The sequence below is a fragment of the Corynebacterium xerosis NBRC 16721 = ATCC 373 genome (genome assembly GCF_001552415.1).
GTDB classification, from domain to species: Bacteria; Actinomycetota; Actinomycetes; order Mycobacteriales; family Mycobacteriaceae; genus Corynebacterium; species Corynebacterium xerosis.
In genome coordinates this window covers 55420-170762 of the sequence record NZ_BCRD01000003.1, presented here as the reverse complement: position 1 = coordinate 170762, position 115343 = coordinate 55420, and the positions used below count along the sequence as shown (strand labels likewise).

Here is a 115343-nt window from a genome sequence, read left to right as displayed (position 1 = left end):
CTGCCAATGCAAGATGAGGCCGGTCAGCAGGATCACGCCCGTCAGCAGCAGGGGAACGGTGAATCCGTGCCACAGGGCCAGGTACGAATCATCGCCGGAGTCCGGGAACGCCTGCGAAAGGTACGGCGTGATGGCGGCGTCGTAAAGCTTCGGTGCCAGACCCGTCACCAGGCCCGCACCCGCGAGGATCCACGCAGGGGCGAGCATCAGGCGGGACGGGGGCTGCATGTCGGCGACCGGCTGCGACACCCCGCCGCCCGACGCGTGCGACGACGGCTTCGTGGCGAACGCCGCGTGCATCAGATACAGCGAGTACGCGACGGTGAGGATCGAACCGACGACCAGACCGATGGCGGTGAACACGCCCGGCATGCCGCGCAGGGGCTCGGCGTCGAGCACGGCCTCCAGCGCGGCCTCCTTGGCCACGAACCCGAACAGCGGCGGCACGCCCGCCATCGACGCGGCGGCCAGGCCGGCGATGATGAACATCTGCGGGCGGCGTTCGCCCAGGCCCGACAACTGCCGCACGTCGCGGGTGCCGGTGGTGTGGTCGATGGCGCCGACGATCATGAACAGGGTCGCCTTGAACATCGCGTGGCCCAGGGTCAGGGCCAGGGCGGCGAGCATCGCCGCGCGGGTGCCGATGGACGTCACCGTGATGATGAAGCCCAGCTGCGACACGGTGCCGTAGGCCAGGACCAGCTTGAGGTCCTTCTGCCGCAGGGCCATCCAGCCGCCCATGACCATGGTCACCAGGCCCAGCGGGATGATGGCCAAATGCCACGTGTCCGTGGCACCGAAGGTCGGCGACAGGCGGGCGACCAGGAAGACGCCGGCCTTCACCATCGCCGCCGAATGCAGGAACGCCGACACCGGGGTAGGCGCGGCCATGGCGCCCGGCAGCCAGAAGTGGAACGGGGCGATGGCCGACTTGGTCAGCGCGCCGACCACCAGCAGGACCACGGCGGTGGCGATCGCCGGCGTGTGCAGCTGCTCCAGCGTCAGGGCGCCCGGCTCGGTCAGCGCCGAGAACTCCCAGTGCCCCGTGGTGTGGCCCATGAGCACGATGCCGACCAGCATGGCCAGGCCGCCCATGGTGGTCACAAGCAGCGCCTGTCCGGCGGAGCGGCGCGACGACGCGCGTTCGGCGTAGTAGCCGACCAACAGGAACGACAGCACGGACGTGATCTCCCAGAACACGTACATGAGCAGCATGTTGTCGGCCACGACCAGGCCGTACATGGCCGCGGCGAACAGCACCATCTGGGCCGCGAAAGAGCCCAGGCGGCGGCGTTGGCCGGCCGGCGGGTCGTGGAAGTATCCGCCGCAGTACACCAGGACGAGTACGCCGACGGTCAGCACCAGGGTGCCGAACAGCGATTCCAGCGGGCCCAGCCGGAGCATGATGTCCAAGTGGACGGCGGGCATCCACTCGTAGTGCTCGACGAGGGTCGGGTGCGCGGCCCCGGATTCGCCCAGCGCATGACGCACCAGATGCGAGCCGGTCCAGGCGGCACCCGCCGCAAGGGGGACGGCGAGCAACGGGAATCCGCGCCTGCCGAGCCGGCTAATCGTCCATGGTGCCAGCGCCGCGGTGGCGATGAGGAGGCACAGGAGGACGGTCACCTCTCCAATAATGCTGAAAAGGTGTACGTGTCCGCAACAAGGATCACCCTCGGCGAACGCCGAGGGTGATGGAGGCAGCAGACGTGAAGCGGATTCGACCGCCGGAAACTAGCCGTGGAGGCGGTTGGCCGCGCACGTCATCGCGGTCATGGTCGCGGCCTCGGGGGTGGTGCCGAAGCCCATCGCCCAGACGGAGCTGTTGTTGTGCGTCGCGTACAGGAACGTCGCGGTGGCCTCGAAGATCTCGAACTGGTGGAATTCCAGGATCTCGATGCGGTAGCCGGAATCCGCCATCAGGTTCGTGACCGCGGACACGGGGCCCATCGCGGTGACCTCGCGGAAATCGGTGCGCTCGGCGTCGGTGCCGCGGTTGGTGGTGATGGTCGCGCGGAACGTCGAGCGGCCCGCCAGGCCCTTGGTCGACGTGAACTCGCGGATGGCCAGCGAGCCACTGGTCGGCGAGTACGTGGTCATGAACGTGCGCCAGTCCATGCCGCGCGCCTCCTGGCGCAGGCCGCGGGGGAGGCGGTGTCCGAACCGGGCGCGGAAGGGGTCCTCGGTGAACGTCCGGGAGGTCGCCTCCGCCTTGGCGGAGGGACGCTTCCCGCTATACGTCATCGTGGTGGAAGTGTTCTTGTGCGTGCGGGTGGTGAACATTCAGAGTGGTCCTTCGGTGAGGTCCGGGAATCGTCCCGGTGAGAAGAATTGTGGTGGACCGACCCATGGATGCGTGGGTGCGTAGCGGCCAGAGACCCCGTGTGGAGGGGTCAGTCCATGCCTCCACCGGGGTTCGTAGCCTCGGCTACTCGCCTAAGTCGAATGTTCTTCTGCATGTCGGCCACCGTAGAACAAGGCATATGTCCATCGCAAGAATTCGGCCGCGATTGGGGTGCTCCACATCACACCCGATTCACACCCGGGCGTGCCCGCACGTGCCCGGGTGGGGTCCCGTCCGGGCGGTCAGCGGCCGATGGTCGCCAGGATGAGCGCCTCGGCCACGGCGATGTCGCGGATCTCGCGGGGGTCGACGGACTCGTCGGACGAGTGGATGCGGCACTGCGGCTCCTCCACGCCGTAGAGCACGATGTCGGCGCCGGGCACGGCCTCGAGCAGGGTGGCGCACAGCGGGATCGACGCGCCTTCGCCCATCCGCTCCGTTTCACGCCCGTAGGACGCGGCCAGGCAGGCTTCGACATGCTTGACGACGTCTCCTTCGACGTCGGCACTGAACGACGACGCGAGCACGTCCCGCGTGATCTCCACCCGCGCGTTCCACGGCACATGGGACTCCAGATGGGCGACGAGCTTGTCCTGCGCCTCCTTCGGGTCCATGCCCGGGGGCACGCGGAGATTGAGGTGTGCGGTCGCCGTCGACGGGATGGCGTTGACGGCGTTGGTGGCCGGCGGGCAGTCGATGCCGGTGACGATCAGTGCCGGCCGTGCCCACGTCAGGTCCGCCACCGAAGCGCCCGCGCCGTCGGAGACGAGGCCGACGCCGTCGAGCACGCCGGCGTCGGAGCGGAACGTTTCCGCGTCGTAGCCCAGGCCCTCCCACGTCTGATCGCAGTCGAGGCCGTCGATGCGCGTGACCCCGTCGTCGTCGCGCAGCGAATCCAGCAGCCGCATCAGCGCGGCCAGCGCATCGGGCGCCGCGCCACCGAACATGCCCGAGTGCACCGGGCCGGCCAGCGTGTCCACCCGCACGTCGACGTCGGCGGTGCCGCGCAGCGTGGTCACCAGCGTCGGCCGGCCCACCGCGACGTTGCCCACGTCGGCGATGAGGATGACGTCGGCGGCGAACAACTCCGGCCGCGTGCGAGTCAGGTCCTCCAGGCCGGCGGAGCCGCGCTCCTCGGAGCCCTCCACCACGATCCGGATGCCCGGCAGCTCGATGCCCGACGCCGGGTCGTCGTCAAGCTCCTTCAGCGCCCGCAAAGCCGCCAGATGCATGACCACGTTGCCCTTGCAGTCCGCGGTGCCGCGGCCGTACCAGCGGCCGTCGCGCTCGTCGAGCGTCCAGGGATCGGCGGTCCAGGCGGAGACGTCGCCCGCCGGCTGGACGTCGTAGTGGGAATAGAGGAGAACCGTCGGGCGGCCCTCCGGGGCGGGGATGTGCCCGGTCAACGCGATGGAACCGTCGACCGTGACATGCGAATCGAGGTCGACGCCGGCCTCCGCGAACAACTCGGCCACGCGGGCCGCGGCGTTGCGGCAGGCGTCCTTCGTGTCCTCTTCCCCGTGCACCGACGGGAAGGCGACGAGGTCCGCCAGTTCCTTCTTGATGGTGGCGCCGTCCGCCGCGACCTTCTCGCGGATCGCGGTGACCAGGTCGGGGGAGATGCCGGCGGCGGTGTGCCGGGTGTGCGCGGTGTGCTGGGTCTGGTCGGTGTGCTGGGTGTGCTGGGTCTGCAGCGGGGCGTCGCTCATGGGCGCCAGCATAGGCGCGGGCCCGGATGCGGTGCCGGGCGCCATATCTTGCACTCGCCGGGGTCGAGTGCTAGAAACAGGGGTTAGCACTCGCGTTGAGCAAGTGCCAACAACGTGAAACGAAAACAGCTGGGCCGGTCGAGGCCGCGGGTGACACTTCCCGCGGCCGCATGCCGTCGCGGGCGCCGGACCAGCACCGTCAAAGTGTCGTCGACCATCAACGGAGGATCGCAGCCTCATGGCCAAGATCATTGCATTCGACGAAGAGGCCCGCCGCGGCCTCGAAAAGGGCCTCAACACGCTGGCCGACGCCGTCAAGGTGACGCTCGGCCCCAAGGGCCGCAACGTCGTCCTGGAGCGCAAGTGGGGCGCCCCGCTCATCACCAACGACGGCGTGTCCATCGCCCGTGAGATCGAGCTTGAGGACCCCTACGAGAAGATCGGCGCGGAGCTGGTGAAGGAGGTCGCCAAGAAGACCGACGACGTCGCCGGCGACGGCACCACCACCGCCACCGTCCTCGCCCAGTCGCTCGTGTCCGAGGGCCTGCGCAACGTCGCGGCCGGCTCGAACCCGATGGGCATCAAGCGCGGCATCGAGAAGGCCGTCGAGGCCGTCACCGCCGAGCTCCTGGCCACCGCCAAGGACATCGAGACCAAGGACCAGATCGCCGCCACCGCGGGCATCTCCGCCGGCGACCCGGCCATCGGCGAACTCATCGCCACCGCGATGGACAAGGTCGGCAAGGAAGGCGTCATCACCGTCGAGGAGGCCAACACCTTCGGCCTGGACCTCGAGCTGACCGAGGGCATGCGCTTCGACAAGGGCTACATCTCGGGTTACATGGCCACCGACCTGGAGCGCCAGGAGGCCGTCCTGGAGGATCCGTACATCCTCCTGGTCTCCGCGAAGATCTCCAACATCAAGGACCTGCTGCCGCTGCTGGAGAAGGTCATGCAGTCCGGCAAGCCGCTGCTGATCATCGCCGAGGACGTCGAGGGCGAGGCCCTGTCGACCCTGGTCGTGAACAAGATCCGCGGCACCTTCAAGTCCGTCGCCGTCAAGGCCCCGGGCTTCGGCGACCGCCGCAAGGCCATGCTGCAGGACATCGCCATCCTCACCGATGGCCAGGTCATCTCCGAGGAGGTCGGCCTGTCCCTGGAGACCGCCGATCTGCCGCTGCTGGGCCGCGCCCGCAAGGTCGTCGTCACCAAGGACGACACCACCATCGTCGAGGGCGCCGGCGCGCAGACCTCCATCGAGGGCCGCGTCAACCAGATCCGCGCCGAGCTGGACAACTCCGACTCGGACTACGACCGCGAGAAGCTGCAGGAGCGTCTGGCGAAGCTGGCCGGCGGCGTCGCCGTCATCAAGGCCGGTGCCGCCACCGAGGTGGAGCTGAAGGAGCGCAAGCACCGCATCGAGGATGCCGTGCGCAACGCCAAGGCCGCGGTCGAGGAGGGCATCGTCGCCGGCGGCGGCTCCGCGCTGCTGCAGGTCGCCCACGTCCTCGACGACGAGCTGGGCCTGGCCGACGACGAGGCCACCGGCGTGCGCATCGTCCGCGCCGCCCTGGCGTCGCCGCTGAAGCAGATCGCCCTCAACGCGGGCCTCGAGGCCGGCGTCGTTACCGAAAAGGTGTCCGGCCTGCCGCAGGGCGAGGGCCTCAACGCCGCTTCGGGCGAGTACGTCGACCTGATGGCCGCTGGCATCAACGACCCGGTGAAGGTCACCCGCTCGGCGCTGCAGAACGCGGCGTCCATCGCGGCGCTGTTCCTCACCACCGAGGCCGTCGTCGCCGACAAGCCCGAGCCGGCCGCCCCGGCCATGCCGGGCGGCGACGAGATGGGCGGCATGGGCGGCTTCTAGCCCCCGCGCCCCCGTCGCCTGGTTCGCTCCGGGCGCCGCCATCTTTTCGGGAAGGCCCCGCACACCACGTTCACGTGGGTGCGGGGCCTTCTTCTTTGCTTTGCGACGGCCCGCGTTCCCCGTGGGCGTCGTCAAGCACGTTGATTCGCATCGAGTCGGTCGATTCGTGGCATGAACGGCGTGAAATCGGGGGTTTTCGGGTGCGAATTGCCGCGAATCGACCGACTCGATGCGGATCAAGAATCGCCGCCGCCCCACTCGGCTCATCGACGCCCGGCCCCGCCCGTGATCCGCGGACCGCGCACCCGGGGACACCGGCCGCACGGCGAAAGGTCCCCCGTCCATCCCCCGGACACTCCGTGAAAAGCGCCTTCACCGGCGAAAGGTGGCCGGAGCCACTGCTCGCCGCCCCGAATCGGGGGCGTTGCGCAGGTAGGCTTGAGGCATGGCTGACACGAACGAAGAGGACTTCCACATCGTCGATCTGGCGGCGACCGAGGGGTACGTCGTGGACGACTCCGACGAGGACGATCCGGTGCTGGTCACCCCGTCCGGCGATCCGGTGGAGACGTGGCGCGAGAACTACCCGTACGAGGAGCGCATGACGCGCAAGGAGTACGAGAAGACCAAGCGCGCCCTCCAGATCGAGCTGCTGAAGTGGCAGAACTGGACCAAGGAAACCGGCCAGAAGCACATCATCCTCTTCGAGGGCCGCGACGCCGCCGGCAAGGGCGGCACAATCAAGCGCTTCAACGAGCACCTCAATCCCCGTGGCGCGCGCACCGTGGCGCTGGAGAAGCCGTCGCCGCGCGAGTCGACGTCGTGGTACTTTCAGCGCTACATCCAGCACTTCCCGTCGGCGGGCGAGATCGTGTTCTTCGACCGCTCCTGGTACAACCGCTCGGGCGTGGAGCGCGTGATGGGCTTCTGCACGGAGTCCCAGCACGCGGAGTTCCTGCGCGAGGTGCCGATGCTGGAGAACATGCTGCTCGGTTCGGGCATTTCGGTGACCAAGCTGTGGTTCTCGGTGACGCAGAAGGAGCAGCGCACCCGCTTCGCCATCCGCCAGGTCGACCCGGTGCGCCAGTGGAAGCTGTCGCCGATGGACCTCGCTTCGCTGGACCGTTGGGACGATTACACCCGCGCCAAGGAGGAGCAGTTCCGCTACACGGACACCGACGAGTCGCCGTGGATCACCATCAAGTCCAACGACAAGAAGCGGGCCCGCATCAACGCGATCCGCTATGTGCTGTCGAAGTTCGAGTACACGAACAAGGATCATGAGCTCGTCGGCGAGCCGGATCCGAAGATCGTGCTGCGCGGTCGCGATCAGATCGGCGACTAGTTTCGCCCGGGTCCGTCGCGGATCCGGCACTTCGCTTTACGACGAACCGGCCCCCGCACCATTCGGTGCGGGGGCCGGTTTCGCCGTGTCCGATGAAAGGGCTATTCCTTCATCGGCTCGATGGGGTTGCCCTGCCAGCGGGTGCCGGCGGGGACGACGTCGCCGCGCATGACCAGCGACGCCGGGCCGATCGTGGTCGACTCGCCGAGGCGGGAAGCAGGCAGCGCCACGGAGTGGGGGCCGAGGGTGGCGCCCGGGGCGATTTCGACGGTGTCGAGGCTCATGACGCGGTCCTGGAACAGGTGCGTCTGCACCACGCAGCCGCGGCCGACGGTGGCGCCTTCGCCGATGCGGATCAGGTCCGTCTCCGGCAGCCAGTAGGACTCGAGCCACACGCCGTGGGCGACGTCGGCGCCGAGCCAGCGCATCGCCCGGTTGAGTCCGCCGGTGCCGGTGCCGGGCACCAGGTACCAGGGCGCGGCGACTGTCTCGACGAAGGTGTCCTGCAGCTCGTCGAGCCACACGAAGCGGCTCCACAGGGCGTGCTCGCCCTTCTTGTGCGTGCCCACGCAGATCCACTTCATGGCCACGGTGATCAGCATCGCCAGCATGCCCGCGATCAGCAGCACCGGCGAGCCGACGAACCACGCCGCCGCCAGGCCGAGCACGGTCACGAGTAGAACGTCATCGTCCACGCCGACCATGCCGTCGGCAAGCGTCACGACGCCCACCGCCGCGCCCTGCATGGCCAGCAGGACCAGCACGGCCAGCAACAGCGAGGTGATCGGCGCCAGCAGGCGCAGCGTCTCCACCGCGCCGCGGGCGGCCTTCACGCCGGCGCCCGGGCGATAGGTCAGATCCTCGCCGCCGTCGACCTCGACGGCCACGCGGCGCAGGCGCTCCGGCGGGGAACCCCACCAGTTCGAGCCGGCCTTCGCCTTCTTCGGCGTCGACGACAGCACCGCGACCAGGGAGTTTTTGCCCAGCTTGCGGCCGGGGCCGGCGATGCCGGAGTTGCCCAGGAAGGACCGGCGGCCGATGCGGGTCTCTTCCAGCAGCAGCCAACCGCCGCCGAGCTCGTAGCCGCCGACCATGGTGTCGTCGGCGAGGAAGGAGCCCTCGCGGATGTCGGTGAACTTCGGCAGCACCACGGCCGTGGAGATCTCCGCGTCGCGGCCGACCTTCGCTCCCAGCGCCCGCAGCCACCACGGCGTCAGCTGCGAGGCGTACAGCGGGAACAGGTCGGTGCGGGCGGCGTCCATCAGACGCTCGGTCGCCCATGCCTGCCAGCCCACCCGCGAGCGGACGGGATGGACGCCGGCCTTGAGCCCGATGGACAGCAACCGCACCAGGATCAGCGTCAGCAGCGCGTACACCGCGACCGCGGCGATGGCGGCGGGGACGGTCCATGCCAGGGCCAGCCCGATGGCGCCGGGCCAGGTCGTCGCCGAGGCCGCGCCGAACCCGATGATCGCGGCGGCCGTCGCCAGCGCCGCCACCGGCACCAGCGCCAGCACCAGCGCGGAGACGCCGTAGACCGGCAGCCAGTACGGGCGGCGCGGCGGGGCCTCCACCGGGAAGCGGCGCTTCGGGCGGCCGACCTTCCGGGCGGGGGAGCCCGACCAGCGGGCGCCGGCCTTGACCTTCTTCACTCCGGTGACGCACGAACCGGCCTCGACGTGGGCGCCGTCGCCGACCACGGTGCCGGGCATCAGCGTGCAGCGCGCGCCGATGCGGGCCTCGGAGCCGATGGTGATCGACCCGACGTGCACCACGTCGCCGTCGACCCAGTAGCCGGAAATGTCGGTCTCCGGTTCGACGGAGCAGTAGTCGCCGAGCTCCACGAACCCAGTGACCGGCGGCAACGTGTGCAGGGACACGCCCTTGCCCACCTTCGCACCCATCGCGCGGGCGAACCACAGCATCCACGGCGCACCGCCGACGCCGCGCGCGCCGGAGGCGTCGGCCAAGCGTTCGGCGGCCCACAGCTTCATGTGGACGCGGCCGCCGCGCGGGTGATCACCGGGCGTGACGCCGCGCATCAGCATGCGCGTGGCCAGCGCCGTCAGCGGCAGCGTGCCCAGCGGCGTGATGAACAGCAGCGCCAGCACCACCGCCAGCCACCACGGCACGGGCAGCGCGAACGGCGAACCCAGGCCATGGGCGATGGCATTGAGCACCGCCAGCCACGTCATCCACTTCGCCGCCCGGATCGTCTGCAGCGGGACCATGGCAAGTGACTGCGCGTGGCGGGTCGAGCGCGGGACCGGCTTGACGACGCGCCTGTTCTTCTTCGCGGTGGCCTCGTCCTCGGAAGCGTCGTCAAGCGACAGCCCACGCGACTCCAGTTCCTCGGCGAGCCTGCCCAGGCGCGGATGGTCGTAGAGATCGCGGACCGCGACGTGCGGGGCGCGCTCGCGCATGCGCGCGACGACCGTGGCCGCGGCCAGCGACGTGCCGCCCAGGGCGAAGAAATCAGCGGCCGCCCCCGGGGCGGGCACGGCGAGGACCTCCGCCCAAATGCCGGACAACCACGCCTCGATGGGGGACAGGCCCTCGAGGGCGGAATCGTCGGCGGCGCCGGCGTCGATCGGCAACGGCCAGGGCAGCCCGGCCTTGTCGACCTTGCCGGAGGTGCGCACCGGCAGCTCGTCCATGACGTGCAGGCGCGGGACCATCGCGGCGGGCATCTCCGCGCGCAGGCGGTCCATCGCGGCATCGGCGTCGACGTTGGCGGCGTCTCCGCCCGCGCCGACGTAACCGACCAGGATGTCCTGGCCGCCGGCGGTCTGGCGGACCTGCACGCAGGCCTGGGTGACCCCGGGCAGCGCGGCCAGGTGCGCCTCGACCTCGCCGAGCTCGATGCGGCGGCCGCCGATCTTCACCTGATCGTCGACGCGGCCCACGAAATGCAGGCCCTCCGGCTCCAGGCGCACGTGATCGCCGGTGCGGTACGCGCGGTCCCAGCCGATGGTCGGCATGGGGGCGTACTTCTCGGCGTCCTTCGCCGGGTCCAGGTATCGGGCCAGTCCGACGCCGCCGATGACCAGCTCGCCGACCTCGCCGGCCGCCACGGGCTTTTCGTCCTTGTCCACGACCACCAGATCCCAGCCGTCCAGCGACATGCCGATGGTCACCGGCTCGCCGGGCTTGAGCTCCGCGGCGCAGGCCACGACCGTCGCCTCGGTGGGGCCGTAGGTGTTCCACACCTCGCGTTCCGGGGTGGACAGGCGCTCGACCAGCTCGGCCGGGCAGGCTTCGCCGCCGACGATGAGCAAGCGCACCGAATCCAACGCCTCCGCCGGCCACAGGCCCGCCAGCGTCGGCACCGTGGACACCGCGGTGATGCTGCGCGAGATCAGCCACGGGCCCAGGTCCATGCCGGAGCGCACCAGCGAACGCGGCGCGGGCACCAGGCAGGAACCGTGCCCCCACGCGATCCACATCTCCTCGCAGGAGGCGTCGAATGCGACGGACAGGCCGGCGAGCACGCGGTCCTCCGGGCCCAGCGGGCCGTCGGGGTGGTTCGCCAGGAACAGCCGCGACTCGGCGTCGACGAACGCGGCGGCGCTGCGGTGGGTGACCGCCACGCCCTTCGGCTTGCCCGTCGATCCGGAGGTGAAGATGATCCACGCGTCGTCGTCGGGGGTCGGCTCGCGGGCCGGTTCCTTCGCCACGTGGCCGGGAGTCAGGTGCAGGCCGTCGGCGCCGAACCAGCCGGCGATGCCGGCCTCGCCGAAGACCATCTCGGCGCGCTCGTCGGGGTCGTCGGCGTCGACGGGCACGTAGGCCGCGCCGGCGGCGAGGATCGACAAGATGGCGACGTAGAGCTCCCGGTTGCCCGAGGGCATGCGCACGCCCACGCGATCGCCGGCGCCGATGCCCTTGGCGCCGAGCCAGCGGGCGGTCTCGTCGACTTCGGCGATGAGGTCGGAATAGGTCATCACCACGTCGCCGTCGTCGAGCGCCGCCGCCTCGGGGTGCTCGGCGGCGGTGGACCGCAGCACGTCCATGAGCGTGCGCTCCGGCGCGGCCAGGTCACCGCGCAGGTACGACGACGCGATCGGATCAGCCATGTCGGTCACTGACGCTTGCCGCCCTTCTTCTTGTTCTTCCGCTTCTTCTTCGACTTCTTCGGCGCCTTGCCGGTGCGGCCGGGATCGTCGTCAAGCGATTGTCCGTCCTCCGGAGGATTCGCGCTCAGCACGGAGGACAGGGCCTCCCGCATGGGCGCGGGGGCGGAGGCGAAAACGCGGGCCTCGGCGGTGGCGATGTCGGCGCGGATCGCGTCGCGCAGCCTCACGCCGGCCGGAGTCGGGCCGATCAGCTGGCGACGGCGGTCCTCGGTGTCGCGGACGCGCTCGACCAGACCGGCGCCTTCGAGGACGTCGACGAGGCGGACCATGTCGGAGCGATCGACGCCGAGGAGATCGCACAGCTCGCGCTGCGAGTGGGCCGGGGCGGCGCCGATGGACTCGAGCAGCCAGTAACCCCGCAGCGACAGCGAACGCTCGTCGAGCAGGTCGTCGACGGCGTCGCGCAGCAGGTCGTCGAGCTGCTGGACGACCCACGTCGCCGAGGACGTCACCGCCTCGGGCAGCGTCGGTTCCGGGCGCGGGGCCGGGGAAGAATCTTTCGTTGGCATGTACCCATCATAGGCACACTGGCATTTACACCAATAATGGGGAAGCCCCCACCGAATCCTGCGGTGGGGGCTGCGTGACGTGCGGGTACGTCCGGGAACGTCCGGGAACGTCCGGGCGCGTGCGGGAACGTACGCCGCTGTTGCGGACGGCGGGCGTGCGCCGGGATCGTGCGTGGGGGCCAAAAGCGAAGGGCCTCAGCCTTTTTCGATCGGACGGCCGTTGTGCTCCCAGTCGATCATGCCGCCGGAGATGTTGATGGCGTCGATGCCGTTCATCTCCAGCCACTGGCACACCTGCGCCGACCGGCCGCCGGACTTGCACATGAGGTAAATGTCGCGATCGAAATCGAACTCGCCGTAGCGGGAGGGGATCTCCTCCATGGGGATGTGCACCGCGCCCACGGGATGGCCCTCGTCCCACTCCATCTTCGAGCGGACGTCGATGATCTGGGCGTCGTCGGGAACCTCTGAAACCGGGATGAATTCCATGGCGACGATTGTAGGGAAAGGGCGCGGGCGGGCAAGGGGCGGTCGGTCTCGTGCGCGCCCTTGGTTCTTACGCGCCCTCGACCGGGGTGTGGCTGAGCGCGTGCATGCGGTTCCAGCCGTTGATGCAGATCGCGGCCCACGCCAGCAGCGCCGTCTTGTCGTCGCCGAGGACCTTGCGCGCCGCGTCGTATTCCGCGGTGTTCTCGTGCGCCGCGACCGGATCGGTGGCGTTTTCGGCGATGGCCAGGGCCGCGCGTTCGACGTCGTCGTAGACCGCGCCGGCCTCGCGCCACGCCGGGGTGACGGACAGCTTCAGGGTGCTCAGGCCAGCCTTGAGACCCTCGCGAACGTGGACGTCCAGGCAGAACGCGCAGCCGTTGATCTGCGATGCGCGGACGTACACCAGCTCGATGAGGTCGCGGCCGACGCCGAGCTCCTCGGCCTTCTTCCAGATCGCCTGGGTCTGTGCGGCCTGGGCCTTCCACGCCTCCTTGAAAACGTCGCCGAGGGGGAGGCGGTCCATGGTGTCGTCGCTCATCGCGGGGTCCTTTCGGGTTGTGGGGAAATCGGTGGCGCGTCATCCTCGATCATCGCTCGTGACCGGCGCCGTCACCTTCCCCAACTATACCCCTCGGGGCATTATTCCGGGCGCGTGTCGCGGCAGGATCCGGGTGCCCCCGCCTCTACGCCCTCGCCCCTCGGTGGCTGCGCTGCCCCGGCCGTTGACGAGATCGCGATTGGGGGCCTGGATCGTGATCTCGTCGCACCGGGCGGGGCGTGCATCTGACGAGATCGCGATCGAGGGCCTGGATCGTGATCTCGTCGCGCCGGGCGGGGCGTGCATCTGACGAGATCGCGATTGAGGGCCTGGATCGTGATCTCGTCGTGGAAGCGGGGAGCGGGGGCCGTCGCCAAGCAACTGCACCAGGACAAGCGAAAACCCGCCACCTGCCGAAAAGCGGATGACGGGTGACGGGTGTGCGGGGGTGGGGGCAGACGAGGGGTGCGCGGGAGGTGGGAGTCAGACGACGGGTGCGCGGACTCGCGGTGCCCGGAGAGGCGCCCCCCTCGCGGCGCTCCGGCGAACGCCCTACTTGTGGCGGTCGATGGCTTCCTGCAGGATGCGCTCGGCCTCGGCCTTGTCGCCCCAGCCGGAACCCTTGACCTCCTTGCCCGGCTCGAGATCCTTGTAGTGCACGAAGAAGTGCTCGATCTCGTCCAGGGTGAACTGCGAGATGTCGCCGACGTCCTGGAAATCCTCGAAACGCGGGTCGTCGAGGACGCACAGCAGCTTGTCGTCGCCGCCGGCCTCGTCGACCATCTTGAACACGCCGACCGGGCGCGCCTTGACGATCACGCCCGGGTACACCGGCTCCGGCAGCACCACGAGGGCGTCCAGCGGGTCGCCGTCCTCGCCGAGGGTGTCCTCGATGTAGCCGTAGTCGGCCGGGTAGGCCATCGGGGTGAACAGGTAGCGGTCGAGGTAGACCTTGCCGGTCTCGTGGTCGACCTCGTACTTGTTGCGCTGGCCCTTCGGGATCTCGATGGTGACCTCGATGGTCATGTGGATTGCTCCTCTGGTGGTGGTGTCGTGCGTTGCGTCGGCGCAGGCGCCTACAGTGGTTCCAGCTTAGTCGTTGCCGTAGCCGTTGCCGTGGGAGGAGCCCCGTGAGCCGCACCGTCGGGTGGATGTTGTCCGTCGCCGCGTTCGCCGTCGTCGTGTGCGTCATCGTGGTGGCGGGGCTGGCCGTGAACGCGAATCGGGTCACGGTCGCCGATGCGCCGCAGGTCCCGGGCGTGCAGGGCCCGTTGCGGCCGGCGGGGGCGGTGCAGGTGCTTGACGACGGCTCGTCGCCCGCGCCGTCCGCCGACGAATCCGAGTTGAGGGCGCAGGTCGCCGCCGTGATGGATGGTGCGGCGAAGGATCCGGCGCTGGGGGAGCTGACGGCCGTGGTGTCGTCGGCGCGGACTGGCGCGACGTTGTGGGAGCAGGGGGCGGGGGCGCCGTCGCGGCCGGCGTCGTCGTTGAAGATCCTCACCGCTGCGGCGGCGCTGCTGCAGCTGGATCACGACAAGACCGTCGTCACCCGCGTGGTGCGGTACCCGGGGCAGGACGGGGTCGTTTTGGTCGGCGCGGGGGATCCGACGCTGAGCGTCGATGGCAAGGGTTTCTACCCGGGGTCCGCGTCGATCGCGGAGATCGCGGAGGAGGTGCGCGCCTCGCTCGGCGTGCCCGAGGGCCAGGCGGCGCCGACGGTGCACGTCGACCGGTCCCTGTTCCGCGACACGTTCCATTCCACGTGGGACCGCTCGGGCATCGAGGACGGTTACATTGCCCCCGTCGAGCCGGTGATGGTCGACGGCGCCCGGTTGTCGTTGGACCGCGAGGATGCCCGCCGCACGCCGGAGCCCGCCGCAGGTGCAGGTCAGGCCCTGGCCTCGGCGCTGGGTGCCGGCAAGGTCGACGTGTTGGCGCCGGAGGAGTCGGCACAGTCGAAGTTCGGCGCCGGCGACGATGGGGTGGCCGCCGAGCCTCAGGTGCTCGCCGAGGTCGAGTCTGCGCCGCTGTCGGAGCGCGTGCGCCAGATGATGACGCAGTCGGACAACGTCCTGGCCGAGTCCCTGGCCCGCGAGGTCGCGATGGACCGCGGCCTGGCGCCCGATTTCGCCGGGGCCGCGAAGGCCGTGCGCGACACCTTGGCCGAGCACGGCCTGGGGCTGGAGGACTCCGGGGCCAGTGCCGCGAACCTCGCCGATTCCAGCGGCCTGAGCGTGGACAACCGCGTCACCCCGGCGCAGCTCGACCGCGTGCTGCTCGCCGCGGCCGGCGGGCAGTCCGGCGGCTCCGAAGACTCCGTCGGCTCCGGGGACGCCGACGGCCCCGGCGTCGCCGCGACGCTGCGTCCGCTACTCGATTCGATGCCGGTCGGCGGCGTCTCCGGCACGCTCACCGGCCGCTACGGCGATTCCGGCGGCGCCGGCTGGGTCCGCGCCAAGACCGGCACCCTCGACGGCACGTCTGCGCTGGCGGGCTACACGGTCACCGAGGGCGGCGACGTCCTGACCTTCGTCATGCTGTCCAACGAAGCCTCGCTCCTGCCGGCCCGAGCGGCGGCCGACGCCGCCGCCGCGAAGCTGCACGCCATCGCCTGATCCGGCGGCGGTCATGGGGCCGCCGATCCGTCGAAAAGCGATCTGCGGCGAAACGATCTGGTCTACGGTGGCCCCAAACGCCGATAGCCAGGAGTGATGATGGACGACATCCAGCCGCCCACCCAGCCCACCGTCCGCGAGATCGCCGCGCGGGTCCGAGCGGGCGAGATGACGCCGGAGGAATCCGTGCGCGCCGCACTCGACCGCATCGCCGCGACCGACGGTGCGGTCAACGCCTTCGCCGAGGTGTGGGCGGACCGCGCGATCTCCGACGCCCGCGAGCTGGGCAAGAACCCCGGCCTGGACGGGATGGGGCTGGCGGGCGTGCCGTTCGCGCTGAAGGAGAACACGGCGCGGGACAATCCGATCGTGAAGCGGCTGGAGGAGGCCGGCGCGATCCCCGTGGGCGCGACCGCCAACCCGCAGTTCTGCACGTGGGGCACCACGGACATCCCCGGGCGCATCACCCGCAACCCGGTCCGCCCGGGCCGCACGCCGGGCGGTTCCTCCGGTGGCGCCGCGGCCGCCGTGGCGGCCGGCATGGTGCCGTTCGCGCAGGGCAACGACGGCATGGGCTCGCTGCGCATCCCGGCGGCGGCCTGCAACCTGTCGACGATCAAGGCCACGCCCGGCATCGTGCCCGGCCACGTCGGAGGCAACGATTGGTACGGCATGGCCGTGCAGGGCGTCATCGCGCAGGACAACGACGACCTGACGCTGCTGATGAAAGAGATCACCCGCGGCCACGTCGACGCCGTCGACGCCCCGCTGCCCCGCCGGTTCGGCGCCGTGCTGGACCTGTCGTCGCCGGTGGCGGGCTTCGGCGCCAAGCCGGAGTGGAAGGAGGCGGCGCGCCAGGCGGCGAAGACGCTGGCCGACGCCGATCTGCCCGTCCGCGAGGCCAAGGCCCCGTACCCGCTCAACCCGTTGCCGATGCTGGCGCGCTGGTCCGCCGGCGTCGCCGATTCGCTGCGCGACGAGGGCCTGCCCGACCACCTGGAGTGGCGCAACCGCGTCCACGCCCGCATCGGCCGTTCGCTGCGCTGGTCGATCTCGGACCGGCAGGTCATCCGCGCGCGGTCGAAGATGGAGAAGTTCCTCGAGGGCGACAACGTCCTGATCACCCCGGCGCTGGCCACCGAGCCGCCGTCGGATGGGCCGTGGAACTCGCGCCCGTGGTCGGCGAACATGCTGACCAACATGCGCTACGCCCCGTACGTGTCGGTGTGGAATCTGCTGGGCTTCCCTGCGGGCGTCGTCGTCGAGCCGGTCACCGGCGTGCCGGTGCAGGTCGTCGCGCGCATGACGCAGGAGCGCGTGCTGCTCACGGCGATGGACCGCATCGCCGCCGGCGGTGTCGTCGGGACGTAGCGCCCGCGCCGGTAGCCTGTCCGGCATGACCGAAGCCCCCGCCGATCGCCGCCCGTTTTGGCCGCGCCGCAGCCCCGCGTTCCTGCGGGCGCGCCGGGCGGTGCGGGGCGTCGTGGGCGAGTTGCTTGACGACGGCCCGCGCACCCATCATCGCCGTGCGCCGGGAGTGGTGGTCGGGTTGTCCGGAGGGGCGGATTCGCTGGCGTTGACCGCGGCCTGCGTGGCCGAGGCCATGGCGGCGGGGGAGTGCGGGGAAGATCCGCATGGCTGCGCCGTGGTCCACGCCGTCGTCGTCGACCACGGCCTGCAGGAGGGGTCCGCCGCGGTCGCGGAAAAGGCCGCCACGACCGCGCGCGGGCTCGGGGCGACGGCCGAAATCATCCGCGTCGACGTACCCGGTGGCGGCGACGGCGCGGGGGAGGGGCCCGAGGCCGCCGCCCGCACCGCCCGGCACGCCGCCCTCCACGGCGCGGCGCTGCGCCTGGGCCGCCCGCTGCTGCTCGCGCACACCCTCGACGACCAGGCGGAGACCGTGCTGCTGGGTCTCGCCCGCGGCGCCGGCGCCACCGCATTGTCCGGCATGGACCCGGACCGCACGTGGGACGACGGCGTGCGGGTGGTTCGGCCGTTGCTAGGGCTGCGCCGCGCCGACACCGAGGCCGTCTGCGACGAGCTGGGCCTGGAACCCTGGCACGACCCGCACAACGCCGATCCCCGTTTCGCCCGCGTCCGCGCCCGCGCCACCGCGTTGCCCATGCTCGAGGAACTGCTCGGCCCGGGCATCGCCGAAAATCTGGCGCGCACGGCGGACCTGCTCCGCGCCGACGCCCGCGCCCTCGATGCCCTGGCCGACGACGCACTGCGCACGGCGGACGAATTGGACGTCGGCGACGTCGTCACGCTTCCCGATGCCGTGCGCACCCGCGTGCTGAAAAACTGGGCCGAAGCCAACGGATCCGCCCCGCTGGCCGCCGCCCACGTCACCGCCCTGGATAAGCTGGTCGGAAACCATCGCGGCCGCGGACCCGTGGCGCTGCCCTCCGCCGAAACCCCCGGTCACCCCGGAAGCAGGTTGGTGGCGCACCGAAAAGGTGGCACTCTGGCAGTGTCGCGGGGTTTCACCGCCCCGCCGCGATCACGAAGTGAACCCCGAAGTGACCCGAAGTGATCCGAAGCGATCCCAGGCACGAACCGCCGGCGCGCCCGCGCGGAAAGGACGACCGCATGCATGACGTCAAGGACTTCAACGTTCCGGACAACCCGTACGGGGCCGATGTCGAAGCCATCCTGATCCCCGAGGACGAGCTGCGCGCGCGCATCGCCGAAATGGCCGCCCGCGTCAACGAGCGCCACGCCGGCGCCGACGAGGACCTGATCCTGGTGGGCGTGCTCAAGGGCGCGGTGTTCTTCATGACGGACTTCGCCCGCGAGCTCAAGTGCCCGACGCAGATGGAGTTCATGGCCGTGTCGTCCTACGGCAACTCGACGTCGTCGTCCGGCGTGGTGCGGATCCTGAAGGACCTGGACCGCGACATCGAGGGCCGCGACGTCATCATCCTCGAGGACATCATCGACTCCGGCCTGACGCTGTCGTGGCTGATGAAGAACCTGCGCAACCGCAACCCGCGCTCCCTCGAGGTCGTCACGCTGCTGCGCAAGCCCGACGCACTGCGCGCCAAGCTCGACATCGCCGACGTCGGATTCGACATCCCCAACGAGTTCGTCATCGGCTACGGCCTGGATTACGCCGAGCGCTACCGCGACCTGCCGTACGTCGGCACGCTGCACCCGCGCGTCTACCAGAGCTGAACCCCGCTTCACGACGATCCCGCCGCGGTCGACGACCGCGGCGCTCGCGTCGAATGGGCCTAACCCCGACACCCGAGAAAGCCAAGGCCAAGCCCCTCCATGGACAAGAACAAGGTCTTCCGGATCGCCGGCATCGTCGGCATCTTCCTCCTGATCCTCTTCGCGGTGACCACGCTCACCGATGACACGCGGTCGTTCCGCGAGGTCGACACGTCCGTCGCCATCGCGCAGCTCGACGCCGGCAACGTCGCCGAAGCGCAGATCGACGATCGCGAGCAGCGCCTTCGGCTGACGCTGAAGGACGGCATCGAGGTCGAGGAGACCGAGGACGTCAAGGAGGTGATGTCCCAGTACCCGGCCCGCGCCGCCGACCGCATCTTCGAGAAGGTCTCCGGCGCCGAGGGCGTGGACAAGTACACCACCGAGGTGACGCAGGATTCCTTCCTGATGTCGACCCTCGGCTTCCTGCTGCCGATGCTCATCTTCTTCGTCCTGATCATGTGGGTGTTCTCCCGCATGCAGGGTGGTCGCGGCGGGATGTTCGGCTTCGGCAACTCCAAGGCGAAGATGCTGAACAAGGAGGAGCCGACCAACACGTTCGAGGACGTCGCCGGCGCCGACGAGGCGGTCCAGGAGCTCGACGAGATCCGCGACTTCCTGCAGAACCCGGCCCGTTACGAGGCGTTGGGCGCGAAGATCCCCCGCGGCGTGCTGCTCTACGGTCCGCCCGGCACCGGCAAGACGCTGCTGGCCCGCGCGGTCGCGGGCGAGGCGGGCGTGCCGTTCTACACGATCTCCGGTTCCGACTTCGTCGAGATGTTCGTCGGCGTCGGCGCGTCCCGCGTGCGCGACCTGTTCAACCAGGCCAAGGAAAACAGCCCCTGCATCATCTTCATCGACGAGATCGACGCCGTCGGCCGCCAGCGCGGCGCCGGCATGGGCGGCGGCCACGATGAGCGCGAGCAGACGCTGAACCAGCTGCTGGTGGAGATGGACGGGTTCTCGGACCGCTCCAGCGTGATCATCATGGCGGCGACGAACCGCCCGGACATCCTCGACCCGGCGCTGCTGCGCCCGGGCCGCTTCGACCGCCAGATCCCCGTCGGTGCCCCCGACATGGCCGGACGCAAGGCGATCCTCGAGGTCCACGCCCGCAACAAGCCGCTGGGCCCCGACGCCGACCTGGAGTCGCTGGCCAAGCGCACCGCCGGCATGTCCGGCGCCGATCTGCAGAACGTGCTCAACGAGGCGGCGCTGCTCACCGCCCGCGTCAACGGCGACGTGATCACCGCCGACGCGCTGGAAGAAGCCGTCGACCGCGTCGTCGGCGGCCCGCGCCGCACGTCGAAGGTCATCTCCGAGCAGGAGAAGAAGGTCACCGCGTACCACGAGGGCGGCCACACCCTGGCCGCGTGGGCGCTGAAGGACATCGAGCGCGTGTACAAGGTGACCATCCTTGCCCGCGGCCGCACCGGCGGCCATGCCATGACGGTGCCCGAGGACGACAAGGGCATGTACAACCTGCCCGAACTCTTCGCGCGACTGGTCTTCGCCATGGGCGGCCGCGCCGCGGAGGAACTGGTCTTCGGCTTGCCGACGACCGGTGCGTCCGCCGACATCGAGCAGGCGACGAAGATCGCCCGCGCGATGGTCACCGAGTACGGCATGACCGCGTCGTTGGGCCCGGTGAAGTACGGCGAGGAGGCCGGTGACCCGTTCGTCGGCCGCGGCGGCTCCGGCCAGCTGGATTACTCGCCGGCCGTCGCCGCGAAGATCGACGAAGAGGTCCGTGGGCTGATCTCCAAGGCCCATGACGAGGCCTACGACATCCTGCGCGAAAACCGCGACACCCTGGACGTGCTCGCCGAAAAGCTGCTGGAGAAGGAGACCCTGCGCCGCCCGGACCTGGAGGCGATGTTCACCGACGTCCGCATCCGCGAGCGCCTCGACTTCCTGGACACCGACAAGCGCCACCCGCGCGACGGCCGCGAGCCGGTGAAGACCCCGGTGGAGCTGGCCATCGAGCGTGGCGAGGAGCCGCCGCGCCGCGAGAACATCTTCGCGCCCGTGCGCCCGCGCCGCCAGGACGGGCCGACCGGCGACGCCGAGCAGGGCCGGCAGGGCCCGGGTCAGCCGGGTCAGCGTGGTCTCCCGGGTCAGCCGGGTCAACCGGGTGGCCCCGGTGCCGGCCCGGTGTCCGGCGGTTCCGGCGATCGCCGCAACGTGCCGGTCTACGGCGGCACCCCGCCGCCGCCGGACTGGACCGTGCCGGGCTGGCCGCCGCAGAATCGTGGGCAGAACGGTCCCGGCGGCCCCAATGCGCCGTACCGTCCGGGCCAGGGTCAGGACCAGGGCCATCTGCCCGGCACGCCGGGTCATCTGCCCGACCAGCCCAGCCAGCCGGGTCAGTCGGGGCAGTCGGGTCAGCAGGGGCAGTCCAGCCAGCCCAATCGCCCCGGCGGCCACCCCGGCGCGGCGAACTACCCCGCGCCGTCGGGGTGGCAGCGCCCTGCCCCGGATCAGAAGTCTGACCAGAAGCCGGAACAGAATCCGCGCCAGGCCCCCGAGCAGCCGCAGGAGCCCCGAGGGTTCCGCCTGCCGGACCGTGAGCAGCCGGAGAACAAGGAGACCCCGAAGGAACGCAAGGGCGCGCCCGAGGGCCGTCCGCTCGGTGTCACCGATTCGGAGCCGACCCGCGAGATGCCGAAGTTCGGCGGGCGCCACCGCGCCCCCGGCAGCGAGGAGCCGACTCCGCCGCGCCCGGAGGACAACCCCGGTGCCGGCGAGAATGGGATGGAGGACCCGCGATGATGTACGACCACCGCGACGATGAGGTGCACCCGGACATCGCCGCCGACCGCGGCGAGGACCTGGGCCCCTTCGACCACGCGCGTGCCGAGGCGGCCGTGCGCGAGCTGCTGCTCGCCGTCGGCGAGGACCCCGAGCGCGAGGGCCTGCGCGAGACGCCCGCCCGCGTCGCCCGGGCCTACCGCGAGGTGTTCGCCGGGCTCCACGTCGACCCGACGGAGGTGCTGGAGAAGACCTTCGACGAGGGCCATCAGGAACTGGTCCTGGTCAAGGACATCCCGATCTACTCGACGTGCGAGCACCACCTGGTGCCCTTCTTCGGCAAGGCCCACATCGGCTACATCCCCGGCCCCGAAGGTCGCGTGACCGGCCTGTCCAAGCTGGCCCGCCTCGTCGACCTGTACGCCAAGCGCCCCCAGGTCCAGGAACGTTTGACCGGTCAGGTGGCGGACGCCCTCGTCGACAAGCTGCAGCCGACGTCGGCGATCGTGGTCATCGAATGCGAGCATCTGTGCATGGCCATGCGCGGCATCCGCAAGCCGGGCGCCACGACCATCACCTCCGCGGTGCGCGGCGGCTTCAAGTCCGACGCACGGTCCCGCGCCGAGGCGATGTCGCTGATCACGGGGCGCTGATCGCCGTGGCCGCGCCCGATCCCGTGCTGCCGGTGGCCGACCGTTGCCTGGTCATGGGCATCGTCAACGTCACCGAAGACAGCTTTTCCGACGGCGGCCGCTGGAACGATCCGGCCGTCGCGGTCGCCCTCGCCCGGCGGCTCATGGCCGACGGCGCCGACCTCATCGACGTCGGCGGCGAATCGACCCGCCCCGGCGCGGTGCGCGTCTCCGCCGACGAGGAACTGGGCCGCGTGGTGCCCGTCGTGCGCGAGTTGGCGGCGGCGGGGATCCCAGTCAGCGTCGACACCATGCGCGCGACGGTGGCGGAGGCCTCCATCGAGGCCGGGGCGGTGATGATCAACGACGTCTCCGGCGGCATGGCCGACCCGCGGATGCTCGAGGTCTGCGCCGCGGCCGACGTCGCCGTGTGCCTGATGCACTGGCGCACCGACCGTTTCGGATCCGCTTCCGGCCGCGCCGAACCGTCGGCCGAGGGCATCGTCGCCGAGGTCCGCGGGCACCTGCTGTCCCTCGCGGAGCGGGCGGCGGCCGCCGGCATCCCCGCCGAGCGGACCATCCTCGATCCGGGGCTGGGCTTCGCCAAGAACGCCGACGACAACTGGGCGCTGCTGCACGCGCTGCCGGAGTTGGTCGCCGAGGGGTACCCGGTGCTGGTCGGCGCCAGCCGCAAACGTTTCACCGCCACCGTCGTCGACGGGTCCCCGCGCCCGCCGCGCGACGCCGACGACGCCACCGCCGCGATATCCGCCCTGTCCGCCGCCGCCGGGGCGTGGGCGGTGCGGGTCCACGAGGTCTCCGCCAGCCGCGACGCCGTGCACGTCGCCGCGGCCTGGACTTCCGGCCGTGCGCCGGAGGGCGTGACCGCCGACGGGGACTATCCGGTCGGCGGCGGCAACAAGCCGATGTCCGAGGACCCGGGGCGACCGGGCGAACGAGCCGGGGGAGCGCGCTGACATGGCCGACCGCATCGCATTGACCGGGCTGAAGGTCCGCGGCAACCACGGGGTCTTCGACCACGAGAAGCGCGACGGGCAGGACTTCACCTGCGACGTCACGCTGTGGCTGGATTTCGGCGCGGCCGCCGCCAGCGATGATCTGGACGACACCGTCGACTACGGCGCGGTCGCCCAGATCGCCCACGACGTCATCGCCGGGCCCGCCCGCGACCTCATCGAGACGGTGGCGGTGGAGATCGCCGAGAAGTTGCTGGCCGCCGACGACACAGCTGCAGCAGCCGCATCCCGCCCGCCGCTGCTCCACGCCGTCGAGGTGACCATCCACAAGCCGCAGGCGCCGATCCCGCTGGAGTTCGGCGACGTCGCCGTCACCGCCCGCCGCTCGCGCAAGACGCAGCGCGCCGGCGCCCGGAGGGACGCGCGATGATCCGCGCGGTGCTGTCCATCGGCGCGAACCTCGGCGACGCCCGGGCGGCGCTGCGGACCGTGGCCGACGAGTTCGCCGGCGAGACCATCGCCCGCTCGGCGGTTTTCGCCACCCCGCCGTGGGGAGGCGTCGAGCAGGGCGATTTCCTCAACGCCGTCCTCATCGTGGAGGTCGACCAGTCGCCCCTCGAGCTGCTGCGCAGGGGCCAGGCCCTGGAAAATGCCGCCGGCCGCGTCCGGGAGGTGCATTGGGGGCCCCGGACCCTCGACGTCGACGTGGTGCAGGTTCTTTCGCTTGACGACGGCCCGGCCGCCGATTCCGATGCCGCCGATTCAAGTGCCACCGAAATCACGTCCGACGACCCCGTCCTGACGTTGCCCCACCCCTTCGCCCACGAGCGGGCCTTCGTGCTCGTGCCGTGGCTCGACGCCGACCCCGACGCGGAACTGGGGGGAATCCGGGTGGCGGGCATCGTCGCAAAGCTGGACCCGGATGAGGTGTCCGCCGTGCGGCGCGACCCCGCCGGGTGGGGGCGATGACGCCGATGAAACCGACCCCCATCTCCTCCCTGGCTCTCGTGGCGGTCGTGCTGGCGGTGGCCGGATTCCTGCTCTACGGGCGATTTTACGGCGACCTGGGGGCCCGCAGCTGGTGGGATCTGCTGTTTCCCTGGGTGCTCACCCTCGTGTGCGCCGCGGCCGCGCGTTGGATCCGGTCCGCGCTCGACGACGGTCGCGTGGGGCAGGATTCCAGCCAGGTGCAACCGCTGACCATGGCGCGGTGGCTGGTCATCGGCACCGCGTCGGCATGGCTGGGCGCGGTGCTGGCGGGGCTGTACGCGGGGGCCCTGGTCTGGGCGTTGCCCCGCTGGTCGGAGCTGGCCGCGGCCGCCGAGGACGGCCCCGTCCTCGCGGTGGGCGCACTGTCCGGCGTGGCCCTGGCGGCGGCGGGCGCGTGGCTGGAGAAGTCGTGCCGGCTTCCCCCGGATGACGAACCGCCCGCCGCGTCGGGAGGGGAACCGGTGCCGCCGTCGGTAGGCTGGGGCACATGACGCAACCGGAGGACTTCGACGTGGATCGAAACGGACAGGACCCCGACGCAGCCGGGTCCGGGCCCGTCGACCAGTGGGACGGGCGGGACGAGCCGGGCCGCGATAGGCCCCGCACCGCGGCGGGCGACGGCGACGCCACCGACAAGGTGGCCACCGCGATGATGGCGGCGCTGATCGCGCTGGCCGTCATCGCCAGCGTGGTCATGCTGTTCACCGACTCCACCGGGTGGATGAAGATCGCCGTGCTCGCCGGCCTGTGGGCCGCGGTCATCGGCGCGCTGCTGGTGACGCGGTACCGCCGCCAGCTCGCCTCCGAGCGCGAGCGCATCGCAGACCTCGAGGTCATGCACAGTCTGGAGCTCGACCGCGAGTTGTCCACGCACCGGGAGCAGGAGCTCATCCTCGAGCAGAACTACCTGGATTCGCTCGACGCGAAGTCGGACGACACCATCTCCCAGCTGCGCGCGGAGATCACCGCGCTGCGCGAGCACCTGGCCGAGCTGCTCGGCGCCGATCTGGACGAGGAGCGCATCGCCCTGCGCGCCCGCGCGGAGCGCCTCCGCGAGCTCGACGCCCCGCCGTCGTCGTCGCCGCTGAAGGACCCCGAGTCCCATCAGCGCCCGAAGCCGCGGGCCACCGCGCACCGCGCCGAGGCGACCGCCAACGGTTCGGTGGGCACCCACACCAACCACGGCCCCCACGGCCCGACCGTGCAGGGTGTCCCGGAGGAATGGGACGAGAACGAGGCTTTCGAGCCGCATGACGACGTCGACCACGAGCCCGTCGACGTGCCCGTCGTGGACAACGGCACCGATTCCGATTCCGACGCCGGGGCCGGCGTGCCCGGCCACGCCTACGGCGGCGGTTTCAACACCGGTTCCTTCAAGGCCGTGCCGTGGGAGAGCGACCCGGAGCCGGCCACGTCGGCGCCGGAACCCGACGCCGCCGAGTCCCGCCCGACGGCCGTGCTGCCGCGCATCGCCGCCGACGAGCAGGCCGCCCACACCGCCGATTTCCCGGCCGTCGACGAATCGGACGCTCCGGCGGAAACCGCGCCGACCGTGCGCAAGGGGTTCCCGGACACCGACGCCGACGCTGATGATGCCGATGCAGACAGCGCCGCCGACGCTGACGCCGCCGACGCCGACACCGCCGACGACGCCGGCCGTCGCTCCCGCCACGGCCGCCGCCGCGCCGAGGACCACGAGGGCGGCCTGACCGTCGCCGAGCTCCTCGCCCAGATGCGCGCGCGCAAGGACTCCGGGGAGTAGGCGCCGCGGTGCCGGGAGCGCCCCGCCTCACCGTCGCGGTGATCTCCGCCGGAGCCGTCGGCACCGCCGTCGGCGAAGCGCTCGCGCGCGCCGGCCACGCGGTCACCGCCGCCGTTGCCCGGTCCGACGCCTCCCGGGCCCGCGCCGCACTGCGGCTGCCGCAGGCCCGCCTCACCGACGCCGAATCGGCCGCGCGAGACGCCGAACTGATCATCCTCGCCGTCCCCGACCCGGAACTGCCCGGCGTCGTCGAGCAGATCGCCCCGCACGTCGGCCCGGGGCGCATCATCGTCCACGTCGCCGGTTCCCGGGGCCGCGCCGTGCTCGACCCGGTGGCGCTGACCGGGGCCCTGACCATCGCCGCCCACCCGGCCATGACCTTCGCAGGCTCGGCCGAGGACACCGACCGCCTCGCCGGCTGCCCGTGGGGCGTCACCGTCGGCGACGAACTGTCGCGCACCGTCGCCGAGCTGCTCATCTCCGAACTCGGCGGACGCGCCATCCCCATCCCCGAAGCCAGCCGCCCGCTGTACCACGCCGCCATGGCGCACGGCTCGAACCACCTCGGCGCCGTCGTCGCCGACGCCGTCGAACTGCTCGCCGGCGCCATCGGGGAAGGGGCGGACGCCACCGCCCGCGACCAGGCCGCGGCCCTGCTCGGCCCGCTGCTGGAAGCCTCGCTGGACAACGCCCTGAAATGGGGCCCCCGCGCACTGACGGGGCCGGCGGCCCGCGATGACGCGGGCACCGTCGCAAAGCATCTCGAGGTCATCGGCGGCGAACTGCCCCACGCCGCGCCCGCCTACCGCGCACTGTCGCGGCGCATCGCCGAGATGAAGGGCTCCACCGACGTCCTGCGCGAACTGGGGGACCGCCCCCACGGGGCCGACTAGGATCGGCCGGGGCCCGGGGACTACCGTCTATCGGGAATTGCCCCGGGGAAACGACCGGGGGACACGACGAACGTCAGACGGGCGTTCGCGCATTTTCGGAGGAAAAGTGAGCGGCTACACCGCCGGAGACATCACCGTCCACGACACGATCGCGGGGATCGCCCAGGTCACGCGCGCCATGCGCAAGACCGGCCGGCCCGTCGTCCTCGTGCCCACCATGGGCGCCCTGCACGAGGGGCACCTCGAACTGGTGCGGGCCGCGCAGTCGCTGCCGCGCGCCGTGGTGGTCGCGTCGATCTTCGTCAACCCGCTGCAGTTCGGCGAGGGCGAGGACTTCGAGGCCTACCCGCGCACCCTCGACGACGACGTGGCCAAGCTCAAGGCCGTCGGCTGCGAACTCGTCTTCGCGCCCAACGCCCGCGAGATGTACCCCAACGGGTTCCGCTCCACGGTCCAGCCGGGGCCGCTGGCCGACGAGCTGGAGGGCGCCACCCGGCCCGGGCATTTCGCCGGGGCGCTGACCGTGGTGAACAAGCTGTTCAACATCACCAACTGCACCGACGCCATCTTCGGCGAAAAGGACTACCAGCAGCTGGCGCTGATGCAGCAGATGGTCACCGACCTGAACATGCCGGTGCAGCTGCACGGCGTGCCCGTCATCCGCGAGACCGATGGCCTGGCCATGAGCTCGCGCAACCGCTACCTCTCCGCCGAGGAGCGCGAGCTGGCCGTGACGTTGTCGGCGGCGCTGACCGCCGGCGCGCACGTCGGCGACCATGGCGCGGACGCGGTGCTGTCCACTGCGCGGGCCGTGCTGGCCGAGCGTCCCGAGGTCGACGTCGACTACCTGGAGCTGCGCGGCCCCGGCTTGGGCCCCGTGCCGGAGGAGGGCGAGGCGCGCCTGCTCGTGGCGGCGCGCGTGGGGACGACTCGGTTGATCGACAACGTCGGCGTGCTGCTCGGCGACATGCGCGAGCGCGAGATCGCCCAGGCCGCGCTGTCCGCCGCCGGCCTCGACGATCAGCCGCTGACCGAAGAGGAAATGGCCGAGTTGAAGAAGCTCAAGGCCCGCGTCGACGAGGTCCGAGCCGAGCGCGAGGCCCGCGAAGCGCGCGACGGTCTGCGCGGCGCCGGGTTCGCGGCGGGGTCCGGGGCGGGCACGGCGGGGTCCGCGGGGTCCGCGGGGGGAATGGATTCTCGCGTCGACGGCGTTGATGGTGATACGGTGCGTCGTCCGGTTTCGGAGGGCGGCAGTGCCGGGACCACCGATTCCACCTCCGCCACCGACTCAGACTCCGCCACCGAAGGGGGCCGCTGATGTTCCGCACCATGCTGAAGTCCAAGATCCACCGCGCCACCGTGACGCAGGCGGACCTGCACTACGTCGGGTCCTGCACCATCGACGCCGATCTGATGGAGGCCGCCGATCTGCTCGAGGGCGAGCAGGTCGACATCGTCGACATCGACAACGGCAATCGCCTGACCACGTACTGCATCACCGGCGAGCGCGGCTCGGGCATCATTTCCATCAACGGTGCCGCCGCGCGCCTGATTTCGCCCGGTGACCTGGTGATCATCATCGGCTACGGCACCATGACCGACGAAGAGGCCCGCACCCGCAAGCCCAATGTCGTCTTCGTCGACGAGAACAACGCCATCGTCACCGAGGGCGACGATCCCGCCAACGTGCCGGTCGGTTCCGGCCTGTGGGATCCCCGCAAGCCCGACGAGTTCTCGGGCTAGGCCCGCTTTTTCGCTTTACGACGCCCGCCGGCCCCTGGTCGGCGGGTTTCGCCGTTTCCGGTGGGGCCGCTGCCCGGTCCGGGGTCCTGGTCTTCGGCCCGGCCGCCCCGTGTTTCGTCGCTGCGGCCGCCGTAAACCCCGACTTCAGCTGCGTCATTTCCAAACCCCGAAATCAAAACCCCGAGATCACCGGTGATATCGGGGTTTGAGGTCGGTTAAGCGGCTCATTTCGGGGTTTTGATTTCGGGGTTTGGGAAAAGGGAGGGACCTGCGCGTGTGGGGTCGAAGCCCGGGCATATCGATCTCGGGGTTTACGTGCGGTCCCGTGGTCTGGCCGTGAAAAACACAACGAAAATCGTTGCGCTTCTCAATGGCGGGCGCTAGGGTAACGAATATCGATAGGGTATCGAGATTCGTTGCCCTCAGTCCCGAGGTCCGAGGAGGCCGCCATGTCCGCCTGGAACGACAACCCCGACCGCACAGACCCATCTGGCCGCACTGGCTCATCCGACCGCGTTGCCGGTGATGGTGCCGCGCGCCCCGATCGCCCCCGCGGCGCCGATCGTCCTGGTGGTCCTGATCGCGTCGACTATCCCGACCGCGTCGACCGTCGGGGCCGTGGCCGTGCCGACCACCGCGAGCGTGGCCGCGCCTTCCGCGCACTCGGGTTCAGCCGAGCTGACCGCGGTCCCCGGGCCGACCGGGGCGACCGGGCCGACCGGGCCGACGGGGCCGTCGGGGAGCGCCGCTACCCGAGCCCGGCGTCGCCGCGCCGCGAACGCACCGACATCTACGCAACGATCTTTGCCCTGGGTCTGGCGCTGTTTTTGCTGCTCGGCTACGCATTGCGCCCGGTCATCGGCGCCGACGGAGTTCCCGGCAAGGTCGCCCGCGTCGCCGGCGACGCCTCGGTGGACAATGGCCGCGCCGTCGCCCGCGAGCTGATCTCGGACGGCGCCGCGAGCTTCCTGTGGGCCTCGCACTGGTTGGCCGTGGCCGCGCTGCTGGTGGTGGTGCTCTGCGGCGCCGGCCTCGCCCGTAATTTCCTGCTCGGCGACTTCTTCACCCTCGGTTCGTTCCGGTGGGTGTCCGCCATGTGCTGGGCGCTGTTCTTCTACATGTTCGTGCCGGGCTTCGTCGGCATGCTCGGCGGCAACATGGTGCTGCGCGACCTCGGTCTGCACTGGGTGTCCATCCCTGCGATCGAGTGGAGCGACTTCATCGTCATGTACGTGCTGGTCATGACGCTGTCGCTGATCGGCGTCGCCATCCGCCGCGCCTCCGTGCTGGAGCGCGACACGGAGGGCCTGGTCTGATGGCGCCCCCCGAGCACCGCGTCGTCTGTCACCTCGACCGTCTGCTCGAGGATCGCGGCCTGACCCTGCGGGCGCTGTCCGACATGGTGGGCATCAGCACGGTCAACTTGTCGGTGATGAAAAACGACAGGGCCAAAGCCGTTCGCTTTTCGACGCTGACGGCACTGTGCGACGCCCTGGACTGCACCCCGGGTGACTTGTTCACGGTGGAACCGTCGTAAAGCGAAGGCGCGCAAAGGGAAAACCGCCCGGAAACCGGCCGACAGCGTGCGCCGATACGGATGATCACCAACCGTTAACTTTGGCGTCACCCGCCACTCACCGCCAGGCCACCCGAGCGCCCTAACCTCTTCGGCGTTGCCGCCCCGACCCCGTCAGCCCGTGGGTCGGGGCCTCGCCCGTGATCGAAGAAATGAAGAGGTGCGCCGTGGCGCTGATCCACAAGAACCTGCTGAAGAACCCGTTCGCGTCTTCCCGCAGCTCCCTGACCTGCACGTACAAGTGCGGAAACGCCTGCCGCGACGACGCCCCCAACGAGTTCTCGTCGAACGAGTACTTCGCGGACGTCGCCAAGCGGGCCTACAGCCGCCGCCAGGCGCTGAAGGTCGGCGGCGCGGCCACCGTCGCCTTCGGCGGCGCATCGCTGCTCGCGGCCTGCACCACCGACGGCGGCAACGGCGGGGCCACCGGCACCACCGGCGCCGAGGGCGACGGCGGAAACGGCGGCGGCGAGGCGCTCGAGGGCATGCGGTTCACCGCGGTGCAGCCGAACACCGACGACGCGGTCGTCATCCCCGAAGGCTACGAGCAGAACGTGCTCATCGCCTGGGGCGATCCGGTCGAGGACGGTGCGCCGGAGTTCGACTTCGACGGACAGACCGCCGATGCCCAGGCCAAGCAGTTCGGCTTCAACAACGACTTCGCCGGCGTGCTGACCGTCGCCGACGGCACCCTGGTCTACGTCTGCAGTCACGAGTACACCACCGAGCCGATGATGTTCCGCGACTGGGACGCGGAGAACACCACCGAGGAGCAGGTCAACATCGGTCTCGCCGCCCACGGCCACACGGTGCTGGCGGTCGAGGAGGATGACAAGGGCTTCCTGAAGCCGATCAAGGGCCACGAGCTCAACCGCCGCATCACCGGCTTCACCGAGTTCACGGTCTCCGGCCCGGCCGCCGGCCACGAGCTGCTGAAGACCAACGAGGACCCGACGGGCACGAAGGTCATCGGCACGCTGAACAACTGCGCCGGCGGCATCACCCCGTGGGGCACCATGCTTTCCGGCGAGGAGAACGTCGACCAGTACTTCGGCGGCGTGGACAAGCTCGACGACGCCGAGCTGGAGGACAAGCTGGGCCGCTACTCCATCAAGAACGACGTCTCCGACCGCGCCTGGGAGAAGTTCCACGACCGCTTCGACGTCTCCAAGGAGCCCAACGAGCCCAACCGCTTCTACTGGATCGTCGAAATCGACCCGTTCGACCCGGAGTCGACGCCGGTCAAGCACACCGCGCTGGGCCGTTTCAAGCACGAGGCCGGCCAGATCCACGTCACCGACGACGGCACGGTCGTCTGCTACATGGGCGACGACGAGCGCTTCGAGTACATCTACAAGTTCGTCTCCTCCCGCAAGGTGAAGGAGGGCGACATGGCCCACAACATGGGCATCCTCAACGAAGGCACCCTGTACGTGGCCAAGTTCAACGGCAACTCCCCGGCCGACCAGATCGACGGTTCCGGCGAGCTGCCCGAGGACGGCGCCTTCGACGGCGAGATCGAGTGGATCCCGCTGATGACCGCCAACGCCGACGGCTCCGGCGAGTCCCACGTCGACGGCATGGACACCGCGGAGGTGTGCGTCTACACCCGCCTCGCCGGCGACCAGGTCGGCGCGACCCGCATGGACCGCCCGGAGGACGTCGAGGCGTCGCCGGTGACCGGCAAGGTTTACGCCGCCCTGACCAACAACAAGTACCGCGGCATGGCCGAGGGCGGGCAGGGCGTCATCGACCAGAAGATCGACCAGGCCACCGACGGCGCGGGCCGCCCCTACGAGGGCCCGACCGAGGTCGCCCCGATCGTGGAAAACAAGAACGGCCTCGTCCTGGAGATGGACGACGACCACGCGGGCACCACCGGCACGTGGAACCTGCTGCTGGTCTGCGGTGACCCGGAGGAGGCGGCGACGTACTTCGGCGGCTTCGACAAGGGCTCGGTCTCGCCGATCTCCTGCCCGGACAACTTGGCCTTCGACGAGTACGGCAACCTGTGGATCTCCACCGACGGCAACGCGCTGGACTCCAACGACGGCCTCTACGCCGTCGCCGTGGAGGGCGAGCGCCGCGGCGAGGTCAAGTGCTTCCTCACCGTCCCCGTCGGCGCCGAGACCTGCGGCCCGGTCGTCGAGGGCAACCGCGTGATCGTCAACGTCCAGCACCCGGGCGAGGACGACGACGCCACCCCGGACAACATCATCTCCCACTGGCCCGACGGCGGCGACGCCCAGCCGCGCCCGGCCGTCGTGCAGGTCGTACGCTCCGGCGGCGGCAAGATCGGCGCGTAGCGCGCAAAAACCTCCCGCCCATGGCCCCACCTTCCCTAGGGTGGGGCCATGATCGTCGTTGGCGGAGAAATGTTGGTCGACCTGGTGCCCGTGGCGGGTACGGGAGCCGCGGGCGCGGCCGGGCCGGACCTGCGCCCGCACTTGGGCGGCGGCCCGTTCAACGTGGCCATCGCGGCCGGCCGGCAGGGCGCGGAGGTGGGGTTCCTGTCGCGGCTGTCCACCGACGCCTACGGGCGCGCCGGGCTGGCGCGGTTGGCCGAAGCCGGCGTCGACGTCGCCCAGGTGCAGCTCGGCGAGGAGCCGACGACGCTGGCGGTGACGCAGCTCGACCCCGACGGTTCGGCCACCTACGACTTCCACTGGGCGGGTTCGGCCGACCGCCTGATCGCCGATCCCGGCCCCATCGACGCCGACGTGGTGTGCCTGGGCACGTGTTCGCTGGTTTTCGAGCCGGGCGCGAGCGTCTACGAGACCGTCCTGTTCCGCGAGGCCGATCGCGGCCGCGTCATCGCCCTGGACCCCAACATCCGCCCGGCGGTCATCGCGGATCCGGGCCTGTACCGGGAGCGCTTCCGCGCGTGGTTGCCGCACGTGACGGTGCTGAAGGTCTCCGATGCCGATCTCGCCTGGCTTTACGACGACCCCGACCTCGACGTCCACCGCACCTGCGCCGAGATCGCCATGGAGACCAGGGGCGCGGTCGTGCTGACCGAAGGTGGCCGAGGGGCGTCGGCGTTCACGGCGCGCGGGAACGTTTCCGCTGCGGCACCGAAGGTCGACGTCGCCGACACCATCGGCGCGGGCGACACCGTCATGGGGACCATCGCCGCCGACATCGACCGCAGGCTCGCCGACGCCCCGCATGCGGCGCCGGCCGACGTCGTCCGCGCGTGGGGCCCGGGGGAGTGGGGGCCGATCCTCGAACGGGCGACCCGCGCGGCGGCGATCACCGTCTCGCGGCCCGGCGCGAATCCGCCCACTGCGGAGGAACTGGGGTAGGGGAACCGGCACCGAACATCCGCCGCGGCGCCACCGAACATGCGCTGGGGCGGCATCGGTCCGGCACCGGGGCGAGGCTCGAGGAGAGACACGGTCCACACGGCCACGTATTCTGTGCGGCGAAACATCTGCCGCGGGAGCGCCGCGGTGACCTGATCGCGAGGAAGGCCGGACAATGAACTTCATCATCGTGGTGGGGGTGATCATCGTCATCGTGGGCGTGGTGCTGGTCGTCATGGGCAAGAAGAAGGACGGCGAGACCGGCCCCAGGTACAACGATCCTCTGCTGACCGGAGAGTTCCGCAAGTTCGGGCCGACGTCCATCGCGCCGGGCGCGATCATCGGGCGCGGCGGCCACGATCACGTGGTGCGTGGCAGCCTGGAGCTGAGCCAGGGCCCGTTCCGCTGGTGGGAGCATCTGCTCGACGGTGGCCCGGACGGTTCGTGGTTCGGCGTCGAGGATGACGAGGGTGCGGTGGAATTGACCTGGTGGCGCCGCTACCCGGGCAATTTCCAGCCGACGAACCCGATGGTCATCGAGGGCGTCGAATACTGGGAGCAGGAGCGCGGCGAGGCCCGCTACCGGGCATTGGGCACCACCGGCCTGCCGCCGGAGGGGTCGATGGTCTACATCGACTTCGAATCTTCGGACTGTCGCCTGCTCGGTCTGGAGCAGTGGTCCTCGCAGGGGCCGTGGGAGGCATCGTTCGGCCACCGCATCCTGCCCGGCGAGTTGACCGTGTACTCCGCGCCGACGGACCCCAACGGCCGGTTCGGCCCGGAGGACAACGGAGGGGCGCGACGATGAGCGCCACCTCCACCATGACGGCGGCCGGGCCGATCGCCCTCGACGTCCCCTTCGCCGACGTGACGGCCGCGGACCTGCGCCTGTCCATCGGCGGGGCCGTGCCGCCGATGCTCGCGCATCTGACCATCGCCGCGCATCCGGACGCCCCGGCGGGGTCGCCGCCGCTCACGCTGGGCATCCTCGGTTCCTCCCACGTCGCCTACGTCGGCGCCGCCGCCGCTCCCGCCCATGTGGAGGAGCTGTCGTGCACCGCGATCGGCGGAGTGGCGCTCCACGCCGTCGACCCGGCCGAACGCGGCACCGGCGTGCACGTGGACAGGCTGGACGTCGCGGGCTTCGGTTCCGTCGTCAAGCAGGTCCGTTCCCTCGGCGAGGACCCGTCGGCCCTGGTCGCCGAGTTCCCCGGCTGCGACGGGGCGATCACGGCCGTGCACGGTGAAGCGCTGCCCGGCGGCCACCGGTGGCGGACGTGGCACCTGTACCCGGACGCGCGCGGTGGCGGTGAAGTCGTGTCCACGTCCTCTTCGTGGCGGATGGGGGCGACGCGATGAAGGGCATGGGGCCGATGCGCATTCTCGGCGTGATCCTCATCGTGTTCGGGATCGTCACCATCATCGGCGGAGCCGTCGCCGGATCCGCCACCGTGGAGCGGACCATCTCCGACCGGCACGGCAACGGCAACTCGGTCGGCGACATGACGACCTGGAGCTGCGGCACCGCCGACCCGGTGCAGGTCGGGCGCGAACTGCGCGACGACATCAACCACCAGAGCTACGCCGAGCACGAAGGGTCCGCGTACCTGCGCACCAGGAACCGCATCATCGTCGTCGGCCGCACCGCGGGCGAATGCACCATCCGGGCGGAAAGCCTCGACCGCACCTACTCCAACGGCGGGTACATCTTCCTCGGCCCCGGCTTCCGGCCGGGCTCCCCGGCCAGTGGATCCGGCGGCAACTCGGGGTCCTGGGGAGGCGCCAAATGACCGCCGCCCACGTTCCCGCGCCGGCATCCGTCACCGAATCCGGCCCAGCACCCGCCCCGGCACCGGCCCCAGAATCCGTCCCGTTCGAGACAAGGAATCCCGACATGACCTCCATCGCCCAGGACTCCGGCCACGCACCCGGCTTTCTCACCGCCCAGGACGTCGTGGCGCCGACGCTCGCCGACCAGCTGGCGGTGGGCGTCCCGGCCACCATCGCCTACTTCGCGGCGGGCATCCTCGTGCTCGTGGTCGGTTTCGTCGTCCTCGACCTGCTGACCCCCGGCAAACTCCGCGAGCTGGTCTTCGTGGAAAACCGCGCCGGCGCCGCCACTCTCGCCGCCGCACAGCAGATCGCGCTGGGCATGATCATCTTCTCGGTCATCCGGGCCTCCGACGATCGGCTGTGGGTGGGCATTTCCGAGACCCTCATCTACGGCGCCATCGGCATCGCCGCGCAGGCGCTGGCGCTGCTCGTGCTCGAGGCGCTGGTGCCCGGGCGGTTCCGCGACGTGGTCATGGACGCCAAGCTGCGGCCCCGCGCCGCGATGGCCGGGGTGACGCTCGTGGTGATCGGGCTGATCAACGCCGTCGCACTGTCGTGACGGTGAGTGCCGGCGCAGAAGCCCGCACCGAATCCGGCGCCGACGCCCCTCCCGGCAGGCTCTGGCGGGCGCTGCTGCTGGCGGCGGTGGCGGCGTGCGCGGCCTGCGGCCTGATCTACGAGCTCGCGCTGCTGGCGCTGTCCGCCTCGCTGGGCCGCGGCGACGTCGTGGCCACCTCGGTCATCGTCGCCGGGTACGTCGCGGCGCTGGGGCTCGGCGCGCTGCTGGCCAAGCCCCTGGTGAAGTGGGCGGCGGCGTCGTTCCTCGGCGTCGAGGCGGCGCTGGGCCTGGTCGGCGGATTCTCCGCGACGCTGCTGTACCTGTCCTTCGCCGTCACCGGCGATTCGCTGGCGGCGCTGACGGTGGCCACCATCGCCATCGGCGTGCTCGTCGGTGCGGAGGTCCCGCTGCTGATGACGCTCCTGCAGCACGGCCGCCGCACCACCGCCGCCGAATCGGGCGCGGTCGTGGCCAATCTCAACGCAGCCGACTACCTGGGGGCGCTCATCGGCGGCCTGTCGTGGCCGTTCATCGTGCTGCCGGTGTTCGGCATGCTGCGCGGCACGGCGGTGACCGGCCTGATCAACGTCGCCGCGGCGCTGCTCATCGCCGTGCTGCTGCTGCGCCGGATGCTCACGCGCCGGGCGCTGGTCACGGCGGTCTCCGTCCTCGTCGCGGCAGCTGTGGCGCTGGTCGCGCTGCTCTTTTCCGTCCGCCACATCGAGGTCACCGCCCGCCAGGCGCTGTTCGCCGCGCCGATCGTCCACGCGGAGCGCAGCGACTACCAGGAGATCGTCATCACGCGGTCCGGCAAGGACACCCGCCTCTTCCTCGACGGTGGGCTGCAGTACTCCAGCCGCGACGAATACCGTTACACCGAATCGCTGGTCTATCCCGCCCTGCGCGAATCCACCCGCACGGCGCTGATCCTCGGCGGCGGCGACGGGCTGGCCGCCCGCGAGCTGCTGCGGATGCCCGGCATCGAGCGCATCGTCCAGGTCGAGCTGGACCCCCGCGTCATCGAGCTGGCCCGCACCGAGCTGGCGGCCGACAACGGCGGCTCGCTGGACGACCCCCGCGTCGACGTCGTCGTCGACGACGCCTTCGCCTGGCTGCGCGGCCATTCGAAGGAACTCCGGAACATCCCCGCCGGCGGTTTCGACGCCATCTACGCCGACCTGCCCGACCCCGACACGGCGGTCCTCGGCCGCCTGTACTCGCAGGAGTTCTACGGCCTCATCCGCGGCGTCGCCGCGCCCGGTGCACGCCTGGTCGTCCAATCCGGCTCGCCCTTCTCCACGCCCGACGCCTACTGGCGCACCATCTCCACCATGCGCGCGGCCGGATGGGCGACCACGCCGTATCACGTCCACGTCCCGACCTTCGGCGACTGGGGCTTCGGGCTGGCGGAACTCGGCGGTGCGCCTGTGCTTGACGCCCCCTTGCTTGACGACGCCACCCGCCCCGACACCAACGGCCCGCGCGTCGAACTGCCGCCCGGTGCCCCTGCGCTGCGCTACTTCACCGACGACGTCGCCGCCGCCTCCATGGTCTTCGGCGCGGACTCCGCACCCCGCGATCTCGAACCCAGCACCCTGAGCGAACCCGCCATCGTCGATGACCTGCGGCGCGGCTGGCGGCGCGCCGGCGAATAGGGCCGCCGCGCACGCCCCGGCGGGCCGGAACCCCGCCGGATATGCCGTCGTCAAGCAGTGGGCTACCCTGAGGAACCGTGACTGACGCGAAGAACCCCGCCCCGAACCAGGCCCAGAAGCCCACCACCGACCTGCCGGAGCAGCTGCGCATCCGCCGCGACAAGCGCGCGAAGCTGCTGGCCGACGGCGGCGAGGCGTACCCGGTCGAGGTCCCGCGCACGCACACGCTGGCGCAGGTCCGCAGCCAGTGGCAGCTGGAGGCGGGGGAGGAGACGCAGGACGTCGTCACCGTCGTCGGCCGCGTCATCTTCGTGCGCAACACCGGCAAGCTGTGTTTCGCCACGCTGCAGGAGGGCGACGGCACGCAGCTGCAGGCCATGCTCAGCCTGAAGGAGGTCGGCGAGGACGCGCTGGCCGCCTGGAAGGCCGACGTGGACATGGGCGACTTCGTCATCATCACCGGCCGCGTCATCGCGTCGCGCCGCGGCGAGCTGTCCGTCATGGCCACCGAGTGGACCATGGCGTCGAAGTCGCTGCGCCCCCTGCCGTTCGCGCACTCCGACATGAGCGAGGACCAGCGCGTCCGCCACCGCTACACCGACCTGATCATGCGCCCGGAGGCCCGCGACAACGCGATCACCCGCATCAAGGTCATCCGCGAGCTGCGTCACGCGCTGGAGCGCCGCGGCTTCCTCGAGGTCGAGACCCCGATGCTGCAGACCCTCCACGGTGGCGCGGCGGCCCGCCCGTTCGTCACGCACTCCAATGCCCTGGACCTGGACCTGTACCTGCGCATCGCGCCGGAGCTGTACCTGAAGCGCTGCGTCGTCGGCGGCATGGAGAAGGTCTTCGAGATCAACCGCAACTTCCGCAACGAGGGCATCGACTCCTCGCACTCGCCGGAGTTCGCCATGCTCGAGTACTACGACGCCTACGGCACCTACGACGATTCCGCGCGCACCGTGCAGGAGGTCATCCAGGAAATCGCCGTGGCCGTGTTCGGCTCGACGACGGTGACGCTGGCCGACGGCACCGAGTACGACTTCGGCGGCGAGTGGAAGCAGCTGGAGATGTACCCCTCGCTCAACGAGGCGCTGGCCCGCAAGTTCCCCGGCCAGCCGGAGGTCACCGTCGACTCCACGGTCGACGAGCTCAAGGCGATCGCCGACGTCATCGGCCTGGACGTGCCGGCCAAGGGCGGCTGGGGCCACGGCAAGCTCGTGGAGGAGATCTGGGAGCTGCTGTGCGAGGACCAGCTCGATGGCCCGGTCTTCGTCCGCGACTTCCCGGTCGAGACCTCGCCGCTGACCCGCCAGCACCGCTCGAAGCCGGGCGTCACCGAGAAGTGGGACCTTTACGTCCGCGGCTTCGAGCTGGCCACGGGCTACTCGGAGCTGGTCGACCCGGTGATCCAGCGCGAGCGTTTCGAGGACCAGGCCCGCCTGGCCGCCGGCGGCGACGACGAGGCGATGGTCCTCGACGAGGACTTCCTCCACGCCATGGAGCAGGGCATGCCCCCGACCACCGGCGTCGGCATGGGCGTCGATCGCCTGCTGATGGCGTTCACGGGCCTGGGCATCCGCGAGACGGTGCTGTTCCCGATCGTGAAGCCCGAGCAGAACTGATTTCCGCTTGACGACGGGCCGGCGTTTGCGGCGGTCCGTCGTTTTCGCGTTTCCGGGGTCGAGACCGCATACCGCCCGGCTCGACGGGGATGGCCGGTGCGGTGCCGGAGGCTTCGCCGTCGGGTCAATCGGCGTCAACACGGCGCATACCTGCGATAACGCTGTTTCCACTTTCATCGTAAAGGGAAATGTGACGTTGACCTCGTGTTTTGTGCGGGGGTGCGTTACGGGGGCGGCGATAGTGCCAATCTTGGGGTAGTTCTGTCGAAAGATGTGACAGCGGTCACCGAATGGCTTTATCGTTATCCCAGTAACAGTTCTGACTCGAAAGGCCATGAACCCATGAGCGAGAAGAAGAACCGCCAGGATTCCACCGTCGGCCGCAATAACCCGGGCCGTGACGCCATCGGCGCGGCAATGCGGTTCATCACGTCCATCACCGGCTCCGACTTCGCCCAGAAGTACGACCTCCAGCCGACGATCGACCGCGTGATCTACCAGTCGACGAAGTCCGGGTTCAAGACCCTGGGCGCCGCGAACCGCCAGTTCAAGAAGGTATCCGGCGGCGGCAAGCCGCAGCGTCCCGCCCGCGAGGCGCAGGCCGCCGCACCCGACGACGCGGCCTCGGCCGAGCCGGCGAAGACTCCCTCGAAGAAGCTCTTCGATCTCACCCCGACCGAAGATCAGCAGATGATCGTCGAGACGGTGAAGGAGTTCGCGGAGTCCCGCCTGCGCGACGCCGCCGCCACCGCCGACCACGCCGCGACCCCGCCGGAGACGCTCCTGTCCGAGGCCGCCGAGCTCGGCGTCGCCCTGATCAACGTGCCGGAGTCCTTCGAGGGCATCGCCACCGGCGAGGACGTCACCACCAACGCGCTCGTCGCCGAGGCGCTGGCCTACGGCGACATGGGTCTGGCCCTGGCCGTGCTGGCCCCCGCCGGCGTCGCCGCGACGCTCACCGCCCACGGCTCCGACGCCCAGCAGAAGACCTACCTCCCGGCCTTCGCCGGCGAGGACGTCCCCGCCGCCGCCGTCGTGCTCTCCGAGCCGCGCCCGCTGTTCGACCCGCTCAAGCCGGAGGCCACCGGGCGCCGTGAGGGCAACGAGATCGTCCTCAACGGCGTGAAGTCGATGGTCCCCAACGCCGGTGCCGCCGAGCTGTTCATCGTCGGCGTCAACCTCAACGGCCGCCCCGCGCTGGTCATCGTCGAGTCCTCCGCCGAGGGCCTCCACGTCGAAGCCGACCCGTCGATGGGCATCCGCGGCGCCGCCCTGGGCCGCCTGGTGCTCAAGGACGTCCGCATCCCCGCCGACGCCGTCCTCGGCGGCGAGCAGATCTCCGCCGACCAGGCCGAGGTCGAGTACCGCGACGTGCTGCGCCGCTCCCGCCTCGGCTGGGCCGCGCTGGCCGCCGGCACCTGCCAGGCCGTCCTCGACTACGTCGTGCCCTACGTCAACGAGCGCGAGGCGTTCGGCGAGCCGATCTCGCACCGCCAGGCCGTGGCCTTCATGGTCGCCGACATCAAGATCGAGCTCGACGGCCTGCGCATGATCCTGCTGCGCGGCACCTCCCGCGCCGACCAGGGCCGCCGCTTCGACCGCGAGGCCGCCCTGGCCAAGAACTTCGCCTCCGAGAAGGGCATGAAGATCGGCTCCGACGGCGTGCAGCTGCTCGGCGGCCACGGCTTCGTCAAGGAGCACCCCGTCGAGCGCTGGTACCGCGACCTGCGCGCCATCGGCATCGCCGAGGGCATCGTCGTCCTGTAAACCGCCAGACACTTCAGATTTGAAAGAGGATCCGAAATGATCAACCTCGAACTGCCGAAGTTCCTCAGGGCGGGCGCCGCGCAGGCGCATCAGGCCGCCGCGGAGATCTTCCGCCCCATTTCCCGAAAGTACGACCTCGCCGAGCACGAGTACCCGCGTGAGCTGGACACCCTCGCCTCGATGATGGACGGCATGGCCGACGGCGGCAACGCCTTCTCCGGTGCGTCCGGTGGCCGCGGCGACGAGAAGAAGCAGCGCCCCGGCATCAAGAACGGCGGCAACATGGCGTCGCTGCTCAACGTCATCGAGACCTGCTGGGGCGACGTCGGCCTGACGCTGTCCCTGCCGTTCCAGGGCCTGGGCAACTCCGCCCTGGCGGCCGTCGCCACCGACGAGCAGCTGGAGAGCTTCGGCAAGACGTGGGCCGCCATGGCCATCACCGAGCCGTCGTTCGGCTCGGACTCCTCGGCCGTGTCGACGACCGCCCGCAAGGACGGTGACGAGTACGTCCTCAACGGCGAGAAGATCTTCGTCACCTCCGGCGAGCGCGCCGACTCCGTCGTCGTGTGGGCGACGCTGGACAAGTCGCTGGGCCGCGCGGCCATCAAGTCGTTCCTGGTGAAGAAGGGCACCCCGGGCTTCACCGTGGAGCGTCTGGAGGAGAAGCTGGGCATCCGCGCCTCCGACACCGCGGTGCTGCGCCTGGACAACGTCCGCGTGCCGGCCGAGAACCTGCTGGGTTCGCCGGACATCGACGTGAAGAAGTCCTTCGCCGGCGCCATGGCGACCTTCGACAACACCCGTCCGCTGGTGGCGGGCATGGCCATTGGCGTCGCGCGTGCGGCGCTGGAGGAGCTGCGCCGCATCCTGGAGGAGGCCGGCGTCGAGATCGACTACGACAAGCCCGCGTTCGCCCAGCATGCCGCCGTCGCGGAGTACATCCGCCTGGAGTCGGATTGGGAGGCCGCGTACCTGCTGGCTCTCCGCGCCGCGTGGATGGCCGACAATAAGCAGCCGAACACCCTCGAGGCCTCGGCGTCGAAGGCGAAGGCCGGCCGCATGGGCACCGAGGTGACCCTGCGCGCCGTCGAGCTGGCCGGTGCGTACGGCTACTCGGAGCGCAACCTGCTGGAGAAGTGGTCGCGCGACGCGAAGATCCTGGACATCTTCGAGGGCACGCAGCAGATCCAGCAGCTCGTCGTCGCCCGCCGCGTGCTGGGGCTGAGCTCGAAGCAGCTGAAGTAGCGGATCGCCTGCGATCCGGGTCCGCGTTGAACGGGCTGGGATCGCATTCCCTGAGCTGAACGTCGCTAACTGCAGACGCTTCCGCGATTTCATGCAACGAAATCGCGGAAGCGTCTGCAGTTTGCGTCGTTCACGGCCCGGCTTCTTCTGCTTTGCGACGCCCACGTGCCACCCCATCCGACGAGATCGCGATGAGATGCCTCGATCGTGATCTCGTGGGCGCGGAGGTGCGGCGCTACCGGGCGATGACGGTCACCGGGGTTCCACGGAGTCGATCGCGGGCATCGTCGACGAGGGCGTCGAACTCCGCGGCCCACCCGGGGCGGTCGGCGCGGAAACTCGCGGCGGCCGCGGCGTCGGGGGAGACCCCGTCGGGGCGGGCCTTCTGAATCGCCCAGGTCAGCGCGGGCCGCACGGCGCCGGGCCGTTTCGAGAGGGCTGCACCGGGGGAAGACCCGGTGGCCAGTTCACCGAGCGTCTCGGCGAGCATGTCCGCGATGCCCGGCACGCCCGTGACGGCGGGAGAATCCGGCCACACCGTCGTCCGGACCTCGATCGACAACGGCGGGAAGTCGCCGGCGGTCTGGTGCGCGCCGAGCGCCTCGACGATCAGCCGCAGGCTCCGCAGCACCTTGTCGCCGGCGGACAGCTGCGCACCTCCGCCTTCCGCGCCACCGAACTGCGCGCCTCCATATGCGACGGCGGCATTGGTCTCCGCGTCGCGGGGATCGGCCTTGACGTCCAGACCGATCCAATTGGGGCGGTGGTCGCGGAGGACGTCCTCGAGTGCGCCCGGATAGCAGTCCGACGTGTGCAGGCCGACGCCGAATCCCGCCGCGCGCACCACCTCGATCGCTTCACCGAGGCCCCGGTGCATGGTGGGCTCGCCGCCGGTGAAGACCACGCCATCGAGCAGCCCGCGCCGAGAATCCAGCAGGTCCAGCACCTCGCGCCACCGTCCGCCGATGAGTTCGGGGACACCGGCACCGGATCCGGCGCCGGCCCCGGCGCAACGCCCCACGGTGCCCACGGCGGCCTGCAGATCCGGGTTGTGGCAGTACGGGCATCGCCACGGGCACCCCTGCAGGAACACGGTCGCCGCCAATCTCCCCGGCCAATCGACGGAGGAAAAGGGCACCACGCCCGCCACGGGCACCGGCGCCGCGGCGAGAGGGGTGGACGGCGGGGAGGGCGGGACGTCGTCAAGCACGTCAGGCGACATGGCGCTGGGCGAAGGGCAACCGTTCGTGGTGCTCGCCCTTCTTGCCCGTGTTGAAGGAGGACACCGGGCGGAAATAGCCCATGACGCGGGTCCAGACCTCGACCTCGCCGCCGCAGGTGGGGCACGCCTCCAGCTCGCCGGAGTGGTAGCCGTGCGCCGCGCACACCGAGAACGTCGGCGTCACCGTGACGTAGGGCAGGCGGAAATTCTCCAGCGACCGGCGCACCAGCGTCGCGCACGCCTCGCCGGCATCGATCGCCTCGCCCATGTACAGGTGCAGCACCGTGCCGCCGGTGTATTTCGACTGCAGCTCTTCCTGCTCGGCCAGCGCGCGGAAAGGGTCGTCCGTGTGGCCGACGGGCAGCTGCGACGAGTTCGTGTAATACGGCTCGTCGTCCGTGCCTGCCTGCAGGATCCCCGGGTGGCGGCGGCGATCCTCGCGCGCGAAGCGGTACGTCGCGCCCTCCGCCGGCGTCGCCTCCAGGTTGAACATGTGGCCCGTGGACTCCTGGAATTCGACGAGCCGCGCGCGGATGTGGTCCAGCAGCCGCACGGCCATCGCGTGCCCGCGGGCCGTGGTGATGTCGTCGGCGTCAACCGTGAAATTGCGCACCATCTCGTTGATGCCGTTGACCCCCAGCGTGGAAAAGTGATTGTCCAGGCCGGGCAGCCACCGCTGCGTGTACGGGTACAGGCCCGCGTCGATGAGCGTGGCGACGGTCCGGCGCCGCGCTTCGAGCACCCCCACCCCCAGGGCGAGGAGCTCGTCGAGTTCCGCCAGCAGGGCGTCGAAATCCCCGGCGTGGAGGAAGCCCAGCCGCGCGCAGTTCACCGTGACCACGCCGATGGAACCGGTCAGCTCCGCCGAGCCGAAGAGGCCGTTGCCGCGGGCCAGCAGCTCCCGCAGGTCCAGCTGGAGGCGGCAGCACATCGAGCGGATCTGGCCCGGGTCGAGGTCGGAGTTGATGAAGTTCTGGAAGTACGGCAGGCCGTAGCGCGCAGTCATGTCGAACAGGCGGCGCGTGTTCGGGTGGTCCCAGTCGAAGTCGGCGGTGATGTTGTACGTGGGGATGGGGAACGTGAACGCGCGTCCCGATGCGTCGCCGCGGCCCATGACCTCGATGAACGCGCGGTTGAGCAGGTCCATCTCCGCCTGCAGGTCGCCGTAGGCGAAGTCAACCGGCTCGTCGCCGATGAACGGGACCTGGTCGCGCAGCTCCGGCGGGCAGACCCAGTCGAAGGTCAGGTTCGTGAACGGAGTCTGCGTGCCCCAGCGCGAGGGCACGTTGAGGTTGAACACGAACTCCTGGATCGCCTGCTCGACCTGGTCGTACGTGAGGCCGTCGATCCGGACGAAGGGCGCGAGGTACGTGTCGAAGCTGGAGAACGACTGCGCGCCCGCCCATTCGTTCTGCAGCGTGCCCAGGAAGTTGACCATCTGGCCCAGCGCCGAGGTGAGGTGCTTCGGCGGGGCGGAGGACACCGCGCCGGCGACGCCGCCGAAGCCCTCCTCGAGCAATGCCCGCAGCGACCAGCCGGCGCAGTATCCGGCGAGCATGTCCAGGTCGTGGATGTGGATGGCGCCTTCGCGGTGCGCGGCGCCGGCCTCGGGCGTGAACACGTGGTCCAGCCAGTAGTTCGCCACGACTTTGCCGGAGGTGTTCAGCATCATGCCGCCCAGGCTGAAGTCCTGGTTCGCGTTGGCGTTGATCCGCCAGTCGGCGTGGTCGAGGTACTCGTCGATCGTCGCGCCCGGATCGATGAGGCGGGGCGCGTCGGGGACGGCGGCGCCTGTGCCGTGGCCCCCGGGGGCCGTGGCATCCGTGAGGCAGTTGGTTCCTGTGTGGTGGGTGGTGAAGGCCGTCATGGCCCTCACCATAAGACTCGAATCACATAAATGGGATTCGGCTTATTGTGACATTGATCATGCTTAACGACGGGAACCGTCACAACATGTGGGGCCGCGCCGTTGTCAAGCGCCCATAAGTTGTGTGGCCGATTCTTTGGCGGATCTTTCACCCCTCCGTTCGGGGGAGGGGTGGCGCGCCGATGGGGAGGGGTGCGGCGACCGAGCGAAGGGATGCGCCGGCCGTGCGGGGCGGGGCGCTATTCGCAGGCCCATCCGTCGTTGTCGCGGTCCAAACCGGCCCGGTAGCCCGGCGCACCGGCGGGAATGGGCGCCACGCCCGCGGCGCGGGCGGCGCTGCAGTTCGCGTAGTAGCCGCCACCGGCGGCGGGGGCCGGCGCCGGCGCGGGATCGTACGCCGGAGCGGGGGCGGGGGCGGGATTGCCCATGATGCCCATCGCGCCGCCGGCGGCGGCCCCGGCTCCCGCATCCGCGGCCACGACGGCGCCCGCGCCCGCGGCCTCGTCCTCGAGCGGACATGCGATGCCGTCGCCATTGGAGTCGAGTTCCTCGCTGTAGCCCGGATCGCCCACGTACAGCGGGGCGGCGCCGGCCTCGACGGCCTCGCTGCAATTGGCGAACATCGCCTGGACGGCCTCGGACGTGGAAGTCGGGGTGGACGACGTGGTCGAAGAGGTCGTCGAGGAAGTCGAGGAGGTGGACGTCTCCGAGGTGGTCGAAGAGGTCTGAGCCTCATCCGCGTCGTCGAGCGGCGCGCAACCGGCCAGCGCCATCGCCGCGGCGGACAAAGTGGTCAGCGCGATGCGGCGGGAGGGGCGAGAAGAACGGTTCCGGCGGGCGACATCGGTGGTTCCGTCGGCGCGGAGACGGCGGGACGAGCTGGAATCCGTTTGCGCTGGATCCTCTTTCCGGAAAACCGCATGACGGGTGCGGGTGACGGCGGGTAACCCCGAGATTATCGCCCGCGCATCCGCCAAAAGCCATTCGGGTGACCCCGGTCGTCGACGAGGGGCGCCGCTTCTCTGCCTCTTCGCTGCCGTTCCGGCGCCGTTTCGGTGGCGCGTCCGGTGTCATTCGGCCTTCGGCCGGGAGCTTCGGGCGGATTTTGGCGTTCGCCGGGTGCTTCCCTGCTTGCCGACGGCCGCCCGCCGCCAAAAAGACGCCCAGTGGACAGAAGGAGGTGGTTGACCACGTCTTTTTGTCCACTGGACGTCTATCTGCGATGGGTCTGGAGGGGATGGGGCGGGGAAACGGCGGGATGGGCGGCCGGTGGGCCCTGGTGTCCCCGAGAGGCGGGGCGGGCGGCGCTATCCGGCCGGGCGGAGGCGATCCTGGCCGACGAGCTGGGCACCGTCGGCGTCGGTCGAGGTGCCGGCCCCGCTCGAACCGGCCCCGCTCGAGCCGCCCTCGCCCTCGCCGCCGTCCTCCCACGGCTTCGGCAGCATGCGGGGCACGACCTTGCCCACGGCGTTGCGCGGCAGCTCGTCCATGAACACGGTTTCGCGGGGCACGGAGTGGCGGGCCAGTCGATTCTTGACGTGGGCGCGGATGTCCTCGGTGGTCAGCGCCTCGCCCTCGGGGGAGTCGGTGCGCACGACCCAGGCGACCAGCGCCTGGCCGAACCGGTCGTCGTCGACGCCGTAGACGCAGCATTCACGCACGCCCGGCAGGTCGGACAGGGCGTCCTCGGTCTCGCGGGGGAAGACGTTCTCGCCGCCGGAGACGATCATGTCGTCTTCGCGGCCGGAGATGTAGAGCATGCTGTCTTCCAGCCGGCCCAGGTCGCCGGTGCAGATCATGCCGTCGATGATCTCCTTGTCGGCGCCGGGGCGGGTGTAGCCCTCGTAGAGCATGCCGTTGCCGACGAAGATGCGGCCGGTCTCGCCCTCGGGCAGCTCGTTGCCCTCGTCGTCGCGGATGGCGATGCGGGTGCCCAGCGGCGCGCGGCCGGCGGTGGTCGGGTTCTCGGCGAGCTCGGCGGGGTTGGCGATCGTCGCCCAGCTGACCTCGGTCGAGCCGTACTGGTTGTACAGCACAGGTCCGAAGCGGTCGAGCGCCTGCTTGACGATGTGCTCCGGGATCGCCGAGCCGCACGACGCGATGACCTCCAGCGGCGACGTCGACACGTCGTAGTCGTCGGGCATCACTTCGAGCATGCGCTGCAGCATGGTCGGCACGAGGAAGATCGTGTGCGGGTTGTGGGCCTCGATGATCCGCAGCGCGTCCGACGGCTCGAAGTGCCGGCGCAAAATCATGGTGGAACGCAGTGCGATGCACAGCTGGGCCGTCGCAAAGCCCCAGGTGTGGAACATGGGCGCGGCGAGGTAGGCGGGCCTGTTGTGGCGCAGGGGGATGCGGCTCATGATCGACGACGCGGGCATCCACGACTTCGGCTCCGGGCGGCGCGCGCCCTTGGGGGTGCCGGTGGTGCCGGAGGTCAGCACGATGACGCGGCCGCGGCGGGGGCGCTTGGGCAGGTCGGCGGTGGGCCAGGCCTCCGGCGGGGCGGTGCGCAGCATCTCGCGCATGGACGTCCAGCCTTCGCGGACGCTGGAGGTGTCCTGGTAGTCCTCGAGCCACGACACGGCGACGGGGCACTGGTCGAAGTCGTCGGGCAGCAGGTGGGTGAATTCCTCGTCGATGAAGAGGAAGTCGAGCTTCTGCTCGCGGATGACGGCGCGGGTCTGCTCGGCCGACGCGCCGGTGTTGAGCAGCACCAGGTCGGTGCCCAGGCGGCCGTGGGCGCACAGGGCGAGGAGGAAGCCGCGGTGGTTGCGGCACATCAGCCCGATGCGGTCGCGGGGGCGGATGTCGCCGTGGCGCAGGGCGCGGGCGAGGCGGTTGGCGTTGTCGTCGAACTCGGCGTAGGTCATCGACCCGCCGTCGTCGATGATGGCCGTGTGGTGGGGGTCGCGGGCGGCGGCGATGCCGAGCAGGCCGGAGGGCAGGAAGTCCCACCGGTAGATCGACCCGGCGGCCTTGCCCATCGCGCCGGGGCCCATCGCGCCGAGCACGCCGGCCTTGGTCACGGGGGCGAGCCCGCGGATCAGGTCGCCGGTGCCGCGCAGCGACTTCTTCGCGCGGGTGCGGAACTTCTCCGTCGCGCCGGCGGCGCCTGTGTCGGCGTTGGTCGTCGCGTGGACGTCGATCTTCTCGGACATCTGGCTCGGGCCTCCTCGTATGGATTCCTATATGAAAAGGAACCATAATGGTGACGCCCGTCACGCGCAGGCGTTTGCGCGAGGAAGGGCCCGGGTCAGTCGGGGGACCGGGTTTTCGCTTGACGACGGGCGGCCGCCGCTTCAGGACGCCGGTTCGTGCTTCATGCCCAGTGCTTCGGCGACGGGGGCGTTGCGCAGGCCGCCGCGGTGGGTCATCAAACCGTCGTCGAGCCCGGGCAGTTTCTTCGCCGCGCCCGGCCACCCGTGCTCGGCCAGGGCCAGCGCGTAGGGGAGGGTGGCGTTGGCCAGCGCCTGCGTGGAGGTGTTCGCGACCGCGCCGGGCATGTTGGCGACGCAGTAGAAGAGGCTGTCGTGGACCTTGTACACCGGATCGTCGTGCGTGGTGGGGCGGGAGGATTCGAAGCAGCCGCCCTGATCGATGGCGACGTCGACGAGGACGGAGCCGGGCTTCATCCTCTCGACCAGGCTGTCCGGCACCAGCGTCGGGGCCTTGGCGCCGGGGATGAGGACCGCGCCGATGACCAGGTCGGCCTGCAGCAGCTCCGCCTCGATCTCGTGGGCGGTGGAGAAAACGGTGTCGACCGTGCCGCGGTAGATGTCGTCGATGCGCTTGAGCGCCCGGGGATCCAGGTCGAGGACGGTGACGTCGGCGCGCAGGCCGTGGGCCATCGCGACCGCGGAGGCGCCGACCTGCCCGGCGCCGATGACCGTCACGCGCGCCGGGCGGGTGCCGGGGACTCCGGGGAGGAGAATGCCGCGGCCGCCGAAGTGGCTCATCAGGTGGTACGCGCCGACCTGCACGGCCAGGCGGCCGGCGACCTGGCTCATCGGGGTCAACAGCGGCAGTTCGCCGTGATCGTCGGTGACGGTTTCGTAGGCGATCGACGTCGTGCCCGCGTCGAGCAGCGCCTGCGCGCATTCTGGGGCCGCGGCCAGATGGAGGTACGTGAACAGGATCTGGCCCTCGCGCATGAGGGCGAACTCCGGCTCGATCGGCTCCTTGACCTTCAACAGCAGATCGCCCTTCGCCCACACCTCCTCCGCCGAGTCGACGATGGTCGCGCCGGCCTCGACGTACGCCGAATCCGGCATCGAGGAACCGACGCCCGCCCCGGCTTCGACGAGCACCTCGTGGCCGGCGCGCGTCATGGACGCCACCCCGGACGGGCTCGCGGCGATGCGATGCTCGCCGCTCTTGATCTCGCGGGGGATTCCGATGCGCATGGGGGCTCCTGGTCTGCGGGCGACGATCGCCGGCGGGGAATTGTGTTCGCCTTCCATCATCTGCGGATCGCCGCGGCGGCACCAGCCCCGCCGCCGCACCCGCCCTACAGCCCCAGCACCGCGCTGGCGATGAGGAAGTAGACGATCAGGCCGGACGCGTCGCAGAACGTGGAGATGAACGGGGTGGAAAACACCGCCGGGTCGGCCTTGATGGCGCGAGCGATCATCGGCATGATGCCGCCGACGGTGGCGGCGATGGTGCAGATGGACACCAGCGTCAGGCCGATGATCAGCCCGAAGTCCGCGCCGTAGACCAGCCCGGCGACGACGGCGCCGATCAGGCCCAGCAGCACGCCCATGGTCAGGCCGACGCGCACTTCGCGCCACGCCACCTTCCACGTGTCGCGCAGCCGCACCTCACCGACGGCCAGGGCGCGCGTCACCGTCGTCGCCGCCTGGGAGCCGGTGTTGCCGGCGGTGCCGGTGAGCAGGGGGATGAACAGCGACAGCGTCACCACGGCGGCCAGCGCGTCCTCGAACATCTCCAGCACCTGCACGGTCAGAATCGCCGACAGCGCCAGCACCAGCAGCCACACGATGCGCGACCGCACCAGGGTGGTCACCGACGTGACCAGGTACGGGCGGTCCAGCGGCTCGGACGCGCCGGCTCGGGCGGCGTCTTCCTCGTCGGCGCGGTCGATGATGCGGTTGGCGTCGTCGACGGTGAGGATGCCGATCAGCCGGTTCTCCTCGTCGACCACGGGCGTGACCAGGTGGGTGGTGCGCACCGCCCGACGGGCCGCCTTCTCGGCGTCCTCCGACGCCGTCACGGACTCCGGGGACTTCATCAGGTCCCGCACGGTGATCGGCTCCGCGGCGGGGCCGTCGTCATGCGAATCGCCGTCGGTCGAATCCCCGTTGAGCGCGAAAATCAGGTCCCGCATGCCCACGACGCCCTCGAGCCGGCGGTGGTCGTCGGTGACCATGAGCAGGTACACGGTCTCCGCGCCGTCGCCGCTGGCGCGAACGTGGTCGAACGCCTCCCGCGGCGTCATCTCCGGCCGCAGCCGCACGTACTCGGTGGACATGTGACGCCCGATGGTGCCGGACGGGTAGCCGAGGATCGGCGCGGTCAGCGCCCGCTCCTTCTCCGACAGGCCCGAAAACAGCTTCGCCGACACCGTCGCGGGCAGCTCGTCGACCAGCGACACCCGGTCGTCGGGGTCGAGGTGCTCGAAAACGCCGACGACGTGCTCGTCGCGCAGCCCCGTCAGCAGATCCGCGCGCATGCCCGGGGAAAACCGCTCGAACACCTCCACCGCCACCTCGCGCGGCAGCAGACGGTAGATGATCGCCCGATCGTCGGGATCCTCCCGCTCGAGGATGTCGACCAGATCCGACGGCGACATGTCGCGGATCACCCTCTCGATCGAGACGAGATCCTCCTGCGCCAGCATCAGCGCCAGATGGTCGGCGAGAACGTCGAACTCGAGTCCGGTGTGGGAAGAGGTCATGCCCCAGACATTATCCGCACGGCGCGTCGGGCGGGGTCGGATGCGCGGCGCGGTCATGCCCCGAGCCTATCCGGGGGCCCGCGGCGCATGGTCGGCGAGGATTGCTTGACGACGGTCCCGGCGTGGAACGAACCCCACCGTCAATCCCCAGTTCAGACGCTGTTCGCTATGGGCGTACGCCCGAAGGGACGAAACGCGGCCGGGCCGTCGTTAAGCTTCAGTGAAACCGTCATATGGATTCCGGACGACACCGAGGAGAATGATGTTCGAGAGGTTCACCGACCGCGCCCGGCGCGTCGTCGTCCTGGCGCAGGACGAGGCACGCGAGCCCAACCACAATTACATCGGCACCGAGCACATCCTGCTGGGCCTCATCAGCGAGGGCGACGGCGTCGCGGCGAAGGCCCTGGAGTCCATGGGCATCTCGCTGGAGGCCGTGCGCAGCGAGGTCGTCGACATCATCGGCCGCGGCGCGCAGCCGCCGAGCGGGCACATCCCGTTCACCCCGCGCGCCAAGAAGGTGCTGGAGTACTCGCTGCGCGAGGCCCTGCAGCTCGGCCACAAGTACATCGGCACCGAGCACATCCTGCTCGGCCTGATCCGCGAGGGCGAGGGCGTGGCCGCCCAGGTGCTGGTCAAGCTCGGCGCCGACCTGCCGCGCGTGCGCCAGCAGGTCATCCAGCTGCTGTCGGGCTTCCAGGGCGACGACTCCGAGGGCCCCGGCGGCCCGGAGCAGCGCCCCGTCGGCGCGACCTCCGGCCAGCGCGTGGCCGAGGGCAACCACCAGGCCGGCTCGCTGGTGCTCGACCAGTTCGGCCGCAACCTGACCGTCGCCGCCCGCGAGGGCAAGCTCGACCCGGTCGTCGGCCGCGAGAAGGAAATCGAGCGCATCATGCAGGTGCTCTCGCGCCGCACCAAGAACAACCCGGTGCTCATCGGCGAGCCCGGCGTGGGCAAGACGGCCGTCGTCGAGGGCCTGGCCCTGGACATCGTCAACAACCGCGTGCCGGAGACCCTGAAGGACAAGCAGCTCTACTCGCTGGACCTGGGTTCGTTGGTCGCCGGTTCGCGCTACCGCGGCGACTTCGAGGAGCGCCTGAAGAAGGTGCTCAAGGAGATCAACCAGCGCGGCGACATCATCCTGTTCATCGACGAGATCCACACCCTCGTCGGTGCCGGCGCCGCCGAGGGCGCGATCGACGCGGCGTCGATCCTGAAGCCGAAGCTGGCCCGCGGCGAGCTGCAGACCATCGGCGCGACCACGCTCGACGAGTACCGCAAGCACATCGAGAAGGACGCCGCCCTGGAGCGCCGTTTCCAGCCGGTCAACGTGCCGGAGCCGAGCGTCGATCTGTCCATCGAGATCCTCAAGGGCCTGCGCGACAAGTACGAGCAGCACCACCGCGTGTCCATCACGGACCAGGCGCTGGTGGCGGCGGCGACGCTGTCGGACCGCTACATCAACGACCGCTTCCTGCCGGACAAGGCCGTCGACCTCATCGACGAGGCCGGCGCCCGCATGCGCATCAAGCGCATGACCGCCCCGGCGGATCTGCAGGAGATCGACGGCCGGATCGCGGACGTGCGCCGCGAGAAAGAAGCCGCCATCGACGCGCAGGACTTCGAGAAGGCCGCGGGACTGCGCGACAAGGAGCGCAAGCTGGGCGAGGAGCGCCGCGAGAAGGAGAAGAAGTGGCGCTCCGGTGAGTCCGACACCATCACCGAGGTCGGCGAGGAGCAGATCGCGGAGGTGCTGGCCAACTGGACCGGCATCCCGGTGTTCAAGCTCACCGAGGAGGAGTCCTCGCGCCTGCTGCGCATGGAGGAGGAGCTGCACAAGCGCATCATCGGCCAGAACGAGGCCGTCGAGGCCGTGTCGCGCGCCATCCGTCGCACCCGCGCCGGCCTGAAGGACCCGAAGCGCCCGTCCGGTTCGTTCATCTTCGCCGGCCCGTCCGGCGTCGGCAAGACGGAGCTGTCCAAGGCGCTGGCCGCGTTCCTGTTCGGCGACGAGGATGCGCTCATCCAGATCGACATGGGCGAGTTCCACGACCGTTTCACCGCCTCGCGCCTGTTCGGTGCCCCTCCGGGCTACGTCGGCTACGAGGAGGGCGGCCAGCTCACCGAGAAGGTGCGCCGCAAGCCGTTCTCCGTCGTGCTGTTCGACGAGATCGAGAAGGCCCACAAGGAGATCTACAACACGCTCCTGCAGGTTCTCGAGGATGGTCGCCTCACCGATGCGCAGGGCCGCGTCGTGGACTTCAAGAACACGGTGCTCATCTTCACCTCGAACCTGGGCACGCAGGACATCTCGAAGGCCGTGGGCATGGGCTTCTCCGGCGTCGGCGAGCAGGATGCCGACGGCCAGTACGAGCGCATGAAGGGCAAGGTCAACGACGAGCTGAAGAAGCACTTCCGCCCCGAGTTCCTCAACCGCATCGACGAGATCGTGGTGTTCAAGCAGCTGTCCCGCGACGAGATCGTCCAGATGGTCGACCTCATGCTGGACCGCGTGTCGGTGCAGCTCGCCGAGAAGCGCATCACCATGGAGGTCTCCGACCAGGCCAAGAACCTGCTGGCCAAGCGCGGCTTCGATCCGGTGCTGGGCGCCCGCCCGCTGCGCCGCACGATCCAGCGCGAGATCGAGGATCAGCTGTCCGAGAAGATCCTCTACGGCCAGATCGGCATGGGCGAGACCGTCGTCGTCGACGTCGAGGGTTGGGATGGCGAGTCGGAGGGCACGGACGCGAAGTTCACCTTCGTCACCAAGGCCACCGAGGGCGAGTCGGTCCCGGATGAGCTCGACGGCCTGGAGGCCATGGGCGCGGCGGACGGCACCATCGGTTCCGGCGCCGGCGACGTCATCGACGCCGCGGAGGCCGCGGTCGAGGAGGCGGCGCTGGAGGAGAAGTACGGCGAGTCCGGCTCCGACTCCGACGATGGTTCGGCCACCCCGCGCGAGCCGGGTGAAACCGACGAGAAGGACGCGTAAATGGGCATCTTCTTCCGCAAGCGCACCAAGCTCGGCAAGGATTCCTGGCTGAACTGGTCGAAGACCGGGGTGTCCGGGTCCAAGCGCATCGGGCCGGTGACCATCAACAGCCGTGGCGGATTCTCCGTCCGCCTGGGCAAGGGCCTGAACTACCGGGGCCGCTGGAAGAAGTAGCTGCCCGGGCCGGGGCAGCTCGAGCCGGGCGCGCTTGACGACGGCCCGCGTGGTCGTCGCCAAGCACCGCCAAATCCACCAAACACCGCCAAACCCACCCCGAATGACCTAACCCACCCGCTGCAACGGGTGGGTTACGTCATTCGGGGTGGGTTAACTCGATGGGGGAGCGCGGTTGCTGGAGACGGGGAGCGCGGCTGCTGGGGAAGGGGTGGTCGGCCGTCGCAAAGCGGGATACCGAGGTTGGATCGGGGGAGGCCCTGGCCGGAGCGGCGCGATGCGGGTACAATAGGTGACATGACAACAATCGCCGTCCTCGAGCCCCGCGAGGTCCCGCTGGGCGGGTACCGCGCCATCACCGTCCGGCGCACCCTGCCGCACATCGAGCGCACCAGCGTCGGCCCCTTCATCTTCGCCGATCACTTCGGCCCGGCCGCGCCGTCGATGGACGTCGCCCCGCACCCGCACACCTACCTGGCCACCTGCACGTGGCTGTTCTCCGGGCGCGTGCGCCACGACGATTCCGCCGGCCACCACCTCGACGTCACCCCCGGTGACACGGTGCTCATGGTCGCCGGCGCCGGCATCGCGCACTCCGAGTACTCCTGGCCCGAGGGACCGGACCTGCACGGCGTGCAGCTGTGGCTCGGTTACCCGACCGACGAGCGCCACGCGGAGCGCGGCCTGCACCACTTCACCACCAGCGAGGTCGCTCACGGCGGCGTGACCGCTCGGGTGTTCCTCGGCGAGCTCAAGGGCGAGGTCGGGGGAGCGGGTTCGCTCGCCGACGGTCCGGGCGCGGGCGCAATGGTCGAAGAGGCCAATTTCGGAGCCTCGCCCATTCCTGCACCCCGCCGTGCGCTCGCCGCCGAGTTGCGCATGGAGCCGGGCGCCTCGCTGACGGTGCCGCTGGGCCGCGAGGTGGGCATCCTCGTCGACTCCGGTTCCGCGGAACTGGCGGTGGGCTCTGGTTCCGGTTCCGGCACTGATTCTGGCGCTGATTCCGCTGCCGCCACCGCCGGCCCCGCCGCCCTGGCGTACTCCCATGGCCCCGTCGCCGAGGCCACCATCACCGCCGGCGACGACGGCGCGACCCTGGTCCTGGTGGCCGGCGACCCCTACGGCGAGGACCTGCTGATGTTCTGGAACTTCGTCGGCGAAGACGAGTCCGCCGTCCGCGCCGCCCGCGAGGACTGGGAGGACGCCGACGCCCGCGCCCGCCGTTTCGGCGTCGTCGAGGGGTACCCCGGTTTCGAGGGGGCGCCCACCCGCGCCCAGATCGACCGCATTCCCTCGCCGCCGATGCCGTCGGTGAAGCTGCGGCCGCGCCGGAACAAGTAGCGCGGGCACAAGTAGCGCGGGCACAAGTGGTTACTGCCTCAGCAGTTCCCCGGCACCCCCGAGCCGCCCATGACGCTGACCAGCCACCCGAACGCCTCGTCGGCCGTCAGCTGCCAGGCCAAGCCGTGCGAGGCGTCGCCGAGGTCCTCGTCGACCTCGGAGTACGTGACGTTCGCGCCCGCCGCGCACCAATCCCGCACCAGCCGCCTCGCGCCGGCGACGGGGATGACGTCGTCCTCGACGTTGTGCGTCACGAACACCGGCATCCCCGGCGCCGTCGTCCCCAGAGTTTGCTTGCCGACGGCCCGCCTCAATCCCGGACCCGCCCCATCCCCCAGGTGCTCGGCGAATGACCGGCCATCGACGGTGAAGTCCGCCGAATCGCGCCGGTCCCACATCGCCAGCGTCGCCCCGATGCACTGCGTCGCGGTCTCGTCGAGGAAGCGGCGGCCCTCGGTGTTGAGCATGCCGTCGATCTCCTCGCCGACCTCCGGGTACGCCGCGACGAGCCCGTTGATCGCGTAACCCATCGCCCCCGACAACGGCGACCCGTCGATCTCGGCGGCCGTCGACGGCAGATCCGCCGGCACCCCGCCCGCGTAGACGGCGCGGATGTTCACCTCCGGCGCATAGTCCCCGGCCATCTCGGCGGCCGCCGCCGACGCGGCGCCTCCCTGCGAGAACCCGAACACGGCGACGGGAGTCTCAGCCGCGCCATCCGAACCGAACCCGCCCGAACCGAACCCGCCGATCAGCTCTTCGGCCGCCCTGGCCATGTCGAGCACGGCGTGGCCCTGGGCTTCGCGCACCAGATACGTGTGGGCGCCGGGCGTGCCCAGGCCCTCGTAATCCGTGATGGCCACCGCCCACCCCAGATCCAGGAAATGCCGTGACGGCGGCGGGGGAGCGGTGCCGAAGTGCATGGTCATCGACGGCGCACAGTTGTCCGCCGCCCCCTGCGTCCCCGGCGCGATGACCAGCAGCGGCCGCGGCCCGTCCCCGGTCCACTCGGCGGTCGGCTCCAGCACCGATCCGCTGACGACGTTCGGCCCTCCGTGCGCGTCCGTCGATGCGTAGACGATCCGCCGCGCCGACGCCACGCTCGGCGACTTCACCGCCAAGTCCATCTCGGTGATCACCGCCCCCGGCTCACGCTCGACGGCAGGTGGGGCATCGGCTCCCGAATCCGAGCCCGGGCCCGCCCCCTCGAAACCGGCGCCGCCCGAACATCCCGCGACGGCCATCATCACGATCGCGAGCAGCACCGCGGTCACCGGCGGGCGCGCCCGGAATGGCGAGCTCGAAGCCCGCCCCGGTGCCGCACCCGCCTCTGAACCGCCCATGAAAACCAGACTAGCCACCCGCGCGGATCGCCCACCGCGCTTACGTGGGCAGCCGGAACAATCCGTCGGCGTCCTGGACGGCCAGGCCGTCGTCGAGAAGCGAAAACAGTGCCCGCGACCGCTGCGCCTCATCCGGCCACACCGCATCCAACAGGGCCTTCTCCACCGGCGACTCCGCCGCCCGCAACACGTCCAGCAACTTCCCCCGCACCTGCCGGTCGGTGCCCTCGAACTTCTGCACCCGCTTCTTCGCCGCCGTCAGCTCCTCCTCCGACGGCTCCGGCGACCCCGCCGCCACCCACGCGCACGACTCCCGCACGGGGCATTCCGCGCACGCCGGGCGCGTGCGGCACACCGTCGCCCCCAGCTCCATCCACGCGGCGGACAACTCGGCGGCGGACGCCGGGTCGTCGTAAAGCAAGCCCTCGACCACGGCCAAGTCGGCGCGCTTGTGCGCACCCGGCAAGAACGTCGCCTGCCGATGCCGCCGCAGCACCCGCCGCACGTTGACGTCCACCACCGGCGTGCGCGCGCCGAACGCGAACGCCGCCACCGCACGCGCCGTGTAATCCCCGATGCCGGGCAGGGCCAGCAGTTCGTCGACGTCGGCGGGCACCCGGCCCCCGTGCTTTGCGACGATGACCGCCGCACATTCCCTCAACCGCAGCGCACGCCGGGGATAGCCCAACTTCCCCCACTCGCGCAGCACCTGGTCCGCCGGTGCCGCCGCGAGATCCGCCGGCTCCGGCCACAACTCCATCCACCGCCGCCACGACGGAGCGACGCGGGCGACCGGGGTCTGCTGGCTCATGACCTCGCTGACCAGGATCCCCCACGGCGACGTCGCCGGATCGCGCCACGGCAGCGGGCGGGCGGAGGCGCGGAACCACGCGACGAGATCGGCGCGCCAGTCGGCGGAACCCTCTGGCACTTCATCCCCTGCGCCCTCCGGTGCCCCCGTCCCCGCCCCCGAAAGGGCGCCGGAACCCCCGGATTGTGTTGATTTCAAAGCCCGATTCACTCCATTCTGCGAACACCTAGCAGAATGGATGGTATGCCACGCACCCCTGAATCCGTCTGGAAGCACCTGCTCGAGGGAAACCACCGTTTCATGGAGGGCGAGTCCGCCCACCCGAACCAGGACCCCTCCCGGCGCGAGAAGCTCACCGCCGGCCAGAACCCCGCCGTCGTCGTGCTCTCCTGCTCCGATTCCCGCGTCCCCGTGGAGATCATCTTCGACCAGGGCCTCGGCGACATCTTCGTCATCCGCACGGCCGGGCACATCACCGACCTGTCGGTCCTCGCCTCCCTGGAATTCGCCGTCGACTCCCTCGGCGTCAGCCTCGTCGTCGTCCTCGGCCACGAGTCCTGCGGCGCCGTCAAGGCCGCCCACTCCGCCCTGCAGGGCGGCGAACTGCCGGGCGGATTCCAGCGCGTGCTCGTGGAAAAGGTCACGCCGTCGCTGCTGGCCGCCCGCAACGACGGCCAGACCGAAATCGAGGACCTGGAACGCCGTCACGTCCGCGAGATCGTCAACCACATCGTCGACCGTTCGCCGGAGATCAAGAGCCGCCTCAACGACGGCAAGGTCGGCGTCGTCGGCATGCGCTACCACCTCGGCGACGGACGCGCCGAGGTCGTGGTGACCAAGGGCGTCAGCGAGAACCCGCTAATCTGATGGCGTGACCAACCGACCGCTGCCCCCGGAGATCTACCGGCGCCGACGCATCGCCGCGCTGGTGCTGGCCATCGCGTTGATCCTCGTGATCGTCGGCATAGTCAGATGGGCGGCGGGCGACACGGACGCCGGCACCGACCAGGCCGCCGAAGTCAGCGAATCGGTCACCGTCACGCGCGACGACGGCGTGGAGAACACCTCCGCGCCCGACGGGCCCTCCTCCGAGCCGTACACCACCAACCCGGCCTCGGAAACGCCCGCCACCGTGGACAAGGACACCTGCGAGCTGGGCGACCTGATCCTCACCGTGACCGCCGACGCCCCCAACTACGCCGACGACAACCCCCGCTTCGCGCTGACGATGGCCAACCCCACCAACGCCGACTGCGACATCAACCTCGACGAGGACACCCTGCGCTTCGAGGTCTACGACATGCTCACCTACGAGCGCATCTGGTCCGACCTCGACTGCCACGACTCCGAGGGCACCGGCACGGAAACGGTCGCGGCCGGCGAGGAAGTCGTCTACGACGTCAACTGGTCCCGCACCAGCTCCGCCCCCGGCAAGTGCACCGCCACCGACCGCCTGGACGTCGAGCCCGGCAGCTACCTGGTCTACGGCCTGGTCGGCGACCGCAACTCCGACCCCTTCACGTTCAATATCAGGGGTTAGCCGGCCCCGGCGGCAGTCAGGCCGGCCCCAACCGGTCGAGCCCCTGGCGGACGTGCCGCGCCCACAACGGGCCCACGCCCTCCAGCGCCGCCAGATCCTCCGTCTGCGCCTTGAGCAATGACGGCAACGTGACGAACCGCGCCACCAGCTTGTCCATCAGCGAATACTGCATGCGCGGGACCCTCGCCAGCGCGCGGTACCCGCGCGGATCGACGCGCTCGCCCAACGCCTCGGCATCCGTCGGATAACCCAGCACCTGCGCCACCGCCCGGGGCCCCAGAAGATCCGGGTCCGGCAGATGGGCGAGGCTGGCCAAAGCGGCGTCCACGTCGGCCTCGTCGGGAAGCCCCGACGCGGTGACCAGGTAGTCGTGCAGAAGCAGGCGCGAATTCGGCGCGGTGTCCGCCACCAGCTCGCGCAACTGAACGTCCAGCTGATGTCCATCCGACCCCAGCGCCACCACATCACGCGACACCGACTCCGCCGCACGCCGCAACAGCTCCGACAGGCGCAGCACCCCGACGACTTCCGACGCCGACGCGTACCCGGACAGCTCCGCCGCGAACAGCTCCTCGGCCTCCGCGTCCAACCGCGAGCGGTAGCGCTCGATCGTGCCGAGCGCTTGATTTGCCCTCGACAGGATCTCCGCCGAATCTTTCAGCACATGCCGCACGCCATCGGCGTACACCGTGATGATGTTCATCGACTGCGACACCGCGATCACCGGCACCCCGGTCTGCAACGCCGTGCGCTCCGCGGAACGATGCCGCGTGCCCGACTCATCCGTCGGCAGCGAAGGATCCGGCACGAGCTGCACGTTCGCCCGGCGGATGCGCGTGCCATCCGTCGACAGCACCACCGCGCCGTCCATCTTGCACAGCTCCCGCAGCCGCGTCGGCGCGAACGCCACGTCGATCTCGAAGCCGCCGTCGCACAAGCCCGCGACCTCGTCGTCGTAGCCGAGCACGATCAACGCGCCCGTGCGGCCGCGGCGAATCCGCTCCAGCCCGTCGCGGATGCCCGTGCCCGGGGCGAGGGTCTTCAGCAGGTCATGGCTCAAATCCGACACGGGACAAGCCTACCGCGCCGCACCTACCCCAATGCCGCGTTGAACGCCTCGGCGACGGTGCCCACGCGCACCAGCCGCAGGCCGCCGGATTTGGCCGACCCCTGCACGTCCTCGGTCTCCTTCGGGACGATGGCGCGGGAGAACCCCATCCGCGCGGCTTCCTTCAGCCGCCGGGCCATGTCGGGGACGCGGCGCACCTCCCCGGCCAGCCCGAGCTCACCGATGACCACGGTGTTCTCCCGCACCGGCCGCTGCTTCGCCGCCGACGCCAACGCGATGGCCACCGCGAGGTCCGCCGCCGGCTCGACCATGGACATGCCGCCGACGCTGGCCACGTAGATTTCCTGGCTGGCCAGGGTCTTCATGCTGGGGCCGTGTTCGGCGAGGATCGCGGCGACCATCGGCACCCGGCGCTGGTCCAGCCCGGAGACGTTGCGGCGGTTGCTCTTCGCGTCCCCCGACACGATGAGCCCCTGCACCTCCGCCAACAGCGGGCGGCGCCCCTCCATGGCCACGGTCACCGCGGTGCCCGGGGTGGGGGAGCGGTGATGCAGGAACAATCCCGACGGATCCACCACCTCGCGGATGCCGTCGGCGGTCTGCTCGAAGCAGCCGACCTCGTCGGTCGCGCCGAAACGGTTCTTCAGGCCGCGCAGGAAGCGCAGCCCGGAGTGCCGGTCGCCCTCGAAATTGAGCACCACGTCCACCAGGTGCTCCATGGTCCGCGGGCCGGCGACGGTGCCGTCCTTGGTCACGTGCCCGACCACGAGGATCGCGATCCCCGATTCCTTCGCCAGCGCCGTCAACGCCGCCGTGACGGCGCGAGCCTGCGCGACCCCGCCGCGCGTCCCCTCGACTCCGGCGGCCTGCATCGTCTGCACGGAATCGACGATCAGCAGGCCGGGTTTCACGGCCAACGCCTGCTCGATGACTTCCCCCACGTCGGACTCCGCGGCGAGATACAGCTCGTCGTGAAGCGCACCCGTCCGTTCGGCCCTCAGCCGCACCTGGCCCACGGACTCCTCGCCCGTGACGTACAGCGCCGGGCCCAACTCACCGGACGCGCAGCGGTACGCGACCTCGAGCAGCAGCGTCGACTTGCCGACGCCCGGCTCGCCGGCCAGCAGCACCACCGATCCGGGCACGACGCCCCGGCCGAGGACCCGGTCCAGCTCCCCGATGCCGGTGGGCACGGCCTTCGCGAGCCCGGGGTCGATGCCCGTGATCCGCTTCGCCGCGACCACCGGGAGCCCGGACGCGGAAGAGACCGCGGAGACGGTCGAACGCGAACGTCCGACCGTGTCCACGGTCTCGGTCAAAGAACCCCATTCCCCGCACGAAGGGCACTGCCCCACCCACTTGGATGCCCGCCATCCACAGGCGGAGCAACGGTAGGACGGCCCCTTCGCCACGGAGCCTACTGCTGGTTGATCTGGCCGATGGCCTGCTCGGCCGCCGGGGTGGTGGCGTCGCCCTGCGCGGCGTCGTCGGCACCGGCCCCGGCGTCGGACGCCTCGGCGGGCTTGGCGCCCTCGGCCAGGCCGTTGTCGCCGCGGTCCACGGAACCGGCCTCCGGGATGTAGGAGGAGATGGTCACGAACAGCTCGATCTCCTCGGTGCCCTCCGGGCCCTGGAAGGTGAACGTCACGTTGCGGTTCTCGCCGATCGCGTTGGACTTGTCGCCCGCCAGCGTCTCGGAGTCGAGGGTGCTGGAGAAGTAGGTGATGCAGCCCGGGTTCGCATCGGCCTGGGCCGAGTACTGCTCGACGGCGCCCGCGTAGTCGACGACCATCTGGCAGTCGCGCGGGATCTCCTGCTCGCCGTTGGAGGCGGCATCGTACGACTTGGTCGAGGTGACCGGGGTCAGCTGAGCCTCGCCCGCGCCTTCGACCTCGACGGACTCGAGGGTGTACACCGCGTCGTTCGAGCGCTCCTGGTTGGTGACGGAGAACTTCAGCGCCGCGTCACCCGACTCCGGGTCGACGATGATGTGCGCGTCGCGGATGGCGACTCCACCCGGAACCGCCTCCTGCACGTTCTGCGCGCCGTCGACGGCGGCGACCTGGTTGGCGGTCTGGGAAATCTGGCCGGCGCCGCAGGCGGCGAGCGCGACGGCGGAAGCGGCGGCGACGGTGGCGAGGGCACCGCGGCGGACAACCGACTTGAGGGTCATGAGTTCGTGTCCTCCATCATCTAGGGCAACTTGAGGATTGGGGTTTGAAACTGGGTTCTGCAGTTGAGAACCCACCTTAGTGTCCTCAAAGGCTCTTCTCATACTAGCGGTAATTTGCAGGGGGGTCGTGATAGGGTGGAGGGCCGTTGAAAGGGGCGTGCACACCACATGGAATTCAGCGTCGGCGATACCGTCGTCTACCCGCATCATGGGGCCGCGAAGATCGAGGAAATCATCGAGCGCGAGCTGAACGGCGAGACCGTTCAGTACCTCGTCCTCCAGATCTTGCAGAGTGATCTGAACATTCAGGTTCCGGCGAAGAACGCCGAACTTGTCGGTGTGCGAGATGTCGTCGGGGAGGAAGGCCTGCGCAAGGTCTTCTCCGTCCTCCGCGAAACGGACGTCGAGGAAGCGGGCAACTGGTCCCGCCGCTACAAGGCCAACCAGGAGCGTCTCGGCTCCGGCGACATCAACAAGGTCGCCGAGGTCGTGCGGGATCTCTGGCGCCGAGACCAGGACCGCGGGCTGTCCGCCGGCGAAAAGCGCATGCTCAGCAAGGCTCGCCAGGTGCTCGTCGGAGAACTGTCGCTCGCCGAGAGCGTCGACGACGAGAAGACCGCCGAGATCTTCTCCCGCATCGAGGCGACCATCGAGCGCCACCAGGCCCTCGCCGACGAGGCCGCCAATTCGGCGGAGCCGAAGGCCACCGCGGGGGACGACGCCGTCGACCTCGACGCCGAGGACTAGGGAGACCGAGGGCATGCGGGTCACCGCGCTGGTGGCCGCGGCCGGACGTGGCACGAGGCTCGGCGAGCCCATCCCCAAGGCGTACGTCCAGCTGTGCGGCCGCTCGCTCGTCGAGCGTTCCGTGGCCGCCATCGAGCGATCCGAAGCCGTCGACGACATCGCGGTGATCGTGTCGGAGGACATGATGGCGTATGCCCGCGAGCTGTTCCGGCGCGCCAAATCCGCGGGACGTATCCGCAGCGACGTCGAGTTCATCGTCGGAGGAGGCGAACGCATCGATTCCGTCTGGGAGGGCATGCGCCGCATGCCCGAAGACGGGGTCGTCTTGGTGCATGACGCCGCCCGCGCGCTCACGCCGCCCGGCATGATCGCTCGCGTGGTTCGCGCCGTGGTGGGGGGATCCGACGCCGTCATCCCCGTCGTCGCCGTCGCGGACACGATCAAGGAGGTGTCGGGCACCGTCGTCACCGGCACCCCCGACCGTTCCTCGCTTCGCGCGGTGCAGACTCCGCAGGGCTTTCGCCTTCCGCTTCTGCGTCGCGCATACGAAGAACACTTCGGCCGGCCCGCAGATGAGGCACTCCACGCCACGGACGATGCTTCCCTCGTGGAGCGGCTCGGTGAGCCGGTCCACGTGGTGCAGGGCGATCCGATGGCATTCAAGGTGACCACCCCCCTCGATTTGGCACTGGCGACGCAGATCGCCGAGGAAGCCGAATCGACCGAGTTCGAGATTTCCGGAGAATGACATGACCGACGCACCCGTCCTCATCCCGCGCGTGGGCATCGCCACCGACGCCCACCAGGTCCAGGCCGGCAAGCCTTGCTGGATGGCCGGCCTTCTTTTCGAGGGCGAGGACGGTTGCGAGGGGCACTCCGATGGGGACGTGGTCGCCCACGTCATCGTCGATGCCCTCCTGTCCGCCTCCGGCCTGGGGGACCTGGGCAGCTTCGTTGGGGTCGGGCGACCCGAGTACGACGACGTCTCCGGTGAGCGTCTGCTCAAGGAATGCCGCCGGCTGCTCGAGGACAACGGGTTCGTCATCGGCAACGCCGCCGCCCAAATGATCGGCAACCGCCCGAAGATGGGGCCGCGCCGCGAAGAGGCGGAGAAGGTTCTCTCGGAGTACATCGGCGCACCCGTCAGCGTCTCGGCGACGACGACCGATCACATGGGCTTCACCGGCCGGGGCGAGGGCGTCGCGGCCGTCGGCACCGCCGTCGTCTGGAAGAAGACGGACGCCAAGTAGCGCGGCCGAACGCAGCTCGCTTCTCGACGCTTGCCCCGAGGAGCGTGGCTTTCTCATCATGGTGGTCACGCCGCCCTTTCGTCGAGCGTGCCGCCGTCGTTGAACTCGACGTTTCGCCGTCCGTCCGCGCCGATCGGGTGGGCCCATCCGGTGCGCCCGCGTGGGTCGTCGGTCCTGGGCGTCATGTGGCCCCGGCGCGGGTCCGCCCGGGTGTCGTCGTTGTCGGAGTGATGGCGTCGGCACAGCAAGGTGAGGTTCTCCAGATCCGTGGCCCCTCCCAGCAACCATGCGACGAGGTGGTGGACATCGCATGCGTCGGGCGGCCTGGAACATCCGGGATGACGGCACGTGCCATCGAGCAATTGCAGCGCCATCCGCTGCTCGAACGTCGCGGATCGATGGGTGCGGCCCAGTCTCAACCGGGATTCGGTCACGGGCGCGGTTTCGTCGATGATGGCCGCGTACATCTCCTCGGACATGCCCAATCGCAGCAGGTCGATCAGGCCGATCTCAACTCCGGCCCCGGTTCTGGTCGTGACCCTGGTCGGATGCGTCGCCGCCGGCTCCCCGTGGCCGGTTCCCGTCGCCGCCTTCAGGTCATCGGCGTTCAAAGCAGCGACGATCGTGCACATGGGTTTGCCCTTCACCCTGGGATGCGCCTCGTGCGCCGTGCGCAGAGCAAGATCGAGAGCGTCGGCGTTTCGCTGAGGCGGCGTCCGTTCGTCGTCGTGCGAGCCCTTTTTCACGCCGTGCGCCAGCAGCCACGCCTCCAGCAGTGCGACGGTCGCCGCATCCAGGTAGCCGTGGACTTTCGCCCCGCCGTCGCCGTCTTGCTTTCCGACGGTCAGCCTCCGAGCTCGATGCGCCGTGTTCGGGTCCCGCGGGAATCGTCTGTTCTGTTCCTTCACGAGCTTGCGGCAGAGGGAACCCGCGCCATGTGGGCCATGGGTGGGGGAGCGGGCGACCACCTCTTTCACGATGACTTCGGCGGGCCTTTCCGCTCGATCATCCAGTTCCCCGATTTCCTTCTTGATCTGCGCGATGCCCGACAGCGTCAGATCTCCCGCCCTCAAGCTCGCGCTGCACGAATCTCTCAGGGTGGGATGGTCCGCCAGAAATTCGACGGCGACGGCCCGCTCGCGTGCCTCGTTGCGGGGCAACCTGAACTCCCGAAACAGGTAGTCGTCGGGTTTGGCCGTGCCGATCAAACGCGAGAGTTCGCCATCGACGACCGTTTCCGCAACTCTCGCATCGATGATGGCGGCGCCCCGCCGGGCGGTTTCCAGGGCCTTCAGGGATGGCAGCAGTTGCAGGAGCGTCGTAGGTGAGAAACGGCACGATTCGAATGTGAAGGCGATTGAAGCGAGCGCTTCGGTGGCGCGTTCGATGAGGTCCTTGATGTGTGCGGTGTCGGTGGCCTGGTCGCGCTGATCTGGCGGTGAATCGTTGAAAGTGCTGAGCGGATGGGTATTCGTGGCCGACATCTGTCCCCCTGGCGTGCGGCGCGTGACTGACTTTCTGCCCCCGATGGTAGATGCGCGCAACGTCGAACGCAAGATCGAATGAGGGTTTAATGGAACGTTCATTCGAAGTTAATGTTCGGGTGTTTTCTGTGACCCGTGGGGCGATTGGGGAGAGGTGGGCGTCGTAAAGCACATGGTTTGGCTCGGGTTCATAGCCGCAGCCAGGCAAGTGAACGGCCCTCATCGAACGCCGCGTGAACCCCGCGTGAACGGGACGGCGAATTCACTGGGATGCGGCAGGTCACGCGCCGTGCAAGCGTTCGGAAGGGGCGGCCCCGACCGCTACACTCGGGGGCGTGAACTTCCGAATCTTCGATACCGCCACCCGTGAGCTGCGAGACTTCGAGCCCCTCCGCGAGGGGCATGCGTCGGTGTACCTGTGTGGGGCGACCCCGCAGGCGATGCCGCACATCGGCCACGTGCGTTCCGGTGTCGCGTTCGACATTCTGCGCCGCTGGTTGATGGCCCAGGGGCTCGACGTGGCGTTCGTGCGCAATGTGACGGACATCGACGACAAGATCCTGACCAAGGCCGCCGAACACGGGCGTCCCTGGTGGGAGTGGGTGTCGACGTACGAGCGCGAGTTCACCTGGGCCTACGACCAGCTGGGCGTGCTGCCGCCGAGCGTCGAGCCGCGCGCCACCGGGCACGTGACGCAGATGGTCGAGTACATGCAGCGTCTCATCGACAATGGCTACGCGTACGATGTCGACGGGAACGTGTACTTCGACGTCAATGCGTGGGCATCGTCGGAGGGCGGGGATTATGGCTCGCTGTCCGGCAACCGCGTGGACGAGATGGAGCAGGGCGAGCCCGATTCGCCGGGCAAGCGCGGTCCGCACGACTTCGCGCTGTGGAAGTCCGCGAAGCCCGGTGAGCCGTCGTGGCCCACGCCGTGGGGCGATGGCCGGCCCGGCTGGCACCTCGAGTGCTCGGCGATGGCCACGTACTACCTGGGCGGTGAGTTCGACATCCATTGCGGCGGGCTGGATCTGCAGTTCCCGCATCACGAGAACGAGATCGCCCAGTCCCATGCCGCCGGCGACGGCTTCGCGCGGTACTGGATGCACAACCACTGGGTGACCATGTCCGGCGAGAAGATGTCGAAGTCGCTGGGCAACGTCCTGTCGGTGCCGCACATCCTCGAGGCCGTGCGGCCGGTGGAGCTGCGCTACTACCTCGGCAGCGCGCATTATCGTTCCGTCCTGGAGTACTCCGAGGAGGCGCTGCAGGAGGCTGCCGCGGGGTACCGCCGCATCGAGGCGTTCCTGAAGCGCGCCGCCGACAAGTTCGGCGAGATCGAGATCGGCGATCGCCCCGAGGCGTTCGACGCCGCCATGAACGAGGATCTCGCCGTGCCGCGCGCCCTGGCCGAGCTGCACAATGCGGTGCGCGCGGGCAACCAGTTGCTTGCCGACGGGGACGACGCCCGAGCCAAGGAGCGTGCGTCGGAGGTCCGAGCGATGGCTGCGGTGCTCGGCTTCGACCCGCTGTCGGAGAAGTGGGCGGCTTCTGGTGGTGGCGACGATCGCGCGATGCATGCGCTGGGCGTTCTCATCGGCCATGAGCTGGAGACCCGCAAGACCGCGCGCGAGGAGAAGGATTGGGCGACCGCCGATGGAGTGCGTGACCGGCTGACCGAGGCCGGCGTGTCCGTCACCGATACCGCCGATGGGCCGAAGTGGTCGTTGTCCGACTGAAGGGGGCCGCAGCAACCGCGGCGATGAAGCGAAATCATGCGAGACGAGAACATCGGTTGATTCCCACTGGCCTGAGTGCCACGGGAACGACCACGATCGCTACGACGGGTAGCGAAAGCGAAAGGCAACAACATGGCGGGTAATTCCCAGCGCCGCGGCGCGGTGCGCAAGTCCAACAAGAAGGAACAGGCCAGCACGGGCGGCCACAAGCGGGGCCTGCGTGGCAAGGGGCCCACGCCGAAGGCGGAGGATCGGGTTTATCACAAGGCCCACAAGCAGGCGCTGCAGCAGCGACGACGGGACCAGGGGCGCCACGAGCGCGTCACCGACGGCTCGGAGCTGGTCGTCGGCCGGAACCCCGTCGTCGAATGCCTGCACGCCAAGGTTCCGGGCAGCACGTTGTTCGTGGCCCTCGGCACCGACAACGATGACCGGCTGCAGGAGGCCGTGCGCGTCTCCAATGACCGGGGCATCCCGATCCGCGAGGTTCCCCGCCACGAGATGGACCGGATGACCGGCAACTCGCTGCACCAGGGCATCGGTCTGCAGATCCCGCCGTACAAGTACCTGGCCGTGGAAGACCTCTTGGAGAAGGTCGTGGACTCGGGTGAACCGGGCCTGATCGTGTGCCTGGACAACATCACGGATCCGCGGAACCTTGGCGCGGTCATTCGTTCGACCGCGGCGTTCGGCGGCCATGGCGTGGTCATTCCGGAGCGTCGCTCGGCGGCCGTCACGGGCGTCACGTGGCGCACCTCCGCCGGCACGGCCGCGCGGCTTCCGGTGGCGCGGGCGACGAACATGGTGCGTTCGCTCAAGCAGTTCCAGAAGGCCGGGTACCAGGTCGTCGGCTTGGACGCCGGCGGGGATCACACGCTGGACACCTATGACGGAACCACGCCCACGGTGGTCGTGGTGGGTTCTGAGGGCAAGGGCCTGTCGCGGTTGGTCCGGGAAACGTGCGACTCGATCATGTCCATCCCGATGACGGGGTGGGTGGAGTCGCTCAACGCCTCGGTCGCCGCGGGCGTCACCCTCAGCGAGTTCGCGCGTCAGCGCCGCGTGGCGACCTCGAAGTAGAGGCGAAGCAGGGGGCGAAGCTGGGCCAGGGCCAGGGGCCAGGGACCGGGGGTCGGGAGGCTCAGGGTGCCGGGTGGCGGCCGGTGCAGTCCGCGTCGGCGGCCACCGCGGTTGCGGGAAGGACTCCGTCGCGGGGGACTGCCCACCGGTCGGCGGACACGTCGTCGCGGGTGGCGGTGCGGCCCCGGTACCAGCCGATGAAACGGCACACCAGGTAGATGGCGAAGGAAATGGTGGTCACGAACACGCTGACCGGCATTCCCGGCGCCAGGGACAGCAGCACCCCGCCGACGGCCGCGGTCTCGGCGAAGAGGACGGACAACGCCACGGCCTTCATCGGCGACGCCGTCACGTACGCCGCGGCGGCACCGGGCGTGATCACCAGCGAGATGATCAGCAGCGCACCGACGATCTGCACGCCCTGCGCGGCGGTCAGGCCGATCAGGACCGCGAACAACACCGACATGGCGCGGACGTTGATGCCCGACGCCGCCGCCAGGACCGGGTCGGCCGAGGCGAACAACAGCGGCCGCCAAAACAGCGCCACCACCGCGATCACCAACGCGGCGACGCCCGCCAGCAGCCACACCGACGCGCTGGACAGGCCCACGATCTGGCCGGTCAACAGCGAAAACGCCGTCGTCGTCCGCCCGGGATACAGGTGGATGAACAGCACGGACAGGCCCATGCCGAAGCTGAGCACCACGCCGACGATGGTGTCCTGCCCGCCGCGCATGCCCAGCAGCGCCAGCACCACGGCCGCCAGCACGGACCCGACGATCGCGCCACCGCCGACGCTGAACCCCGTCAGCAGGGCCGCCGACGCGCCCATCAGCGCCAACTCGGACGTGCCGTGCACGGTGAAGCTCATGCGGCGCATCACCACCAGCGGTGTGATCACGCCGGACACCAACCCCAGCAACGCCGCGGCGATGATCGCCGACTGCACGAACCCCACCTGCAGCAGCGTCTCGGTGTCCGCCAGAAAACCGTTCAACCAGTCCATCAGACGATCACCAGCTTGTCGCCCACCGTGGCGACGGTGATGTCGGTGCGATACAGCTCGGAAAGGGTTTCGGAGGTCATGATCTCCTCGACTGGCCCGACCTTGTGGCCGTGCGGGGTGATGTACAGGACCCGATCGCAGTGGCCCAGGATCGGGTTGATGCCGTGCGTCACGAAGACCACGGCCGTGTCGTGCTCCCGCCGGCGCCGCTCGAGCCGATCGACCGCCGCATGCTGCGCGGCGGGGTCGAGGCTGAGCAGCGGCTCGTCGCAAAGCAAAAGTTCGGGATCCCCGACCAACGCCTGCGCCTGCCGGACCAGCTGCTGCTGGCCGCCGGACAGGGTGCCGACGCGCCGGTCCGCGATGCCCTCCGCGCCGACGTCGGCCAGCGCGGCATCGATGCGCTCCTTCGGCGGGCGCCGGCGAAGCACGCCGTGGGCCGCCGCCAACCCCACCAGATCACGCACGCGCATGGGCAACTCGGGGTCGAACATGCGCTGCTGCGGGATGTAGCCGATGGCGGGCGTCGCGGACACGGTCCCGGCGGTCAATCGACGCGTGCCCAGGGCGGCGCCGATCAGCGTCGACTTGCCCACGCCGTTCGGGCCGAGCACGGCGAGGAACTCGCCGGGCCGGACCTCCAGATCGAGGTCGGACCACAGTGGTGCGACGGCCGCGCCGGCGAAGGTAAGTGGGGTCAACTACTCCTGCTCCAAGTCATCGAGGATGCGGTCGTACAGGTCGAAGAAACTCTCGTTGGCGCCCGGGGACTCGTAGACGTTGACGATGCGCAGCCCCTTGGCCTGCGCGGCCTTCACGAGCCGCTCGGACACCTGGTCGCGCGTCTGCGGCGCGTCGATCAGAAAGTCCAGGTTACCGGACTCGATGGTCTCCAGCATCGCGGCGACATCGGCGGCGGACGGCTCGGATTCGCTCAGCGTCGCGCGGCGGTAGCCCTCGGGGGTGTCGTCGACGATCTTGGTGCCGGCGAGAATGTCGTCGGCCAGCGGGTGGGTCTGCGCGGTCGTGGACTTCGGCAGCTTGGCCTTGCGTTCGTCGATCTCATCCAGGCGCTTGACGACGTCCTCGTCCGACGCGCCAATGTCCCAATGGGCGTTGATCTCCGAGGCCAGAGTCGAAGCGACGGATTTCACCGCGTCGGTGTCGTACCAGATGTGCTCGTTGACCTCGGCGGAATGGTCGTGGCCCTCGTGATCTTCTTCGGCGTGGCCCTCTTCCTCATGGCCCTCCTCGCCGTGGCCGTGGCCGTCGAAGCCGTCGCCGTCGATGGCGGTGAGGATGATCGCGGCGGAGTCGGACGACGCGGCTTCGGTCAGCCAGGCGTCGTAGTGACCGCCTCCCGCGAGCAGCACGTCGGCCTGCTCGACCAGGGCCATGTCGGCGGCGGTCGGCTGGTAGGAGTGCGGGTCGGTGTCGTTGGAGGCGATGATCGGCTCGACCTCGACGCCCTCGGCGTCGCCGATGACGGCCTGGGCGACGTCGGCCCAGACCTTGGTCGACGTGACGATCTTGACGGTGTCGCCCGACCCGGCGTCGCCGCCGTTGCCGTCGGCGGTGGCGGAATCGTCGGAGCAGGCGGCGAGCCCCATGGTCAGGCCCACGGCGGCGGAGGCGGCCAGGGCGGTGCGCAGGAAGGGAGTTTTCATGCGCTCATAATAACGCCGAATTGAAAACGGTTGCCAACTGGGGGCGATTCCGTGCCATCGGGTAGATTCGGGCACGTGAGCGCCGAAGATCCCGCCGACCCCGCAGAGCAGAATTCGGCGTCGCCGACCCCCGGTGCGCCCGCCGCCCGGGCCACCCGCACCGGGCGCCGTTCGAAGGGGACGCTGGCGTCGATCGCCGCTGAGCTCGGGGTGTCGCGCACCACGGTGTCCAACGCCTACAACCGGCCGGACCAGTTGTCGCCGGAGTTGCGCGAGCGCATCCTCGCCCAGGCCGAGGCCCAGGGCTATCCCGGACCGGACCCCATGGCGCGCAGTTTGCGCATGCGCCGCGTCGGGGCGGTCGGCGTGCTGTTCACGGAGCAGCTGTCCTTCGCCTTCGAGGACCCCGCCTCGGTCGATTTCCTGGCGGGCCTGTCGGAGGAGTGCGGCCGTCGCGGGGATTCCCTGCTGGTCATCCCCGCTTCGTCGTCGGAGTGCGCCATGTCGCTTGACGACGCTTCGCAGGGGCCGTCCCCCTCGGAATCGGATCCCCGCCAGCTGATCCGCCAAGCGGTCGTCGATTCCTTCGTGGTGTATTCCGTGGCCGAGGACGACCCCTTCCTGCAGGCGGTGCTGGAGCGGGGCCTGCCCACGGTGATCTGCGACCAGCCGACCGAGGTGGGGGAGGTGCCTTTCGTGGGCATCGACGACCGCGAGGCGATCAAGCCGGCGGTGCGGCATCTGACGGAGCTGGGCCACCGGAAGGTCGGCGTGTTGTCGGTGCGCCTGTCGCGGCAGCGCAACGACGGCCTGGTCGACGCCGAGCGCCTGGCCGGGGCCCGGCACCACGTGCAGCGCTCCCGCGTCGAAGGTGCGCTGGAGGCGTTGGCCGAAGCCGGCGTCGACGCCGCCGACGTGCCCATCATCGAACGGCACCTCAACGACCCCGACAACAATTACGACGCCGCCCGCGAACTGCTGACCTCGCACCCGGAGCTCACGGCCGTCGTCTGCACCACCGACACCCAGGCCCTCGGGGTGCTCCGCTACGCCCGCGACCACGGCATCCGCGTTCCGGAGGACCTGTCGGTCACCGGCTTCGACGGCATCGAGATGGCGCGGCACGTCGGCGTCACCACCGTCATCCAGCCCAACCGGGACAAGGGCCGGGCCGCCGGTGCGGCGCTGGCCGGCGGTGACCCGCGGGTGATGCTGCCCACCGAGTTCCTGCCGGGCAGGACCACGGGAGCGCCGCGCGAGGCGTCGTAAAGCCCGGGGTCAGGCAGTCGCGGCTGCGCGGGCCTCGGCGAACTCGCGGAGGAACGCGGTCACGGCCGCGGTGTCCGGCAGGAAGGCCGTCGCCGCGCTGGGGCCGTCGTCGGGGGAGCCGACCTTGATGCCCAGGTCACCGTGGGACAGGGTGCGCAGGACCGTCTCGTCGGTGACGTCGTCGCCGATGAACAGCACCGCGTCGGCGCCGTATTCGTTGCGGGCCGCCTCCAGGTAGCTGCCCTTGGTCACGTCGAGGACGGCCAGTTCCAGGATGTCCTTGCCCTCGGTGACGTGGACGCCGCCGACCGGCCGGAAGAACGCCATGGCGTGGTCGAGGACGCGGCGCTTGCGCACCTCGTCTTCCAGCAGCCGGACGTGCAGGACGCGGGCGGCGGGCTTGCGCTCCACCCACACGCGATCGTCGTCGGCTTCGGCCAGGACCTCGCGCAGCCGCAGGTCGACGGCCTCGAGCAGCGACGATTCCGCATCGGACAGGGCCAGGCCGTCCTGCGGCTCGGCGCCGTGGCTGCCGACCAGGCGGGCCACGTGTTCCATCCCGGACAGGAAGCGCAGGTCCCGCAGCTGCCGGCCGGAGAGGATGACGACCTCCGTGTTCGGCAGCGCCGACAGCCGCGACACCAGGTCCACGTTGCCCTCGCGGGGCCGCACGGCCATCGGGTCGTCGCCGAGATCCGCCAGCGTGCCGTCGAAATCGAGGGCCACCAACAGGGTCTCGGCCGCGGCGACGGCGGAGACGGCGGACGGGGACGGCGACATGGTGCTCACGCCACCAGCCTACGCAACGGCCCCTCCCCGCCGGAGCGGTCGGCGGCCGCCATCGGTAAGGTGCCCTGCATGACGCATGCCGACGCCCGCCCCGCGCCCCTGGAAACGATGGACGAAATGTCCATCCGGAAGGCGCTCAGCGAGTTCGTCACCGGGGTCACCATCGTCGCCACCGACGACGGCGAGCAGGTGGGCTTCGCGTGCCAGTCCTTCTCCTCGCTGAGCCTCGACCCGCCGCTGGTGCTGTTCACGGTGATGAAGACGTCGCGCTCGTGGCCGCGCATCGAGGCCACCGGCCGCTTCTCCGTCAACGTCCTCACCGAGGAGCAGGGGGACATCTCCGCCGCGTTCGGCCGCCGCGGCCCGGACAAGTTCGAGCACGGCCGGTGGTCGACGTCGCCGCTGGGCAACCCCCTCCTCCACGGTTGCGCGGTGTGGATCGACTGCACCGTCGACGCCGTCCACGACGGCGGCGACCACCACATCGTCATCGGCCGCATCGCCGGCATGGGCCACCGCGCCGACTCCCGCCCGCTGCTGTACCACCGCGGGTCCTACGCCAAGGTCGTCTCGGCCGGCCGCGACGCCCCGGCCGACGAGGGCTGGCGCCAGCGGCCGTCGGTGTAGGCCCGGCCCCTTCAGTCCCCGGACACCGCCGCCCACCCCGGCGCGGCCTCGCCGGCGGGGTGGTCGCCGACGGCCGTCATCCGCAGGTCGGGGTCCGGCGTCTCCACGACGAATTCGCCGGCCAGTTGCGCCCGCAGCCGGTCGTCCCAGGTCCGGGCCACGGCGTCGCACTCCGCCTCGCGCACGGTCTGAGGCTCGCCGACGGCGACGATCCCCTCGTCGCGCCAGGTCAGCGCGCCCTGGAAGGACCCGCATGCCCCGTCGCCGGTGTACGACTCGCGGCCGAAGGTGATCATCGGCGGCACGGTGCCCTCGGGCACGCCGCGCGGCAGTGCCGGATCGTCGTAGATCTCGGTGACCTGCCAGCGCTTCCCGACGATCCTCTCGTCGGGAGAAACTCCGCACGCCGCCAACGAGGCGGCCATCAGCGTCGTCAAGCACACCGCCCCAGCCACGCGCCCGGCCCGCGCGGACCGCCCGCTCATCGGCCGCCCTCCGCCCCATCGTGGGCACGGGCGAGCTCGCCGAGGAAACTGCGCGCCCACAGCTCGACGTCGTGGTCGCGGACCTGCGCGTGCAGGCGCTCCATGCGCGCGCGGGCGTCGTCGGGGTGGTGCTCCAGGGAATTCACCGCGCCCATGATCGCCCGCTTCACCGACTCCAGGTCATGTGGATTGCAGAAATGCGCGCCGTCGAGCTCGGTGGCCGCGCCGGTGAACTCGGACAGCACCAGCGAACCCGTCCCGTCCGGATGGCAGGCGACGTACTCCTTGGCCACCAGGTTCATGCCGTCGCGCAGCGCGGTGACCAGCATGACGTCGGCCGCCGAGTACAAGCCCAGCAGCTGGTCGAACGGCACCGGCCGGTGGATGTAATGGATGACCGGCCGGCCCAGCGACGCGAACCGTCCGTTGATGCGGCCCACCGCGTGCTCGACGCGGGCGCGGGTGACGCGGTAGTCGTCGACGCGCTCGCGCGACGGGGTGGCCACCTGTACCAGCACGCTTTCCGACGGGTCCAGCGCCCCGGATTCGAGCAGCGCCTCGAACGCCTCGAGGCGGACGAGGATGCCCTTGGTGTAGTCGAGGCGGTCGACGCCGAGCAGCAGCGTGCGCGGATCCCCGGCCAGTGCGCGGACGCCGTCGCGGTCGGCCTCGGCGGCCTTGGCGATGACGTCGCCCGAGTCGATGGAAATGGGGAAGGACCCCACCCGCACCGTGCGGCCGTCCGGCGCCGAAATCGTCCCGGAAGCCTCGCGCACCGCCGACCGCCCGTGGACGTCGAGGGTGTCCGGCAGCCCCGTGTGCGACCCGGCCTCGCCGGAGACGCGGCGGCACAGGTCGAGGAAGTTGTCGGCGCAGGTGTCCAGGTGGAAGCCGATGACGTCGGCGCCGAGCAGGCCGCGGACGATCTCCTCGCGCCACGGCAGCTGCCGGAAGATCTCCGACGGCGGGAAGGGGATGTGCAGGAAGAACCCGATGGTCAGGTCCGGCCGCAGCTGCCGCAGGATGCCCGGCACCAGCTGCAGCTGGTAGTCCTGCACCCACACGGTCGCGCCCTCGGCGGCGCGGCGCGACACGGCCTCGGCGTAGCGAAGGTTGACCTCGCGGTAGGACTCCCACCAGTCGCCGTCGTACTTCGGGGCGACGATCAGCGAGTGGTACAGCGGCCACAGCGTGGCGTTGGAGAATCCCTCGTAGAACTTCTCGTGCTCCTCCGAGGTCAGCTCGACGGGGAAGAGGTGCAGGCCCTCGTCGGTGTCGATGGCCTCGGGGACCTCGGGCGCCCCGGCGGCGTCGGACACGCTGCCGGCCCACCCGACCCACGCGCCGTTGTTGCGCAGCAGAACCGGGGTCAGCGCGGTGACCAGGCCACCGGGGCTGGCCTCCCAGCGCACCCCGCCCGGCGCCGAGGCGTCGTCGACGGGGGCGACGGGCAGCCGGTTGGCCACGACGACGAAATCCGAGCGTTCGCGGCCCACGGCGATCACGCCTTCTTCGTGGTCTTCTTCGCGGCGGCCTTCTTGGCCGTCGCCTTCTTCGCGGTCGTCTTCTTCGCCGTGGTCTTCTTGACGGTGGCCTTCTTCGCGGCCTTCTTCGTCGACTTGCGGGTGCGCTTGGCCGTCTTCGGGGCGGTGGCCTCGAGGTGCTCCTCGTGGACCTTCTTGTAGCTCAGGCCCTCCGGCTCGACGCCGAGCATGCACATCAGCGTGACGCAGTCGTGGAAGTCATCGGAGAACGTGGCGACGATCTGCCGAGCGCCCGCCGCCGTCTCGGCCTCGACCTGGTGCAGTGCCTCGTTCTGGGCGGTGCGGGTGTCGGTGACCTTGGGTGGCACGTATCCTCCTGGCTCGTGGCGGCCGAGGGTGGGTGAAGGAGACTCAGGGGCAGGTCGGCCGCCCCGCCTTTCGCCCCATACAGGCCCTCCAGTGTACCAAGGCCCGGGGCAACGGGCTGCGGCGGCATTGGGTCGCTGCGGGTTCGCTTTACGACGCCGCCCGCCGGGCGCAGCGGCGGGTCACCAATCCACGCTCTCGTCGCCGGGCGCCCGGCCGTACCGACGGCCGAATTTCGCCCGCGCGCTGCGGCTGAGCCTGGTGCGGCCCTCGACGGGGTTGGCGCTGCCGTCGGGGGACTGAGTGCCGGCGACGTGGCGGCGGCGCCGGCGCTGGATCTTCGGGCGCTTGACGTCGCCGTGGCGGATGAGGCGCGGCGGGCGGCGCATCTGGCGGGCCAGCCACTCGCCGAGTGCGATGCCCGCGGCCAGGGCGGTGGCGGTGCCCAGCGCGGAGGCCAGGGCGGTGAAGCCGTTGAGCGGCTGGCCGTTGAGCAGGGCGTGGAGGCCGCGGTAGATCGACATGCCCGGCAGGAAGGGCGTGACGCCCGCGATGGCGGTGACCAGCGGCGGGATCGACGTGCGGCGGGACAGCAGGCCACCGGCCAGGCCGACGGCGGTGGCTGCGGCGCCGGCCGCGGCGACGGGGTTGACGCCGATCGGGAGCAGCAGCCAGTAGTAGAGCATCGAACCCAGCAGCGCCGTCGCGCCGGAGACGCCCAGCGCCTTCCACCCCGCGTTGGAGGCGAGGGCGAAGGCGACGCTGGCCACGGAGCCGGCGAGCACGCGGACCGTCGACTCGGCGAAGTTGGGGTCGGAGGCGACGCTGATGGGCGGCAGCGGGATGCCGATGAAGGCGGTGACCTCGAAGCCGATGGCGATGCCGGCGACGATGCCGCCGGTGAGCAGCATCGTGTCGAAGAACCGCGCCGATCCCGTCACCGGCGCCCCGGTCATCCCGTCCTGCAGCGATTGGACGAGCGTGAGGCCGGCGAGCATGACGATGATGCCCGACGCGATGACCCGCGACGGCTGCATGTCGAAGGGCGTCAGCCCCGAGAGCTCGTAGGCCACCGCCGCGGCGACGGTGGCGATGAAACCGCCGGTGGCGTTCTGGAAGAAGGGAGGCAGCGCCCGGACGTTGAGTTCGCCGATCGCCGCGACGATGACGGCCGTGACGATCGCGGCGACGACTGCGACGCTCGGACCGCCGCCGAGCAGCACGGACACCGCAGCGGCCATCGCGGCCCAGCCGAGGTAGATGATCCGCAGGCGGTACAGGGGAGGGGAGGCCTCGATGGCGTCGGCGCGTTCGACGGCGTCCTCGAGGGAGATCTGGCCGCCGCGGATCGACCGGAGCAGTGCGTCGACGCGGCGCAGCCGGTCGAAGTCGACCGACGGGGCATCGACGACGCGCATGGCCGTCACCGGGGTGCGGCGGGCGCCGATGAGGTGATAGACGGTCACCGACGTCAGGGTTATGTCCACCTGCACGCGGGTGAGTCCGTAGGCGGACGTCACCGCCTTGAGCTGCAGGACGGTGTCCGAGTTGCCGGTGCCGCACGACAGCAGCAGCCCGCCGAGCTGCGCCGCCAGATCGAGCACCGCCGTGACCTGGTCGGGATCGGTGTAGTCGATGGGCGCCAGCGGCAGCGGCGTCCTCGTCGACTGGACCAGGTCCACGGTCGACTGCGGGCCGAACATCGCGTTGCGCACCTTCGCGCGCAGCTTGCCCCCGAAACCGGGGATCGTTGCGGCGGTGGTCGCCGGCTGCTCCTCGGACACGTCCCTCCGTCCCGGCTGATCCGTAGGTGGGGACCCGCCCGTCAATGGTGAGCGCGGTTGTTGCGCCGCGGGGAGTCTACATGCGGATTCGGGCGCGGACATCCGCCCAGATGAGGGGCGCGCGATCCGCCGGGGTAGAATCCGTGCGATGCCGGAGTGGCGCAATTGGTAGCGCGCCCGCCTTGTAAGCGGATGGTTGTGGGTTCGAGTCCCATCTCCGGCCCCGATTGGCCCCGGCCGGGATGTCCCCGGCCGGGGCTTCATCTTTTGGTCCGGTCCCTCCGTGCGCCGGCGGGGCTCGGGCTCCTCTCACCCCCGCGCCGCTCGGGGCGTCGTAAAGCGAAATGCGTGTGACCTGGGCCACTTTGACCCCGGAGCGTGAATGACGGTTCACCCCCGGAAGCATTTCGGGGGCGGAAACCTTGCGAGTTAATGGCGATTCACGAAATACTGTGACCCACGCTATACCTGTGATCCACGCCACGCCGACGCACAAGGACCCGACATGAACGCCCCCGTTTCCGCCGCCCCCGGCCTCGACCGCACCGTCCACCCCGGCGCCCCGCACCAGCCGCACCCGAAGCGCGTACAGGCGCTGCAGCAGGACGACGGCCGCCTGAGCACGCCCGGCCACACCCGCGACAGCGAGGCCTTCCGCGCCGCCCGCGACACCCTCCTGGCGACGCGCACCGACTACGAGGGCGCCCGCGAGGCGTTCCAGTGGCCCGACCTGCAGGACTTCAACTGGGCGCTGAACTGGTTCGACGTCATCGCGTACGAGAACCCCGAGCCGGCGCTGTGGATCGTCGAGCCCGACGGCTCCGAGGCCATCTACTCCTTCGACCTCATGCGCCGCCGCTCCAACCGCGTGGCCAACCACCTGCGCAGCCTGGGCATCGGCCGCGGCGACCGCATCATGCTCATGCTGGACAACCAGGTCGAGCTGTGGGAGACGCTGCTGGCCGCCATGAAGCTCGGCGCCGTGGTCAGCCCCGCGTCGATCCAGCTGCCGGCCGCGGAGACCCCGGAGCGCCTGGAGCGCGCCCGCATCAAGATGGTGGTCACCTCCCGCCGTTACCTGGACCGCTTCGCCGACGTCGCCGCCGACGACGACGTCATCCTGCTCGCCGCCGACGAGGACCAGGAGCCCGTCTCCGGCGATGGCCGCATGCCCGTGATCCCGGTGCACAACTTCCACGACGCCTACATCGCGCCGGACGTGTTCGAGGCCGACGGCCCGACCCGCCCCGACGACCTGCTGCTGCTGTACTTCACCTCCGGCACCACGTCGAAGCCGAAGCTCGTCGCCCACACCCACGCCAGCTACCCGGTGGGCACGCTGACCACCATGTACTGGCTCGGCGTGCAGCCCGGCGACGTGCACATGTCCATCTCCCAGCCGGGTTGGGCCAAGCACTCGTGGTCGCAGGTGTTCGCGCCGTGGTCGGCGGAGGCGTGCATCTTCATCTACAACACCGACCGCTTCGACGCGGCGGCGCTGATGGGCCAGCTCGACCGCTGTGGCGTGGACACGTTCTGCGCCCCGCCGACGGTGTGGCGCATGTTCATCCAGGCCGACATGACCGGCATGTCGCGCGTGCCCCGCGAGGCGCTCGGCGCCGGCGAGCCGCTCAATCCCGAGGTCATTTCGCAGGTGGAGAAGGACTGGGGCGTGACCATCCGCGACGGCTACGGCCAGACGGAGACCACTGCGCTGGTGTGCAACTCGCCGGGCCAACAGGTCCGCCCCGGTTCGATGGGCCGCCCCTGCCCGGGCGTCGACATCGTGCTGGTCGACCCGGAGACCGGCGAGCTGGTCGACGACGGCGAGATCTGCGTGGTCATGGACGGCCACCCGCTGTTCCTGACCCCGGGCTACCACGAGGACGAGGCCAAGACCGGCGCCGTCATGTTCGACGGGCACTACCACACCGGTGACCGCGGCATCCGCGACGAGGACGGCTACATCACCTTCGAGGGCCGCATCGACGACGTGTTCAAGGCGTCGGATTACCGCATTTCGCCGTTCGAGCTGGAGTCGACGCTGCTGGAGCATCCGGCCGTCGTCGAGGCCGCGGTCATCCCGTCGCCGGACCCGATGCGCCTGGCCGTGCCGAAGGCCGTCGTCCGCCTGGCCGAGGGGGCGGAGGAGAACCTGGAGACCGCGAAGTCGATCATGGCGCACACCGCCGATCGCCTGGCCGGCTTCAAGCGCGTCCGCCGCCTGGAGTTCGCCGACGATCTGCCGAAGACGGCGTCGGGCAAGATCCGCCGCGTCGAGCTGCGCAACAGCGAGCTGGCCCGTCCGGAGACCGAGACCGATCCGGGCGCCGGCGTCGAGATGCGCCGTCCCCGCGAGTACTGGGAGAAGGACTAGGCACGGGCGGGTGGCCGGGGTCGGGCAGGTCCCGGCCGCCCGGCTTTCCCGCTTGACGACGCCCCGCCGCGCCCCCGATTCCCCGGACATCCGGGGAGTCGGGGGCGTTTCCCTTTGGTCACATGCGTCACTGGCGTCTCTTGCGTTGCATTTTTGGAGTATGGTGGTATGTGCTCAAAAGGGTGCCCCGATGGCGCCCGCTCAGCACGAGTTCCCGGGAGGGCGCATGTCGGACCACATCACCACCAGGCAGTCCACCGTGATCCCGGCCACCGTCACGTCGGCGGCCGAGGGGCGGGGCGGTCGGGGGCGTCGTAAAGCGGCCACCGTCGCGTGCGCGGCGCTGGGCGCCCTCGCCCTCGCCGGAGGGGGATTCTTCGCGGGCGCGGCGGTCGGGCGCGACTCCGGGCCCGCGGACGTGGCCTACGAATCCGTCTTCTTCGGGTCGTCCTCGCTCGGCTCGTCGTCGGGATCCTCCTCCGCGCCGGGCGAAGAGGGCGGCGTGAAGGACGCGCCCGCCGAAGCGCCCGCCGGCGACGGCGTCGCGGACCGCTCTGCCGGCGCCGCCGACGGCGCCGAGTCCGCCGACCCCGCCGCCGCGCCCGAACCCGAGGCCGGCACCGGCAGCGGCGGGCGCACCGGGTACGCCGTGCGGGGCGACGTCATCGAGATCGAAGGCGAGGACGTCCTGGTCTGCGCCACCGGCAACGGCTTCGGGCTCAGCCACATCGGCGTGACGCTGGCGGCGGGGGCCGACGGCGACGCCACCCGCGCCGAGTCCGAGCGGCTGTGCGCCGACGCCTTCCGCGTCACCGGCGCGCTCGTGGTCGGCGACCCCGGCGGCGACCTGCTGGCCACCGAGCGCGACGTCCGGGTCGGCGACCGTGCCTACCAGTGCCGTCCGGCGGCCGAGAAGGTGCTGCGGTGCACGGCCGAAGACGGCACCATCGTGACGCTCTGGTCCGCCGCTCCCTGATCGTCCCCCGATCGATGGATGCTCCCACTGACAAAACCACCTACACTGGGGGTAGCGCCGGAGGGGGACGCCTGAGGGCCGCGAATCGGCACCGTCCCCGCAAGTTCCGCGATGCGCCGCAGCGTCGCGCGAGGGAGCGAAAGGCAGGGTGGATGATGCCGGAGATCTTGTACGTCAGCGGGTCGAACATGGGGATGTCGCGCATCGCCGAAGGCCTGACGCGCCACGTCGCGCCGTCCGTGACGGTGACGTCGGCGGGCATCGACGTCGATCCCGATGACCGGGGCGTCGACGAGGATGCGCGCCGGGCGTGCGCCGAGATCGGTGCCCGCTGCGATGGCGATCCGCTGCAGCTGGCCCCGTCGCTGGCGGACCGCGCCGACGTCGTGGTCGTCCTCGGCGACATCGACGTCTCGGAGCACGTGGCGCCGGACGTCGACACGCAGCGGTGGGAGATCCGCGACCCGGCGGCCGACGGCGTCCGCGGCGTCGAGCGATACCGCCTGCTTCGCGACGACCTCCGCGAGCGCATCCTCGGCGTCCTCGAGGATCTCGGCGAGGCGCCGTCCGCGATGTGAGTCGCGGCCGCCCCAATCCTCACCTGGTGGCCTCGGGCGCCGTGCCCGCCGCCTAGGGTGGGTAGACATGAAAATGGGACCATCTCTGCGCCGCACCCTCGTCAACGCCGCGGGCAAGCGCCTGACGCCGAATCGCCTGCGCCACCTGCTCAACGGGTGGCCGCCGCTGGCCGCGATGGGCATCCGCATCACGCACGTCGCGGACGATTGGTCGCGCGGCCGCCTGGAACTGCGGCTCAACCGCCTCAACGCGAACATGCACGGCGCGGCGTTCGGCGGCACGCTGTTCTCGATGACGGACGTGCTCTTCGGGACGCTGGTCATGCAGCGACTGGGCGTCGACCGGTACGAGGCCTGGACCCGCACCGGTTCCTTCGAATACATCCAGCCGGGCCGCCGGGGCTCCTACCTGGAGGTCGAGGCCACCGATGAACTGATCGCGCAGATCCTCGCCGAAACCGAGGGCGGCTTTTCCACGGTCGTTCCGTACACCTCCGTCATCCGCGACCACGACGGCGGGATCGTGGGGATCGGGCAGCAGGACCTGTACGTGCGTCGGCGTGGCATCGGCAAGCCGCCGCCGAATCCGGCGCAGATCGAGCACGTGGCGGGGGAGAACCTCATCGCCGCCGGCCGCACGCTCGCGCGCCTGGGGCTCCGCGGGCCCGAGCACCGCGAGCGCTTGACGCAGCATGAGCGCATGGCCCGGCGCTGCGTCCGGCCCGAGGCCCGCGCCGTGGCGTGGCTCGACGGCGTCCTGGAGCTGGGCGACGTCAGCGTGGAGGATTACCGCGCCGCCGGTCTGCCCGACGTGGTCATCGAGGCCCTGACCGCCGACAAGCCCGGTGCCGCCGCGATGTCGCTGCGCGCCGAGGTCGTCGAGGCCCGGGAGTCGCTGGCGAAGTATTAGGCCCAGGTTCCCTGCACCCACTTCGCGTTCCCTCAGCTTCTCCTGCGGCAATCATTCATAACCGCGCGTAGCGTGGTCCTCACCGATTAATCACGGTCACCCGCGGTGGCGTCATCGGCGCCGCCGCCCGTTGACCGGCACGACGGCACGGAAGAGGCGTGAATTGAACATGAGCGGGAACTTCGCCCGGCAATTGGTCGACACTTTGGCGGCGCAGGGGGTGCGGCGGATCTTCGGCCTGGTCGGAGACAGCCTCAACCCCGTCGTCGACGCGGTGCGGCAAAGCGACGACATCGAGTGGATCCACGTCCACAACGAGGAGTCCGCGGCCTTCGCCGCCGGCGCCGAATCGCTGGTCACCGGCGACCTCGCCGTCTGCGCCGCCTCCTGCGGCCCCGGCAACACCCACCTCATCCAGGGGCTTTACGACGCGCACCGCAACGGCGCGAAAGTGCTGGCCATCGCCTCGCACATCCCGTCGCAGATGATCGGCTCGTCCTTCTTCCAGGAGACCCACCCCGAGCAGATCTTCCAGGAGTGCTCCGGCTACTGCGAGATGGTCAACTCGGCGGAGCAGGGCGCGAAGATCCTCCACAACGCCATCCAATCGACGATGGCCGGAAACGGCGTATCCGTGCTGGTCATGCCGGGTGATCTGGCATCGGAGGACGCGGCCGACATGCCGACGCTGAAGTCGACGGTGACCGCCGCACGAGGCGTCGTCAAGCCCGAAAAGTCGCAGGTCGACGATCTGGCCCGGGCCATCAACGACGCCGAATCGGTGACGTTCATGGTCGGGGCCGGCGCCGCGGGCGCCCGCGACGAGGTCCTCGAACTGGCCGCGCGGATCAAGGCGCCCGTCGGCCACGCGCTCGGCGGCAAGGAGATCATCGAGTACGACAACCCCTTCGACGTCGGCATGTCCGGGCTGCTCGGTTACGGCGGGCTGCAGAAGGCGATGGACGACGCCGACCTGTTCATCATGATCGGCACCGACTTCCCGTACTCCGACTTCCTGCCGACGGCCAACGTCGCGCAGATCGACGCCGACGCCTCGCACATCGGCCGGCGCACCACGGTGACCCACCCCGTCCACGGCGACGTCGGCGAAACCATCCGCGCGGTCCTGCCGCTGGTGACGGAGAAGACCGACTCGTCCTTCCTGGACAAGATGCTGCGCCACCACGAGCGCGAACTGACCAAAGTCGTCGAGGCCTACACCCACGGCGTGGAGGACCGCACCCCGATCCACCCGGAGTTCGCCGCGCGCGTGCTCGACGAGCTCGCCGCCGACGACGCCGTGTTCACCGTCGACACCGGCATGTGCAACGTGTGGGCGGCGCGCTACGTCACGCCCAACGGCCGCCGCCGCGTGCTCGGATCGTGGCGCCACGGCACCATGGCCAACGCCCTGCCGCACGCCATCGGCGCCCAGGCGGCGGACCCGACCCGCCAGGTCATCTCCATGTCCGGTGACGGTGGGCTGGCGATGCTCCTCGGGGAGCTGCTCACCGTGCGCCGCAGCGGCCTGCCGGTGAAGACGATCGTGTTCAACAATTCCTCGCTGGGCATGGTCAAGCTGGAGATGCTCGTCGAGGGGATGCCCGACTACGGCACCGACCACGACGACGTCGACTACGCCGCCGTCGCCGCCGCCATGGGAATGCGGTCGGTGCGCATCACCGACCCGAAGCGCCTGCGCGAGCAGCTCGCCGACGCCCTGGCCTACGACGGCCCGGTGCTCGTCGACGTGGTCACCGACCCCGACGCGCTGTCGATGCCGCCGGAGATTTCGCTGGAGCAGGTCGCCGGTTTCGCCAAGGCGTCGGTGCGCACCGTCCTCGACGGCGGGGTGGGCAAGATGATCGACATGGCCCGCGCGAACCTGCGCAACGTGCCGCGGCCGTAGCGGTCGGCGAAGGGGCCGCCGTCAGGCCAGCAGCTCCGCCACGAACTCGGCGATGCCGCGGTCGTGCGGCTGCAGCTGGTGGGGCACGCCGCGGCCGAGCACGTCCTCGAGCCGCACGGTGCGCGCCCCCGGATACTCGTCCGGCGTCAGCGCCGACCCCGCCGGAATGATGCGGTCGGCGTCGGTGACCAGGTCGAACCAGTCGGGCAGCGGGGCCGAGCCGGCGTCGCGCACCGCCCGCGCGACCTCCGGCTCCCCGCCGGTGCGGCGCAGCGCCCGCGCCAACTCCATCTGATCGGCCAACGCGGGACCGAACGTGGCGCCGACCAGCTTCTTCGGCAGCCCGTGGCCGCGCACGCCGCGATGCCCGCCGGAAATGCACGCCACCCGCCGGATCGCGCCGGGTGGCAGGGCGCCCGGCTCCTCCCTCAGCATCGCCGCGACCATCAGGCCCGCGAGCAGGCCGCCCTGCGAATGGCCCACCACGTCGACCTGCGCCGCCCCGGTCGCCTCGAGCGTGCGCCGCACGATCCCCGTGACCTCGGCAAGGTTGTCCCGCACCGGCCGCGTCCCCCGTTCCCCGTACGTCGGGGCGACGACGACGCGGCCGCGGGCCAGCAGCTCCATCGCCAGATTCGCCCAATTCCCGCCGCTGGCCACCGTGCCGTGCAGGCACACCACGGGCGGCCCCGCCTCCTCGTTCCACTCGGCCCGCGTGCGGACCCCGGATTCCCCGTCGGCGGACACGTCCAACACCCCGGCCGGCAACGTCCCCTGCGGCGGATACCTCAGCGCCAGGGGTTTCATCGGCGGTCGGGCTCTTCCCCGGGCTCTTCACCGGGTTCCTCCCCGGACTCTTCACCCGGCGAACCCTGCAGCCCCTGCAGCCCCGCGAACCCCTGGAACCCGCTGAACCCGGCGCGTTCCGCCCACTCGGAAAAGCCCTGCCGCGACGTCAGATTCGACAGCAGCGACGCAATCCCGGTCACGTTGCCGCTCAAGCCGCCATCGCCTGCGTCGCCCGCGTCGATGCGTTCCTCGGGGGCGGCGCCGTAATCGTCGTCAAGCTGCCCTTCGTCGTTCGAATCCTCGGCCACGAACGCCCCGCCGGAAAAGGACTCGTTGACCAGCGCCAGCAACTGCTCCCGCACCAGCGCCCGCACCCTGCGGTCCGTGGCCACGTGCTCGTGCAGCACCACCGCCTGCGGGTACCGGTCCTGCACCCAGATGTTGTCCACCGTGCCCTGGCCGCCATCGTCGAGGAAACACGACGACGGCGGATTGATCAGCTGATCCGTCTTGCTGGCGATGCACGTGTACGTCACGCCCGGGGCGGTCACGTCGCGTTCGGCGATGTCGTCCAGCAACGGCGACCCCGTCAACTGCTCGATGCCCGACGTCCCCCAGTAGCTCTGCACGAAGTTGTTCACCAGCGACTTCGTCCCCGGGATCTTCAGCAGGCTCGCCGCCGCGCCGCCCAGCGACGTCCCGTGGTTCGGCGCCGCCAGGCACACCACGTGCCGCGTGAACTGCGGATCGCGGAACGACAGCAGCGTCGCCAGCAACCCGCCCTGCGAATGCCCCACGAGGATCGCCCGCCGGCCGCCCGTGGCCACCAGCACCTGGCGGATGTACGCCGACAACTGCTCCATCGACTCCGTCAGCGGCCCCGTCGCCCGGTACCCGTAATCCGGGGCGAACACCCCCCAACCGTCCTTGCGCAGCTCCGCGCCGAGGTCCTCCCACACCCCCTTGGCGTGGCCCGTGCCGTGGATCAGCACCACCGGCCACGGGCGCTTCGGCGACACCGTCGCCTGTCAGTCGTCCTCGAAAATCCCGCGGCGCGTGCGATACGTCGCGTACGGGACCTGCGGAGTTTCGTCGGCCATTACGCCAGGTCCGTGGTTCCCAGCGCGTTCCGGAGCTTGTCGGCGGCCTCGTCCATCTTCGCCGGGTCCGGGTCGCGATTGACGTTGGCCAGGTTGAACCCGCTCATGTCCTCCGCCGGGAAGACGTGGATGTGCGCGTGCGGCACCTCGAACCCGGCGATGAGGTAGCCGGCGCGCGGGGCGTCGAACGACTCGACGACTGCGGCGCCGACCTTCTGCGCCACCTCATTCATGTGGGCCCACAGCGCGGGGTCGGCGTCGGTCCACTTGTCCACCTCCTCGACGGGAATGACCAGCGTATGTCCGTACGCCACCGGCTCGATGGTCAGGAACGCCACGACCTTCTCGTCGCGGTAGACGAACCGGCCCGGCAGCTCGCCGTTGATGATCTTCGTGAAGACGGTGCTCATGCCGCCCAGGGTAATGGCGAACCCGGATCGGGGCAGGGGGACGGCGTCATCCACGGTTGCGGGCTCGCGCCGATTCATCCACAGCTTGACGACGCCCACGTCCCCTCCGTCCGCCGCCATCGCTTGCCATGGGGGACACTTGCCGCGGGGGAGTCGTGGCCGGGGAAGAAGGGGAAGCGGGGCAGCATGACGGGGGAACACATGGGGGAGAGCAATCGCGCACGCGGGGAGCATTGGCCGCCGCCGCCCGACGCGGTGCCGCGGACGCGCGCGGAGATCGTCGCCGCGCACGGTCCCGGCGCCGAACGGACGTGGCGGCGCGTGCGCCACGGCATGTACGTTCCGCCCGGCGCGGAGGTCACGGCGCAGGTCCGGGCGCTTGCGGAACTGCGCGCCCGGCCGACGGCGGTGCTGTCCGGAGCGGCGGCCGCCCGTGCCTGGGGTCATCCGTGTGTGGCGGCCGATGTGCCCGAGATCGTGCTCATCGGCCGCGATGACGGTGGTCGGGCGGCGGCATGCGTCTCGGAGCCCGTGACCATTCGGCGCCGTCGGCTCGCCGGTCGTGCCCGGCGATGCGAGTTGGCCATCGGTGCCGGGGGCACGGCGACGATCCTCGTCGCCGGGCCTCTCGACGCGACCATCGATTGCGTGGCGAACTTGCCGGAGGACGAGGCGATCGCCTTCCTCGACGGCGCGATCCGCGTATGGCGCATCGACGATGCATTGCGACGGTGGGCCGGGGAAAGCGGGCGGGACGGCGCTGCGCGCATGCGTGAACTGTTGCAATGGGTCGACTGGCGCGCCGAATCGCGGCCCGAGAGCCTGCTGCGGACGAAACTCCGCCGTGCGGGACAGGGACAGTGGGTGCCTCAGCTGATGGTGCTCGTCGGCAGCGGGAAAAGGTGGATCGACCTCGGGGATCACGATCTCCGCATCGGCCTGGAGTATCACGGCCAGGGCCACTGGAAGGATGCGGAAGCTCGGCGGAGCGATGCTCTGCGCGTCAACGAGTTCCGGGAGGTGGGGTGGTTGATCATCGAAGTGACGGCGCTCGATCTGTTCCGCGATTTCGACTCGCTTTTGCGGCGCATCGACGAGCATCGCCGGCGCATCGAGGCAGAGCGCGCGGCGGACCTGGCGTGGAGGCGGGGAAAGGCGATCGATGGCATGCGCCTGCGCCTGAATAGATGGCTGAAGTAAGGGGTGCCACCGGAGGACTCTTGGCGCCGAAAAAAGTCGACTTCCATTTCGGCCCGCAAGGGCCTCGTGGCCGTCCTTCGGACACATGTGCGGATTCAACGGTGAACGACGTTGTGGGGCCATTGAGCGCGTTTTTCGCGACATGCCTCGATGTGGATATTCGAATAAATATCGAACACCCCCATGGATTCAACATTGTCCCGCTCGCGAGCAATTCGACTGGTGCATGCGGGTCGAAGTTGAAGGAATTCGGGGCAAATACTTCAACATCGTCCCGCACGTCATCGCAGATTCCGTCGTGTGCGGGACGAAATTGAATCTGCCGCGCCGGCGGTGCGACTGGGCGCCCAACTGGCTGCAACGGGGAGGGGGCGAGGTGGTCAGTGAGTGGAGATCGGAGTGGGGTCGGAGTGGTCTGTGAGTGGGCACAGGCGGTGGGTGGGGTGTGGGTGGCGCGGGGTGGGGGACGAGGGAAGCGGCGAAAGAAGGTCCGAAGAAGCGCCGAGTTCGACGCGGGCAGAGCCCGGCGGTGGCCGAATTGCGCGAATGTGATTCGTTTGACGGGGGTAGTTTTCGCGCTCTTGTGGGGCGGGCTTTGCGACGTCCCATCGTGACGCGATTTCGACGATCGGCGAGAAGTTCGGTGGAGCGCGTGAGGCCGTGGGCTTCGATGCAGCTACCGCTTTCGGGGGTGTCCGCGCTGCCGGGATAATCGGAGAATCGGGAATTTTCCGCCGTGGTGAAGGTTTGACGTGCGGAAATGTCGGTCATCGATTAAGGCGATGGAACGGTTCCGTGGGGCGCTCCGGGGCGGCTGTAATGCGGGGGTAATCGGCCCCGACAATCGAATGCGTGCCCCCGGTGCCTTGGCCAAAATCATCCGCGGGGTGAGCCAGTGGGGCGGCCAGGTGAGAGGGCCGCAGCGGGTGCGGACGGCACCCGGCGGAGCGCCACGATGGCCCATGGGCGGTGGGGCCGTCGCAGCACTCCGGCGGGAACGTCGGGGAGGGCGCACCCGCGCTTCGGGAGGGGAAACGCGGTGAATCCCGTGGCGAGCCACCGGGCGGAAGACGCCCGGGGCCGGCGCGAGGGAGGAACCGCGGCAACCGCCCGGCCTCCCGTCCGGGAATTTCGGGGGTCATTTCACCGGACGGGACGGGCACGGGCACGCTCACCCCGGCGGTCGCCTCCGCCATGGGGAGGGGGACGGCGGAGGCGGCCGGGACGCGGGGGCCGAGCGAGGGCACCGCGGGACGGCACCGCGGGGCGGCGCCGCAAGCAGAGCACGCAGACGCCGGCGCGAATGGGGCGCCGCGGGGCGGGGCCGCGGGCCGTCGCAAAGCAAGGGGGAGCCCGGAATGTGGGCCGCGACCTGGTGCGTAGAATCACGGGCATGCGCATTCTCGTTATCGGTTCCGGTGCCCGCGAGCACGCCCTCCTCCATTCCATGAGCAAGGACCCGCAGGTCGGCGAGTCCGATCTGCACGTCGCGCCGGGCAACGCCGGCATGTCCGAGTTGGCCACGATGCACCCGGTGCAGGTCGACGACCCGGCCGCGTGCGTCGCGCTGGCCGACGAGATCGCCCCTGACCTGGTGGTCATCGGCCCGGAGGTGCCGCTGGTGGCGGGCGTGGCCGATGCGCTGCGCGCGAAGGGCTACCCGGTGTTCGGGCCGAACAAGGACGCCGCCCGCATCGAGGGGTCGAAGGCGTTCGCGAAGGACGTCATGGCCGCGGCGGGCGTGAAGACCGCCCACGCCGAGGCGATCCAGCCGGGCGCCTCCGACGCCGACATCGACGCGGCGATCGACCGTTTCGGCCCGAACTGGGTGGTCAAGGACGATGGCCTGGCCGCCGGCAAGGGCGTCGTGGTCACGCAGGACCGCGCCGCCGCCCGCGCGCACGCCGCCGACGTGCTCGCCGCCGGCAACCCGGTGCTGCTGGAGTCCTTCCTCGACGGCCCGGAGGTCAGCCTCTTCTGCCTGGTGGACGGCGAGACCGTGGTGCCGCTGCAGCCGGCGCAGGACCACAAGCGCGTCGGCGACAACGACGAGGGCCCGAACACCGGCGGCATGGGCGCCTACGCCCCGCTGGAGTGGCTGCCGGAGGGCGGCGTCCAGCGCATCGTCGACGAGGTGTGCGTGCCGGTGGCCAAGGAGATGGTCGCGCGCGGCTGCCCGTTCCAGGGCCTTCTCTATGCGGGCCTGGCGTGGGGCGCGGACGGCCCGTCGGTCGTCGAGTTCAACTGCCGTTTCGGCGACCCGGAGACGCAGGCGGTGCTGGCGCTGCTGGAGTCGCCGCTGGCCCAGGTGCTGCACGCCGCGGCGACGGGCACGCTGGCCGAGCAGCCGGAGCTGCAGTGGCGTGACGGCTATGCGCTGACGGTGGTGCTGGCGGCGCACGGTTACCCGCAGGACACCCGCACGGGCGACGTCATCGGGGGCGCCGAGCCGGGCCGCGAGGACGAGGGCGTGCTCCACGCCGGTACGGCGCGCGACGAGGAGGGCAACATCGTGTCCTCGGGCGGCCGCGTGCTCAACGTCGTCGGCGTCGGCGCGACGCTGGAGGAGGCCCGCGAGCGCGCGTACGCCGTGCTGCCGACCCTGGAGCTGGATGGTTCGCATTACCGCACCGACATCGCGCTGCCCGCGGTGGAGGGCCGCATCACCATCCCGCAGTAGAGGCGGGTTCCGCACGCGGGTTTTGCTTTGCGACGCCCCCGCGCGCAGGTCGAATGGCCTGGGCGCGGGGGCGTCGTAAAGCATGGATAAGCTGGGGGCATGATGCCTTCGAAGCGGTCCGAGGTCGCCCCGTTCCACGTGATGGATGTGCTGGCGGCGGCGCAGGAACGGCAGCGGACGCATGGCGACGCGCTGTTCCTGTGCGCGGGACAGCCGTCGACGCCGGCGCCGCGACGGGCGTTGGAGGCGGTGCGGTCGGCGGTGGGGTCGCAGATTCTGGGCTACACCGAGGCGACGGGCATCCCGGAGCTCAAGCGCGCGATCGCCGACGACCACAACCGGCGAATGGCGGCGCGCGGGGGAGCGGGGCGCGAGGTGGCGCCGGAGGACGTGGTGGTCACGACGGGGTCGTCGGGCGGGTTCGTGACGCTGTTCCTGGCGGCGCTGGATCCCGGCGACGACATCGTGCTGGCGCGGCCGGGGTATCCCGCGTACCGGAACACCCTGCAGGCACTGGGCGCCAACGTCGTGGAGATCGACTGTGGGCCGGAGACGCGGTTCCAGCTGACCGTCGAGCTGCTCGAGGGCCTGGCGCAGGTGCCGCGCGCGGTGATCGTGACCAGCCCGGACAATCCGACGGGCACGATCATCGACGCCGACGAGCTCGGCCGCATCGCCCGCTGGTGCGAGGCCAACGGCGTCCTGCTGGTCAGCGACGAGATCTACCACGGCATTTCCTACGGCCGCGAGTGCGTCAGTGCCCGGGAGTTCAGCGACGCCGCGGTGGTGGTGGGCTCGGTGAGCAAGTACCACTCGATGACCGGCTGGCGCGTCGGCTGGCTGATCATCCCCGAATGGCTGCGCGGGCCGTGCGATCGGCTGGCGGCGAACCTGACGGTGTGCCCGCCGGCGGTGTCGCAGTTCGCGGCCATCGAGGCGTTTCACCCGGAGTCGATCGCGGAACTCGACGGCCACGTGCGGCGCTACGCCGCCAACCGCGAACTGCTCATCGAGCGTTTGCCCGATGCCGGCCTGGGCACCTTCGCGCCGCCGGACGGGGGGTTTTACATCTACGCCGATGTCTCGCACCTCACCGATGATTCGTTGACCTGGGCGAGGGGGCTTCTCGACGCCACCGGAGTCGCCGTCGCGCCGGGCGTCGACTTCGACACCGTGGCGGGCCACCGCTGGGTGCGGCTGTGCTTCGCCGGGGCGACGGAGGACATGGCGGAGGCGTGCCGGCGCATCGGCGAATTCAACGGAAAATAGCTCTTCCCTTGCGTCCGCGACGGGTCTAACGTCATCGCGGTGAGCATCACGTTGAGCGTGGGGCGGCGCCGCAGGCACCTCCGCCCCACCATGGCGGTGGCCCTCGGTTTCCTGGGCGTCATCGCGGCTGGCACGGCCCTGTTGGCCGCGCCCTGGTCCTCGGCGTCGGGGGCGGGCACCCCGCTTTCCGACGCCTTGTTCACCGCCACCTCCGCCACCTGTTTGACGGGCCTGATCACCGTGGACACGGCGACTCATTGGTCGGCCGCCGGGCAGGTGACCATCATGGTGCTGATCCAGCTGGGCGGCCTCGGCTTCATGACGATGGCGTCGCTGATGGCGCTGCTCGTCGGCGGGCGGATGGGGCTGCGTCGCAGGCTCGGCGCGACGGCCGAGGGCCGGGGCCTGGATCTGGGCGACGTCGCGTGGGTGGTACGGGCGACGGTGCTGTTCACGCTGGTCGTGGAGTTGCTGGTGGCGTTGGTGCTGACCGTGCGCTTCCACGCCGGATACGGCTACGGCTGGGGTCGCGCGGCGTGGGAGGGCGCCTTCCACGCGATCTCCGGATTCAACAACGCCGGGTTCGCCCTCTACACCGACAACGTCATCGGGTTCGCCGCCGACGCGTGGGTGCTGCTGCCCCTGGCGTTCGCCCTGATGATCGGCGGCATCGGCTTCCCCGTGCTGCTCGAGGTCGCCCGCCGATTTCGCGCCGGCTTCGACGGACGCCCGCGCCGGCGCTGGAGTCTGACCGCCCGGTTCACGCTCATCGGCACCGCGATCCTCGTGCCCGCCGGCACGGCGATGGTGGCGCTGGGCGAATGGGACGGTGCGCTGGGGCATCTGGGGTCCTCGCCGATCCGCCGTGGTCGACATGGGCGTGCCCAGCATCTGGGCGAAGGCGGACAATCAGGCGCACGCGAAGATCCTCGGACAGATCGGCGTCCACCACGTCATCCGGCCAGAGTCGGACATGGGCCGGCGCGTGGCGCACCTCATGGGCGGGCGGGTCCAGGACTACGCGGAATTCGAGCGGGGCTTCGCGGTGGCGAAGATCGCGCCGCCGGTGTCCGTGCTCGACCACCGGGTAGGCGAGGTCAACGCGCGCGGCGATTCCCCCGTGCAGATCCTGGCCATCCGTCCGCGGGACGAAGCTTTTCGACGGGCCCTCGCCGACGACGTGATCCGCGCGGGCGACCTCGTCATCGCCGCCGGGCCCGTCGAGGCGCTGGAGGAGTTCGCCGCGCGGAGGTGACCGGGTGAACTGAATCGGGTGATCCGAACCCGGGGCCACCCGATCCGGGCCACGTGGAATACTTGGGTTCGTGGCCAACAAGAAGAAGATCGCAAACGTCCTGGCAAACCGCTACGCGTCCGCGGAACTCGCGGAACTGTGGAGCCCCGAGCACAAGATCATCCTGGAGCGGCGGCTGTGGGTCGCCGTGCTGAAGGCGCAGGCGGCGCGCGGCATCGAGGTGCCGGAGGGCACCGTCGAGAAGTACGAGGCCGTCATCGACCAGGTCGACCTGGATTCGATCGCCGAGCGCGAGCGTGTCACGCGCCACGACGTCAAGGCCCGCATCGAGGAGTTCTGCGCGCTGGCCGGCACCGAGCACATCCACAAGGGCATGACCAGCCGCGACCTGACGGAAAACGTTGAGCAGCTGCAGATCCTCCAGTCGCTGCAGGCGGTGCGCGACAAGGCCGTCGCCGTCGTCGCCCGCACCGCGGAGAAGGCCGCCGCGTACCAGTCGCTGGTCATGGCCGGCCGGTCCCACAACGTCGCCGCGCAGGCGACCACGCTGGGCAAGCGCTTCGCCTCGGCGGCCGACGAGATGCTGCTGGGCATCGAGCGCGTGGAGAACCTCATCGACCGCTACCCGCTGCGCGGCATCAAGGGTCCGATGGGCACCGCCCAGGACATGCTCGACCTCCTCGACGGCGACGAGGCCGCGCTGGCCTCGCTGGAGACCGAGATCGCCGAGGGCCTCGGCTTCACCCGCGTCTTCGACTCGGTCGGCCAGGTCTACCCGCGCACCCTCGATTTCGACGCGCTGTCCGCGCTGGTCGAGCTGGGCGCCGGTCCGTCGTCGCTGGCCACCACGATCCGGCTGATGGCGGGCAACGAGATCGTCACCGAGGGCTTCAAGGAAGGCCAGGTCGGTTCTTCGGCGATGCCGCACAAGATGAACGCCCGCTCCTGCGAGCGCGTCACCGGCTTCCAGGTCATCCTGCGCGGCTACATGACCATGCTCTCCGAGCTCGCCGGCAACCAGTGGAACGAGGGCGACGTGTCCTGCTCCGTGGTCCGCCGCGTGGCGCTGCCGGACGCGTTCTTCGCCATGGACGGCATGTTCGAGACGTTCCTGACCGTCCTCGACGAGTTCGGCGCGTTCCCGGCCATGATCGACCGCGAGCTGGAGCGCTACCTGCCGTTCCTGGCCTCCACGAAGGTGCTCATGGCGTGCGTGCGAGCCGGCGTCGGCCGCGAGGAGGCCCACGAGGTCATTAAGGAGCATGCCGTCGGCTCCGCCCTGGACATGCGCGAAAAGGGCGCCGAGCAGTCGCTGGTCGAGCGCCTCGCCGCCGATTCCCGCATTCCGCTCGACGAGGAGGGCCTGCGCGACGCGCTCGCCGACCGCCACGCCTTCATCGGCGCCGCGGAATCCCAGGTCGATCGCGTCGTCGCTCGCGTCGACGAGCTCGTGGCGAAGCACCCGGAGGCCGCCGGCTACAAGCCCGGCGACATCCTTTAGCCGGGCTCCGGCGGCGAGCCGTTTAGTTCGCCTCCTCCGAGGTCGGCTCGCTGGTCGCGGATGTCTCGGAAGTCGCGGACGTCTCGGACGTCTCCGACTCATCCGAGGTCGACGTCGAGCCGGCGCCTCCCTCGGACTCCTCGACCACGCCGCACAGGGTGCGGTCGCCGGCGTCGCCGGTCTTCATGGTGTCCTCGTCCGGGCCGTCTTCGGCGTACCGCTCGGGGACATTGGCGAAGTTGTCCGGGTCGGAGTGGACGATGACGGCCGAGCCGTCGTCGTCGAGAAGCAGCTCCCGGGTCAGGCGGTCGGTGGTGAACGTCATGGAGGCGTTGCCGTCCTCGCCGATCAGCAACGGCGGCATGTCGCCGGCGTGACCGGCGCCGCCGTCCGGGTTGCCGTGGCCGACGTCCGCGGCGTCACCGGTCAAGTGCCCGCCGGCGGAAAGGAAGTCGCCGGTCTTGGAACCGTCGGGGGAGTCGCTGTCGGGTTCGCAGACGCCGTTGCCGTGGACGTGGAAGCCGCGGAATCCGGGTTCGAGGTCGCGGGCCTCGACGGTGACGGTGACGCGATCGCCGTCCTCGGCGAAGGTGACCGTGCCCGCGTCGTCGCCGTCGGCGGTTTGGAGCGCGGCGGTGGCGAAGCCCTCGTCGCCCGCCGCGGCGGAGGTGCTGGTCTCGGACGTGTTCGTCTCGGCGGCCGCCGCCGCGTCGGATTCGGTGACGGTGGTGGTCTCGGTGGTGGCGTCGCCGCCGAGGTCGATTCCGCCGTCGCCGCAGGCCGCGAGGCCGAGCGTGAGGGTCGCGGCTCCGAGCGTCGCTGCGGTGATTCGGGTGGTGCGGTGTCGCATGGTCTCTCCTGGTGTCGTCGGGTGTCGTCGTAAACGTCGGTCCGGCAATCGATGTGACCTGTGACACAACATGTTACCCATGTTCACCGCTGGTGTGCGAGGGCCGTGCGCCCGACTCCCGATCCGGGCGAAGTTGTAAGGTCGGATCAGTAGTCCGTTTCCGGCAGCGCCACCAGCGGAACAGCGCCACCAGCAGAACGTGGAGAACGTCATGTGCCTCGGCATCCCGGCCCAGATCGTCGACATCCCCGACCCGTCCCGCGCGAAAGTCGCCATCAGCGGCGTCGAGCGGATGATCGCCACCGATTTGCTTCTCGACGAAGCGCTGGCGGTCGGTGATTGGGTGCTGGTTCACGTCGGTTTCGCCCTGAGCAAGATCGACGAGGAAGAGGCGGCGCTGACGCTGACGCAAATCGAGCGGCTCGGCGGGGACGTGCTTTCCGACGAAGTCGATTCCTTCACCACCAGCCGGATCGAATGAACGGGGCAACGCCATGAAGTACGTCGACGAATTCCGGGACCCGGCCGCCGCGAAAAAGCTGCTGCGGGCCATCGAGGCCAACGCCGCCAAGCTGGACGGGCCCATCGCCCTGATGGAGGTCTGTGGCGGCCACACCCACACCATCTACCGCTACGGGCTGGAGAACCTGCTGCCCGAGAACATCGAGCTGGTCCACGGCCCCGGTTGCCCGGTGTGCGTGATCCCCATGGGCCGCGTCGACGATGCGCTGTGGCTGGCGGCGCAGGATGACGTCATCCTCACCACCTTCGGCGACATGATGCGCGTGCCCGGTTCGGAGGGTTCGCTTCTCGACGCCCGCGCGAAGGGCGCCGACGTGCGTTTCCTGTATTCGCCGTTGGACGCGCTGAAGTTGGCGGAGGAGAACCCGGACAAGCACGTCGTATTCTTCGCCGTGGGGTTCGAGACCACCGCGCCGTCCACGGCGGTGACGTTGGAGGCGGCCCGTCGCAAAGCAATCCCGAACTTCTCGGTGTTCTCCAACCACGTGACCATCGAGCCCCCGCTGCGGGCGATCGTCGACGGCGGGGAGACCGAGGTCGACGGGTTCATCGGCCCCGGCCACGTGGCCACGGTGGTGGGCACGAAGGCGTTCGATTTCCTGCCGGGCGAGTTCGGCATGCCGTGCGTGGTCGCCGGCTTCGAGCCGTTGGACATCCTGCAGGCCGTGGCGATGTTGGTGGATCAGTTCGTCTCCGGCGACGTCGCCGCCGGCAAAGCGGCGGTGGGCAACCAGTACGCGCGCGTGGTGCGGCCCGAGGGCAACCCGGCGGCCGAGGCGCTGCTGGATCGCGTGTTCACCGTCCGCGACCGCTTCGAATGGCGCGGGCTGGGCTGGCTCGACGACTCCGGGCTGGGCATCGCCGAGGAGTATGCGCGGTGGGATGCGGAGAAACGCTTCACCGTCCCCGGCGCGCTGATCCCCGACCCCGTGGCCTGCGAGTGCGGCTCGGTGCTCACCGGGCGGATCAAGCCGTGGGAGTGCCGGGTGTTCGGCACGGCGTGCACGCCGGATACGCCGATCGGCACGTGCATGGTTTCGCCGGAGGGCGCCTGCGCGGCGTACTACAACTTCGGCCGCATCGACCGGAAGGTCACCGTCGAGCTGGGCTCGCGCCCGAATTGACCCGGAAACAGGAGAATCAGTGGATCCCAAGAACCGCCTCAACGACGACGAGGACCGGGTCAACGCCAACATCGGCCGCGTGCGGGCGCGCAAGCACAGGCTTCGCGACGACCACGTGACCCTCGCCCACGGCGCCGGCGGCAAGGCGTCGGCGGCGCTGGTGGAGAACGTGTTCTGGGAGATCTTCGGCGGGGACGTCCTGCCCGACGGCGGGGACTCGGCCGTGCTTCCGCTGGCCGGGATTCTGGGGGAAGGCGCGGGTGCAGACGCCGCCGGTTCGCTCGCCATGTCCACCGACTCCTACGTGGTCAACCCCATCGAGTTCCCGGGCGGCGACATCGGCGAGCTCGCGGTCAACGGCACGGTCAACGACCTCGCGGTGGCCGGCGCGGTGCCGAAGGCGATCACCGCGGCGTTCGTGCTCGAGGAGGGCCTGCCCATCGACGTGCTGCGCCGCATCGTCGAGTCGATGGCGCGGGCGGCGGAGGCCGCGGGCGTGGCCATCGTCGCCGGCGACACGAAGGTGGTGCCGCGCGGGGCGTGCGACAAGTTGTACATCACCACCGCCGGCGTCGGCGTCGTGCCCACCGGCCGCCGCACCGGGTACGGGGAGATCGCGGAGGGCGACCGGATCATCGTGTCCGGCCCCATCGCCGATCACGGCATGGCGGTGATGATGGCCCGCGGCGACCTGGCCATCGAGGCCCCCATCCAGTCCGACACCCGCGCCGTCAACGGACTGGTGGAGGCGCTGTTCGCCGCGGTGCCCGACGTCCGTTTCCTGCGCGACGCCACGCGCGGCGGGTTGGCCACGGTCATGAACGAGCTGGCCCGCGGCTCCGGCAAGGGCATCGCGCTCGACGACGGCGCCATCGCGGTGCGCAACATGACCCGCGCCGCCTGCGACATGCTCGGCATCGACCCGTTGTACGTGGCCAACGAGGGCACGTTCACCGCCGTCGTGCCGGAAGGCTCCGCCGAGGCCGCCGTCGCCGCGCTCCACGACGCCGGTGCGCCGGAGGCCCGCGTCATCGGCCGCGTCGTCGCCGAGCCCGCCGCCTCCGTCGTGCTGGTCACCGGCTTCGGCGGCACGCGCATGGTGGACATGTTGGTCGGCGATCCGCTGCCGCGCATCTGCTAGCTCGGCTTTCTCCGGGCCGGGCCCGCTTTACGACGTTTCCCGCCCCGCACGCAGTCCCGCCATCGCCTGGCCCACGGCCAGACCGCCATCATTGGCGGGGACAACGCGGTGTTCCAGCAACGTCAGTCCACGGGCGGCGAGGTCGTCGCGCAGCGCGGACATGAGGATGCGGTTTAGGGCGCACCCGCCGGTGACTCCGACGATCGCCGTGTCCGCGGTCTCGGCCGCCAGCGCCATCCGTTCGCCGATGATCCGCGCCAGGCCGACGTGGAATCGCAGGGCGCGGACGGAGGATGAGTACTCGGGATGGGCCAGCTCCTGGAACAACTCGGGGATCGTCGTGGCGGTGGAGGTGGGGACGGTGGGAGAGGCGGCAAAATCGCTTTTCGCGTCCATCTCATCCAGCGCCGTCTGCGCCAGGTGCTCGAACTCCATGGCGGCCTGCGCCTCGTAGCTCACCGCGCCGTCGTCCCATTTCGCGCCGCATCCGGCGATGACGGCGGCGGTGTCGAAGATGCGGCCGAGCGACGTGGACTTCACCACGCCGACGCCGGCGGCCAGCTGCGATTCGAGCAGCGCCCGCTCGGTGGTGGCTTCGGCGGGGACTACGGCGTCGAGCGGCACATCGAGCCCCCACGACCGGGCGATGCACACCGCCGTCCGCCACGGCCTCTCCACCGACCGATCACCGCCGGCGAAGGCGAAGGCGGGCACATGCCACGTCCGCGACCAACTCCAAAGGTCGCCCCGGCTCCCGTCCTCGTCGCCGTCGTCGCAGCCCACGGTCAGAATCTCGCCGCCCCAGATCGTCCCGTCGGTGCCGTAACCGGTGCCGTCGAGCGCCGCGATCACCGCCGGCCCCTCCGCGATCCCATGCTCGGCGAGCAGCGCCAGCGCGTGCGCGTAATGGTGTTGGACGCCGAGCAGCTGGATCCCGCGCTCATCCCAGTACCGCTCCGCCCACGCGGTCGTCGCGTAGTCGGGGTGCAGGTCGTGGACGACGAGGTCCGGCGCGACCCGCCGCATCGCCAGCATCCGCTCGACCGACTCGCCGAACGTCGCCTGCGTCACCGCCGACCGCATGTCCCCGATGTGCGGCGACACGTGGGCCATGCCCGCGTCTCCGTCGTCCCCGCCATCGACGACGGCGAACGTGTTCTTCAGTTCACCTCCGACGGCGAGGATGTGCCGGGGCGAGGGGCCGTCGTCACGCGGGGACGGCAGGGGAAGCGGCAAGGGCGCGAAGCCGCGCGACCGCCGGACCGGACGCGCGCCGAGGAACACCGAATCCTCCACGGGCACGTGAATGCCGCGATCATGCAGCAGAAACGCGTCCGCGATGTGCGCGAGCCGCTCCCGCGCCGACGCGTTGTCGTGGCACAGCGCCTCGCCCGGCGGGTTGCCGGACGTGGCCACGAGCGGCTTGTCGACGAGAAGCTCGTGCAGCGGCGAATACGGCAACATCACCCCGACGTCGCCGAGGCCGGGCGCGACCGACGGGGCGAGTTCCGGCGCGGAGCCGGTGGCGTCGGGGCGCAGAGGCGCAATCACGATCGGGTGCGCCGGCGAGGTGAGCAGCGCCAGCTCGGTGTCCCCGAACTCGGCGAGGCGTTGGGCGGCCCCGGCGTCGGGGGCCATCACCGCGAAGGGCTTGGCGGGGCGGTGCTTGCGGCGGCGCAGCTCGGCGACGGCGTGCTCGTTGGCCGCGTCGCACATGAGGTGGAAGCCGCCGATGCCCTTCACCGCGAGGATCGCGCCGTCGTCGAGAAGCTCGCGGGCGCGCGCGATGGTGGCCGCCATGAATTCGGGGGAGCGGTCGGGTTCGGGAGTGGGAGCGCCGGGTTCTTCGAGCCACAGCCGCGGGCCGCAGTCGAAGCAGCTGATCGGCTGGGCGTGATGGCGGCGGTCGCCCGGGTCGGAGTACTCGGCGGCGCATGCCGGGCACAGGGGGAACTCGCGCATCGTGGTGTTCGGGCGGTCGTAGGGGACGTCCTCGATGATGGTCAGGCGCGGCCCGCAATTGACGCACGTGATGAACGGGTGGCCGAAGCGCCGGTTGCCCGGATCCCGCATCTCCGCGAGGCAGTCGGGGCAGGTGGCGACATCCGGCGGCAGCAACGTCGGCGCACCCTCGGCACGGCGGGATTCCAGGATTTCGAAGGCGGGTGCGGCATCGGCGTCGGAATCGTCGGCGCGGCCGCCGCGCACGGGCAGCTCGCGCACCTCGTGGCCGAGGATCCGCGCGAGCGGCGGGGCGTCGCCAAGCACCTGCGTGATGAAGGCGTCGACCTCCGCCGGCACGCCCTGGACCTCGATGAACACCTCGCGGTCGTCGTTGCCGCAGAACCCGGAGACGCGATGCCGGGCGGCGACGGCGGCGACGTGCGGGCGGAACCCCACGCCCTGGATCACGCCGCGCAGCAGGTGCTCCCGCCGGATTTCGCTCATGATGCGAGCTTAACGCCCACCCGAATCGCCTTGACAGGTGTTCCCCATCGGTTTCGCGGATGTGCCCAATCTAACTTCGGCGTTACCGCAGGTCGGGGGGTGTCACGCGGAAGCGGGCTACAAGTAACTCAAATCCGCGTCTAAGGTGGAGCATATGCACGAAGTGGCCTTGAGCATGCAGCTTGCGCGCATCGTCACCAAGGCCGCCGATAACCGAAAAGTCCTGGTCGTTCGGCTGGAAGTCGGCGCACTGCGTCAGGTGGTGCCCGACACTCTGGCCCATGCCTGGAGGTTCGTGGTCAAGGACACCAACCTCGGCGGTTCCCGTCTCGACGTCGATTGGAAACCGGTGGTGCTGGAATGCCCCGCCGGACACGTCGCGGAGCTGCCCGAGCCGTGGGGGTTCGACTGCCGGATCTGCGGGGAGCCGGCGAAAGTCGTGGGCGGCGAAGAGTTTCGGGTGCTGGACATCGAACTCGGTCCGACGACAGAGCCAACGCGGGAAAGAGCGTGAGATGGGTCGTTTCCACAGGCACGACGACGGCACGGTGCATGCGCATGACCATGGGGATCATCCGCACGAGCACCATCACCACCACGATCACGGGCACGGCCACGATCATGGCCATGCGCACGACCATGCGCACGATCTGAGCCACGTCGACGCCGACAGCGCCGAGCACGGTGACCACACCGGTTACGACACCGGCCGCGAGCGGGTGCTGATCCTCGAGGACATTTTCACGGAGAACGACGTCCGCGCCGCGGAAAACAGGGCGCTTTTCGACGATCACGGCGTCACCGCCATCAACGTGATGAGCTCGCCGGGCTCGGGCAAGACCGCCCTGCTCCGCCACGCGCTGGAGGACCTGCGGGGGAAGGTCCGGGTCGGGGTCATCGAGGGGGACATCGAGACGCCGCTCGACGCGGAGCGCCTGGAGGGCTTCGGCGCCCAGATTTCCCTGCTCAACACGGGCAACGGCTTCGGCGGCGAGTGCCACCTGGATGCGCCGATGATTTCCTCGGCGCTGAGGGGCCTGGATCTGGCGGAGCTGGACCTGGTGTTCATCGAGAACGTGGGCAACCTGGTGTGCCCGGCCGAGTTCGAGGTCGGCGAGCACCGGAAGATGATGGTCTACGCGGTGACGGAGGGCGAGGACAAGCCCCTGAAGTACCCGGTGATGTTCCGCTCGGTGGAGGCGGTGGCGGTGAACAAGATCGACCTGCTGCCGTACCTCGACTTCGACATGGACCTGTTCCTGGCGAACCTGCGCACGGTCAATCCGGACGCGAAGGTCTTCGAGGTCTCCGCCAAGACGGGCGAGGGCCTGGACGCGTGGCTGGGCTGGCTGCTCGAGGGGAAGGGCGACCGATGACCTCGGCAGCACGCGCGGCGAACCGCTTTGACACGACTTGCTCGACGACGAACCTGCGGGCGGAGACATCACCCGTACTTTTATGCGATGACGGGGGTGCGCACCGCCGATCGTGGTGCCGGTCCTCGGACTCTCTGTGGACTGGGAGGACACGGAAATGAACATCGGCCATGGCTGGCGGGGTGAGACGCTCGCCGAGAATCTGGAGAGGTCGGGCGTATCGCGCCGGGACTTCATGAAATTCTGCGGCGGGCTCGCCGCGATCTTCGCCGCGGGGACGCCCGCCATGGCCGGGGCTCAGGAGCTGACGCCGGCCGCGCAGGAGATCGCGGACAAGCTCGGCGCGGTGGAAAAGCCCAACGTGGTGTGGCTGCAGCTGCAGGAGTGCACCGGCTGCATGGAGTCGGTGCTGCGCTCGGGCGGGGCGACGGTGGAGGACCTGGTGCTCAATCGCCTGTCCATGCCGTACAACGAGCTGCTCATGGCGCCATCGGGGCATGCGGCGGAGAAGGCGCTGGACGACGCCAACGCGGAGCCGCACATCCTGGTGGTCAACGGTTCGGTGCCCATGAAGGACGACGGAATCTACTGCACCATCGGCGGCAAGTCCTCCGAGCAGGTGCTCATGGAGGCCGCGGAAAACGCCACCGCCATCCTGGCCGTGGGCGCGTGCGCGGTGTGGGGGTCGGTGCAGGCGGCGAAGCCGAACCCGACCGGCGCCGTCGGCATCGACGAGCTGATCAAGGACAAGCCGGTCATCAACGTCGCCGGCTGCCCGCCGATCGGCGAGGTGATCACCGCGACGATCACGTACATCCTCACCCACGGCGAGGCCCCGAAGGTCGACGCCGAGGGGCGCCCGCTGTTCGCATACGACCAGCGCATCCACGACTCCTGCCCGCGCCGCCCCCACTTCGACGCCGGCCAGTTCGTGCGCACCTTCGACGACGAGGCCGCCCGCAACGGCTGGTGCCTGTACGAGGTCGGCTGCAAGGGCCCGTCGACGTTCAGCCCGTGCCCGATCATCCAGTGGAACCTCAAGTCCGGTTGGCCGATCGGCCAGGGCCATCCGTGCATCGGCTGCACGGAGAAGGATTTCTTCGACAAGTTCACCCCGTTCTACGAGGAGCTGCCCAACGTCAGCGGCTTCGGCGTGGAATCCACCGCCGCGAAGCTGGGGCTCGGCGCCGTCGGCGTCGCGGCCGCGGGCGTGGCGGTGCATGCGGGCATCACGACGTTCAAGCAGATCGGCATTCGGCAGAAGTCCGGGGACGAGAGGGTGATCGCCAAGTTCGGCGAGGGCCCCGATGCGGGGTCGGCGGGACGCGCCGTCGACGCACACGACAACATGCCCGGCGACGTGACGGGAAAGGACAGCTAAATGGCCACCGAGAGACTCGTCATCGATCCGTTGACCCGCATCGAGGGTCACCTGCGCATCGAGTTGGAGCACGAGAACGGGAAGATCTCCGACGCGTGGAGCGAGACCACCATGTTCCGCGGCATCGAGGAGATCTGCCGCGGGCGCGACCCCCGCGACGTGTGGGCCTTCGTCGGCCGCATCTGCGGCGTGTGCACGGGCGTGCACTCGGTCGCCTCCGTCGTCGCGGTGGAAGACGCCATCGGCTCGAATCCGCCGCCGCAGGCCCGCCGCATCCGTGACCTGGTGCTGGGTTCGCAGGAGGTCCACGACCACGCGGTGCACTTCTACCACCTGCACGCCCTGGACTGGGTCAACGTGGTCTCGGCCGCGGAGGCCGACGTGGACAAGGCGCTGGAGTTCGCCAGGTCGATCGGTTCGACGTGGCGCGGCAACACCTTCGACAAGTTCACCAAGGTCAAGGAGACCCTCAACCAGGTCATCGAGTCCGGCCAGCTGTCGATCTTCACCGGCGGCTACTGGGAGCACCCCGACTACCGCCTGCCCGCCGAAGCCAACCTCATGGCGGTGTCGCACTACCTCGACGCCCTGGAGTTCCAGCGGTCGATCATCCGCATCAACACGGTCTTCGGCGGCAAGAACCCGCACCCGAACTTCCTCGTCGGCGGCATGGCCTGCTCGATCGACCCCGACAAGTCGGAGACGGTCAACCAGGTCCACCTGGACCAGGTCGAGACGTGGGTCGCCGAAATGGTCGAGTTCGTGCGCGATTGCTACTACCCGGACGCCGTGGCGATCATGGGCGCGTACAAGGACTACTTCGACATCGGCGCCGCCGCCCCGAATTTCCTGGCGGTGGGCATGGCCGGCGCGACGTACGCGGGCAATCCGGCGGAGTCGCGCGTCGAAACCGTGCACCCGGAGATCAAGCCCGGCGTCGTCCTCGACGGCGACTACTCGAAGGTCGTGCCCTTCGATCCGGAGAAAATCGAGGAGTTCGTCTCCTCGGCGTGGTTCACCTACGAGGACGGCGACGACAAGGGCCTGCACCCGCTGGTCGGCGAGACCACGGTCGAGTACACCGGCCCGAAGCCCCCGTACGACTGGTTGGGCGACGACGAGAAGTACACGTGGTCGAAGGCGCCGCGCTACGACGGCCGCGTCATCCAGGTCGGCCCCGTCGCGCGCGTCCTCAACGCGTACATCCAAGGCGAATCCCGGACCAAACAGCTCGTCGACGAAGCCGTCGGCAAGCTCGGCATTCGCATCGAGCAGATGAATTCCACGGCGGGACGCACCTACGCCCGCGCCGTGGAGGCGGTGACCACCGCGGAGTACATGGCCGACGTGGTCATGCCGCAGTTCGTCGACGGCATCCGCAACGGCGACATCGACGTCTTCGACGCGAGCAAGTGGGAGCCGTCGAGCTGGCCCGACGAATGCTCGGGCATGGCCTTCACCGAGGTCGCGCGCGGCATGCTCAGCCACTTCACGTCCATCAAGGACGGCAAGGTGTCCAACTACCAGGCGGTCGTGCCCACCACGTGGCTGGCCGGCGGCCGCGATCCGCAGGGCCGCCTCGGCCCGTACGAGGAGTCGCTGGCCAACGGGCATCCGCTGGCGGACCCGGAGCAGCCGCTGGAGCCTATCCGCACGATCCACTCCTTCGACCCCTGCATGTCCTGCGCGGTGCACGTGCTGGACCCGGAGGGGACGGAGATCTTCAAGACGGTGACGTCATGACCGCGCCAGACAAGACGCCCGACAAGACCCCCGACCTCGGCCGCGAGGCGGAGGCGATGTCCGCCGATTCGATGCGGGAGCCGGGCGAGCCCCGCCGCATGGTCGACGGCGACGAGTACGTCCGCATCGATCTGTGGTCGGTGGGCCTGCGCTTCCAGCATTGGGCGTCGGTGCTGCTCATCGTGGTGATGTCGGCGACGGGCTGGTACATCATGGACCCGTTCTTCGGACCCGACGCGGCGTCGGCCGCGGCCTCGGGTGAGACGGGCTACCTGATGGGCATCATCCGCACGATCCACATCACGGCCGGTTTCCTGTGGTGCGGCGTGGCCCTGGCGCGCCTGTTCATGCTGTTCTTCGCGCGCGGCAAGCAGTCGCGGTGGAAGGCGCTGTCCCCGTTCCATTCGAAGGCGGACCTCAAGGGCCTGTGGGACGTCACGCTGTACTACGCGTTCCTGAAGAAGCACGCCCCGCTGTACATCGCCCACAATCCGCTGCAGCAGCTGTCCTACACCGGCATTTACGTGATGTGCCTGCTGCAGCTGCTCACGGGCCTGGCCTTGTACGGGCTGTACGACCAGTCGAATTGGTTCCTCATGGTGCTGTCGTACCCGATCCACTGGTTTGGCATCCCGATCATCCGGCTGGTCCACGCGGTGCTGATGTTCCTGATCTGGGTGTTCGTGGTCATCCACGTGTACCTGGCGGCGCGGTCGGACGTCGTGGAGAAGCACGGCGGCATTTCCTCCATGATCAACGGCGGCATGTGGCTGCACCGCGACGCGAAGCCCGTCGACGGCGAGCGCGTCGGACCTCCCGAGAAGGCGGACCGCAAGGGCCGCCGTTTCCGGTGGGCGCGCGCGAACCGGTGGACGGCGAAGTGAGCGAACTCAATGGCCCGGCGATCACGGTCCTGGGCGTCGGCAACGCCGTCATGGGCGACGACGCCGCCGGACTGGAGATCCTGCGCCTGCTCAAGGCGCGGGTCGCGGGCGGCTCCGGCAACTCGCCCGCCCCGGTCGACGTCGACGCCCTCGTCCCGCTGGCCAGTGCGTCGGCGTCGCCGTCGGTGCCGGGCGGTCTGGGGCTTTACGACGCCCACGTCACCCCCGCTTCGGCCACCGCCACGGACATCGCCGCGGGCCCCGGCGGCCGCATCGGCGACGTCGCGTTCGTGGAGGGCGGCACTTCCGGCCTGGAGCTGGTGGGCGTCGTCGGCGAGGCGCGCAAGCTGCTGGTCCTCGACGGCCTGACGGGGCCGGGGGAGCCCGGTGACGTGGTGGTGCTGGAAGGCGACCAGGTGCCGAGGCTGCTCAGCTCGAAGCTGTCGCCCCACCAGGTGGGCCTGCTCGATCTGCTGGCCACGGCGCGACTGCTGGGCCACGAGCCGGAGCACGTCGGTGTCGTCGGCGTGGTGTGCTCCAGCGCGGAGCTCGAGGTGCGCCTGACCCCCGAGGTCGCCGCCGGCCTGCCCGCCGCCGTCGACGCCGCCGAGGAAGTGCTGTCGCGATGGGCCGCGAGCTAGGTTTCCACGTCCACTTCCCGTATCGCGAACTCCCGCCCGTGCCGCAGGTCCGCGGTGGGGGCGCCGCATTCGGGGCAGGCGAGGGCGAAGAATTCGTCGATTTCGCGTTCCGCCTCGCACGCCGGGCACCACACGGTGGCGGCGATGACCTCGACTTCCAGGTCCGCGCCCTCGCACACGGTGCCGCCGGCGGCCAACGGCCACGCGGCGTACAGGGCGTCCTCGATGACCCCGGCGCGGGTGCCCACGTCGAGGGCCACGCGCCGCACGCGCCGGCCGCTCGCCGCATCGACGATGACCTCGACCACGCCCGACAGGAGCCCCAATTCATGCATGCCCCAAGTGTGGCACGGAGTCGATCTGTGAAAGCGTTGATCCCATGAGCGAGACCATTCACCTGGACCAGCTGGTCGACCCGTTCGAGGCGAAGGTCGTCGTCGTCCGCGACGGCGCCGGGTCGATCGTCGACGCCCGGTTCGACCTCGCCGGCCTGCCGCGCCTGGACCCGATGCTCGTGGGCAAGGACGTCGCGGGCGTGCCGGACCTGGTGAAGATGCTCTGCGGCATCTGCCCCGTCGCCCACCACCTCGCGGGCGTCGCGGCGCTGGAGTCGCTGGCGGGCATCGCCCCGGACGATCTGCCGCGGCCGGTGCGCGATCAGCGCCTGCTGCTGCACCACGGCAGCGTCCTCGATTCACTGGCCTCCCGCTTCATCGGCCGTGACCGCGATCTCGCCGTGCGCCTGCGCCGCCTGGGCAAGCTGGCCATGAAGGCGGCGGGTGCGCCGGGCCATTTCCCCGACGTCGCCGTCCCCGGCGGCGTGCGCGTCCCCGTCGATGCGGAGGCCCTCGCCGAGCTTGCGGCACAGCTTCCTTTGCTTGACGACGATCTGGCCTCCCTCCTCCTCGACCTCCCCTCATCGGCGGCCGGGGCATCGTCCGGCGCACGCTTCGATGGCCTCGACGTCGCCGTCGTCGATGCCCGCGGAAAGCTCGATCCCCTCGGCGGCTACGTGGGGCTCATTGGTGAAGCCGGCAACGGTGGCGGCGTCGACGAAGCCACGCCCGCCTCCGAGTGGGCGCCCCGGGTGAAAGAGACCCGCCCCGGCGCCCCGGATCCTCGCCCCGTCATCGAGCTGGAGGCGACGAACGGCAGTGGAACCCGCGCATGGAACTACCGCGTCGGCCCGATCTCGCGGGCGCGGTTCCGGGAGGCGGGCGCGGCCACCAACGATCCCTTCGAGGCGCAGCTGCTCACGCTCTCGGATTCGGTTGCGGCGCTGATGGGTCTGGCGGAGGCTCTGGCCGAAGGTTCGTCGGGTGCCTCCGAAGCGAGCACGGCGGATGCGGGGACGTGGGCGTCGTCAAGCATGAGGGCGGGGACCGGGATCGGCGTGGTCGACGGGCCGCGCGGACTGCTCGCGCACGAGTATGCGGTGGATGAGGCGGGGACGGTGACGAGCTGCCGGATCCTCACTCCGACCGCCCAGAACGAGGGGTGGCTCGCCGGGATGCTGCGCGCGTCGCTGGCCGCGGCCGGCGACGGGGACAAGGAGGCGTGGGCCGAGTCGGCGATTCGGGCGGCGGATCCGTGCCTGCCGTGCACCTCGGCACCCGAGGGCGGGATGGGCGTTAAGTTGGAGGACGAGCAGAAGGAAGGCGGCCGCTGACATGTGCATCGGGATTCCGGGCAAGATCCTGGCCATCCGCGAGGGGCTGATGCCCATGGCCGACCTCGACTTCGGCGGCACCGCCCGCGAATGCTGCCTGGCCTACGTGCCGGAGGCGCGGGTGGGCGACTACGTGCTCATCCAGAACGGGTTCGCCATGGACGTCATCGACGAGCCGTCGGCGCGGGCGTCGTTGGAGGCGATCGCGGAATTGGGTCTTGCACCTGACCCTGCGTCAGGTGATTGAGTTCGGTTCATGCGAGACACGACCCACGACGGCGACGGCACCGAGCTGACCATCGGCGAGGCCGCCGAGCTGCTCGGGATCACCGTGCGGGCGCTGCGGCATTGGGAGTCGATCGACCTGCTGGTGCCGTCGTGGCGGACGCTCGGCGGCCACCGGCTCTACGTCGACGCCGACCTGGAACGCGCGCAGCGGATCCTGGTGTACCGGGAAATCGGCCTTCCGCTCGCGGAGGTCCGTGAGCTGGTCGACGGCGGCGGCGATGCCCGTGAGCACCTGGAGCGCCAGCGGCGTTTATTGACGGAGCGCGCCTCGTATCTGCGCCGGATGATCGGCGCAGTCGACGAGATGTTGGAGGAGATGACCGTGTCCAAGAACGGCAAGAACGACAAGAAGATGGATCCCCGCGCGGCGGCCGAGAAGTTCGGCGGCGGCTGGCGCCAGGACTACGCCGACGAGGCGGAGGAGCGCTGGGGCGGCACCGAGGCCTGGGCGCAGTCCCAGGAGGCCAACGCCAACCGCACCGAGGGCGATTGGGCGCAGATGTTCGCCGAGCAGGAGCAGATCGTCGCCACAATCGCCGGCGCCGTCGAAGACGGCACCGACCCGGATTCGGAGCTGGGGCGCGAGGTGTCCGCGATGCACCGTGCGGGCATCGCGAAGCACTACGACTGCACCCACGGCCGGCAGGTGCTGCTGGCCCGGATGTACCTGGCCGACGAGCGTTTCCAGAAGTCCTACGGCGGAGAGGAGCCGACGAAGTGGCTGGTCGCGGCCATCGAGGCCGACGCCCGAGCGAATGGCGTCGATCCCGACGACGCTTCCTGGGATTGACCCCTCGGGCCGATTCCCGCCCGGCTCCGCCGCGGATCGCCTACCCTCGCGGGCATGAGCGAAAAGCACCACGACCCCGTCACGGACCTTCCGGACGGGGTCGACGCCGATTCCGTCCGCCCGCGCGTGGTCATCGTCCACGGATTCAACGGCTACCCGGCCAAGCACTGGTTCCCGTGGCTGGCCTCCGAGCTGGTCGGGGAGGGTTTCCCCGTCACCCGCGTGGCGTTGCCCGAGCCGACGCGGCCGGACCCGGGGGCGTGGGCGGCGGCGCTGGCAGAGCAGGCCGGCACGTTGGACGGGGCCGTGGTGGTCGCCCACTCCCTCGGCTGCATCACCGTGCTGTCGCATCTGGAGCAGCACCCGGAGCAGCGGCCGCGCGGCCTGGTTCTCGTCGCCGGTTTCGACGCGCCGGTGGCGGCGCTGCCGGAGCTCGACGACTACATTGGCGACGGCGTGGGCACCGAGGAGCTGCTGCCGAGGCTCGGCGAGGTGGCGGTGGTCATGTCCGACGGCGACCACATCGTGCCCAACGCCGACACCGCGGCGATGGCGAAGAGGCTCGGCGTCGAACCAACTGTCGTCCCCGGCGCGAAGCACTTCCTGTACTCCGACGGCGTGACCGAGGTGCCCGAGGTCCGCGACGCCGCGCTGCGGATCCTGTCGGAGTAGCAGAAGCAACCCTGATGCTCCAGCTCACCCGCACCGCCGCCCGTGCCGCCCGGTGCCGGGCGCAGCTGCTCACCGCCAAGGATCGCGCCGCCGATCCCGTGTCCGCCGTGCGCCACATGCTGGCCATGCAGGCTCAGAACGCGAAGGCGGCGCGGTGGGCGGTGGGCATCCGCACGAAGAGCGCGAAGTATTCGGACGTACAGGCCGCGTTGGAATCCGGCGCGCTGATCCGCACGTGGCCCATGCGCGGCACGCACCACGTCATGGCCGCCGAAGACGTCTCCTGGCTGACGGGCCTGTGTTCTCACCGGGCGCGCTCAGGCGTGGAGAAGCGCCGCGCGGCCCTGGGGCTCACGCTCGACGACGTGCTCCGGGCGGGCGCCGCCCTGGTCGAGGCCGCCACCGACCCCGAACGACTGCCCGAACCCGTCGCCGAGAAGGCCGTCCCCTTCGTCGGCCCGAGAGGTGCCGCGGTCGCGTTGACAAGGGACGGCGTGCGCGAGCTGTGGGCGACGGTCGGCATCGATTCGTCGTCGAGCCGCGGCTCCCACATGCTGCGTTTCCTGTGCGAGGAACGCGTCCTGGTGCAGGGCCCGCCGGTCGGCACCGCGGACACCTTCACCGCGTTCGAGGCGTGGGTGCCGGCGGCCGACGACGGTGCCGACGACGTAGAGACCGATGAATTGCTGCGCCGGCTCGTCGTCAAGCATCTGCGTGGCCGGGGACCGGCGAAGGTCTCCGACATCGCCTGGTGGTCGGGGCACACGAATGCCACCATCCGGCGGGCGGTGGCCATCGCGGGCGACGCGGTGGCGGAGGTGTCGGTGGCGGGGGAGCGGTACCTGATGCTCGCCGAGGACGCCGAAATCGCCGCCGCGAACCCGAGGGCCCGGTCGCCGCGCGGGCCGATCGCGCTGCCCGCGTTCGACGAGTATCTGCTGGGGTACGGGGACCGGACGCTCGTGCTGGACAAGGACGCGGAGCCGGAGCTGTTCGCGCTGATCGGGCCGACCATCAACGGGCTGGTCAACCGGGCGACGATGAAGGCCGGGCGGATCGTCGGCACGTGGGACGACGCGCACCCGGCCGCGGGGGACTACCTGAAATTCGCGGGTCGTTGATGAATCCGAGGCGCCCGTCGATGTATGAAGAGCCGAGCATGCGGCCTTTGCGAAAAAGGGGCACCCGGAGAACCGGGTGCCCCTCTTCGCGTGCTCGGGAGCGAGCTGGTCGGCGAACTAGATGTCGCGCACCGTGCCCGTGAAGTGCGGGCGCCGCTTCTTGCGGTCCCACGCGACGATGTCGGTGCCGCCGCGGCCCTCGCCGTCGACGACCTCGCCGGCGCGGGTGATGGCGACCATCACCGTCGCCGGCACGATGACCGGCGCGGCGAACTCGATGTGGAACTCGAACGGGGCGCCGCCCGGCACATCGGACTCCGCCAGCGCACGTGAGGCGGTGTACATGCCGTGGGCCACGACGCCGGGCATGCCCAGCGCCTTCGCCGTCAGGCCCGTCACGTGGATCGGGTTCCAGTCGCCGGAGACCTTCGCCCACGTGCGGCCGATGGAACCGGGGATCCGCCACTGCGCCGTCGGGCGCGGCACCTTGAACCGCGGGCGTTTCGACGAACCGGCCGACTCGGCGAGCGGCTCGACGTCGTCAAGCTTCTTGCCCTTGGCCAGGTACACCGAGGTCTCCTCGACGAGGACCTCGCCATCGCGCGACACGGTCGACTCGTGCACGATCTCCGTGCCGGAGCGGTGCGCGCGGAAACCCGCCACGCGGACCTCCACGTCGACGTCCGAGCCCACCGGAACCGGCTTGATCTGGCGGTACGTGTTGGACGTGTGGATGAGGCCCATCATGGGCAGCGGGAAATCATCGGCCGCCATGAGCTCCATCTGCAGCGGCATGATCAGCGCGTGGACGTGGCCGAAGAACGCGCCGTTGGCCACGTGATCGATCGGCGGGGCGCCGGCGACGCGGCGGAACTCCTCGTCGCGCGACGCGGAGACCTTCACGCCCTTGACGGCCAGGGCCGGGGTCTTCAGGTTCGACGTGCGGTTCGAGCGCTTTCCGCCCGTGGCGGCCTTCGCGTACAGCGGCACCAGTGACGGGACGGAGGACAGGACTTTCGCTTCAGTCATGCCGGCGCCCCCTACTGGCCCACGATGTTCTGGCCGCACACGCGCAGAACCTCGCCGTTGACGCCCAGCGCGCGGTCGGAGACCAGGAATGAGATCGCCTGCGCGACGTCGCCCGGCTGGCCGCCCTGCTGCAGCGAGTTCACGCGGCGCGCGACCTGGCGGTTGACGAACGGGATCGACGCGGTCATGTCGGTCTCGATGAAGCCCGGGGCGACGGCGTTGATGTTGCCGCCGAGCTTGGCCACGCGGTCGGCGGTGGCCTCGACCATGCCGATCACGCCGGCCTTCGAGGTGGCGTAGTTGGTCTGGCCGCGGTTGCCCGCGATGCCCGACGTCGACGACATGGTGGCGATGCGCGGGGAGTTCTGGAACGCCTCGTGCGCCAGCAGCTGCTCGTTCATGGTCAGCTGCGCCTCGATGTTGACGGCGATGACCGAGCCCCACTTGGCCTCGTCCATGTTCGCCAGCATCTTGTCGCGGGTGATGCCCGCGTTGTGCACCACGATGTCGAGCTTGCCGAAGCGCTGCTTCGCGGCGTCGGCGATGCGGTTGCCGGCGTCCTCGGCGGTGATGTCGAGCTGCAGGGCCAGGCCGCCGAGCTCGTTGGCAACCTTCGCCAGCGCGTCGCCGGCCGGCGGCACGTCGATGACGATGACGTCGGCGCCGTCGGCCTTCATCTGGCGGGCGATGGCCGCGCCGATGCCGCGGGCGGAACCGGTGATCGCGGCGACCTTGCCGGCCAGCGGCTTGTCCCAGTCGGCGGGGATCTCACCGGCGTCGGAGGACACCGTGAGGAACTGGCCGTCGACGAACGCCGAGCGGCCCGACAGGAAGAAGTGCAGCGAGGCGACGACCGACGGGGCGGTGACGTCGACGCCGTCGTGGACGAGGATGCCGTTGGCGGTGGAGCCGCCGCGGACCTCGTGGCCCATCGAGCGCACCAGGCCCTCGGCACCGCCGCGGGCGGCGTTGACGGCGACGTCCTCAGCCGACCCCGAGCCCTCGCCGTGCTCCGCCTTCGCGCGGGAGATGACGATGAAACGGCCGCCCTTGTCGAGCTTGCGCAGGTGCTTCGCCGCATTGAGCACCGGCTCCTGCAGATCCTTCGGGCGCGCGGCCTCGGTGACGACGACCACGATCGCGCCGACCTTGTCGTCGCCGGCCTGGTCGCGCCGGACGTTGAGGTCCCAGTCGCCGAGCTGCTTTGCGACGGCGTCGGCGTCGGAACCGGATCCGGTCACGAGCACCTTGTCGTTCTTCAGCAGCGGGTCGCCCGGCTTGTGGCGGCGCAGGTGCGGGGGCTGGGGAAGGCCGAGGGACTTGGCGACGCCCGTGAGCGGACCGCCGGTGACCAGTTCCTGGTACTTGTCTGCCATGTCAGATTCTCCTAGATGGTGTGTTCGCGGGGCTTACGGGCGGGCTTCGAGGATGGCGACGACGCCTTGGCCGCCTGCGGCGCAGACGGAGATCAGGCCGCGGGCGACCTGGCCGGTCTCGTCGGCCTTGGCGCGCAGCATCTTCGCCAGCGAGGCGGTGATGCGGCCGCCGGTGGCGGCGAAGGGGTGGCCGCAGGCCAGCGACGAACCGTTGACGTTGAGCTTCTCGCGGGGGACGGAGCCCAGGGCGCCGTCGAGGCCGAGCTTCTCGCGGCAGTACTCCTCGTCCTCCCAGGCCTTCATCGTGGCGCACACGGTGCCGGCGAAGGCCTCGTGGATCTCGAAGAAGTCGATGTCCTCGAAGGTCAGGCCCTGGCGGGCGAGGATGCGCGGGGTGGCGTAGGCCGGGGCCATGAGCAGGCCCTCGTCGCCGTGGACGAAGTCGACGGCGGCGGACTCGACGTCGACGACGTCGGCCAGCACGGTCAGGCCACGCTCGGCGGCCCACTCCTCGGAGGAGATGAGCACCGCGGACGCACCGTCGGTCAGCGGCGTGGAGTTGCCGGCGGTCATGGTGGGCTCGGCCTCCAGGCCACGGCCGAAGACGGGCTTGAGCTTGCCCAGCTTCTCGGCGGTGGAGTCGGCGCGCAGGTTGGTGTCGCGGGTGACGCCCTTGAACGGGGTGACCAGGTCGGAGAAGAAGCCCTCGTCGTAGGCGCGGGCCAGGTTCTGGTGCGACTTGGCGGCGAGCTCGTCCTGCTCGGCGCGGGTGATGCCCCACTCGGCGGTGGTCAGGGCCTGGTGCTCGCCCATGGACAGGCCGGTGCGCGGCTCGCCGGTGCCCGGGGTGGCCGGCGCGAGGTCGGCCGGGCGGATGGCGGCCAGTGCCTTGAGGCGGCCGGCGGTGGTCTTCTGGCGGTTGGCGTTGAGCAGCGCCTTGCGCAGGCCGTCGGACACGGCGATCGGGGCGTCGGAAGTGGTGTCCACGCCGCCGGCGATGCCGGCCTCGATCTGGCCGAGC

The 115343-nt window shown here is 70.2% G+C and carries 100 protein-coding genes, 1 tRNA gene and 2 pseudogenes (2 of these 103 only partly in view); 66 read left to right on the top strand and 37 right to left on the bottom strand.

The annotated features are described in order from the left end of the window. From CX1_RS06350 to CX1_RS06340, 3 genes are all read right to left on the bottom strand, one after another. Window positions 1-1626: the 5' portion of a Na+/H+ antiporter subunit A gene (locus tag CX1_RS06350; RefSeq protein WP_046650551.1), read on the bottom strand. It extends 1353 nt beyond the left edge of the window; only the first 1626 of its 2979 coding nucleotides appear in the window; its start codon is at window positions 1624-1626; its stop codon lies off the left edge, out of view. Between the two features lie 108 nt (window positions 1627-1734). Then, a complete protein-coding gene (locus CX1_RS06345) occupies window positions 1735-2283 on the bottom strand; it encodes a 2-isopropylmalate synthase (RefSeq protein ID WP_052753219.1) in 549 nt (182 codons plus the stop codon). 303 nt (window positions 2284-2586) lie between these two features. Beyond that, complete coding sequence (locus CX1_RS06340) at window positions 2587-4053, bottom strand: dipeptidase (protein WP_082719205.1); 1467 nt, start codon at window positions 4051-4053, stop codon at window positions 2587-2589. 238 nt (window positions 4054-4291) lie between these two features. On the opposite strand from CX1_RS06340, the gene groL reads away from it, so the two are divergent. Further along, entirely contained in the window at window positions 4292-5920 is a 1629-nt protein-coding gene (gene groL / locus CX1_RS06335; protein ID WP_046650552.1) for a chaperonin GroEL, read from the top strand. A 445-nt stretch (window positions 5921-6365) separates the two neighbouring features. Continuing rightward, window positions 6366-7265, top strand: a complete 900-nt coding sequence (gene ppk2, locus CX1_RS06330) for a polyphosphate kinase 2 (protein ID WP_046650554.1) — start codon at window positions 6366-6368, stop codon at window positions 7263-7265. 101 nt (window positions 7266-7366) lie between these two features. Here the strand turns inward: ppk2 and CX1_RS06325 are convergent, their stop codons facing one another. From CX1_RS06325 to CX1_RS06305, 5 genes are all read right to left on the bottom strand, one after another. Next, complete coding sequence (locus CX1_RS06325; protein ID WP_046650566.1) at window positions 7367-11341, bottom strand: Pls/PosA family non-ribosomal peptide synthetase; 3975 nt, start codon at window positions 11339-11341, stop codon at window positions 7367-7369. A 5-nt stretch (window positions 11342-11346) separates the two neighbouring features. Then, complete coding sequence (locus tag CX1_RS06320) at window positions 11347-11910, bottom strand: MarR family winged helix-turn-helix transcriptional regulator (RefSeq protein WP_046650556.1); 564 nt, start codon at window positions 11908-11910, stop codon at window positions 11347-11349. A 195-nt stretch (window positions 11911-12105) separates the two neighbouring features. Next, entirely contained in the window at window positions 12106-12399 is a 294-nt protein-coding gene (locus CX1_RS06315) for a rhodanese-like domain-containing protein (RefSeq protein WP_046650557.1), read from the bottom strand. A gap of 67 nt (window positions 12400-12466) precedes the next feature. After that, on the bottom strand, window positions 12467-12937 hold the full coding sequence (locus tag CX1_RS06310) for a carboxymuconolactone decarboxylase family protein (RefSeq protein ID WP_060925419.1): 471 nt from the start codon (window positions 12935-12937) through the stop codon (window positions 12467-12469). A gap of 552 nt (window positions 12938-13489) precedes the next feature. Then, window positions 13490-13963, bottom strand: coding sequence for an inorganic diphosphatase (locus tag CX1_RS06305; protein ID WP_046650559.1), 474 nt, complete (start codon window positions 13961-13963; stop codon window positions 13490-13492). Window positions 13964-14067: 104 nt separating this feature from the next. Between CX1_RS06305 and dacB the strand changes: the two genes are divergently transcribed. The 26 genes and pseudogenes from dacB (at window position 14068) to CX1_RS06175 (ending at window position 42084) form a co-directional block, all read left to right on the top strand. Beyond that, complete coding sequence (gene dacB / locus CX1_RS06300; protein ID WP_113570044.1) at window positions 14068-15552, top strand: D-alanyl-D-alanine carboxypeptidase/D-alanyl-D-alanine endopeptidase; 1485 nt, start codon at window positions 14068-14070, stop codon at window positions 15550-15552. A gap of 96 nt (window positions 15553-15648) precedes the next feature. After that, window positions 15649-16923, top strand: coding sequence for an amidase (locus CX1_RS06295; protein WP_052753223.1), 1275 nt, complete (start codon window positions 15649-15651; stop codon window positions 16921-16923). Between the two features lie 25 nt (window positions 16924-16948). Next, window positions 16949-18091, top strand: a complete 1143-nt coding sequence (gene tilS / locus CX1_RS06290) for a tRNA lysidine(34) synthetase TilS (protein ID WP_082719177.1) — start codon at window positions 16949-16951, stop codon at window positions 18089-18091. A gap of 56 nt (window positions 18092-18147) precedes the next feature. After that, window positions 18148-18732, top strand: a complete 585-nt coding sequence (gene hpt, locus CX1_RS06285) for a hypoxanthine phosphoribosyltransferase (protein WP_046650568.1) — start codon at window positions 18148-18150, stop codon at window positions 18730-18732. 99 nt (window positions 18733-18831) lie between these two features. Next, window positions 18832-21543 (top strand): ATP-dependent zinc metalloprotease FtsH, encoded by a 2712-nt coding sequence (ftsH, locus tag CX1_RS06280; protein ID WP_082719176.1) that lies wholly within the window; start codon window positions 18832-18834, stop codon window positions 21541-21543. Then, a complete protein-coding gene (gene folE, locus CX1_RS06275) occupies window positions 21540-22175 on the top strand; it encodes a GTP cyclohydrolase I FolE (RefSeq protein WP_082719175.1) in 636 nt (211 codons plus the stop codon). Before ftsH ends, folE begins: the two co-directional genes overlap by 4 nt. A 53-nt stretch (window positions 22176-22228) precedes the next feature. After that, window positions 22229-23131, top strand: a complete 903-nt coding sequence (gene folP, locus CX1_RS06270) for a dihydropteroate synthase (RefSeq protein ID WP_113570054.1) — start codon at window positions 22229-22231, stop codon at window positions 23129-23131. Window position 23132: 1 nt separating this feature from the next. After that, window positions 23133-23561: a dihydroneopterin aldolase gene (folB, locus tag CX1_RS06265; protein WP_046650560.1), complete on the top strand. Its 429-nt coding sequence runs from the start codon at window positions 23133-23135 to the stop codon at window positions 23559-23561. Continuing rightward, window positions 23561-24100: a 2-amino-4-hydroxy-6-hydroxymethyldihydropteridine diphosphokinase gene (gene folK / locus CX1_RS06260; RefSeq protein WP_174520154.1), complete on the top strand. Its 540-nt coding sequence runs from the start codon at window positions 23561-23563 to the stop codon at window positions 24098-24100. The genes folB and folK overlap by 1 nt, the downstream gene beginning before the upstream one ends. A gap of 5 nt (window positions 24101-24105) precedes the next feature. Continuing rightward, the gene (locus tag CX1_RS06255) at window positions 24106-24612 is read left to right on the top strand and encodes a DUF3180 domain-containing protein (protein WP_046650572.1); all 507 of its coding nucleotides are present in this window, start codon (window positions 24106-24108) and stop codon (window positions 24610-24612) included. After that, window positions 24609-25883 carry a DUF6779 domain-containing protein gene (locus CX1_RS06250; RefSeq protein ID WP_060925416.1) on the top strand — a complete coding sequence of 425 codons (1275 nt, stop codon included), beginning with the start codon at window positions 24609-24611 and terminating at the stop codon, window positions 25881-25883. The genes CX1_RS06255 and CX1_RS06250 overlap by 4 nt, the downstream gene beginning before the upstream one ends. A gap of 8 nt (window positions 25884-25891) precedes the next feature. After that, window positions 25892-26776 (top strand): Rossmann-like and DUF2520 domain-containing protein, encoded by an 885-nt coding sequence (locus tag CX1_RS06245; RefSeq protein ID WP_060925415.1) that lies wholly within the window; start codon window positions 25892-25894, stop codon window positions 26774-26776. Between the two features lie 106 nt (window positions 26777-26882). Further along, a pseudogene (gene panC / locus CX1_RS06240) lies at window positions 26883-27740 on the top strand (pantoate--beta-alanine ligase); the annotation flags it as partial. 353 nt (window positions 27741-28093) lie between these two features. Next, window positions 28094-28519 (top strand): aspartate 1-decarboxylase, encoded by a 426-nt coding sequence (gene panD / locus CX1_RS06235; protein ID WP_046650912.1) that lies wholly within the window; start codon window positions 28094-28096, stop codon window positions 28517-28519. 449 nt (window positions 28520-28968) lie between these two features. Continuing rightward, window positions 28969-29835, top strand: a complete 867-nt coding sequence (locus CX1_RS12380) for a hypothetical protein (RefSeq protein ID WP_146780714.1) — start codon at window positions 28969-28971, stop codon at window positions 29833-29835. Next, entirely contained in the window at window positions 29835-30056 is a 222-nt protein-coding gene (locus CX1_RS06225; RefSeq protein WP_046650909.1) for a helix-turn-helix domain-containing protein, read from the top strand. The genes CX1_RS12380 and CX1_RS06225 overlap by 1 nt, the downstream gene beginning before the upstream one ends. 206 nt (window positions 30057-30262) lie before the next feature. Further along, the gene (locus tag CX1_RS06220) at window positions 30263-32401 is read left to right on the top strand and encodes a PhoX family protein (RefSeq protein WP_046650919.1); all 2139 of its coding nucleotides are present in this window, start codon (window positions 30263-30265) and stop codon (window positions 32399-32401) included. Between the two features lie 48 nt (window positions 32402-32449). Continuing rightward, window positions 32450-33400: a carbohydrate kinase family protein gene (locus tag CX1_RS06215; RefSeq protein WP_060925414.1), complete on the top strand. Its 951-nt coding sequence runs from the start codon at window positions 32450-32452 to the stop codon at window positions 33398-33400. A 175-nt stretch (window positions 33401-33575) separates the two neighbouring features. Beyond that, a complete protein-coding gene (locus CX1_RS06210; protein WP_046650908.1) occupies window positions 33576-34208 on the top strand; it encodes a DUF4178 domain-containing protein in 633 nt (210 codons plus the stop codon). Continuing rightward, window positions 34205-34759, top strand: coding sequence for a DUF2617 family protein (locus tag CX1_RS06205; RefSeq protein WP_052753273.1), 555 nt, complete (start codon window positions 34205-34207; stop codon window positions 34757-34759). Before CX1_RS06210 ends, CX1_RS06205 begins: the two co-directional genes overlap by 4 nt. Beyond that, entirely contained in the window at window positions 34756-35190 is a 435-nt protein-coding gene (locus CX1_RS06200) for a DUF4247 domain-containing protein (protein WP_146780716.1), read from the top strand. The genes CX1_RS06205 and CX1_RS06200 overlap by 4 nt, the downstream gene beginning before the upstream one ends. A gap of 104 nt (window positions 35191-35294) precedes the next feature. Then, the gene (locus CX1_RS06195) at window positions 35295-35792 is read left to right on the top strand and encodes a DUF350 domain-containing protein (protein WP_082719173.1); all 498 of its coding nucleotides are present in this window, start codon (window positions 35295-35297) and stop codon (window positions 35790-35792) included. After that, the gene (locus CX1_RS06190) at window positions 35789-37447 is read left to right on the top strand and encodes a polyamine aminopropyltransferase (RefSeq protein WP_432264144.1); all 1659 of its coding nucleotides are present in this window, start codon (window positions 35789-35791) and stop codon (window positions 37445-37447) included. Before CX1_RS06195 ends, CX1_RS06190 begins: the two co-directional genes overlap by 4 nt. Window positions 37448-37524: 77 nt before the next feature. Next, window positions 37525-39072 (top strand): lysine--tRNA ligase, encoded by a 1548-nt coding sequence (gene lysS, locus CX1_RS06185; protein WP_046650906.1) that lies wholly within the window; start codon window positions 37525-37527, stop codon window positions 39070-39072. A 342-nt stretch (window positions 39073-39414) separates the two neighbouring features. Then, on the top strand, window positions 39415-40839 hold the full coding sequence (locus tag CX1_RS06180; RefSeq protein WP_046650905.1) for an acyl-CoA dehydrogenase family protein: 1425 nt from the start codon (window positions 39415-39417) through the stop codon (window positions 40837-40839). Window positions 40840-40875: 36 nt separating this feature from the next. After that, entirely contained in the window at window positions 40876-42084 is a 1209-nt protein-coding gene (locus CX1_RS06175; RefSeq protein ID WP_046650903.1) for an acyl-CoA dehydrogenase family protein, read from the top strand. Between the two features lie 235 nt (window positions 42085-42319). On the opposite strand, the gene CX1_RS12615 is transcribed toward CX1_RS06175, so the two are convergent. The 6 genes from CX1_RS12615 to mgtE all read right to left on the bottom strand — a co-directional run bounded on the left by CX1_RS12615 (window position 42320) and on the right by mgtE (window position 51093). Beyond that, a complete protein-coding gene (locus CX1_RS12615) occupies window positions 42320-43306 on the bottom strand; it encodes a radical SAM protein (protein WP_082719172.1) in 987 nt (328 codons plus the stop codon). Continuing rightward, on the bottom strand, window positions 43296-45173 hold the full coding sequence (locus tag CX1_RS06165; RefSeq protein ID WP_082719204.1) for a ribonucleoside triphosphate reductase: 1878 nt from the start codon (window positions 45171-45173) through the stop codon (window positions 43296-43298). Before CX1_RS06165 ends, CX1_RS12615 begins: the two co-directional genes overlap by 11 nt. 239 nt (window positions 45174-45412) lie before the next feature. After that, window positions 45413-45796, bottom strand: a complete 384-nt coding sequence (locus tag CX1_RS12660; protein WP_060925413.1) for an excalibur calcium-binding domain-containing protein — start codon at window positions 45794-45796, stop codon at window positions 45413-45415. Window positions 45797-46480: 684 nt separating this feature from the next. After that, entirely contained in the window at window positions 46481-48334 is a 1854-nt protein-coding gene (locus CX1_RS06155) for an AMP-binding protein (protein ID WP_082719170.1), read from the bottom strand. A gap of 141 nt (window positions 48335-48475) precedes the next feature. Continuing rightward, on the bottom strand, window positions 48476-49579 hold the full coding sequence (gene ald, locus CX1_RS06150) for an alanine dehydrogenase (protein WP_046651304.1): 1104 nt from the start codon (window positions 49577-49579) through the stop codon (window positions 48476-48478). Between the two features lie 104 nt (window positions 49580-49683). Further along, window positions 49684-51093, bottom strand: coding sequence for a magnesium transporter (gene mgtE / locus CX1_RS06145; protein WP_046651306.1), 1410 nt, complete (start codon window positions 51091-51093; stop codon window positions 49684-49686). A 262-nt stretch (window positions 51094-51355) separates the two neighbouring features. Here mgtE and CX1_RS06140 point away from each other — a divergent pair, with 262 nt between their 5' ends. From CX1_RS06140 to CX1_RS06135, 3 genes are all read left to right on the top strand, one after another. Then, the gene (locus CX1_RS06140; protein ID WP_060925470.1) at window positions 51356-54085 is read left to right on the top strand and encodes an ATP-dependent Clp protease ATP-binding subunit; all 2730 of its coding nucleotides are present in this window, start codon (window positions 51356-51358) and stop codon (window positions 54083-54085) included. Continuing rightward, on the top strand, window positions 54086-54259 hold the full coding sequence (locus CX1_RS12370) for a DUF4236 domain-containing protein (RefSeq protein ID WP_113570045.1): 174 nt from the start codon (window positions 54086-54088) through the stop codon (window positions 54257-54259). It abuts the gene before it with no gap. A 297-nt stretch (window positions 54260-54556) separates the two neighbouring features. After that, a complete protein-coding gene (locus tag CX1_RS06135) occupies window positions 54557-55600 on the top strand; it encodes a pirin family protein (protein ID WP_060925412.1) in 1044 nt (347 codons plus the stop codon). Between the two features lie 38 nt (window positions 55601-55638). Here CX1_RS06135 and CX1_RS06130 read toward each other — a convergent pair whose 3' ends face one another. Both CX1_RS06130 and CX1_RS06125 read right to left on the bottom strand, forming a co-directional pair. Further along, the gene (locus tag CX1_RS06130) at window positions 55639-56943 is read right to left on the bottom strand and encodes a lipase family protein (RefSeq protein ID WP_169793210.1); all 1305 of its coding nucleotides are present in this window, start codon (window positions 56941-56943) and stop codon (window positions 55639-55641) included. 40 nt (window positions 56944-56983) lie between these two features. After that, window positions 56984-57874, bottom strand: coding sequence for an HhH-GPD family protein (locus CX1_RS06125; protein ID WP_046651307.1), 891 nt, complete (start codon window positions 57872-57874; stop codon window positions 56984-56986). A 123-nt stretch (window positions 57875-57997) separates the two neighbouring features. Here CX1_RS06125 and CX1_RS06120 point away from each other — a divergent pair, with 123 nt between their 5' ends. Together CX1_RS06120 and CX1_RS06115 are read left to right on the top strand one after the other, a co-directional pair. Further along, the gene (locus CX1_RS06120) at window positions 57998-58621 is read left to right on the top strand and encodes a carbonic anhydrase (protein ID WP_162488623.1); all 624 of its coding nucleotides are present in this window, start codon (window positions 57998-58000) and stop codon (window positions 58619-58621) included. A 4-nt stretch (window positions 58622-58625) separates the two neighbouring features. Continuing rightward, a complete protein-coding gene (locus CX1_RS06115; protein ID WP_046651309.1) occupies window positions 58626-59294 on the top strand; it encodes a hypothetical protein in 669 nt (222 codons plus the stop codon). Window positions 59295-59310: 16 nt separating this feature from the next. Here the strand turns inward: CX1_RS06115 and disA are convergent, their stop codons facing one another. The 3 genes from disA to CX1_RS06100 are packed head-to-tail and all read right to left on the bottom strand — an operon-like array spanning window position 59311 to window position 62536. Beyond that, on the bottom strand, window positions 59311-60363 hold the full coding sequence (gene disA, locus CX1_RS06110; RefSeq protein WP_046651310.1) for a DNA integrity scanning diadenylate cyclase DisA: 1053 nt from the start codon (window positions 60361-60363) through the stop codon (window positions 59311-59313). Window positions 60364-60386: 23 nt separating this feature from the next. Then, entirely contained in the window at window positions 60387-61775 is a 1389-nt protein-coding gene (radA, locus tag CX1_RS06105; protein ID WP_046651311.1) for a DNA repair protein RadA, read from the bottom strand. Between the two features lie 5 nt (window positions 61776-61780). Continuing rightward, window positions 61781-62536: a hypothetical protein gene (locus tag CX1_RS06100; protein ID WP_169793209.1), complete on the bottom strand. Its 756-nt coding sequence runs from the start codon at window positions 62534-62536 to the stop codon at window positions 61781-61783. A gap of 168 nt (window positions 62537-62704) precedes the next feature. Here CX1_RS06100 and CX1_RS06095 point away from each other — a divergent pair, with 168 nt between their 5' ends. The 3 genes from CX1_RS06095 to ispF are packed head-to-tail and all read left to right on the top strand — an operon-like array spanning window position 62705 to window position 64533. After that, the gene (locus CX1_RS06095) at window positions 62705-63283 is read left to right on the top strand and encodes a CarD family transcriptional regulator (RefSeq protein ID WP_046651312.1); all 579 of its coding nucleotides are present in this window, start codon (window positions 62705-62707) and stop codon (window positions 63281-63283) included. 13 nt (window positions 63284-63296) lie between these two features. Further along, on the top strand, window positions 63297-64031 hold the full coding sequence (ispD, locus tag CX1_RS06090; protein WP_046651313.1) for a 2-C-methyl-D-erythritol 4-phosphate cytidylyltransferase: 735 nt from the start codon (window positions 63297-63299) through the stop codon (window positions 64029-64031). A gap of 1 nt (window position 64032) precedes the next feature. After that, window positions 64033-64533, top strand: a complete 501-nt coding sequence (ispF, locus tag CX1_RS06085; RefSeq protein ID WP_046651314.1) for a 2-C-methyl-D-erythritol 2,4-cyclodiphosphate synthase — start codon at window positions 64033-64035, stop codon at window positions 64531-64533. Window positions 64534-64598: 65 nt separating this feature from the next. Here ispF and CX1_RS06080 read toward each other — a convergent pair whose 3' ends face one another. Then, window positions 64599-66017 carry an HNH endonuclease signature motif containing protein gene (locus CX1_RS06080; RefSeq protein ID WP_052753330.1) on the bottom strand — a complete coding sequence of 473 codons (1419 nt, stop codon included), beginning with the start codon at window positions 66015-66017 and terminating at the stop codon, window positions 64599-64601. 335 nt (window positions 66018-66352) lie between these two features. Here CX1_RS06080 and cysS point away from each other — a divergent pair, with 335 nt between their 5' ends. Continuing rightward, on the top strand, window positions 66353-67756 hold the full coding sequence (cysS, locus tag CX1_RS06075) for a cysteine--tRNA ligase (protein ID WP_060925411.1): 1404 nt from the start codon (window positions 66353-66355) through the stop codon (window positions 67754-67756). A gap of 132 nt (window positions 67757-67888) precedes the next feature. After that, the gene (rlmB, locus tag CX1_RS06070; protein WP_060925410.1) at window positions 67889-68836 is read left to right on the top strand and encodes a 23S rRNA (guanosine(2251)-2'-O)-methyltransferase RlmB; all 948 of its coding nucleotides are present in this window, start codon (window positions 67889-67891) and stop codon (window positions 68834-68836) included. A gap of 61 nt (window positions 68837-68897) precedes the next feature. On the opposite strand, the gene CX1_RS06065 is transcribed toward rlmB, so the two are convergent. The 3 genes from CX1_RS06065 to CX1_RS06055 are packed head-to-tail and all read right to left on the bottom strand — an operon-like array spanning window position 68898 to window position 71509. Next, window positions 68898-69842, bottom strand: coding sequence for a metal ABC transporter permease (locus CX1_RS06065; protein ID WP_082719168.1), 945 nt, complete (start codon window positions 69840-69842; stop codon window positions 68898-68900). Continuing rightward, window positions 69842-70543, bottom strand: coding sequence for a metal ABC transporter ATP-binding protein (locus CX1_RS06060; RefSeq protein ID WP_046651316.1), 702 nt, complete (start codon window positions 70541-70543; stop codon window positions 69842-69844). The genes CX1_RS06065 and CX1_RS06060 overlap by 1 nt, the downstream gene beginning before the upstream one ends. Then, on the bottom strand, window positions 70544-71509 hold the full coding sequence (locus tag CX1_RS06055; RefSeq protein WP_060925409.1) for a metal ABC transporter solute-binding protein, Zn/Mn family: 966 nt from the start codon (window positions 71507-71509) through the stop codon (window positions 70544-70546). It lies immediately after the preceding gene. Between the two features lie 183 nt (window positions 71510-71692). Between CX1_RS06055 and CX1_RS06050 the strand changes: the two genes are divergently transcribed. Next, on the top strand, window positions 71693-72778 hold the full coding sequence (locus CX1_RS06050) for a LacI family DNA-binding transcriptional regulator (protein WP_046651322.1): 1086 nt from the start codon (window positions 71693-71695) through the stop codon (window positions 72776-72778). A gap of 9 nt (window positions 72779-72787) precedes the next feature. On the opposite strand, the gene otsB is transcribed toward CX1_RS06050, so the two are convergent. Next, the gene (gene otsB / locus CX1_RS06045; RefSeq protein WP_046651317.1) at window positions 72788-73558 is read right to left on the bottom strand and encodes a trehalose-phosphatase; all 771 of its coding nucleotides are present in this window, start codon (window positions 73556-73558) and stop codon (window positions 72788-72790) included. Between the two features lie 78 nt (window positions 73559-73636). On the opposite strand from otsB, the gene CX1_RS06040 reads away from it, so the two are divergent. Further along, window positions 73637-74194 carry a flavin reductase family protein gene (locus tag CX1_RS06040; RefSeq protein ID WP_082719165.1) on the top strand — a complete coding sequence of 186 codons (558 nt, stop codon included), beginning with the start codon at window positions 73637-73639 and terminating at the stop codon, window positions 74192-74194. Between the two features lie 11 nt (window positions 74195-74205). Here the strand turns inward: CX1_RS06040 and CX1_RS06035 are convergent, their stop codons facing one another. From CX1_RS06035 to thrE, 4 genes are all read right to left on the bottom strand, one after another. After that, window positions 74206-74679, bottom strand: a complete 474-nt coding sequence (locus CX1_RS06035; protein ID WP_046650241.1) for an META domain-containing protein — start codon at window positions 74677-74679, stop codon at window positions 74206-74208. Next, window positions 74676-76184, bottom strand: coding sequence for an alpha,alpha-trehalose-phosphate synthase (UDP-forming) (locus tag CX1_RS06030; protein ID WP_371440264.1), 1509 nt, complete (start codon window positions 76182-76184; stop codon window positions 74676-74678). The genes CX1_RS06035 and CX1_RS06030 overlap by 4 nt, the downstream gene beginning before the upstream one ends. Then, window positions 76181-76531, bottom strand: a complete 351-nt coding sequence (locus CX1_RS06025; protein ID WP_046650240.1) for a hypothetical protein — start codon at window positions 76529-76531, stop codon at window positions 76181-76183. The genes CX1_RS06030 and CX1_RS06025 overlap by 4 nt, the downstream gene beginning before the upstream one ends. Before the next feature lie 180 nt (window positions 76532-76711). After that, window positions 76712-78313: a threonine/serine exporter ThrE gene (gene thrE / locus CX1_RS06020; RefSeq protein WP_060925406.1), complete on the bottom strand. Its 1602-nt coding sequence runs from the start codon at window positions 78311-78313 to the stop codon at window positions 76712-76714. 150 nt (window positions 78314-78463) lie between these two features. On the opposite strand from thrE, the gene CX1_RS06015 reads away from it, so the two are divergent. From CX1_RS06015 to CX1_RS05990, 6 genes are all read left to right on the top strand, one after another. Continuing rightward, window positions 78464-78536, top strand: a tRNA-Thr gene (locus CX1_RS06015). A 282-nt stretch (window positions 78537-78818) separates the two neighbouring features. Then, a complete protein-coding gene (locus CX1_RS06010) occupies window positions 78819-80690 on the top strand; it encodes an AMP-binding protein (protein WP_113570047.1) in 1872 nt (623 codons plus the stop codon). A gap of 226 nt (window positions 80691-80916) precedes the next feature. Next, window positions 80917-81666: a hypothetical protein gene (locus tag CX1_RS06005; protein WP_060925405.1), complete on the top strand. Its 750-nt coding sequence runs from the start codon at window positions 80917-80919 to the stop codon at window positions 81664-81666. 152 nt (window positions 81667-81818) lie between these two features. Further along, on the top strand, window positions 81819-82244 hold the full coding sequence (locus tag CX1_RS06000) for an arsenate-mycothiol transferase ArsC (protein WP_046650238.1): 426 nt from the start codon (window positions 81819-81821) through the stop codon (window positions 82242-82244). Window positions 82245-82311: 67 nt separating this feature from the next. Continuing rightward, complete coding sequence (locus CX1_RS05995) at window positions 82312-83154, top strand: PaaI family thioesterase (protein WP_046650237.1); 843 nt, start codon at window positions 82312-82314, stop codon at window positions 83152-83154. A gap of 169 nt (window positions 83155-83323) precedes the next feature. Further along, window positions 83324-85063: a pyruvate dehydrogenase gene (locus CX1_RS05990; RefSeq protein ID WP_060925404.1), complete on the top strand. Its 1740-nt coding sequence runs from the start codon at window positions 83324-83326 to the stop codon at window positions 85061-85063. Between the two features lie 21 nt (window positions 85064-85084). Here the strand turns inward: CX1_RS05990 and CX1_RS05985 are convergent, their stop codons facing one another. The 3 genes from CX1_RS05985 to CX1_RS05975 all read right to left on the bottom strand — a co-directional run bounded on the left by CX1_RS05985 (window position 85085) and on the right by CX1_RS05975 (window position 87362). Beyond that, window positions 85085-85810, bottom strand: coding sequence for an alpha/beta hydrolase (locus CX1_RS05985; protein ID WP_168938037.1), 726 nt, complete (start codon window positions 85808-85810; stop codon window positions 85085-85087). A gap of 56 nt (window positions 85811-85866) precedes the next feature. After that, window positions 85867-86871 carry an alpha/beta fold hydrolase gene (locus tag CX1_RS05980; RefSeq protein ID WP_082719162.1) on the bottom strand — a complete coding sequence of 335 codons (1005 nt, stop codon included), beginning with the start codon at window positions 86869-86871 and terminating at the stop codon, window positions 85867-85869. Window positions 86872-86951: 80 nt separating this feature from the next. Continuing rightward, the gene (locus CX1_RS05975; RefSeq protein WP_046650261.1) at window positions 86952-87362 is read right to left on the bottom strand and encodes an HIT family protein; all 411 of its coding nucleotides are present in this window, start codon (window positions 87360-87362) and stop codon (window positions 86952-86954) included. Window positions 87363-87548: 186 nt separating this feature from the next. Here CX1_RS05975 and CX1_RS05970 point away from each other — a divergent pair, with 186 nt between their 5' ends. The 6 genes and pseudogenes from CX1_RS05970 (at window position 87549) to purB (ending at window position 95267) form a co-directional block, all read left to right on the top strand. Then, window positions 87549-88562, top strand: a complete 1014-nt coding sequence (locus CX1_RS05970; protein ID WP_146780718.1) for a hypothetical protein — start codon at window positions 87549-87551, stop codon at window positions 88560-88562. A gap of 1393 nt (window positions 88563-89955) precedes the next feature. Continuing rightward, entirely contained in the window at window positions 89956-91242 is a 1287-nt protein-coding gene (purD, locus tag CX1_RS05965) for a phosphoribosylamine--glycine ligase (RefSeq protein WP_060925401.1), read from the top strand. Window positions 91243-91341: 99 nt separating this feature from the next. Then, on the top strand, window positions 91342-92511 hold the full coding sequence (locus tag CX1_RS05960; RefSeq protein ID WP_046650233.1) for an aminotransferase class I/II-fold pyridoxal phosphate-dependent enzyme: 1170 nt from the start codon (window positions 91342-91344) through the stop codon (window positions 92509-92511). A 90-nt stretch (window positions 92512-92601) separates the two neighbouring features. After that, window positions 92602-93201 (top strand): annotated as a pseudogene (locus CX1_RS12030) (potassium transporter TrkG); the annotation flags it as partial. Window positions 93202-93385: 184 nt separating this feature from the next. Continuing rightward, window positions 93386-93766: a TrkA C-terminal domain-containing protein gene (locus CX1_RS12365; RefSeq protein WP_113570056.1), complete on the top strand. Its 381-nt coding sequence runs from the start codon at window positions 93386-93388 to the stop codon at window positions 93764-93766. Between the two features lie 70 nt (window positions 93767-93836). Beyond that, complete coding sequence (gene purB, locus CX1_RS05950; protein ID WP_046650232.1) at window positions 93837-95267, top strand: adenylosuccinate lyase; 1431 nt, start codon at window positions 93837-93839, stop codon at window positions 95265-95267. Between the two features lie 22 nt (window positions 95268-95289). On the opposite strand, the gene CX1_RS05945 is transcribed toward purB, so the two are convergent. After that, window positions 95290-96117 carry a superoxide dismutase family protein gene (locus CX1_RS05945; RefSeq protein WP_082719161.1) on the bottom strand — a complete coding sequence of 276 codons (828 nt, stop codon included), beginning with the start codon at window positions 96115-96117 and terminating at the stop codon, window positions 95290-95292. A gap of 211 nt (window positions 96118-96328) precedes the next feature. Between CX1_RS05945 and CX1_RS05940 the strand changes: the two genes are divergently transcribed. Genes CX1_RS05940 through hypE form a run of 3 tightly spaced genes read left to right on the top strand, consistent with a single transcriptional unit; the run spans window position 96329 to window position 98904 of the window. Beyond that, entirely contained in the window at window positions 96329-96598 is a 270-nt protein-coding gene (locus CX1_RS05940; RefSeq protein WP_046650257.1) for a HypC/HybG/HupF family hydrogenase formation chaperone, read from the top strand. Window positions 96599-96611: 13 nt separating this feature from the next. Next, window positions 96612-97763, top strand: a complete 1152-nt coding sequence (hypD, locus tag CX1_RS05935) for a hydrogenase formation protein HypD (protein WP_060925400.1) — start codon at window positions 96612-96614, stop codon at window positions 97761-97763. Window positions 97764-97782: 19 nt separating this feature from the next. Then, window positions 97783-98904, top strand: coding sequence for a hydrogenase expression/formation protein HypE (hypE, locus tag CX1_RS05930; protein WP_082719160.1), 1122 nt, complete (start codon window positions 97783-97785; stop codon window positions 98902-98904). Window positions 98905-98931: 27 nt separating this feature from the next. Here the strand turns inward: hypE and hypF are convergent, their stop codons facing one another. After that, on the bottom strand, window positions 98932-101352 hold the full coding sequence (gene hypF, locus CX1_RS05925; RefSeq protein ID WP_046650231.1) for a carbamoyltransferase HypF: 2421 nt from the start codon (window positions 101350-101352) through the stop codon (window positions 98932-98934). Between the two features lie 154 nt (window positions 101353-101506). Here hypF and CX1_RS05920 point away from each other — a divergent pair, with 154 nt between their 5' ends. The 6 genes from CX1_RS05920 to CX1_RS05895 all read left to right on the top strand — a co-directional run bounded on the left by CX1_RS05920 (window position 101507) and on the right by CX1_RS05895 (window position 107377). Further along, window positions 101507-101866 carry a hydrogenase maturation nickel metallochaperone HypA gene (locus CX1_RS05920; RefSeq protein ID WP_046650255.1) on the top strand — a complete coding sequence of 120 codons (360 nt, stop codon included), beginning with the start codon at window positions 101507-101509 and terminating at the stop codon, window positions 101864-101866. Between the two features lies 1 nt (window position 101867). Further along, the gene (gene hypB / locus CX1_RS05915; protein WP_046650230.1) at window positions 101868-102728 is read left to right on the top strand and encodes a hydrogenase nickel incorporation protein HypB; all 861 of its coding nucleotides are present in this window, start codon (window positions 101868-101870) and stop codon (window positions 102726-102728) included. A gap of 157 nt (window positions 102729-102885) precedes the next feature. After that, a complete protein-coding gene (locus CX1_RS05910; RefSeq protein WP_046650254.1) occupies window positions 102886-104109 on the top strand; it encodes a hydrogenase small subunit in 1224 nt (407 codons plus the stop codon). Continuing rightward, on the top strand, window positions 104110-105852 hold the full coding sequence (locus CX1_RS05905) for a nickel-dependent hydrogenase large subunit (RefSeq protein WP_046650229.1): 1743 nt from the start codon (window positions 104110-104112) through the stop codon (window positions 105850-105852). Then, window positions 105849-106736: a Ni/Fe-hydrogenase, b-type cytochrome subunit gene (cybH, locus tag CX1_RS05900; protein ID WP_052753154.1), complete on the top strand. Its 888-nt coding sequence runs from the start codon at window positions 105849-105851 to the stop codon at window positions 106734-106736. The genes CX1_RS05905 and cybH overlap by 4 nt, the downstream gene beginning before the upstream one ends. Beyond that, window positions 106733-107377 carry a hydrogenase maturation protease gene (locus CX1_RS05895; RefSeq protein WP_146780720.1) on the top strand — a complete coding sequence of 215 codons (645 nt, stop codon included), beginning with the start codon at window positions 106733-106735 and terminating at the stop codon, window positions 107375-107377. The genes cybH and CX1_RS05895 overlap by 4 nt, the downstream gene beginning before the upstream one ends. Here the strand turns inward: CX1_RS05895 and CX1_RS05890 are convergent. Further along, complete coding sequence (locus CX1_RS05890) at window positions 107374-107712, bottom strand: hydrogenase maturation nickel metallochaperone HypA/HybF (RefSeq protein WP_046650228.1); 339 nt, start codon at window positions 107710-107712, stop codon at window positions 107374-107376. The two genes, CX1_RS05895 and CX1_RS05890, sit on opposite strands and share 4 nt — an antisense overlap. 44 nt (window positions 107713-107756) lie before the next feature. On the opposite strand from CX1_RS05890, the gene CX1_RS05885 reads away from it, so the two are divergent. Genes CX1_RS05885 through CX1_RS05865 form a run of 5 tightly spaced genes read left to right on the top strand, consistent with a single transcriptional unit; the run spans window position 107757 to window position 111917 of the window. Further along, a complete protein-coding gene (locus CX1_RS05885) occupies window positions 107757-109046 on the top strand; it encodes a hypothetical protein (RefSeq protein ID WP_046650227.1) in 1290 nt (429 codons plus the stop codon). Between the two features lies 1 nt (window position 109047). Beyond that, window positions 109048-109293 carry a HypC/HybG/HupF family hydrogenase formation chaperone gene (locus CX1_RS05880; RefSeq protein WP_046650226.1) on the top strand — a complete coding sequence of 82 codons (246 nt, stop codon included), beginning with the start codon at window positions 109048-109050 and terminating at the stop codon, window positions 109291-109293. Window positions 109294-109302: 9 nt separating this feature from the next. Further along, on the top strand, window positions 109303-110124 hold the full coding sequence (locus CX1_RS05875; RefSeq protein ID WP_046650225.1) for a MerR family transcriptional regulator: 822 nt from the start codon (window positions 109303-109305) through the stop codon (window positions 110122-110124). Window positions 110125-110178: 54 nt separating this feature from the next. Further along, entirely contained in the window at window positions 110179-110796 is a 618-nt protein-coding gene (locus CX1_RS05870; RefSeq protein ID WP_082719159.1) for an RBBP9/YdeN family alpha/beta hydrolase, read from the top strand. Between the two features lie 14 nt (window positions 110797-110810). Next, window positions 110811-111917, top strand: coding sequence for a winged helix DNA-binding domain-containing protein (locus CX1_RS05865; RefSeq protein ID WP_046650224.1), 1107 nt, complete (start codon window positions 110811-110813; stop codon window positions 111915-111917). 117 nt (window positions 111918-112034) lie between these two features. Here the strand turns inward: CX1_RS05865 and CX1_RS05860 are convergent, their stop codons facing one another. The 3 genes in view from CX1_RS05860 to CX1_RS05850 are tightly spaced (at most 33 nt apart) and all read right to left on the bottom strand, a layout consistent with a single transcriptional unit that may run on beyond the window. Beyond that, window positions 112035-112946: a MaoC/PaaZ C-terminal domain-containing protein gene (locus CX1_RS05860; protein WP_060925399.1), complete on the bottom strand. Its 912-nt coding sequence runs from the start codon at window positions 112944-112946 to the stop codon at window positions 112035-112037. Window positions 112947-112957: 11 nt separating this feature from the next. After that, complete coding sequence (locus CX1_RS05855) at window positions 112958-114322, bottom strand: 3-oxoacyl-ACP reductase (protein WP_060925398.1); 1365 nt, start codon at window positions 114320-114322, stop codon at window positions 112958-112960. A gap of 33 nt (window positions 114323-114355) precedes the next feature. Continuing rightward, window positions 114356-115343, bottom strand: partial view of an acetyl-CoA C-acetyltransferase gene (locus tag CX1_RS05850; RefSeq protein WP_046650223.1) — the 3' portion only. 335 nt of this gene lie beyond the right edge of the window; the window shows 988 of its 1323 coding nt (coding positions 336-1323); its start codon lies beyond the right edge, outside the window; it ends in the stop codon at window positions 114356-114358.

What these genes read in the sequence shown, in the direction of transcription:
- CX1_RS05910 (WP_046650254.1), top strand. Translation starts at nt 102,886, where the DNA reads ATGAACATCGGCCATGGCTGGCGGGGTGAGACGCTCGCCGAGAATCTG.
- hypD (WP_060925400.1), top strand. Translation starts at nt 96,612, where the DNA reads ATGAAGTACGTCGACGAATTCCGGGACCCGGCCGCCGCGAAAAAGCTG.
- CX1_RS05940 (WP_046650257.1), top strand. Translation starts at nt 96,329, where the DNA reads ATGTGCCTCGGCATCCCGGCCCAGATCGTCGACATCCCCGACCCGTCC.
- CX1_RS06310 (WP_060925419.1), bottom strand. Translation starts at nt 12,937, where the DNA reads ATGAGCGACGACACCATGGACCGCCTCCCCCTCGGCGACGTTTTCAAG.
- ispF (WP_046651314.1), top strand. Translation starts at nt 64,033, where the DNA reads ATGACCGACGCACCCGTCCTCATCCCGCGCGTGGGCATCGCCACCGAC.
- mgtE (WP_046651306.1), bottom strand. Translation starts at nt 51,093, where the DNA reads ATGACCTCTTCCCACACCGGACTCGAGTTCGACGTTCTCGCCGACCAT.
- CX1_RS06055 (WP_060925409.1), bottom strand. Translation starts at nt 71,509, where the DNA reads ATGAAAACTCCCTTCCTGCGCACCGCCCTGGCCGCCTCCGCCGCCGTG.
- CX1_RS05880 (WP_046650226.1), top strand. Translation starts at nt 109,048, where the DNA reads ATGTGCATCGGGATTCCGGGCAAGATCCTGGCCATCCGCGAGGGGCTG.
- CX1_RS06135 (WP_060925412.1), top strand. Translation starts at nt 54,557, where the DNA reads ATGACAACAATCGCCGTCCTCGAGCCCCGCGAGGTCCCGCTGGGCGGG.
- CX1_RS06155 (WP_082719170.1), bottom strand. Translation starts at nt 48,334, where the DNA reads ATGTCCGAGAAGATCGACGTCCACGCGACGACCAACGCCGACACAGGC.
- CX1_RS06295 (WP_052753223.1), top strand. Translation starts at nt 15,649, where the DNA reads ATGATGGACGACATCCAGCCGCCCACCCAGCCCACCGTCCGCGAGATC.
- hypF (WP_046650231.1), bottom strand. Translation starts at nt 101,352, where the DNA reads ATGAGCGAAATCCGGCGGGAGCACCTGCTGCGCGGCGTGATCCAGGGC.
- CX1_RS06320 (WP_046650556.1), bottom strand. Translation starts at nt 11,910, where the DNA reads ATGCCAACGAAAGATTCTTCCCCGGCCCCGCGCCCGGAACCGACGCTG.
- CX1_RS06040 (WP_082719165.1), top strand. Translation starts at nt 73,637, where the DNA reads ATGACGCATGCCGACGCCCGCCCCGCGCCCCTGGAAACGATGGACGAA.
- folB (WP_046650560.1), top strand. Translation starts at nt 23,133, where the DNA reads ATGGCCGACCGCATCGCATTGACCGGGCTGAAGGTCCGCGGCAACCAC.
- CX1_RS06005 (WP_060925405.1), top strand. Translation starts at nt 80,917, where the DNA reads ATGTCGGACCACATCACCACCAGGCAGTCCACCGTGATCCCGGCCACC.
- CX1_RS05905 (WP_046650229.1), top strand. Translation starts at nt 104,110, where the DNA reads ATGGCCACCGAGAGACTCGTCATCGATCCGTTGACCCGCATCGAGGGT.
- CX1_RS06140 (WP_060925470.1), top strand. Translation starts at nt 51,356, where the DNA reads ATGTTCGAGAGGTTCACCGACCGCGCCCGGCGCGTCGTCGTCCTGGCG.
- CX1_RS06325 (WP_046650566.1), bottom strand. Translation starts at nt 11,341, where the DNA reads ATGGCTGATCCGATCGCGTCGTCGTACCTGCGCGGTGACCTGGCCGCG.
- CX1_RS12365 (WP_113570056.1), top strand. Translation starts at nt 93,386, where the DNA reads ATGGGCGTGCCCAGCATCTGGGCGAAGGCGGACAATCAGGCGCACGCG.
- CX1_RS06180 (WP_046650905.1), top strand. Translation starts at nt 39,415, where the DNA reads ATGAGCGAGAAGAAGAACCGCCAGGATTCCACCGTCGGCCGCAATAAC.
- CX1_RS06200 (WP_146780716.1), top strand. Translation starts at nt 34,756, where the DNA reads ATGAAGGGCATGGGGCCGATGCGCATTCTCGGCGTGATCCTCATCGTG.
- CX1_RS05870 (WP_082719159.1), top strand. Translation starts at nt 110,179, where the DNA reads ATGAGCGAAAAGCACCACGACCCCGTCACGGACCTTCCGGACGGGGTC.
- CX1_RS06035 (WP_046650241.1), bottom strand. Translation starts at nt 74,679, where the DNA reads ATGAGCGGGCGGTCCGCGCGGGCCGGGCGCGTGGCTGGGGCGGTGTGC.
- CX1_RS05875 (WP_046650225.1), top strand. Translation starts at nt 109,303, where the DNA reads ATGCGAGACACGACCCACGACGGCGACGGCACCGAGCTGACCATCGGC.
- CX1_RS06000 (WP_046650238.1), top strand. Translation starts at nt 81,819, where the DNA reads ATGATGCCGGAGATCTTGTACGTCAGCGGGTCGAACATGGGGATGTCG.
- CX1_RS06065 (WP_082719168.1), bottom strand. Translation starts at nt 69,842, where the DNA reads ATGGACTGGTTGAACGGTTTTCTGGCGGACACCGAGACGCTGCTGCAG.
- ppk2 (WP_046650554.1), top strand. Translation starts at nt 6,366, where the DNA reads ATGGCTGACACGAACGAAGAGGACTTCCACATCGTCGATCTGGCGGCG.
- otsB (WP_046651317.1), bottom strand. Translation starts at nt 73,558, where the DNA reads ATGTCGCCGTCCCCGTCCGCCGTCTCCGCCGTCGCCGCGGCCGAGACC.
- folP (WP_113570054.1), top strand. Translation starts at nt 22,229, where the DNA reads ATGGGCATCGTCAACGTCACCGAAGACAGCTTTTCCGACGGCGGCCGC.
- CX1_RS06345 (WP_052753219.1), bottom strand. Translation starts at nt 2,283, where the DNA reads ATGTTCACCACCCGCACGCACAAGAACACTTCCACCACGATGACGTAT.
- CX1_RS05990 (WP_060925404.1), top strand. Translation starts at nt 83,324, where the DNA reads ATGAGCGGGAACTTCGCCCGGCAATTGGTCGACACTTTGGCGGCGCAG.
- cybH (WP_052753154.1), top strand. Translation starts at nt 105,849, where the DNA reads ATGACCGCGCCAGACAAGACGCCCGACAAGACCCCCGACCTCGGCCGC.
- CX1_RS06225 (WP_046650909.1), top strand. Translation starts at nt 29,835, where the DNA reads ATGGCGCCCCCCGAGCACCGCGTCGTCTGTCACCTCGACCGTCTGCTC.
- CX1_RS06165 (WP_082719204.1), bottom strand. Translation starts at nt 45,173, where the DNA reads ATGACGGCCTTCACCACCCACCACACAGGAACCAACTGCCTCACGGAT.
- CX1_RS05865 (WP_046650224.1), top strand. Translation starts at nt 110,811, where the DNA reads ATGCTCCAGCTCACCCGCACCGCCGCCCGTGCCGCCCGGTGCCGGGCG.
- CX1_RS05855 (WP_060925398.1), bottom strand. Translation starts at nt 114,322, where the DNA reads ATGGCAGACAAGTACCAGGAACTGGTCACCGGCGGTCCGCTCACGGGC.
- purD (WP_060925401.1), top strand. Translation starts at nt 89,956, where the DNA reads ATGCGCATTCTCGTTATCGGTTCCGGTGCCCGCGAGCACGCCCTCCTC.
- CX1_RS06210 (WP_046650908.1), top strand. Translation starts at nt 33,576, where the DNA reads ATGAACTTCATCATCGTGGTGGGGGTGATCATCGTCATCGTGGGCGTG.
- CX1_RS12615 (WP_082719172.1), bottom strand. Translation starts at nt 43,306, where the DNA reads ATGTCGCCTGACGTGCTTGACGACGTCCCGCCCTCCCCGCCGTCCACC.
- groL (WP_046650552.1), top strand. Translation starts at nt 4,292, where the DNA reads ATGGCCAAGATCATTGCATTCGACGAAGAGGCCCGCCGCGGCCTCGAA.
- CX1_RS12660 (WP_060925413.1), bottom strand. Translation starts at nt 45,796, where the DNA reads ATGTTCGCCAATTGCAGCGAGGCCGTCGAGGCCGGCGCCGCCCCGCTG.
- CX1_RS05885 (WP_046650227.1), top strand. Translation starts at nt 107,757, where the DNA reads ATGAGCGAGACCATTCACCTGGACCAGCTGGTCGACCCGTTCGAGGCG.
- CX1_RS06215 (WP_060925414.1), top strand. Translation starts at nt 32,450, where the DNA reads ATGATCGTCGTTGGCGGAGAAATGTTGGTCGACCTGGTGCCCGTGGCG.
- CX1_RS06340 (WP_082719205.1), bottom strand. Translation starts at nt 4,053, where the DNA reads ATGAGCGACGCCCCGCTGCAGACCCAGCACACCCAGCACACCGACCAG.
- CX1_RS05970 (WP_146780718.1), top strand. Translation starts at nt 87,549, where the DNA reads ATGACGGGGGAACACATGGGGGAGAGCAATCGCGCACGCGGGGAGCAT.
- CX1_RS06250 (WP_060925416.1), top strand. Translation starts at nt 24,609, where the DNA reads ATGACGCAACCGGAGGACTTCGACGTGGATCGAAACGGACAGGACCCC.
- CX1_RS05975 (WP_046650261.1), bottom strand. Translation starts at nt 87,362, where the DNA reads ATGAGCACCGTCTTCACGAAGATCATCAACGGCGAGCTGCCGGGCCGG.
- CX1_RS06255 (WP_046650572.1), top strand. Translation starts at nt 24,106, where the DNA reads ATGAAACCGACCCCCATCTCCTCCCTGGCTCTCGTGGCGGTCGTGCTG.
- CX1_RS05995 (WP_046650237.1), top strand. Translation starts at nt 82,312, where the DNA reads ATGAAAATGGGACCATCTCTGCGCCGCACCCTCGTCAACGCCGCGGGC.
- CX1_RS05960 (WP_046650233.1), top strand. Translation starts at nt 91,342, where the DNA reads ATGATGCCTTCGAAGCGGTCCGAGGTCGCCCCGTTCCACGTGATGGAT.
- CX1_RS12370 (WP_113570045.1), top strand. Translation starts at nt 54,086, where the DNA reads ATGGGCATCTTCTTCCGCAAGCGCACCAAGCTCGGCAAGGATTCCTGG.
- CX1_RS05890 (WP_046650228.1), bottom strand. Translation starts at nt 107,712, where the DNA reads ATGCATGAATTGGGGCTCCTGTCGGGCGTGGTCGAGGTCATCGTCGAT.
- CX1_RS05920 (WP_046650255.1), top strand. Translation starts at nt 101,507, where the DNA reads ATGCACGAAGTGGCCTTGAGCATGCAGCTTGCGCGCATCGTCACCAAG.
- ispD (WP_046651313.1), top strand. Translation starts at nt 63,297, where the DNA reads ATGCGGGTCACCGCGCTGGTGGCCGCGGCCGGACGTGGCACGAGGCTC.
- CX1_RS06095 (WP_046651312.1), top strand. Translation starts at nt 62,705, where the DNA reads ATGGAATTCAGCGTCGGCGATACCGTCGTCTACCCGCATCATGGGGCC.
- CX1_RS05860 (WP_060925399.1), bottom strand. Translation starts at nt 112,946, where the DNA reads ATGACTGAAGCGAAAGTCCTGTCCTCCGTCCCGTCACTGGTGCCGCTG.
- ald (WP_046651304.1), bottom strand. Translation starts at nt 49,579, where the DNA reads ATGCGCATCGGAATCCCCCGCGAGATCAAGAGCGGCGAGCATCGCATC.
- folE (WP_082719175.1), top strand. Translation starts at nt 21,540, where the DNA reads ATGATGTACGACCACCGCGACGATGAGGTGCACCCGGACATCGCCGCC.
- CX1_RS12380 (WP_146780714.1), top strand. Translation starts at nt 28,969, where the DNA reads ATGTCCGCCTGGAACGACAACCCCGACCGCACAGACCCATCTGGCCGC.
- CX1_RS06080 (WP_052753330.1), bottom strand. Translation starts at nt 66,017, where the DNA reads ATGTCGGCCACGAATACCCATCCGCTCAGCACTTTCAACGATTCACCG.
- CX1_RS06120 (WP_162488623.1), top strand. Translation starts at nt 57,998, where the DNA reads ATGCCACGCACCCCTGAATCCGTCTGGAAGCACCTGCTCGAGGGAAAC.
- hpt (WP_046650568.1), top strand. Translation starts at nt 18,148, where the DNA reads ATGCATGACGTCAAGGACTTCAACGTTCCGGACAACCCGTACGGGGCC.
- CX1_RS06010 (WP_113570047.1), top strand. Translation starts at nt 78,819, where the DNA reads ATGAACGCCCCCGTTTCCGCCGCCCCCGGCCTCGACCGCACCGTCCAC.
- panD (WP_046650912.1), top strand. Translation starts at nt 28,094, where the DNA reads ATGTTCCGCACCATGCTGAAGTCCAAGATCCACCGCGCCACCGTGACG.
- rlmB (WP_060925410.1), top strand. Translation starts at nt 67,889, where the DNA reads ATGGCGGGTAATTCCCAGCGCCGCGGCGCGGTGCGCAAGTCCAACAAG.
- CX1_RS06305 (WP_046650559.1), bottom strand. Translation starts at nt 13,963, where the DNA reads ATGACCATCGAGGTCACCATCGAGATCCCGAAGGGCCAGCGCAACAAG.
- CX1_RS06195 (WP_082719173.1), top strand. Translation starts at nt 35,295, where the DNA reads ATGACCTCCATCGCCCAGGACTCCGGCCACGCACCCGGCTTTCTCACC.
- CX1_RS06100 (WP_169793209.1), bottom strand. Translation starts at nt 62,536, where the DNA reads ATGACCCTCAAGTCGGTTGTCCGCCGCGGTGCCCTCGCCACCGTCGCC.
- hypB (WP_046650230.1), top strand. Translation starts at nt 101,868, where the DNA reads ATGGGTCGTTTCCACAGGCACGACGACGGCACGGTGCATGCGCATGAC.
- tilS (WP_082719177.1), top strand. Translation starts at nt 16,949, where the DNA reads ATGACCGAAGCCCCCGCCGATCGCCGCCCGTTTTGGCCGCGCCGCAGC.
- CX1_RS06315 (WP_046650557.1), bottom strand. Translation starts at nt 12,399, where the DNA reads ATGGAATTCATCCCGGTTTCAGAGGTTCCCGACGACGCCCAGATCATC.
- ftsH (WP_082719176.1), top strand. Translation starts at nt 18,832, where the DNA reads ATGGACAAGAACAAGGTCTTCCGGATCGCCGGCATCGTCGGCATCTTC.
- CX1_RS06205 (WP_052753273.1), top strand. Translation starts at nt 34,205, where the DNA reads ATGAGCGCCACCTCCACCATGACGGCGGCCGGGCCGATCGCCCTCGAC.
- CX1_RS06175 (WP_046650903.1), top strand. Translation starts at nt 40,876, where the DNA reads ATGATCAACCTCGAACTGCCGAAGTTCCTCAGGGCGGGCGCCGCGCAG.
- CX1_RS05945 (WP_082719161.1), bottom strand. Translation starts at nt 96,117, where the DNA reads ATGCGACACCGCACCACCCGAATCACCGCAGCGACGCTCGGAGCCGCG.
- CX1_RS06130 (WP_169793210.1), bottom strand. Translation starts at nt 56,943, where the DNA reads ATGGGCGGTTCAGAGGCGGGTGCGGCACCGGGGCGGGCTTCGAGCTCG.